The following is a 112456-nucleotide window of genomic DNA, read 5'->3' as shown; positions in this document are numbered from 1 at the left end:
CGGCATCGCCCAACTCCTCAGCGCCCCGGCCGGGATCACCGGCGGCGAGGTCTGGTTCCGCGGCCAGAACCTGGTCGGGCTGACCGAGAAGCAGCTGCGCCCGGTCCGCTGGGCCAACCTGTCCGTGGTGATGCAGAGCGCCATGAACGCGCTCAACCCGGTCAAGACCATCGGCGCCCAGTACCGCGACGTGCTGCGGGCCCACAGTTTCGACACCGACATCCCGGCCCGCTCCCGCGAGGTGCTGGAGCTGGTCGGCGTCGACCCGGTGCACCTGGACAGCTACCCGCACCAGCTCTCCGGCGGCATGCGGCAGCGCGCCATGATCGCCATGGCGCTGCTGTTCACCCCCGACCTGATCGTGATGGACGAACCCACCTCGGCCCTGGACGTCGTCGCCCAGCGCTCGCTGATGGTGCAGATCAAGGAGCTCCAGCGGGAGCTGGGCTTCGCCATCATCTTCGTCACCCACGACATGTCGCTGGTCAGCCACTTCTCCGACCGGCTGATCGTGATGTACGGCGGGCAGATCGCCGAACTCGGCGACACCCGCACGGTGTTCGACACCCCCCGGCACCCCTACAGCCGGGGCCTGCTGGAGGCGTTCCCGTCGATCCGCGGCCCCAAGGTGCCGCTGCTGGGCATCCCCGGCACCCCGCCCGACCTCGGCGCGCCGCCCCCCGGCTGCCGCTTCGCCCCCCGCTGCCCGGTCGCCGTGCCCGCCTGCACCGAGGCCGGGCCGGAACTGTACGACGTCGACCAGGTCCTCGTGCGCTGCCTGCTGCACGAGCCCGGACGCATCAGCAAGGAGGACGTCCCGGCATGAGCGAGGACGCACACGGCGCCGCAGCGGTCGCCGCCACCGACGCCGCACCGGCCGCGCCCGCCGACGGGGTGCTGCTCCGGGCCACCGGACTGACCCGGCACTTCCAGATCGGCGGGGCCTTCTCCCGGCGCACCCTGCACGCCGTCGACGACGCCGAACTCACCATCGGCCGCAACGAGATCGTCGCCCTGGCCGGGGAGAGCGGCAGCGGCAAGTCCACCGTCGCCCGGCTGCTGGCCATGGTCTACCAGCCCACCGCCGGCGAGATCCACTTCGACGGCACCCCGCTGTCCGCCCTGCGCTCCCGCAAGAGCCGGCTGGCCTACCGCAGCCAGGCGCCGATGGTGTTCCAGGACCCGTTCAGCTCCATCAACCCGGTCTACCGGATCTCCCACGGCATCCTGCGCAGCCTCACCCTGCACCGCCCGGAGCTGGACAAGGAGGCCCGCACCGCCGAGGCCGAACGGCTGCTCACCGTGGTCGGGCTCACCCCCGCCGCCACGTACATGAACAAGTACCCGTACGAGATGAGCGGCGGCCAGCGCCAACGCGTCGGCTTCGCCCAGGCGTTGGCGTCCAACCCGAAGCTGATCATCGCGGACGAGCCGGTCTCCATGCTGGACGCGTCCATCCGGATCGGCCTGCTCAACCTGATGGCCGAGCTGCGCGACCGCTCCGGGGTGTCGTTCCTCTACATCACCCACGACCTCGCCAGCGCCCGCTACGCCGCCGACCGGCTGGTCGTCATGTACGCCGGGCACATCGTCGAGCAGGGCCCGATCGAGGACATCCTGGCCGAGCCCCGGCACCCCTACACACAGCTGCTGCTGGCCACCGTGCCGGACCCGCGGGCACCGCTGTCCGAACTGGCCGGAGCCGACCGGGGCGAGCCGCCGCGCGTGGTCGACCCCGCGCCGGGCTGCCGCTTCCGCGCCCGCTGCCCGCTCGCCGTCGAGCAGTGCGCCACGGTCACCCCGCCGCTGCGGCTGCTCGGCGACGGCCACCAGGTGGCCTGCCACCTCGCCGAGAGCGTCACCGCCACCACCTGGACCGACCGCGCCGCCCAGGAACCCGACCAGCAGTCCGCCAAGGAGTCGGCATGAAACTCACCGTGGTCGGCGGAGGCTCGACCTACACCCCCGAACTGGTGGACGGCATCGCCCGGCTCCGCGACCGGCTGCCGGTCAGCGAACTGGTCCTGGTCGACCCCGATGCTTCCCGGCTGCCGCTGGTCGGCGGCGTCTCGGCGCGGATCATGGCCGCCCACGGCCACCCGGCCGCCGTCCGCTGGACCACCGACCTGGACGAGGGCGTCACCGGCGCCGGCGCGGTGCTGCTGCAGCTGCGCGTCGGCGGCCAGGCCGCCCGCGACCGCGACGAGACCTGGCCGCTGGAGTGCGGCTGCGTCGGCCAGGAGACCACCGGCGCGGGCGGGTTGGCCAAGGCGCTGCGCACCGTCCCGGTGGTGCTGGACATCGCCGAGCGGGTCCGGCGGTTGGCCGGGCCCGACGCCTGGATCGTGGACTTCACCAACCCCGTCGGCATCGTCACCCGCGCCCTGCTCCAGGCCGGGCACCGCGCGGTGGGCCTGTGCAACGTCGCCATCGGCTTCCAGCGCCGCTTCGCCGCCGCCCTGGAGCTGGCGCCGGAGAGCGTCACGCTGGACCACTTCGGCCTGAACCACCTCACCTGGATCAGGGGCGTCCACGCCGGCGGCCGCGACCTGCTGCCGCAGATTCTGGACGAGCGCGCCGACGAGCTGGCCCACGACATCGAGCTGCCCGCCGAGCTGATCCGCCGACTGGGCGTCATCCCCTCGTACTACCTGCGCTACTACTACCAGCACGACGCGGTGGTCGAGGAGCTGCGGCACAGCGGGACCAGGGCCTCGGCGGTGGCCGCGATGGAGCGGCAGCTGCTGGAGCTGTACGCCGACCCGGCCCTGGACCACAAGCCGGAGCTGCTGGCCCGGCGCGGCGGCGCGTTCTACTCCGAGGCCGCCGTCAACCTGCTGGCCTCGCTGGTCGCCGGGACCGGCGACGTGCAGGTCGCCAACGTCCGCAACAACGGCACCATGCCCTTCCTCGCCGACGACGCCGTCATCGAGGTGCCCGCCGTGATCGACGCCCGCGGAGCCCACCCGCTCCCGCTCGCGCCGGTCCCGGCGATCCACGCCGGGCTGATCGCCCATGTCACCGCCTACGAGGACCTGGCGCTGGCGGCGGCCGTGCACGGCGGCCGCGACCGGGTGTTCGAGGCCATGCTCGCCCACCCCCTCATCGGCCAGTTCGAGCAGGCGGACCGCCTGACCGACCTGCTGCTCAGCGAGAACAAGGACTTCCTGGCGTGGATCTGAAGGACGACGCCCGAGCGGCCCAGCCCCCGGGCACCCCGTCTCCCACCGAGACCCCCGCGGTACTGGCCGTCGACGGAGGAAACAGCAAGACCGACCTGGCCCTGGTCGCGGCGGACGGCACGGTGCTCGCCGCCGTCCGCGGCCCCGGCTCCGCCGCCCCCAGCGCCGCGACGCTGGCGCCGCTGGTCGAACAGGTGGCGCTGCTCGCCGGACTGGACGGGAGCGCTCCCGTCGCCCGGCACATCTCCGCCTGCCTGGCCAACGTCGACCTGCCCGAGGACGAGGAGCGGCTGGCCGCCGAACTCGCCGAGCGGCCCTGGTCGCAGACGTCCCAGGTGCTCAACGACACCTTCGCGCTGCTGCGCTCGGGCACCCACCGGCCCTGGGGGGTCGCGGTGGTCTGCGGCGCCGGGGTGAACTGCGCGGGCGTCAGCCCGGACGGCCGCACCGCCCGGTTCCTGGCGCTCGGCCACCACACCGGCGACTGGGGCGGCGGGCGCTGGCTCGGCAACGAGATCATGTACTCGGCTATGCGCGCCGAGGACGGCCGGGGCCCGCAGACCCAGCTGCGCGAGCGGGTCGCCGAGCACTTCGGCCGGCCGACCATCCACGACGTGGCGGTCGCCGTCCACCTCGGCCTGATCGGCGAGGACGACCTCACCGGGCTCACCCGGGTGCTGCTGGACGCCGCCGACGCGGGCGACCAGGTCGCGGTCGGGCTGGTGGAACGCCAGGCCGAGGAGGTGTTCCTGATGGCCCGATCGGTCCTGGACCGGCTCGACCTCGCCAGGACGGACGTGGAGGTCGTCCTCGGCGGCGGCATCCTGGCCACCCGGCACCCGCTGCTGAGCCAGGGCGTCGAGTCGCGGCTCAAGGAGTACGCGCCCTCGGCCCTGCCCCGCTACACCGACGTCCCCCGGTCGCCGGCGCCGCTCTGCTCGGCCTGGACCACCTCGGCGCGGGCCAGGCCGCCCTGGAGCGCCTGCGCGAGTGCTACCGCGCCGACGCGCCGTAGCCCGGTCCCGCGCCACCCCCGGGGCCCGGCAGGCGACCACCGCCCGCCGGGCCCCGGCCGCCGCCCCTGCGGTACGCCATCGGGGTACCCCCGGTGCGCTGCTGCGTTCTCGGTCGGCGGGCGCACCCCGCCCTGCGGGCCTAGGGTGTCGGGGAGGGTCGGCGAACGGGAACGGAGTGCCGGGGTGGCGAAGTCGCAGCACAGGTCGGGCGAGGGGGTGAGCGCCGAGGTGGTGTCCTCGGGGCCCAGGCTGAAGCGCAAGCCGTACGAGAAGGAGCTGTTCCGGCTGCAGGCGGAGCTGGTGAACCTGCAGGAGTGGGTGCGGACCAGCGGGGCGCGGGTGGTGGTGGTCTTCGAGGGCCGGGACGCCGCGGGCAAGGGCGGGGCGATCAAGCGGGTCACCGAGTACCTCAGCCCGCGCATCGCCCGGATCGCGGCGCTGCCCGCGCCCACCGAGCGCCAGCGCGGCCAGTGGTACTTCCAGCGGTACGTGGAGCACCTGCCGGCCGCCGGGGAGATCGTGCTGTTCGACCGCAGCTGGTACAACCGGGCCGGGGTGGAGCGGGTGATGGGCTTCTGCACCCAGGACGAGTACCACCGGTTCCTGCACCAGTGCCCGATCTTCGAGCGGATGCTGGTCGAGGACGGCGTCCACCTGCTGAAGTACTGGTTCTCGGTCAGTGACGTCGAGCAGGAGCGGCGCTTCCTTGCCCGCCGGGACGACCCGATGCGGCGCTGGAAGCTCTCGCCGATGGACCTGGAGTCGATCACCCGTTGGGAGGACTACTCCCGGGCCAAGGACGAGATGTTCGTCCACACCGACATCCCCGAGGCGCGCTGGCACGTGGTCGAGAGCGAGGACAAGCGCCGGGCCAGGATCAACATGATCGCGCACCTGCTGTCGGCCGTCCCCTACGAGGACGTCCCGGTCGAGCCGCTGACCTTCCCGTCCCGGCCGCCGTCGCGGGGCTACCAGCGGCCGCCCCGCGACGAACAGCACTACGTACCGGACCACGCGGCCACGCTCGGCTGACCAACGCTCAGCCGAGCGGCTCCGGCTCCTGCTGCGGGCCCTGCGGCAGCTGGAACTCCGCGAGGATGCGCTCGGCGGCCAGGGCGGCCGTCAGCGTGCCCTCGCGGACCTGCCGTTCCAGGCCGGGGGCGATCCGGCGGACGCCCGGGTCGCCGTGCAGCCGGGAGAGCAGCTGGTCGTGGACCATCGCCCAGACCCAGCCGATCTGCTGGTCGCGGCGCTTGGCGGCGAGCGAGCCGTCCGCCTCCAGCAGCCGGCGGTGCTGCTGGAGCCGCTCCCAGAGCTCCTCCAGGCCCAGGCCCTCGCGTCCGCTGCAGGTCAGCACCGGCGGCGTCCAGGCGGAGTCGGCGCCGCGCAGCAGCCGCAGCGCCCCGGCCAGTTCGCGCGCGGCGGAGCGGGCGCCCTGCTCGAAGTCGCCGTCGGCCTTGTTGACGGCGACCAGGTCGGCCAGCTCCAGCACGCCCTTCTTGATGCCCTGCAGTTGGTCGCCGGTCCGGGCCAGGGTGAGCAGCAGGAAGGAGTCGACCATGTCGGCGACGGTGGTCTCGGACTGGCCCACGCCCACGGTCTCGATCAGGACCACGTCGTAGCCGGCCGCCTCCATCACCACCGTGCTCTCCCGGGTGGCCTTGGCGACGCCGCCGAGCGTCCCGGCGGTGGGGGAGGGGCGGACGAACGCGGCCGGGTCGACGGCCAGCCGCTCCATCCGGGTCTTGTCGCCCAGGATGGAGCCGCCGGTCCGGGTGGAGGACGGGTCGACGGCCAGCACCGCCACCCGGTGGCCCAGGCCGGTGAGCATGGTGCCGAAGGCGTCGATGAAAGTCGACTTGCCGACACCGGGCACCCCGGTGATCCCGACCCGGACCGCCCCGCCCGCGTGCGGCAGCAGCTGCACCAGCAGCCGCTGCGCCAGCTCGCGGTGGTCCGGCCGGGTGGACTCGACGAGGGTGATGGCCCGCGCGATGAACGCGCGGGAGCCGTCGAGCACGCCCTTCGCATACTGGTCGACGTCGATGGCCCGCGGCATCAGGCCTCGTCGTGCCCGAGTGCGACGGCCAGCTTGCGCAGCAGGTCCCCGGCGGCCTCGGGGATCACCGTGCCCGGCGGGAACACGGCGGCGGCACCGGCCTCGTACAGGGCGTCGAAGTCCTGCGGGGGGATGACCCCGCCGACGACGATGGTGATGTCCTCGCGCCCGGCCGCCGCCAGCTCGGCCCGCAGCGCGGGCACCAGCGTCAGGTGACCCGCGGCCAGTGAGGAGACGCCGACGATGTGCACGTCGGCCTCCACCGCCTGCCGGGCCACCTCGGCCGGGGTCTGGAACAGCGGGCCGACGTCCACGTCGAAGCCCAGGTCGGCGAAGCCGGTGGCGATCACCTTCTGGCCCCGGTCGTGGCCGTCCTGGCCCATCTTGGCGACCAGGATGCGCGGACGGCGGCCCTCCGCCCGCTCGAACGCCTCGACCAGCGCGCGGGTCTGCTCCATGGCGCCGGACGCCCCGGCCTCCTCGCGGTACACACCGGTAATGGTACGGATCTGCCCGGCGTGGCGTCCGTAGACCTCCTCCAGGGCGTCGGAGATCTCCCCGACCGTGGCCATGGCCCGGGCCGCGTCCACCGCCAGCGCCAGCAGGTTGCCCTCCAGGCCGTCGCCGCCCGCGCCCTGCGCGCCCGCGCGGGCGGAGGCGGTCAGCGCCCGCAGCGCCGCCTGGCAGGCGTCCTCGTCCCGCTCGGCCCGCAGCCGGCGCAGCTTCTCCACCTGCTGGGCGCGGACCGAGGAGTTGTCGACCTTCAGCACGTCGATCTGCTCGTCGGTGCCCACCCGGTACTTGTTGACGCCGATCACCGGCTGCCGGCCGGAGTCGATCCGGGCCTGGGTGCGGGCCGCGGCCTCCTCGATACGCAGCTTGGGGATGCCCGCGTCGATGGCCTTGGCCATCCCGCCCGCCGCCTCGACCTCCTGGATGTGCTGCCAGGCCCGGGCGGCCAGGTCGTGCGTCAGCCGCTCCACGTAGGCGCTGCCGCCCCACGGGTCGATCACCCGGCAGGTGCCCGACTCCTGCTGCAGCAGCAGCTGGGTGTTGCGGGCGATCCGCGCGGAGAAGTCGGTGGGCAGCGCCAGCGCCTCGTCCAGGGCGTTGGTGTGCAGCGACTGGGTGTGCCCCTGGGTCGCGGCCATCGCCTCGATGCAGGTCCGCGTGACGTTGTTGAAGACGTCCTGCGCGGTCAGCGACCAGCCCGAGGTCTGCGAATGCGTGCGCAGCGACAGCGACTTGGGGTTCTTCGGCTGGAACTCCTTGACCAGCTTGGCCCACAGCAGCCGGGCCGCGCGCAGCTTGGCGACCTCCATGAAGAAGTTCATGCCGATGGCCCAGAAGAACGACAGCCGGGGCGCGAAGGCGTCCACGTCCATCCCGGCCGCCAGGCCCGCCCGCAGGTACTCGACGCCGTCCGCCAGGGTGTAGGCCAGCTCCAGGTCGGCCGTGGCCCCTGCCTCCTGGATGTGGTAGCCGGAGATGGAGATCGAGTTGTAGCGCGGCATCTTCTGCGAGGTGTACGCGAAGATGTCGGAGATGATCCGCATGGAGTGCTGCGGCGGGTAGATGTAGGTGTTGCGGACCATGAACTCCTTGAGGATGTCGTTCTGGATGGTCCCGGCCAGCTTCTCCGGCGGCACCCCCTGCTCCTCGGCGGCGACGATGTACAGCGCCAGCACCGGCAGCACCGCGCCGTTCATGGTCATCGACACCGACATCCGGTCCAGCGGGATGCCGTCGAACAGCTGCCGCATGTCGTAGATGGAGTCGATGGCCACCCCCGCCATGCCGACGTCGCCGGTCACCCGGGGGTGGTCGCTGTCGTAGCCGCGGTGGGTCGGCAGGTCGAAGGCGACCGACAGGCCCTTCTGACCGGCCGCCAGGTTCCGGCGGTAGAACGCGTTGGACTCCTCGGCGGTGGAGAAGCCCGCGTACTGGCGGACCGTCCACGGCTGGTTGACGTACATCGTCGGGTACGGGCCGCGCAGGTACGGGGCGATGCCCGGGTAGGTGGACAGGAAGTCCACCCCCTCCAGGTCCGCGCCGGTGTACAGCGGCTTGACGGCGATGCCCTCGGGGGTCTCCCAGACCTGCTCCGCGACGTCCTTGCCGGTCTGCTGCCGCCACGCCTGCCGCCAGGCCTCCTGCGCCGCCGCGGCGTCGGCGGCCGGCGCGTCCAGGGGGTCGGCGTCGTCCAGCCGGATCTCCGAGAAGTCGGGGATCATCGCACCGCTCCGATCAGGTCGAGGGTCGAGGTGAGGACCGCGACCGCGTCGCAGCCCGTGAAGACGAAGCCGTCCACGCCCGGCATGTCGCTGGGCCTGCCCGCCAGCAGCACCCGCCGCGCGCCCGCCGCCCGCAGCGCCGCCACCACCGCCTCGCCCTGCTCGGCGTACAGCCGGTCGCTGGAGCAGACGCAGGCCACCGCCGTGCCCGAGGCAGTGAACGCCTCGGCCAGCGCCGCCGGATCGGCCCCCTCGCCGAGCACGGTGGCGATGCCGCCGGCCTGGAACAGGTTGGCCGCGAACGAGGACCGCCCGGTGTGCGCGGCCGCCGGGCCGATCGCCGCCAGGAACAGCCGGGGCCGCTCGCCGCCGTCCGCCAGCGCCGCGTCCGAGCGCGCCCGCAGCGCCTCGAACGCCTGCGAGCGGCGGACCCGGGGCAGGCCGCCGCCGACCGGGGCAGGGGCGGGCTCGCGCACCGGCAGCCGCTCGGCCAGGTTCGGGAACTCGCTGACGCCGGTCACCGGCTCCCGGCGGTGCGCCAGGTCGTCCGCGCGCCGCGCCCAGGTCTCCGCGATCCGCTCGCGGACCAGCCCGGAGCCCAGCGCCGCCCGCTGGCCGCCGGCCCGCTCGATCTCCTGGAACCAGGCCCAGGCAGCGTGCGCCAGCTCGTCGGTGAGCTGCTCCACGTACCAGGAGCCGCCGGCCGGGTCGATCACCCGGGCCAGGTGCGACTCCTCCAGCAGCACCGACTGGGTGTTGCGGGCGATCCGCCGGGCGAACGCGTCCGGCAGGCCCAGCGCCGCGTCGAACGGCAGCACCGTCACCGCGTCCGCGCCGCCGACCCCGGCCGCCATGCAGGCCAGCGTGGTCCGCAGCATGTTCACCCACGGGTCGCGCTCGGTCATCATCACCGCGGACGTCACCGCGTGCTGCCGCTGCGCCCGGTCGGCCCCGGCCACGCCGCTGACCTGGCAGACCCGGGCCCACAGCCGCCGGGCCGCGCGCAGCGTGGCGATGGTCAGGAACTGGTCGGCGGTGGCGGCGTAGCGGAACTCCAGCTGCCGGGCGGCGGCCTGCACCGTCAGCCCGGCGGCGGTCAGCTCGCGCAGGTAGGCCACGCCGGTCGCCAGCGAGCAGCCCAGCTCCTGCGCGGCCGAGGCCCCGGCTGCGTGGTAGACGGTGGCGTCCACGGTCAGCGTGCGCAGCCCCGGCAGCTCCCGCTCGCAGCGCCCGGCCAGGGCGGCGGCCCCGGCCAGCAGCCCGGCGGTGTCCTCGGCGCGGCCGGTGCGGGCCAGCAGGCCCAGCGGGTCCGCGCCCAGGCTGCCCCGGGCGTCCGCGGCGGCCAGGCCGCGCTCCCGGTGCAGCGCGAACAGCTGCTCGGCGGCGGCCGGGAAGTCGGCCCCGGCGTCCAGCACCACCGGCGCCAGGTCCAGGTAGACGCCGCGCAGCACGTCCGGCAGGGACGCCACCGGCAGGCCGCCCTCGCCCAGCGCCAGCCACAGCGAGGTGACGCCGTTCTCCAGATCGGCCAGGACCGCCTCGTTGGCCCGCTTGGGATCCGGGTCGGCGTGCAACTGCCGGACGTCCCACCCGTCGGTGGAGGAGCCCTGGACCCGCCCGCCGCGCACGAACGGCGCGAAGCCGGGCAGGCCCGGATCGGCCGCCGAGTCGTCCTCGGCCGTGTACAGCGGACGGGCGCGCAGGCCGTCCTGGAGCGCGGTGGTGAGTGCCGCCTCGGCCCGGTCGCCGGTGAGGTCCTCGGCGCCGGACTTGCGGAGAACGCCTTCGACCAGGTGCTGCCACTGCTCGCGGCTCGCGTCCGGGAACTCGGCGGCGAGGGGAAGCCCTTCGGGGAGTGCCGTCATGAGGCAAAAGTTAGCGCGACAGACTGCTGGTCAGCAGCCGGACGCGATGTGACCTTGCACTCGCTGCACCCGCGAGCCCCCGGGGTGTCACCGGCGCGCCCCGGACGGCCCGCGCGCCGGGGCGTCCGGGAGGCCCGTTCCGGGGTCCGCCGCGCGGTCCGGCGGCAGCGTCAGCGGCGGGAGCGTGAACGGCGTCAGCGTCAACGGTGGGTGCCGCAGCCGGGGCAGAAGACCGCGCCCGGCGGCAGCTCGGCGCGGCAGGAGCCGCAGCTGTCCGGAGCGGCCAGCCGGTGCCCGCAGGAGGGGCAGAACCGGGCCCCGTGCGTCTCGGCCCGGCACTGCGGGCACACCAGCTGCTGCGGCTGCTCCACCTCCGCCGCGGCGCCGCGGGCCTCGCCCGCCTCGTACGCCCGGTGCGAGGCCATGTCGTTCAGCCCGCGCTGCCGGGCGGCGGCGACCTCGGCGGCGGTGTCCGGCGCGCAGTTCAGGCAGAGCCCCTGGGCCGGGTTCCAGCAGCTCCCGCAGACGTGCGTGGCGCACCGGGCGCACCGGTTGAAGTGCCCGGCGGCCTCGTCGATCGCCTTCTGGAAGGCGGCGTCCCTGGCCGGGCCCCAGTGCGCGCCGACCATGCCGCTGATGGCGCTGCTGGCCTCGCTGGTGCTGCGGCCCAGCGCGCCCCAGGCCATCCCGGCGGTCTTGTCCAGCCAGCCCGCCACCCGGCCCCGGCGTACGGCTGGAAGGCCGAGCGCCAGGTGTCCCGGCACCGCTGGCAGGAGAACTCGAACTGGAAGCCCGCGCCGGTGCCGTGCTGCTCGCACATGTCGCGGTAGTTGTTGCTGAAGTAGATCTCGCTGCTGCTCACGTGCCACTGCCCCCGGGTCGTCCCGTGCCGTACGTCGTCCGTGCGCGCGTGTTCGCGCATCCGCCCGCGCACAGCGTGCCACAGCGCGGCAGCGCTGGCGACGGGCCGCCGGACGATCCGTTCCGAACCGTTATGACCGGGCCCGGGGGCCGTGGGGAACGGGTTACCGGGCGCGGCGGCCGTAGCCCGGAGCGGCCAGTGCGACCAGCACGGCGGCGACGCCGATCTGCAGCAGGTGCCGGATCCAGTCGATGCCGCTGGTGTGTCGCACCCCCAGATAGTTGGACAGGACGTTGCCCAGGATGGCTCCGGCGATGCCGATCAGAATGGTCAGCCAGAGCGGACAGGGGTTCCGGCCGGGGGCGACGAGCTTGCCCAGCAGGCCGATGACGAGGCCCTCGATGACGAGCCAGACGATCCAGAGCATGGTGCCTCCTCGGACATGCATGCGGGACGGGCATGCGGTGACGATCCCTCAGCAGGCGTGTGCCCCGAGCGGTGCGCCCCACTCGGACGGGTTCCGGACGAACCGCGGCCCGGCGGCCGGAGTGCCGGGGCGGAACCCGGGTACACGCGCCGGGGGCGACGTCCCGCACGGCCGAGGGGCCGCAGGTCCGGGCAGGGGGAGGCAACGATGGCAGCAGCGCCGAAGACAGCGGAGGACCCCGGAGCGGGCCCGGACGGGACGGGCGCCCAGGGCCCGTACCGGACCAGACGGCAGGGGGTGGGGGCGGCCCTGGTCCGGGCGCTGGCCTTCACCTTCGCCCTGCTCTGCCTGGCGACCTGCGCGGCCGTGGTCCTGGAGCTCACCCTGGCGCCCTCGCCCGCCTCGGTGGGCATCGCCCACACCAACCTGCGCCCGGGCGCCACCATCCGGCTCTACCTGGACCAGCCGTCGGTCCGCGAGGCGGTCGAGCAGATCGGCGGCAACATCCTCATCGGCGTCCCGTTCGGGCTGCTGCTGCCGGTGCTCACCCCCCGACTGCGCGGCCTGCTGCGGGTGGTGGCCGTCACCAGCGCGGTGATCCTGCTGGTCGAGCTGGCCCAGCACTTCTTCGTGGAGGGCCGCTCCTTCGACGTGGACGACATCATCCTGGCCGCGTTCGGCGCGGCCGTTGGCTACCTGCCGCTGGGCCGGCTGCTGGCCCGCTGGGCGCACCCCCGGCACCGGCACTGGTGGCAGCGCGCGGGCGACACCCTGCTGCGCCGCCGCCCGGCTGCCTAGACCGACTCTGCGGCAGGCGGCCGAACGCACCGGCCGTGACCCGGACATCATCCGCCAGGAGTTCCACCAGCGCCCGCCCGCCCCGATCGGCCGCCCCGGACGTCCCGAGGAGGCGGCGGAGCTGATCGTCTTCCCCGCCTCCTACCTCACCGGCATCAACGCCTCAGTCGACGGAGGCATGCGCCCCACCATCTGAACCTCGTTCGCCGCCCGGCATCCGCGCGGCGCCCCGGTGCGGTGCCCCGTCGACGCCGGTGTGGGCCCGCCCTCGGCACCCTCTGCCGCCGGAGCGCCGACCACTCGCGTGCTCACGTGCTCGCGGTCGGCGTGGCCGCAGGCGTCCAAAGCCGTGGTACCGGCTCCGTCCGGGCTATCGTGAATCGTGCCCAACGCAGACCCCTGTCCGGCCGCCTACGCGCGGGATCCTCGCGTCGACGCGTACCTCGACGCCTTGCCGCCGTGGCAGCAGCGTGTCTGCCGCGAGGTCCGGGACCTGGTGCATGCCGCGGATCCGCATGTCGAGGAGACGGTGAAGCGGGGGGTCCGGCCGTACTTCACCCTCGACGGGAACATCTGCGCGCTGCTGGCCGCCAAGGACCATGTGAACGTCTTCCTCTACGACGGCGCGATCGTGCCTGATCCGGACGGCATCATCACCGGGGGCCACGACAACGTCACTGCCCGCACGATCGCCGTCTACGAGGGCGAGCCCGTGCCGGCCGCACCGCTGCTGGCCATGTTCCGCCGGATCATCGCCGACAACCGGGCCGGCGGGTGGCGGAAGCTCAAACGCGAGGGCCTCGACTGAGGCCACCTCGGCCGGCCTGGGCTCGGCCGGACGGAGCCCGGAAGAAGCCGGACGGCGATGTCGAGAACCCGGGACCGGCTCCGTCCCCGGGGTGAACGCGACCACCCGGGGTCGCACCCAGCACCGAGGAGAACCACGATGGCCAAGTATCTGCTGCTCAAGCACTACCGCGGCGCCCCGGAAGCAGTGAACTGCGCGCCGATGGACCAGTGGACGCCGCAGGAGATCTCCGCGCACATCCAGTACATGAACGACTTCGCAGCCCGGCTGGAGCAGACCGGCGAGTTCGTCGACGGTCAGGCGCTCGCCCCCGAGGGGGTGTGGGTGCGGTACGACGGCGAGGGGCGTCCGCCGGTCACCGACGGACCGTTCGCGGAGACCAAGGACCTCATCGCGGGGTGGATGGTGATCGACGTCGACAGCTACGACCGCGCCGTCGAGCTGGCCGGGGAGCTGTCGGCCGCCCCCGGTGCGGACGGGAAGCCGATCCACGAATGGCTGGAGCTGCGCCCGTTCCTGGGCGCGGCACCGAGCGTCACCGAGTGACGTCACCGATGGACGAGGTCCTGCTCCGCAGCCTCACCCCGAGCGTGCTCACCGTCCTCGTCCGCCGCGGAGCCGACTTCGCGGCGGCCGAGGACGCCGTGCAGGACGCCCTGGTCGAGGCGGTCCGGGTCTGGCCGCACGACCCGCCGCGGGACGCCAAGGGCTGGCTGGTCACCGTGGCCTGGCGCAAGTTCCTGGACGCGGCCCGCTCGGACACCGCCCGGCGCAGGCGGGAGGACCGGGTCCAGGACGAGCCGGTGCCCGGCCCGGCGCCCACGGCCGACGACACGCTCCGGCTCTACTTCCTGTGCACCCACCCGTCACTGACCCCGGCCTCGGCGGTCGCGCTCACGCTGCGCGCCGTCGGCGGGCTGACCACCCGCCAGATCGCCCGGGCCTACCTGGTGCCCGAGGCGACCATGGCGCAGCGCATCAGCCGGGCCAAACGCACCGTGGCCGGCGTGCGCCTCGACCGGCCCGGCGACGTCGCCACCGTGCTGCGTGTCCTCTACCTGGTCTTCAACGAGGGCTACTCCGGCGACGTCGACCTCGCCGCCGAGGCCATCCGGCTGACCCGGCAGCTCGTCACCGTCATCGACCATCCCGAGGTGGCGGGGCTGCTCGCCCTCATGCTGCTGCACCACGCGCGCCGCGCCGCCCGGACCGCGCCCGACGGCAGCCTTGTCGCGCTCGCCGAGCAGGACCGCGGCCGCTGGGACACCGCACTGATCGCCGAAGGCGTCGGAATCCTGCAAGCGGCCCTGGCCCGCGACCGGCTGGGTGAGTTCCAGGCCCAGGCCGCCATCGCCGCCCTGCACGCCGACGCGCCCCGCGCCGAGGAGACCGACTGGGTGCAGATCCTGGAGTGGTACGACGAGCTCGCGCGGCTGACCGACAGCCCGGTCGTCCGGCTCAACCGCGCGGTCGCCGTTGGGGAGGCGGACGGACCACGGGCCGGTCTGGCGGCGCTCGCGGCGCTGGACGACTCCCTGCCCCGCTATGCCGCGGTGGCGGCGTACCTCCACGAGCGCGACGGCGACCTGGCGACGGCGGCACGGCTGTACGCCGAGGCGGCCCGCAAGGCGCCCAACCTGGCCGAACGCGACCACCTGACCCGTCAGGCCGCCCGGCTCAACGCCCGCCGGTGAGCGGCCGGGGGAGGGGAGCGCCGGCGCAGGCCGCGGATCGGCGGGTGCGCACAACCGCTTCCGGCAGCGGCGGGACGCCGGCGTCTTCGGGGCCCGGCCGGAGGCGAAGCCGCCGATGGGGCCGCGGCCGCCGCTTCAAACCGGTTCGGTGGTCTTTGGCCTGATGTGTACGACGCCGCCGCAGGATCGTTGTGCCATACAATGAACCGTGGTTAGTGTCCTCACCATGGTTCCGCCGCACGGGACGCGGCGGCACCGCCGCTCCGCCACGGGCGGGGCGACGAACCGGAGAGGACACCGCCACTCATGTGCGGAATCACCGGATGGATCTCCTACGAGCAGAACCTCGACGGCGAGCGCGGGACCATCGCCGCCATGACCGAGACCATGGCCTGTCGCGGTCCGGACGCCTCCGGCCTGTGGCTGGACGGCCACGCCGCCCTGGGCCACCGCCGCCTCGCCGTCATCGACGTGGTCGGCGGCGCCCAGCCGATGTCCGTCGAGCGCGACGGCCGCACGGTGCTGGTCACCACCTACAGCGGCGAGATCTACAACTACCGCGAACTGCGCGCCGAACTACAGACGCTGGGGCACACCTTCCGCAGCAACAGCGACACCGAGGTCGCCCTGCACGCCTACCTCCAGTGGGGTGAGGACTTCACCCAACGGCTGAACGGCATGTACGCCTTCGCCCTGTGGGATCCCATCCGCCAGGAGTTACTGCTGGTGCGCGACCGCATGGGCATCAAACCGCTCTACTACTACCCCACCCGTGACGGCGTCCTGTTCGGCTCCGAGCCCAAGGCGATCCTGGCCCATCCCCGGGTGCGAGCGGTGGTCGACGCCGAGGGCCTGGCCGAGTTGCTGGCCTTCACCAAGACACCTGGCCACGCCGTCTACCGGGGCATGCACGAACTGCGCCCCGGGCACACCCTGCGGGTGCGCGAGTCGGGCATCACCGAGCGCCGCTACTGGGCGCTGGAGGCCCGCGAGCACACCGATGACCTGGACACCACCGTCGGCCACGTCCGCGCCCTGCTCGACGACATCGTGGACCGGCAGCTGATCGCGGACGTCCCCCTGTGCACGCTGCTCTCCGGCGGCCTGGACTCCTCGGTCATCACCGCGCTGGCCGCCAGGGCGCTGGCCGCAGGGGGCCGGGGACCGGTGCGGTCCTTCTCCGTCGACTTCGTCGGGCAGACCGAGAACTTCCAGGCGGACCACCTGCGGGCCACCCCGGACGGTCCCTACGCGCACGCCCTGGCCGAGCACGTGGCCAGCGACCACAGCGACATCATGCTCGACACCGGGCAGCTCATGGACCGGACCAACCGCGACGCGGTGCTGGCCGCCCGGGACCTGCCCTACGGCCTCGGCGACGGCGACACCTCGCTCTACCTCCTGTTCAAGGCCATCCGCGCGCACTCCACGGTGGCCCTGTCGGGCGAGTCGGCGGACGAGGTCTTCGGCGGCTACAGCTGGTTCCACGACGAGAAGGCCGTCAACGCCGGCACCTTTCCCTGGCTCGCCGCCGTCCGCAGGGGCTTCGCCGGGGATTCCAACGGCGCGGGCGAAGCCCTGCTCCGCCCCGACCTGCTCTCCAAGATCGACCTGCCCGGCTACCAGCAGGCCCGCTACCACGAGGCCCTGAGCCAGGTGCCCCGGCTCCCCGGGGAGAGCGGCAAGGAACGGCAGATGCGCGAGATCAGCCACCTCCACCTGACCCGCTTCGTGCAGTTCCTGCTCGACCGCAAGGACCGCGCCAGCATGGCCACCGGCCTGGAGGTCCGGGTACCGTTCTGCGACCACCGGCTGGTCGAGTACGTCTTCAACACCCCCTGGTCGATGAAGACCTTCGACGGCCGGGAGAAGTCGCTGCTGCGCGCGGCGGCCCGGGACGTGCTGCCCGACGTGGTGGCGGAGCGGGTGAAAAGCCCGTACCCCACGACCCAGGACCCCCGCTACGCGGAGGCGCTGCGCGGCGAGTTGAAGCAACTGCTGGCCGACCCCGACGCGCCCGTGCGCCCGCTGCTCGACCTGACCGCGGCCGCCGACGCCGTACGGCTGGCCGCTGGCCCGGAACTGCGGCAGAGCAGCGAGATCGTCCTTGCGTTGGACTCCTGGCTGCGCCGCTACCGGGTGACGCTGGAGTTCTGAGCCGCGGATCCGGCGCGGGCCCGCACCGACGGCAGGCGGCGAGTCAGCTGTCGTCGGTGCGGGCCCGGCGACGAGCCCCTCGCGCCGGCGATCGCACGCGATGCACTGCACGTTGGTGCAGGCCACGGAGTTGCACAGGAGGTCTGGAGCGTCCACGCGATCGTGTCGATCACCTCGCGGTGACCACGCCACTGCCCGCACCGCCGGGGCGTACGGTCCGGCAACAACGGCTGAACCCGCGCCCACTGCACATCAGATCACGGTACAACCGGACCGACGACCAGCCGATCCAAAAGAAACGGTCTGGGGCCGCGGCCCGGCGGGCGCTACGATCGCGCGGTCCGAGCGGGATCGCAGCAGGAGGCATCCGTATGAGCACACCGTCCAGCCCCCAGGTTTCCGAGATCGCCCGCGGAAGGCTCGACGGCTCGCGCGCCGGGCGGCCCTGCTTCACCTCCGACCTGTCGGTGAACGAGTTCGTCCTGGTCGGCCAGGCCGGGTTCGAGCCGCTCGGCATGGTCATGGGCACCAGCGTCTACCACGTGGGCGTACAGCCTGCGAACTGGAAGACCAGCCAGGAGCTGGGCATCCTCACCCAGGCCATGTACAACGTCCGCGAACTGGCGATGGGCCGGATGGAGGCCGAGGCCCTGCAGCTGGGCGCGGACGGGGTGGTCGGCGTGACGCTGCGGCCGATGAACTACCAGTTCCTCGGCGACGTCATGGAGTACATCGCCGTCGGCACCGCGGTGCGCGCCACCGACGGCCGCGGCTACCGCGCCCCGGACGGGCGGCCGTTCACCACCGACCTGTCCGGCCAGGACTTCTGGACCCTGTGGCAGCACGGCTGGCTGCCGCGCCGGCTGGTCCTCGGCAACTGCGTCTACCACGTGGCGCACCAGACCCTGCGGCAGTCGCTCTCCCAGGTCGGCCAGAACGCCGAGCTGCCGCTGTTCACCCAGGCCCTCTACGACGCCCGCGAGTTGGCGATGGCGCGGATGCAGTACGAGGGCCAGCAGCTGGGCGCGGACGGCATCGTCGGCACCCGGGTCGACGACTCCCGCTACTGGGGCGAGCACGCCGTCGAGTTCTTCGCCACCGGCACCGCCGTCAGCCGCATCCGCCCGGACGCGGCCCCGGTCCAGCCCAGCCTCACCATGCCCCTCGACCGCTGACCGACACCCCGGCCCGGCCACCCCGCCCGACCCCCGCTGTGCCCGTCCGCCGCGGGCTGCTGCCACCGCTGTAGCGGGGGTGTGCTGTGTACGCTGGCCCGGTCCGGCCGAGCCAGCGCGTGAGGAGCACCAGGTGACCGAGTCGAGCGGGGACAGGTCGGCCGTCGCCCCCGCGCGCCCCACGCTGCAGGAGGTCGCGGCGCTGGCCGGGGTGTCCCGGGCGACGGTGTCCCGGGTGGTCAACGGCGGCAGCGGGGTCCGGGCGGGCGTCCAGGCCAAGGTGCGGCAGGCCGTGGACGCGCTGGGGTACGTGCCCAACCCGGCGGCGCGGGCGCTGATGACCCGGCGGCACAACGCGGTGGCGGTGGTCATCGCCGAGCCGGAGAGCCGGGTGTTCTCCGACCCCTTCTTCGCCCGGCAGTTGCGCGGTATCAGCCGCGAACTGGCTTCGTCAGCCGTGCAGTTGGTGCTGCTGCTGGTGGCCGACACCGGCGACTACGCCCAGGTCGGCAGCTACCTCTCGGCGGGCCACGTGGACGGGGTGCTGATCTTCTCGCTGCACCGGGACGATCCGCTGCCCGCCCTGGTGGACCGGCTGGGCCTGGCCGCGGTCTACGGCGGACGGCCGGGCTGGGCGGACGCCGACAGCTCGGCCCTGTACGTCGACGCGGACAACATCGGCGGCGCCCGCACCGCCGTCCAGCATCTGCGGGAGCGCGGGCGGCGGCGGATCGCGGTGATCACCGGGCCGCTGGACCAGACCTCGGCGGTGGACCGGCTCCGGGGGTATCGGGAGGCGTTCCCCGAAGCCGATCCACGTCTGCTGGCCGAGAGCGACTTCACCGCCCCCGGCGGACGCCGGGCCATGCAGCACCTGCTGGCCCGCTGCCCGGATCTGGACGCGGTGTTCGTCTGCTCCGACCTGATGGCCGCGGGTGCGCTCGCCGCGCTGCGGGAGAGCGGCCGCAGCGTCCCCGAGGACGTCGCCGTGGTCGGCTTCGACGACCTGGAGGCGCCGGAGCTGTGGGGCGCCCCGGCGCTGTCGACGGTCCGTCAGGACATCGAGGGGATGGGCAGGTTGATGGCCAGACTGCTGCTCACCCGGCTGGAGCTGTCCTTCGCGGGGAGGGCGGAGGAGGCCGCGGCGATGCGTCCGGTGGTGACGCCGGCCCGGCTGGTGGTCCGAAGCTCCAGCTGAGCCGGCGTCCTGTCGACTGCCGGGCCTACCGCGCCGGGAAGTCGAAGTAGTGCAGGCTCACGTACGGCGGGTTCCCGCCTGCCTGGGAGGCGAACTCCAGGTAGACGTTGTGGGTGCCGCTGGTTTCGGCGATGTTCGCCGGGACGGTCTCCCAGGAGGACCAGCCGCCGGTGTTGCCCACGGCGAAGCTGCCGATCGGGGCGTTCGACGGGTTGTCGAGGACGACGTTCACCAGTCCGCTCACCCCGCCGGCCGCGCCGGAGGCCACTCTGGCGTCGAACTGGCTGGAGCCGCTGCCGAAGTTGACCCCTGAGTACTCCAGCCAGGAGCCGTTGTTCAACTGCGCGACCTGGTTGCCGTCCACCCCGGCGGGGTTGCTGTCACCGGAGGCCGCGGAGACCGAGACCGCGCCCTGCGAGGAGCTGTAGCAGTCGGCGGAGATGTCGGAGACGGCCGTGGTCGTGCAGCTGCTGCCGCCGCCGGAGCCACCGGTCGGGGTGGGCGTGGGCGTGGGAGTGGGCGTCGGGGTGGGGGTCGGCGTCGGCGTGGGGCTGCCGCCGCCGCCCGCGGCCGGCTTCTCGTACGCGGCGAACCAGTCGATGCTCATGCCGGCGCCCGAGGTGGTCGCCGCGCTCGGCGAGGAGCATCCGCAGATCGCGTTCGGATAGGCGCCGCCCACGGCCACGTTGAAGATGGCGAAGAAGCCGTGGTCGACGGCGGCCTGCCAGGTGGCGACCGGGACCTGGCTCTCGTTCACGGTGAACGTCAGTGCGCCGTCCAGGTAGTAGCGCAGCTGCTCGGCCGAGGTGTTGGTGCGGTCCAGGATCACCGAGTAGGTGTGGTAGCCGGTCTGGCAGCCGGCGCATGCCAGCAGCCCGCTGCTGATGCCGGTGGTCTCGTTGCAGGGGCCGCCCGGGTCCACCCCGCAGTGGAAGGTCGAGGAGTGCTCGCTGAGGGCGTTGACGTCCTCCATGATGTCCAGCTCGCCGATGCTGGGCCAGTTGGTGGCGCCGACCGGGCGGGCGGCCGCGCCCAGGGCCCAGAAGGCCGGCCAGTAGCCGAGGCCGTTGGCCGGGTCGGGCTGCTCGATGGAGGCGCTCAGCTCCAGCTCGCCGCCGGCGGGGGCGGCGAAGTCGGTGGCCTGCGTCTCCACCCGGCCCGAGGTCCAGTTGCCGTTGGCGTCCCGGATCGGCTTGATGACCAGGTGGCCGTTGCCGTCCTGGTAGACGTTGGCGGTGGAGTCGGTGACCGTCTCCACCTCGCCGGTGCCCCAGTTCCCGGCGCCGCCCGGGTAGCTGGTCCCGGTGTCGTAGAGCCAGTTGCTGGTGTCCAGGCCGGTGCCCGCGGCACCGTTGAAGTCGTCGCTGAAGGCGGTGGTCCACCCGCTGGGCGCGGGCGGAACGGTGGCCGAGGCCGGGCCGGCGCTGACGGACAGGCCGATGAGCCCCGCCAGTGGCAGGGCCAGTGCAGTGAGGAGAGCGAGCGTTCTACGAGGGCGCGGAGGGGTGGATCTGCGCATCTGTGGGGGCCTTTCACGGTTCGTGAAGTGAATCCAGTGACTGCAGGAGCAGAGTGCTGACGACACTTCAGAGAGGGCGCGTGCAGGTGCTGGGTGGTGCTTTTCTGCGATGCAACGGTTTGAGAGCGCTCTCAAACCGTTGCTATGAAGCCGTATTGGCCTGTTGAGCAGTGTGATGAGCGACGAATGGGTCGTCAAGAACCCATGCAGGCTTCAAGAGTTGAAGAAACGGCCGCGCCGGTGCCGAGGCCCGGCGGCCCCGCCCCCGACCTGCCCCGACCGGGTTGTGTCGAAGTCCATGACAAGAGGATTGACGGTGTGTCATGACGGCCACTACCGTTCCGCATCAAGTAAGGAAAGTTAACTAACGGAATGGAGGACTCGGATGGGATCGTCACGTCGCGGGCGGCACGGACGCCCGGGCAGGCGCGCGGACCACCGGGCGCTGCTGGCCCTGGCGGTGGGCACCGGACTGGTCGTCGCGGCGATGCCGCTCTCTTCCGCCGCAGCCGCGACCGCCGGGCAGCTGCGGGTGGACCAGGTCGGCTACGGCACCAACGACACCAAGATCGCCTACCTGATGGCCGGGGCCTCGGTCTCGGGGGAGAGCTACCAGGTGGTCGACTCCTCGGGGACGGCGGTGGCCTCCGGCACCGTCAGCACCAGCAGCCGGGGCTCGTGGAACTCGGCCTATCCGGACGTCTACCCGATCGACTTCTCGTCCGTGACCGCCTCCGGCACCTACCATCTCGTCACCAGCGGCAGCCTGGCGCTGACCTCGGACACCTTCCGGATCGAGGCGCCGTCCACGCTGTACGGCGGCCTGGTGACGGCGGGGGTGAACTTCTTCCAGAACCAGCGCGACGGCTCCGACGTGATCACCGGCGGCGCGCTCAACCGGCAGCCCTCCCACCTCAATGACGCCAAGGCGACTGTCTACAACACACCGACGTTCATCGCCGGAAGCGACGGCGACACCGGCGACCAGATCAAGGGCAACCTGTCGCCGCTCTCCGGCGCCGCGCCGGTCGACGTCGAGGGCGGCTGGTTCGACGCGGGGGACTACCTCAAGTTCACCTTCACCGCCTCCTACGCCGACGATCTGCTCTACTCGGCCGCCAACGCCCTCGGCGCCTCCGCTCCCGCGTCGCTGACGGCCGAGGCGCAGTACGGCAGCAGCTGGCTGAACAAGATGTACAACCCGAGCACCAAGACGCTCTACCTCCAGGTGGGCATCGGCGCGGGCAACGAGAGCAGCTACGGCGGGGACCACGACCTGTGGCGGCTGCCGCAGGCCGACGACTCGGACAGCGCGTCGTACGACAAGTACGCGGCCAGGAACCGTCCGGTGTTCGAAGCGGCCGCGCCCGGGGCGAAGATCGACCCGGACGTGGTGGGCCGGGTGGCCGCCGCCTTCGCCTTCGCCGCCCAGGCCGACGCCAGGTCCGGCGACACCAAGGACGCCGCCACCGAGCTGACCGACGCCACCACGCTGTACGCGCAGGCCGACACCAGCCCGGGCAGCACCCTGGAATCCGCGCTGCCCGAGGCGTACTACCCCGAGTCCATCTGGCACGACGCCATGGAGCTGGGCGCCACCGAGATCGCCCTGGCCCAGCAGGCGCTCGGGGACTCCTCCGCCGCCTACACCCCGTACCTGACCCAGGCGGCGACCTGGGCCTCGGACTACATCGCCAAGGACTCCGGCCAGGACACGCTCAACCTGTACGACGTCAGCGCCATCGCCCACGCCGACCTGATCACCGCGCTGAAGAACGCCGGAAACCCCTCCGGCCTGGCGGTCACCCCGGCCGCGCTGATCGCCGACCTCAAGGCGCAGGTCGCCTCCGGCGCGAGCACCGCCGCCTCCGACATCTTCCACGAGGGCGGCAACCAGACCGACTTCGACGTGGACTCGCACACCTTCGGCTTCATCTCCACCGAAGCCCTCTACCAGAAGGCCAGCGGGGACACCCAGTACGCGGCCTTCGCCGCCGAGCAGCGCGACTGGCTGCTCGGCGACAACGCCTGGGGCACCAGCTTCATGGTCGGCGAGGGCACCACCTTCCCCGACTGCATGGGCTCGCAGATCCCCAACATCCTGGGCAACAGCAGCGGCACCGGCCCGCTGGACGTCGGCGCGGTCGTCAACGGCCCCAACGGGACCGACAACTTCAGCGGCGGTCTGGGCGACCTCCAGGACGGCATGGTGAAGTGCGAGAACGACGCCTTCACCGCCTTCACCGGCCACGGCAGCGAGTACGTGGACGACGTCCGCTCCTGGCAGAGCAGTGAACCGGCGCTGGACATGAGCGGCAGCGCGGTGCTGGCCGGCGCCCTGCAGTCGGCGCTGTCCGGCGGCACGCCTGCGGGCGACGACTTCTCGCTGGCGGCCGCCCCGGCCGCGGGCACGGTCACCGCGGGCGGCAGCACCACCGCCACCGTCACCACCGCCGTCACCTCCGGCAGCGCCGAGGCGGTCGCCCTGACCGCCACCGGCCTGCCCGCCGGGGTCACCGCCGGTCTCACCCCCGCCGCCGTCACCTCCGGCGGCACCGCCGTCCTCACCCTGGACACCACCGGCGCCACCCCCGCCGGGACCTACCCGATCACCCTCACCGGCACCGCCGCCTCCGGCACCCGGACCACCGGCTACACCCTCACCGTCACCACCGGCGGGACCACCCCGGGCGGCAGGACCTACGACGCCTCCACCGCCGCCCTGGGCGGCAGCGCCGACGCCAACAGCTGCTCCGCCTGCGCCGACGGCCAGAAGGTCAGCAGCATCGGCGGCTCCGGCGCCGGAACGGTCACCTTCACCGGCATCACCGAACCCGCCACCGGCAGCTACACCATGACCGTCGCCTACCTCAGCGTCGGCAAGGCCCGGCCCGCCGTCGTCACCGTCAACGGCACCCCGCAGACCGTCACCTTCGCCGAGACCTCCGCCACCAGCTACAGCGTCATCGGGACCGCCACCGTCACCGTGAAACTCACCGCGGGCAGTGCCAACACCGTGGAGTTCTCCGGCAGCGGCACCGCCGGCGCGCCCGACCTGGACCACATCACCGTCTGACCCGCCGCCGCTCCCGTTGCACCACACCCGTACCGGCCCCGCCACCAGCACCACGGCGGGGCCGGTCGCGGCTGACGGGGACTCATCCATGGCGCGCGGCAGCGCAGTTGACGCAGATCCGTGCGCGGGCTGATCGGTGGGACGGCGGTGTCGGGGTTGCGGTCGACCGCCGTCCCGGCTCCGGCCCCCGTGATCACGGGCGGACCGGTGCGCCTTCGGCCTCCTCCACCGGTGCGATCGGCAGCGCCGGGAGTACGGCAGGCACGGGGGAATGGGGTTCAACCCCCGCTGTCCGCACGCTACCACCGGCTCCGGGGCGGACCCGGTCGAGTCTCAAAGAGCGGGCAGAGGGCTTGACTTGAAGACTACATGACATACAGAGTTCATCTGCGAACAGCCGACGGGACCGCTCCGGATCACCCTCCGTGGCTACGCTCTCGGCGTCTCGGCGGGCATCTGCGTCCGCCCTCTCCCCTCCCGTGGAGTCACCCCATGCGTCTGAGCTCTCGCACGCTCTGGCCGCTCGCCGCCACCGCCGCCGCCGCCGCACTCGGTGCTGCCGCCCTTGCGCCCCACGCCCACCAGGTCTCCCTCCCCGACTCGACCAAGCTCGCCGCGAGCACCGTTCCGACCCCCGCGCACGTGGTGGTCGTCATGGAGGAGAACCACTCCTACTCCGACATCATCGGCGACACCGCCGACGCCCCCTACATGAACTCCCTGGCCTCCCAGGGCGCCCTGCTGACCTCGTCGTTCGCGGTCACGCACCCCAGCGAGCCCAACTACATGGCGCTGTTCTCCGGCAGCACCGACGGCCTGACCGCCGACAGCTGCCCGGTCAGCGCCGGGAACACGGCCAACCTGGGCTCCGAGCTGCTCGCCGCCGGCTACACCTTCAAGGGCTACTCCGAGGGCCTGCCGAAGACCGGCTCCACCACCTGCACCTCGGGCAACTACGCCCGCAAGCACTCGCCGTGGATCAACTTCAGCAACGTCCCCACCTCGGACTCGCTGCCGTTCACCTCCTTCCCGTCCAGCTCCGACTACTCCAGCCTGCCGACGCTGTCGTTCGTGATCCCCAACCTCAACGACGACATGCACAACGGCACCATCAACCAGGCCGACACCTGGCTGAAGAACAACCTCTCCGCCTACGCGACCTGGGCCAAGGCCAACAACAGCCTGCTCATCGTCCAGTGGGACGAGGACGACTACACCGAGAACAACCAGATCCCGACCATCATCGTGGGCCAGTCGGTCGCCCCCGGCAGCTACGACCAGACCGTCAACCACTACAACCTGCTGGCCACCCTGGAGCAGATGTACGGCCTCAAGGCGGTCGGCTCCAGCGCGGGCCAGACCCCGATCACCGGCATCTGGAACTGACCGGAACCCCGAACCAGCGCCATGGTGAAGAGATTCCACGGCAGCCGACGGCTGTCGCTGCGCACGACGGCTGCGGTGGGTATCGCGGCCGTCGTGCTCGGCCTGCTCGGCGGCGCCTTCGCGTCGGACGCCGCCTCCGACCCGGCCGGGTCGGTGATCGTGGTCAGTGAGCGGGCCTGCGCGACCGGCGGCTCCGGCCCGGTGGCCGGCCGGCAGGTGCTGCGGCTGCGGGACGAGGCCCGCGACCCGCTCGAGCTGTACCTGATCCAACCGTCCGACAACGCGGTCTACGCCGAGCTGCAGAACTTCACCCCGGGCACCACCCGCACCCTGTCCACCACGCTCACCGCCGGACGTTACGCCTTCCGCTGCGTCTTCTCCGACGGCACGGTGCTCACCTCCGCCGCCCACACCGTCACCGGCACGGTCAGCGGCGCGGTGCCCGGCGTGCAGCCCATGCCCGACCTGGCGCTGGGCGCGCCGGTCGCCGCCTACCGCCGCTACGTCGAGCACGCCCTGCCGCTGCTGCTGGCCGACAGCCGCACCCTGGACGCCGACCTGGCCGCGGGCGACCTCGCCCGGGCCCGGACCGACTGGCTCACCGCGCACCTGGACTACGAGCGGCTGGGCGCGGCGTACAACACCTTCCAGGACTTCGACGGCCTGATCAACGGCACCGCCGACGGCCTGCCGCTGGGCACCGCCGACCCGTCCTGGACCGGCTTCTTCCGGATCGAGTTCGGCCTGTGGCACGGTCAGTCCGCCGCCGAACTGCGGCCGCTGACAGCCGGGTTGGTGAAGAACGTGCAGGGCCTGATCGCCGACTTCCCCAGCGAGGACACCGATCCGGGGGACCTGGCGCTGCGCAGCCACGAAATCCTGGAGAACGCCCTGGAGTTCCAGCTCTCCGGGGCCGACGACTACGGCAGCGGCACCACCCTGGCCACGGTCTACGCCAACACCCAGGGCACCCAGGCCGTCCTGGCGACCGTCACCGCGCTGATCACGCCGCGCGATCCGGCGCTGCTCGCCTCGATCGACCGCTGGACGGCCGCCGTCCAGCACGACCTGCTCGGCGCCCGCGCCGCCGACGGCCGCTGGACACCGGTGGCGCAGCTGCCCCGGGCGCAACGCCAGCGGCTCGACGGCGATCTCGGCGCACTGCTGGAACAGCTCTCCTCGGTACCCGACCTGCTCACCGGACGGACCTCGGCATGACCGACACCCCCGCAGCCGCCCCGGCCGGCCGCCCCGGCGACGCCCCCGGCGAGGGCTGCCCGCACCTGCACCGGCGCTCGTTCCTGCGCGGGGCCGCGCTGGGCGCGGCCGGGGCGGCGGTGCTGGGCGTCGGCGGGATCGCCGCCGACCGCGCCGCCGCCTCCGCCCCGGGCACGGGCGCGTCCGGCCGGCGGATCGCCTTCGAGGGCCCGCACCAGGCGGGCATCCTCACCCCGCAGCAGACGGCCGCCTCCTTCGTGTCCTTCGACGTCATCGCCCCCGACCGGGCCGCGCTGCGGGACCTCTTCCGCACCCTCACCGACCGGGTGCGCTTCCTCACCGCCGGGGGCACCCCGCCCGACGTCGGCGTGGCGTCCGTGCCCTCCGACAGCGAGACGCTGGGGCCGGTGGTGCCCAGCGACGGGCTGACCGTCACCGTGGGCGTGGGCGCCTCGCTGTTCGACGGCCGCTACGGCCTGGCCGCCCGCAAACCGGCCCGGCTGGCGCCGATGCCGGTCTTCCCCGACGACCACACCGTCGGCTCCACCGAGCTGCACGGCGATGTCTCCCTGCAGATCTGCGCCGACTCCCGCGACACGGTGATGCACGCCCTGCGCGACATCGCCAAGCACACCCGTCCGGGCATGCAGATCAACTGGAAGGCCGACGGCTTCCGCGCCGCCCCGCGCCCGGCCGGAACCCCGCGCAACCAGCTCGGCTTCAAGGACGGCATCGCCAACCCCGACACCGCCGACGCCGCCGTGGCCGACGCGCTGATCTGGGCCCGGGGCGGCCACGGCGGCGAACCGGCCTGGGCCGACGGCGGCTCCTACCAGGTGGTGCGGATCATCCGGATGCTGGTCGAGTTCTGGGACCGGGTCTCGCTGCACGAGCAGGAGACCATGCTCGGCCGCCGCCGCGACACCGGCGCGCCCCTGGACGGCACCTCGGAGAGCGACGTCCCCGACTACGCCGCCGACCCCGACGGCCTGCGCATCCCGCTCACCGCGCACATCCGGCTGGCCAACCCGCGCACCCGGGCCACCGCCGACCAGCAGATCCTGCGCCGGGGCTACACCTACGACCGGGGCGTCGACCTGGACGGCAACCTCGATGTCGGCCTGCTCTTCTGCTGCTACCAGCAGGACGTGGTACGCCAGTTCGAGACGGTGCAGGGCCGGCTGGCCGGCGAGCCGCTGGTGGACTACATCCAGCCCACCGGCGGCGGCTACTTCTTCGCGCTGCCCGGGGTGCGCGGCGCTGGCGACTACTTCGGCTCGGGGCTGCTGGCCTGACCGCCCGTCAGCGGCAACCGCGGGGGAGCGCCCTCTTACGCCGGGCGCGCGCGGCCAGCACACTCGTAGCGTGCTCTCGGCCCCGCGCTGCCCGGTCCCGGCGGAAGGACTCCCGCAATGCCCGAATCGACGCCCGTGACGACCGCCACCGACCCCGCCGGGACGCCCCCGGAACCGGGCCTGCGCCGGACGCTCAACGTGTGGCAGGCGGTGGGCCTGTCGATGGCACTGATGGCGCCCAGCATGGCCGTCAACATCAACCCGCAGGCCGCCGAGCCCAGCGTCGGCCGGGCCGTGCCGCTGGCGTTCCTGATCGCCGCCGTGGGCGTGCTGCTGGTGACCTGGGTCTTCGTCCGGCTGTGCCAGTACTTCCAGCACTCCGGCTCGGTCTACGCCTTCGTCGGCGCCACCCTGGGGCCGCGCACCGGCGTGGTCGCCGGGTGGGGGCTGATCGGCACCTACGTCTTCTACGGGGTCACCACCTCCTCGGTGGTCGGCATCTTCGGGATCTCCTTCCTGCAGCGCGTCGGCGCCTGGCCGCACCCGCCGACGGACGCGCCGTTCCTGCTCACCGCCGTGGTGCTGGTGCTGGCCTGCTGGCTGACGGTCGCCTCGGTCCGGCGCGGCACCAATGTGCTGCTGACCGTCGAGGGGGCGACGGTCGCACTGATCCTCACCGTGACCGCCGTGGTGCTGATCCGGCTGATCGTCGGCGACGCCCCGGCCGGGCACAGGTTCACCCTGTCGGTGTTCTCGGTCCCGGCCGGGACCGCGCCCTCCGCGGTGTTCCTCGGCATGGTCTTCGGCTTCCTGTCCTTCGCCGGGTTCGAGGCCGCCTCCACCCTCGGCGAGGAGTCGCTGAACCCGAACCGCGACATCCCCGGGCGATCCTGGGCACCACGGTCTTCGGCGGGGTCTTCTTCGTGGTGGTGACCGCCGTCGAGATGATGGGCTTCGGCACCGGCGCCGCCGGGGTGGGGGCCTTCGGCGGCTCCAGCTCCCTGGTCGGCGACCTGGGCGGGAGCTACCTCAGCCCGTGGGTCGGCAACCTGGTCACCCTCGGCGCCACCGTCAGCGCCTTCGGCTGCTGCCTGGCCTGCACCGTCGGCTCCGCCCGACTGCTGTTCGCCATGAGCAGGGACGGCTTCGGCGAGGGCGGCCTGGGCCGGGTCTCCGGGCGCGGCACGCCCGCCCGCGCGGCCGTGGTGATCAGCGTGACCATGGCCTTCATCCTCGGGCTGTGCATCGTCGCCTTCTCGGCCGTGCCGGAGTCCACCTTCGTCTGGGGCGGCACCATCGGGACGCTGATCCTGCTGGTGGCGTATGTGCTGACGACGACAGGGGCGATCCGGCTGATCTTCGTGCAGCGCCGGATGCCGGTGCCGATGTGGCAGCTGGCCATCCCGCTGGCGGGCCTGGCCCTGCTCGGCTACACCCTCTACCGCAACGTCATCCCCTACCCGTCGTCCGGTCCCGGGCACTGGTTCCCGATCGTGGCCGGGTGCTGGCTGCTGGCGGCCGTGGTCGCCGTCTTGGTCGCGCCCGGCGCGGCGGCGCGGCTCGGCGGCCGGCTGACCGCCTCCGAGGGCCTGCACCCCGCAGCGGCACCGGACAGCTGACCGCCCGCGCGCGCTGGTGGTGCCCGCGCGCGCTCGTGGTGCGCTACCGGGCTCCGCTGGTTAGGCTCCCGTGACGGCACAGCCCGCCGGGGCGGCGAAGCTCCGCGCGACAGCCAGTCCCGGGCCGCTCACGCACTGCGTCCGACCCTCCGTCGAACCCCCGCTGACCAGCACTTTCGTGGATCGGATGACAGGGTGAATTGCTGCCGAACTGGTCTAGACATTGATGTGTGGTCTCGCACACAATGGGGTAGCCGCCAAGGGAGCCACCACGTCGCCGACCCCCTGACCGCACGCGTCGGACGCCCCGGGAACGAGGGGCGTCCCTCCGCCGCACGGTCGGCGGCCCCCGAACCCGTCGCGCCGCAGACACCGGCAGCCGACCGGTCCCGTAGAACCATCCCCACGCACGCCGCCCGGCCCGCCCGGTCCGGCCGTGCAGGAGCTGCACATGATCAGCATTGATACCCCGCCCATCAGCACGGACGCCCACCGGTCGGCCCGGACCGCCACCCGGCAGGGCCCGGCGATGTGCGTCATGCCGACCACGCAGGAGTCCGTGCCCGCGCTGCGGCGCTTCGCCCGCGGGCTGGGTCGGCACTGGGAGATCCCCGACGTCGTCGACGAGGCGCTGTCGGTGGTGGTCAGCGAGCTGGTGACCAATGTGCTGCTGCACAGCGGCAGCCCCGATGTGGCCCTGCTGCTCACCCTCGACGGCGCCATCCTGACCGTGCAGGTCAGGGACACCGGCTGCTGGCGTCCGCGCTCCAGCCCGCGCCGCGTCCCCGAGGACGACGACGCCTGCTGCGGACGCGGCCTGCTGCTGGTCGAGGCGTACGCGACGCACTGGGCGGCGACGCTCGCCCCCGAGGGCACCCGGGTGCTCGCCCAGCTGACCCTGCCGGAGATCCCGGCCCCGCGCGCGGTCGCCGCCTGACCGCTGGAACCGGCCGCCCGGCCGGGCCCGGCCGCGCGAGCGGTCACGGGGACGGCGGCGAGGACGGCCCGGCGGTGCGCACGATCAGGCGGTGGATGGTCCGGCCCGAGGAAGCGCTGGTGACCTCCTCGTCGGCGAGGACGCTGTGCGGCCCGAGTCCCGCCCGGACCGTCCCGGCGTCGACGCCGGTGTACAGGCGGCCGTGGCCGTCGCGCCCGCCGTCGCCCGGGCTGACCCTCCAGGTGAGGTAGAGCGTCCCGCCGGGCACCAGGACCGAGGTGAGGCGCCGCAGCGCGGGGGCCAGCTCCTCCGGCGGCAGGTGCATGATGACGGTCTCGCACAGGACGTTCTGGAACGAGCCGTCGACCAGGCCCGCCAGCTGGGGCAGCACGGCGTGCTCGAAGGGGATGCCCGGGTGCCGCCGCCGGGCCTCGGCCAGCAGCGCGGGCGAGGCGTCGTAGCCGGTGGCGGCGAAGCCCGCGCCGGTGAGCCAGGCGGTGTCGCGGCCGGCGCCGCAGCCGATGTCGGCGGTCGGCCCGCTGCGGAAGTGGCGGCGCACCGCCTCACGCAGCTCACCGTCGACCGGCTGGGCGTGCCAGTCGTCCGCGTAGTCGGCGGCGTCGCGCTCGTAGGCGTCCAGGGTCCTGGGGTCCATGCTGCTCCCGCCCTTCCGGTGGCCGGCTCGGCGGCACCAGTTGTCTTGATGACGAGCTTCTTTATATCAAGACAACTGGCCGGGGTCGATCAGAACAGCGGACCGGTGATCGGCAGTACCACCTCGCAGGGGACCGGGCGCGGGTGGGCCGGGTCGAGGGCGTTCAGGACGTCGGTCAGGGCGATCGGGTCGGCCGCGATCTCCAGGTGGTCGGTGGTGTCGAGCGAGCACTGGTTCTGCAGCAGGATGTTGCTGACGTTGGGCGCGGCGGGCAGGAACGCGTTGGTGTACGGGGTGACCACCTCGTCGTCGGTGGACTCGATCACGGTGTAGCCCACCCCGGGGACGGTCTCGCCGCCGGCGTTCAGCGCGGTCAGGAACGCCGAGCCGTCCTCCTGCTGGACGCAGGCCGCGCACGGGCCGTTGAGCAGGCCGTTGATCGGGTCGATCAGGTTCAGCTGTCTGCCCAGCTCGGTGATGCCGTCCAGGGTGGTGCCGTTGTTGCTGGGCGCCAGCGCCACCAGCTTGTCCACCTTGGCCGCGCCGCCGAGGTTCTTGATGTAGTAGCGCGGCATCATGCCGCCCTGGGAGTGTCCGACCAGGTCCACCTTGGCGCTGCCGGTGGCGGCCAGCACCTGGTTGACGAAGGACTCCAACTGTCCGGCGCTGGTGGGGATGTCACCGGTGCTCTGGAGGATCGAGTTCGGCGAGGCGCCGCCGTAGTTGAAGGCGAAGACGCAGTAGCCGTTGTCGGCCAGCAGCGGCGAGGCGGCGCCCCAGTTGTCGCTCATGTTGGCGAAGGTGCCGTTGACCAGCACCACCGGGTACGGGTGGGCGGCGCTCGGCCTGCAGGACCAGTCGTCCGCGCCGAGCGGCGGCGTGGTCGGGGTGAGCGCCCCGGCCAGGACGCCGGTGGCGAAGTCGTAGTCCACCGGGTAGGAGGGCGCCGCCGCGGCGGGCTGCGCGCAGGCCATCGCCAGGCCCACGGCTGCCGCCGCCGCGACCGAGAGCAGCCGAAGTCCGCCGTTCCGCTTGTCCGATTTCATGCCGAGTCCTGTCCCTTGTCGTGGAATTGCGGGAAATCCGGTCCGCAATCGAGTGGGATTGTCGAACCTGCGATCGGACGTGGACGCTAGGAGTGCCGGCCAATCCCGTCAACGGCCTCGGCGCGGGCCGACGGGAAGTGCTCGACCAGATGCCATTTATCGCTCGGCGGCATCCTAGGGAACTGTCATCAGCCCTAGCGGGAACGACTCGGGCGCATTGCCGCACCGCCCGGCGGCGCACACCTCGCGGCACGCACGAGAGCCGGGAAAAGCCACGTCAGAACTATTGACTCGTCAGTAACATAGTCGCATACTCACGTCGGGCGGCCCTGTTTGGCGGAGGACGGGGCCCCGAACGAAGAGGCATGGAGTGGCCGGACCGTGGACCGCTTTGCCACGCAATTTCGCGGCCGAGGTCAGGAAGGAAAGAGAGACCCTGGCCGCCGAGATCATCCGGGAGATCCGGCGGCAGGTCCCTGAATTCGGCCGGCCGCTCTCCGGGCAATTCGGCGCGGGAATCCAGTACGGCGTGGAGACCGCGCTGGCCGAGTTCGCCGACCTCATCGACGGCCGCGGCGGACCGCCGCGCGGCGCGGTGGGCGCGGTCGGCACGGCTGGCGCGGCCCCCGGCGACCGCTACCGCGACCGCGGCCTCGGCGAGGAGCGGCTGCGGGTCTACCGCGCCCTCGGCCGCGGCGAACTGGCCGAGGGCCGCAGCCTGGACGCGCTGCAGGCCGCCTACCGGCTCGGCGCCCGGGTCGCCTGGCGGCGCTACGCCCGGGTGGCCCGGCGGGTCGGCCTCGGCCCCGACCTGGTGGTCCTGCTCGCCGAGGCGATCTTCGCCCACATCGACGAGATCACCTCGGCGTCCGTCCAGGGCTACGCCGAGGCCAAGGCCGACCACGCCGGCGCCCAGGGCCGGCTCCGGGTCCGGCTGCTGCACCTGCTGGTCACCGCCGCCGATCCGGTGGAGGTGGAGCAGGCGGCGGCCGCCGCCGACTGGCCGCTGCCGGAGCGGATCGCCTGCGTCTCGCTGGGGCCGCCCCCGGCGCCCGCGCCGGGCCCCGCGCCGCCCGCCGGCCGCCGCCGCAGGCTGCCCGACCCGGTGCTGGCCGACCTCGACTGCCCCGACCCCTACCTGCTGGTGCCGGAACCGGCCCTGCTCCTGCGCGACGGCCAGGTCCGGGCGGTACTGCAGGGCCGGGAGGCGGTGATCGGCCCGACCGTGCCGGTCGGCCTGGCCGCCGACTCGCTGCGCTGGGCCCGGACCGTCCGCGCGGCCGCCCTGCGCCCGGGCCCGCCCGTCCCGGCCGACGCCGCCCCGGCCGAGCCGTTCAACTGCGACGACTGCCTGCCCGACCTGCTGCTGCTCGGCGACGAGCCGCTGGTGCGGCTGATGGCCGAGCGGCGGCTGCGGCCGCTGGCCGCCCTGACCGCCAAGCAGAGCGAGCGGCTGGCGGCGACCCTGCTGGCCTGGCTGCAGACGGACAGCGGGAGCGCTCCCGAGGTGGCCGTCCGGCTGGGCATCCACCCGCAGACGGCCCGTCAGCGGCTGCACCGGGTGCACCAGTTGTTCGGCGCGGACCTGCACGACCCGGACGCCAGATTCGAGTTCGAGGTCGCGCTGCGCGGGCGGCTGCTGCAGGAGAAACTGATCAGCCGTCACCCGTACTGCACCGGAAGCTGATCCAGCATCTACAGTGTCAGGTATGCCTGCGATCGAACTCTCGTCAGGAACCCTCGACTACACCGACACCGGCGACGGCCCCGCGGTCGTCCTGGTCCACGGGCTCGCCATGGACGGCACCGTGTGGCGCCATGTCGTGGACGAACTCTCGGAACAGCACCGGGTGGTGGTGCCCACCCTCCCGCTCGGCTCGCACCTGCGGCCCATGCGCCCCGGGGCGGACCTCTCCCCGGACGGCATGGCCCGGCTGCTGGGCGAGTTCCTGGAGGCGCTGGAGCTGACCGCGGTCACCCTGGTGCAGAACGACGTCTCCACCGGCATGCTGCTGGCGGTCTCCGGCGCGCCCGCCGCCGAGCGCATCGCCCGGCTGGTGCTGGTCTCCGTGGAGGCGTTCGACAACTTCCCGCCGGGCCTGCCCGGGCGCACCATCTGGCTGGCGGCCAAGGTGCCCGGCGGACTGGCCGCGGCCGCCGCGCCGCTGCGGGTGCCCGCGCTGCGCCGCCTGCCGCTGGCGTACGGCCTGCTGTCCAAGCGGCCGGTGCCGCGCCCGGTCACCGACCGCTGGACCGGCCCGCTGCTGAACGACCCGGACGCCCGCCGCGACCTGCGCCGCTACCTGCTCGGCGCCCGCCCGGGCCGGCTGCTGGAGGCCGCGGAGCGGGCCGGCGCGTTCGAGCGCCCGGTGCTGGTGGTCTGGGGGGCCGAGGACCGGGTGATGCCCCCGGCCCACGGCCGCCGGCTCGCCGACCTCTTCCCGCAGGGCTCCTACCTGGAGATCCCGGACAGCCGGACGCTCGTCCCGGAGGACCAGCCGAGCGCCCTGGCCGCCGCCGTGGCGGACTTCACCGCCGGAAAACCCGTGGCCGCGGACCACCGGTGACCGCCGAAAGCCGCTGACCGCCGGTCACAGGCCCAGCAGCCGCACCGACTCCTCCCGCATCTCGACCTTGCGGATCTTGCCGGTGACGGTGATCGGGAAGGCGTCCACCACATGGACGTAGCGCGGGATCTTGTAGTGCGCGAGCTTGCCGGAGCAGAAGGCGCGCACCGCGTCGGCGGTCAGCTCCGGCGCGCCCGGCCGCAGCCGGACCCAGGCCATCAGCTCCTCGCCGTACTTCTCGTCGGGGACGCCGATGACCTGGGCGTCCAGCACGTCCGGGTGGGTGTGGAGGAACTCCTCGACCTCGCGCGGGTAGATGTTCTCGCCGCCCCGGATCACCATGTCCTTGATCCGGCCGGTGATGGTGAGGTAGCCGTCGGCGTCCATCGCGGCCAGATCGCCGGTGTGCATCCAGCCGTCGGCGTCCACAGCCTCGGCGGTCTGCTCCGGCTGGTCCCAGTAGCCGGTCATCACCGAGTAGCCGCGGGTGCACAGCTCCCCGTCGGCGCCGCGCGGCAGGATCGCGCCGGTGGCCGGGTCGACCACCTTGACCTCCAGGTGCGGCCCGACCCGGCCGACCGTGGACACCCGCTGCTCCAGCGAGTCCGTGGTCCGGGTCTGCGCGGAGACCGGCGAGGTCTCGGTCATGCCATAGCAGATCGAGACGTCCCGCATGCCCATCCGGTCGACCACCTGCCGCATCACCTCGGTCGGGCAGGGCGATCCGGCCATGATGCCGGTGCGCAGCGAGGACAGGTCGTGCCCGGCGAACCCCGGGTCGCTGAGCATGGCGATGAACATGGTCGGCACGCCGTACAGCGAGGTGCAGCGCTCGGCGGCGACCGTGCGCAGCGTGGCGTCGGGGTCGAAGGCCGGGGCCGGGATGACCACGCAGGCGCCGTGCGAGACGGCCGCGAGGGTGCCCATGACCATGCCGAAGCAGTGGTAGAAGGGGACCGGGACGCAGATCCGGTCCGCCTCGGTGTACTCGCACAGCTCGCCGACGAAGTAGCCGTTGTTGAGGATGTTGCGGTGCGAGAGGGTCGCGCCCTTGGGGAAGCCGGTCGTCCCCGAGGTGTACTGGATGTTGATCGGGTCGCCCGGGGCCAGCCCGGCGCCGACGGCCGCCAGCCGCTCGCGGTCCCCGGCCCGACCGGCCGCCAGCAGCGCCGTCCAGGACTCCTCGCCGATCAGCACGGTGTCGCGCAGCGCCGGACAGCGCGGCGCGGCCTCGGCCAGCATCCCGGCGTAGTCGGAGGTCTTGAACGAGGGCAGGGCCACCACCGTCCGCACCCCGGACTGGCGCAGCACGAACTCCAACTCGTGGGCGCGGTAACCGGGGTTGATGGTGACCAGGATCGCGCCGATGCGCGCGGTGGCGTACTGCAGGAAGGTCCACTCCGGGCAGTTGGGCGACCAGATGCCCACCCGGTCGCCCGGCTCCACCCCGAGCGCCAGCAGCCCCAGCGCCACCGCGTCCACCTCGTCGGCCAGTTCGCGGTAGCTCCAGCGGCGCCCGGAGGCGGCGTCCACCAGGGCCTCGCGCCCGCCGTGGGCGGCGACGGTCCGGTCCAGATTGCCGCCGATGGTCTCCTCCAACAGGGGGCTGTCGGTGGGGCCGGCGGCGAGGCTGGGGGCTGGTGCGGCCATGGGAACTCCTCGGAGGGCTGGGGGAGCGGACCTGACGGGCTGCGCGCTGGTACACGTCTCATCAGCACCTTAGAGCCGCGGCAGCGGCTCGGACAGGGATCTTCACGAGATCGGCGGGCGTCCGGCGGTAGGGTGCGGAGCACGGCGGGCCGGCACGGCGGAACGGGAGTCCAGCACCCCATGAACGTGATCCTCTTCGGCGCCACCGGCATGGTCGGCCAGGACGTGCTGCGGGAGTGCCTGCGGTCGGACGCCGTGGCCCGGGTGCTGGTCGTCGGCCGCACCCCGGTCGGGGTGCGCCACCCCAAGCTGCGCGAGATCGTCCGCCCCGACGTGTCCGACCTGGACGGCCTCGGGGACGAGCTGGACGGCTACCACGCCTGCTTCTTCTGCCTGGGCGTCTCCTCCGTGGGCATGAACGAGGACGCCTACCGCGCGGTCACCCACGACCTGACCCTCGCCGTGGCCCGGGCGGTCAGCGCCCGCAACCCCGGACTGGTCCTCACCTACGTCTCCGGGGCCGGGACCGACAGCAGCGGCCAGGGCCGGACCATGTGGGCCCGGGTCAAGGGCCGCACCGAGAACGACCTGCTGGCGCTGGACGTCGACGGCTACATGTTCCGCCCCGGCTACATCCAGCCCGGACCGGGCACGGTCTCCAAGACCCGCTTGTACCGGGTGGTCTACCGGATCGTCAGCCCCGTCGCCCCGCTGCTCCGGCGGCTGTTCCCGAACCAGGTCACCTCCGGCGACCGGATCGGCCGGGCCATGCTCGCGGTGGCCGTCCCGGGTGCGGGCGGCCGGGTGCCCGCCAACCGCATCCTCGGCACGCGCGAGATCAACGCCCTGGGCGGCCCGCCGGGGCCGGAGGGCCGCGATGATCGCGGGTGATCCGGACACTCTGCTAGAGTTGAGGAACCGACGCGGGGTGGAGCAGCTCGGTAGCTCGCTGGGCTCATAACCCAGAGGTCGCAGGTTCAAATCCTGTCCCCGCTACTTGAACTCTGTAGGCCCGGCGTTCGCGCGCTGGGCCTACAGAGTTTTGTGCGCCAGGCCGGCGCCCCACCTGCGGAGAGTCCCTCCGCCACCCCTGGCTCGTTCTTGTGAACCTCCGCGCGAAGCGCTGCGGAGCCCTCCTCGAAGCGTGCCGCTACGAGGAAGGTTCTCCATGAACCATCGCACCAGCCGCACCAACGACCCGCGTCCCGCGACCCGGTTCGGGCGCCCCACCGGGGCCCCGCGTACCAACCCGGCCGCCTCCCGCGGCCGGTCCTCCGGCCAGCAGGGCGCGCCGCGCCGTCGGCCGCTGGTCCAGTCGGGCGAGTTCGAGATGCCCGTCAGCACCACCCCCTCGCTGCCCGCGGTCGCCGCCTTCGCCGAGCTGGAGATGCCCGGCGGGCTGCTGGCCACGCTGACCCGCGAGGGCGTCACCGAGCCGTTCCCGATCCAGGCCGCGACCCTGCCGAACTCCCTGGCAGGCCGTGACGTCCTCGGGCGCGGACGCACCGGCTCCGGCAAGACCCTGGCGTTCGGCCTGGCCGTGCTGGCCCGGACGGCGGGCCGCCGGGCGGAGCCCAAGGCGCCGCTGGCGCTGGTGCTGGTCCCGACCCGGGAGCTGGCCCAGCAGGTCGCCGACGCGCTCACCCCGTACGCCACCGCTGTCAACCTGCGGCTGACGACCGTGGTCGGCGGCATGTCGATCACCCGCCAGTCGGCGGCGCTGCGGCGCGGCGTCGAGCTGCTGATCGCCACCCCGGGCCGGCTGAAGGACCTGATCGACCGCGGCGACTGCCGGCTCGACCGGGTGGCCGTCACGGTCCTGGACGAGGCCGACCAGATGGCCGACATGGGCTTCCTGCCGCAGGTCACCAACCTGCTGGAGCAGGTCCAGCCGAACGGCCAGACGATGCTGTTCTCGGCGACCCTGGACCGCAACGTGGACCGGCTGGTCCGCCGCTTCCTGAACGACCCGGTCACCCATTCGGTCGATCCCTCGGCCGGTGCCGTCACCACCATGGACCACCACGTCCTGTACGTCGCCGACGCCGACAAGCGCGCGGTCACCGTGGAGATCGCCGCCCGCGAGGGCCGGGTGATCATGTTCATGGACACCAAGCACGCCACCGACAAGCTGGCCAAGGAGCTGCTCGCCAACGGCGTACGCGCCGCCTCGCTGCACGGCGGCAAGTCCCAGCCGCAGCGCAACCGGGTGCTGGAGCAGTTCCGCGACGGCCACATCACCGCGCTGGTCGCCACCAACGTCGCCGCCCGCGGCATCCACGTCGACAACCTGGACCTGGTCGTCAACGTGGACCCGCCCACCGACCACAAGGACTACCTGCACCGCGGCGGCCGCACCGCCCGCGCGGGGGAGTCCGGCACGGTGGTCACGCTGGTGCTGGCCAACCAGCGCCGGGAGATGACCCGGCTGATGGCCGACGCCGGGATCACCCCCAACAACGACCGGGTGCGCTCCGGCGACGCCGAGCTGTCCCGGATCACCGGCGCCCGCAAGCCCAGCGGCGTCCCGGTGGTCATCACCGTCCCGGCCCCGGCCGTGCCGGCGCAGAGCGCCCGCAAGCCGCGCGGCTCGGGCTCCGGCTCCCGCTCGGGCGGGCGTTCGGGGGCGGCGGCGGGCGGCTCGCGCTCCGGCTCCGGCGCGTCCTACGGCGCGGGGGCCGCGCAGCCGCGCAGCCGCCGTCCCCGCCGCAGTGGCGGCAGCGGCACCGGCGCGGGCGGCGCCTCCCGCCCCGGCCGCGCGGTCTGACCGCAGCCGGCACCTTCCGCAGAACGACGAGGGCGGGCACCCCCCCGTGGTGCCCGCCCTCTGGCACGCCAGCGCACCGAGGGTCCATCCTGGTCCTGACCGAACCGGTGGAATCACCCCCGACCAGGGGTGATTCCACCGCCGACCGGGGGTCGTCCGGTTTCCCCCGCCGATTCGAGCTGATGTACGGTCGCGCGGAACCCCTTCGGGCGGACGAGTCAGGCATCGAGTCAGGAACAGTCACGTGGTCCCAGCAGAAACGAACAGCGCGATACGCGGTGAACCCGTGCGCGTCATGGTCGTCGACGACGAGGCGCTGATCCGCTCCGGACTTGCGATGATCCTCAACAGCGCCCCGGACATCGAGGTCGTCGGCACCTGCTCCGGCACCGAGACCATGTCCGCCGTACGGACCCACCGGCCGCACGTCGTGCTGCTGGACATCCGGATGCCCGACGTGGACGGGCTCACCCTGCTGCGACGGCTGCGGGCGCTCCCGGACAGCCCCTACGTGGCCATGCTCACCACCTTCGACACCGACGAGTACCTCGACCAGGCGCTGACCATGGGCGCCAGCGGCTTCCTGCTGAAGGACACCGACCCGGACATCCTGGCCAGCTCGGTGCGCGCGGTCGCCACCGGCGCCGGCTGCCTCTCCACGCCGGTCCTGCGCCGCCTGCGCGACAACCGCACCCGCACCGTCGGCGGCGGCAGCGGCAGCGCGGCGGTGGACAGCCTCACCGTCCGCGAACGGCAGGTCCTCGGCCACCTCGGCCAGGGCCTGTCCAACGTCGAGATAGGCGCCCGGATGCACCTGGGCGCCGCCACCGTCAAGGACTACGTGAGCGCGGTCCTCACCAAGCTGGGCGTGGCCAACCGGATCCAGGCCGCGGTCCTCGCCGAGCGGGCGGGGCTGATCGAGGACATCCAGGCCCCATGAACACCTCCAGCCTGTACACCGCGCGCCGACGGTTGCCGCTGCTCTCCCGCCTGCGGCCCCCGGCCCGGCTGCGCCGCGCGGGCTCGACCCGGCTGCGCGACTGGGCGGTCACCTTCGTCCTGGTGGTCGCGGCCATGCTGGACGCCTGGCTGAACTTCCCGGCGCCGCGCGACTGGACCTTCTACGCCTCGGTGATCGCCGCCGCCGCGCTGCTGCTGCGCGACCGCTACCCGCGCACGGTCCTGCTGGTCACCCTCCCCGGCGTCTACACCGGCACCGCCATGGTCGCGGCCATGGTCGCGCTCTACAGCGTGGCCCGCAGCCGCCCGGCGGGCCGGCAGACGTGGCTGGCGGCCGGACTGGTGGGCCTGGGCATGTTCGTGCCCTGGCCGCTCAGCGACTTCGTCAGCGAGACCACCAGCGACCACGTGCTGGACCTCATCCACGCGCTGATGCTGGCCGGCGGCCCCACCGCGCTGGGCCTGCTGCTGCAGACCCGGGAGGCCCTGAACGCCCGGATAGCGGAGCTGGCCACCCTGCGCGACCACGAGCGGGAGCTGCACGCGCAGACCGTGCTGGCCCGCGAGCGCGCCCGGATCGCCCGGGAGATGCACGACGTGGTCTCGCACCAGGCGGGGCTGATCGCCGTCCAGGCCGGGGCGCTGCAGGTGACCGCGCGCGACCCGGAGGTGCGGCAGACCGCCAAGATGCTGCGCGGCCTGGCCGTGGCCACCCTGGAGGAGCTGCGCACCATGATCCTGGTGCTGCGGGCGGCCGGCGCCGGCCCGACCGAGCTGGTGCCGCAGCCCCGGCTGACCGACCTGCCCCGGCTGGTCGCCGAGTCCGAGGTGGACGCCGTGCTGCACCTGTTCGTCCCGCCCGAGGCCGCCCTGCCCGAGCCGGTGGAGCGGGCCGCCTACCGCACCGTGCAGGAGGCGCTGACCAACGTCCGCAAGCACGCGCCCGGCGCCTGGACCGAGGTCAGCGTGCTGCTGGACGGCGACCGGCTGTTGGTGTCGGTGGAGAACGGCCCGGCGTCCGCGCCCGGCTCGCTGGACCTGCCCGGCGGCGGCCACGGCATCGTCGGCCTGCGCGAGCGGGCCACCCTGCTGGGCGGCTCGCTGCGGGCCGCGCCGCTGGAGGACGGCGGCTTCGGCGTGCGGCTCAAGGTCCCTGTCGCCACGCCCCAGGGGTCCTCCCGGGACTAGGCTCGCCCACGTACCGAACATGCTGGATATCAGGATGGAGAGAACGTGATGTCCGAGGGAACCCGTCCGGACCGGCTGCCGCTCGACCGCTCGGCCGAGTGGGCCGAGCTGGGCAAGCACCGCGCGCAGCTGGGCGAGGTGCATCTGCGGGAGCTGTTCGCCGCCGATCCGCAGCGCGGCGAGAAGTACACCCTCCAGGTCGGCGACCTCTACCTGGACTACTCGAAGCACCTGGTGAACGACGAGACCCTGGGCCTGCTGCGGCAGCTGGCGGCGGCCCGCGGCGTGGCCGAGCTGCGGGACGCCATGTTCCGGGGCGAGAAGATCAACATCACCGAGCACCGGGCCGTGCTGCACACCGCCCTGCGGGCCCCGCGCGGCGCGGTGGTCGAGGTCGACGGCGAGAACGTCGTCCCGGCGGTGCACGCGGTGCTGGACAAGATGGCCGCCTTCGCCGACCGGATCCGCTCGGGGGAGTGGAAGGGCCACACCGGCAAGCGCATCCGCACCGTCGTCAACATCGGCATTGGCGGCTCGGACCTGGGCCCGGCCATGGCTTACGAGGCGCTGCGCCCGTTCACCGACCGCGACCTCTCCGTGCGTTTCGTCTCCAACGTGGACGGGGCCGACCTGCACGAGGCGGTGCGCGGCCTGGACGCGGGCGAGACGCTGTTCATCGTCGCCTCCAAGACCTTCACCACCATCGAGACCATCACCAACGCCACCTCCGCCCGCAACTGGCTGCTGGACCAGCTGGGCGCCGGCCGCGAGGCGGTGGCCAAGCACTTCGTCGCGCTGTCCACCAACAGCTCGGGCGTGGCGGACTTCGGCATCGACGTCGCCAACATGTTCGAGTTCTGGGACTGGGTGGGCGGCCGCTACTCCTACGACTCGGCCATCGGCCTGTCGCTGATGATCGCCATCGGCCCGGAGCGCTTCCGCGAGATGCTGGACGGCTTCCACCTGGTCGACGAGCACTTCCGCACCGCCCCGCCGGAGCAGAACATCCCGCTGCTGCTCGGCCTGCTCGGGGTCTGGTACGGCGCGTTCTTCGACGCCCAGTCGCACGCGGTGCTGCCGTACTCGCACTACCTGTCGAAGTTCACCGCCTACCTCCAGCAGCTGGACATGGAGTCCAACGGCAAGTCGGTGGACCGCGAGGGCGAGCCGGTCCGCTGGCAGACCGGCCCGGTGGTCTGGGGCACCCCCGGCACCAACGGCCAGCACGCCTACTACCAGCTGATCCACCAGGGCACCAAGGTCATCCCGGCGGACCTGATCGGCTTCGCCCGGCCGGTCGCCGAGCTGGAGCCGGACCTGGCGGCCCAGCACGACCTGCTGATGGCCAACCTCTTCGCCCAGGGCCAGGCGCTGGCCTTCGGCAAGACCCCGCAGGAGGTGGCGGCCGAGGGCGTCCCGGCCGAGCTGGTGCCGCACAAGACCTTCAAGGGCAACCACCCCACCAGCACCATCCTGGCCGAGGAGCTGTCGCCCTCGGTGCTGGGTCAGCTGATCGCGCTGTACGAGCACAAGGTCTTCGTCCAGGGCGCGATCTGGAACATCGACTCCTTCGACCAGTGGGGCGTCGAGCTGGGCAAGGTGCTGGCCAAGAAGATCGAGCCGGTGCTGGTCGAGGGCGTCGGCGCGGACGCGCTGGACTCCTCCACCGCCGCGCTGGCCCATCGCTACCGCACCCTGCGCGGACGCTGAGCCAGGCCCTCGCGGGCGGCGCGGCCGTGCTCACCAGGGCATGGCCACGCCGCCGTTGGGGCGCAGGATCTGGCCGGTGACGAACCGGGCGGCGTCGCTGACCAGGTAGTGGACGGCGTAGGCGACGTCCTCCGGATCGCCGATCAGCCCCAGCGGCGACATCCGCCGCAGCGGCTTCTCGGCCGCCTCCCGGGCCGCCTCGTCCAGGCTGCCGTCCGGCAGCAGGTAGTGCCGGGCGGTCATGGCGGTGCGGACCAGGCCGGGAGCGACGGCGTTGACCCGTACGCCGTAGCGCCCGGTCTCGGCGGCGAGGTTCCGGGTCAGTTGGACCACCGCGGCCTTGGAGACCGAGTAGCTCATGATCTCCGGGGTGGCCGCGTCGATCGCCCCGGAGGCGGTGTTGACGATGGCGCCGCGGCCCTGCGCGCACATGATCCGGGCGGCACACTGGCAGGCGTGGAAGGTGCCCTTGAAGTTGACGTCCAGCACGGCGTCCAGGTCGGCCTCCTCGACGTCCACCACCCGGCCGGTGCGGATGATCCCGGCGATGTTGCAGAGGATGTCCAGCCGCCCGTGCCCGGCGGCGACCGACTCCAGCAGGGCGAACACCCCGGCGCGGTCGGAGACGTCCAGCGCGGCGGCGGTGGCCCCGGCGTCCGGGCCGATCCGCCCGGCGGTGGCCGCGGCGGCCGCGCCGTCCACGTCGGTGCACACCACCCGGGCCCCGGCGGCGGCCAGGACCAGGGCGGTGGCGCGGCCGATGCCGCTGCCCGCGCCGGTGACCACGGCCACCCGCCCGTCCAGCCGGTGGGGGAGCGCGGGGCCTGCGGGGGCGGTCGGGTCGGACGTCATCGGGGCTCCTGCGGTCGGCCGGAGAGCTGACGGGTAATCAGGAATACCACGATCGCCTTGACGAATGAAGCGGCGGTAGGATTGATTACTGGCAAGTAACTTTGTGGAGGGTTGGGCCGAACCATGACCATGACACCCGTTGACCAGGCGTCCGGGCAGGACTCCGGGGCCGAGTCCGAGTTCGACCGGGGAACCGCCGTGACCCGGCGCGGGACGGAGCCGTCCGTCTACGACGCCGAGCTCGACGCCGGCTGGCGCATCGGCAGCGGCATCAACGGCGGCCTGCTGCTGGCGCTCGCCGGGCGCGCGCTGTCCCGGCACCTCGGCGACGGCACCGGCCACATGGACCCGGTGTCGGTCAGCGGCTACTACCTCAGCGCCTCCCGCCCCGGCCCGGCCGAGGTGCACACCGCCACCGTCCGCACCGGCCGCACCCTCTCCACCGGCACCGCCTCGCTGCTCCAGCGGCGCGAGGACGGCACCCCGGTCGAGCGGCTGCGGGTCCTCGCCTCCTACGGCGACCTCGCCGCGGCCGACGGGGACGTCCGCACCAGCGCCACCCCGCCCGAGATGCCGCCGCCCGACCAGTGCATCGGCACCGAGCACGCCCCGCCCGCCTTCCTGGACCAGGCCGACCTGCTGCGCCGCCTCGACCTGCGGCTCGACCCGGCCAGCGTCGGCTGGGCGCTCGGACAGCCCAGCGGCCAGGGCCGCATCCAGGGCTGGCTGCGGCTCCCGGACGGACGCCGGCCCGATCCGCTGATGCTGCTGCTGGCCGTCGACGCGCTGCCCCCGGTCACCTTCGACCTCGGCCTCTTCGGCTGGACCCCGACCGTCGAGCTCACCGCGCACGTCCGGGCCAGGCCCGTCCCCGGCTGGCTGCGGGTGGTCCACTCGACCCGCAACCTGGCCGGCGGCTTCCTGGAGGAGGACGCCGAGGTCTGGGACGAGTCCGGCCGGCTGGTCGCCCAGTCCCGCCAGCTGGCGGTCGTCCCCCGCCCGGCCTAGCCCGCGCCCGGCCCGACCCCGCCCGGCCTGAACCCCTCAGGGCGGCCGGGGTCAGAGCCGCCGGTGCATGATGTGCAGCCCGACATAGCCCAGCGTCGGGTGCCGGAAGCCCTCCGGCAGCGTGCCGACGATCTCGAAGCCGAGCGACTTCCACAGCGCCACGGCCCGGGTGTTGGACTCCACCACCGCGTTGAACTGCATCGCCCGGTAGCCCTCCGCCCGGGCCCAGGCCAGCACGTGCTCGCCCAGCGCCCGCCCCACGCCGCGCCCGCCCGCCGCCGGGGCCACCATGAAGCTGGCGCCCGCGATGTGCGAGGCCGGGCCCATGTGGTTCGGGCCCGACTTGGCCGAGCCCAGCACCGCCCCGGTGGCCTCGTCCACCGCCACCACCGTCCGCCCCGGCGGCTTCAGCAGCCACAGCGACCGCGCCTGCTCCTCGCCCAGATCCCGCGGGTAGGTGTAGGTCTCGCCCGCGGCGACGATGTCGTGCAGGAACGGCCAGATCGCGGGCCAGTCGGCCGCGGTCGCTTCACGGATCAGCATTCCGTCAGCTTATGCACCGCGACCCGCCCGGACGCCAGTGGTTTTCCCCCCGGCCCCGGGAACGGCACAATGCACACGGAGTCCCTGCGAGAAGGCGGTACCGAGCGTGACCCTTCAGAGTGCGTCCATCCAGCAGACCATCGCCGAGGAACTCGGCGTACGGGCCGGACAGGTGCAGGCCGCCGTCGACCTGCTCGACGGCGGGGCGACCGTGCCCTTCATCGCCCGCTACCGCAAGGAGGCGACCGGCGAGCTGGACGACGCCCAACTGCGCACGCTCGAGGAGAGACTGCGCTACCTGCGGGAGCTGGAGGAGCGCCGGGCGGCGATCCTGGAGTCCGTCCGCAGCCAGGGCAAGCTGGACGAAGCGCTGGAGGCGCAGATCCGCGCCGCCGACTCCAAGGCCCGGCTGGAGGACATCTACCTCCCGTTCAAGCCCAAGCGCCGCACCAAGGCCATGATCGCCCGCGAGGCCGGCCTGGAGCCGCTCGCCGACCTGCTGCTCGGCGACCCCACCCGCGACCCGCAGACCGAGGCCGCCGGCTACCTGGGCGAGAACGTCGCCGACGCCGCCGCCGCGCTGGAGGGCGCCCGCTCGATCCTGGTCGAGCGCTTCGGCGAGGACGCCGACCTGATCGGCGCGCTGCGCGAGCGGATGTGGGGCCGCGGCCGGCTGGCCGCCCGGGTCCGGGACGGCAAGGAGGCCGAAGGGGCGAAGTTCTCCGACTACTTCGACTTCTCCGAGCCCTTCGTCAAGCTGCCCTCGCACCGGGTGCTGGCGATGTTCCGGGGCGAGAAGGAGGACGTCCTCGACCTCACCCTGGAGCCCTACGCCGACGAGGCCGACGCCGAGGCCCCCGGCGGCTACGAGTCCCGGATCGCCCAGCGCTTCGAGATCGCCGACCGGGGCCGCCCGGCCGACCGCTGGCTGCTGGACACCGTCCGCTGGGCCTGGCGCACCCGCATCCTGGTCCACCTCGGCATCGACCTGCGGCTGCGGCTGCGCACCGAGGCCGAGGACGAGGCGGTACGGGTGTTCGCCGCCAACCTGCGCGACCTGCTGCTGGCCGCCCCCGCCGGCACCCGCGCCACGCTCGGCCTGGACCCGGGCTTCCGCACCGGCGTCAAGGTCGCCGTGGTCGACGCCACCGGCAAGGTCGTCGCCCACGACACCATCTACCCGCACGTCCCCGCCAACCGCTGGGACGAGTCCATCACCACCCTGGCCAGGCTCTGCGCCGCCCACCGGGTCGACCTGATCGCCATCGGCAACGGCACCGCCTCCCGCGAGACCGACAAGCTCGCGGGCGACCTGATCAAGCGCCACCCGGAACTGAAGCTCACCAAGGCGGTCGTCTCCGAGGCCGGGGCCTCGGTCTACTCGGCCTCCGCCTACGCCTCCCAGGAACTGCCCGAGCTCAACGTCTCCATCCGCGGCGCGGTCTCCATCGCCCGGCGGCTGCAGGACCCGCTCGCCGAACTGGTCAAGATCGACCCCAAGTCCATCGGCGTCGGCCAGTACCAGCACGACCTCGCCGAGGCCAAGCTGTCCCGCTCGCTCGACGCCGTCGTCGAGGACTGCGTCAACGGCGTCGGCGTGGACGTCAACACCGCCTCGGCGCCGCTGCTCACCCGGGTCTCCGGGATCACCGCCGGGCTGGCCGAGAACATCGTCGCCCACCGCGACGCCAACGGCCCGTTCCGCACCCGCAAGGGGCTCAAGGACGTCGCCCGGCTCGGGCCCAAGGCGTTCGAGCAGTGCGCGGGCTTCCTGCGCATCCCCGACGGCGACGACCCGCTGGACAGCTCCAGCGTCCACCCCGAGGCGTACCCGGTGGTGCGCCGCATCCTGGCCCAGTCCGGCAGCGACCTCAAGGGCCTGATCGGCAACAGCGCGGTGCTGCGCGGGCTGCGCCCGGCGGCCTTCGCCGACGACACCTTCGGCGTGCCGACGGTCACCGACATCCTGCGCGAGCTGGAGAAGCCTGGCCGCGACCCGCGCCCCGCCTTCCGCACGGCGGCCTTCAAGGAGGGCGTGGAGAAGCTCTCCGACCTGGAGCCCGGCATGCTGCTGGAGGGCACGGTCACCAACGTCGCCGCGTTCGGCGCGTTCGTCGACATCGGCGTGCACCAGGACGGCCTGGTCCACGTCTCGGCGCTGTCCAGGACCTTCGTCAAGGACCCGCGCGAGGTGGTGAAGTCCGGCGACATCGTCCGGGTCAAGGTGCTCGAGGTGGACATCCCGCGTAAGCGGATCTCGCTGACGCTGCGGCTGGACGACGACGCCCAGCCGGCCCGCTCCGGCCGGCGCCCCGACCGCGGCCAGGAGGCCGAGCGGGGCGGCGCCGAGCGCGGCCAGGACCGCCGCGGCGACCGGGGCCAGGGCGACCGGGGCCAGGGCGGCCAGGGCCAGGGTCGGCGGCAGCAGGGCGGCGCGCAGCCGCAGTCGCGCACGCCCCGGCCCCGGGGCGGCGGCAGCGACACCGCCCCGGGCGGCGGCGCCATGGCCGACGCGCTGCGCCGGGCCGGACTGGGCTAGCCCGGACGGCCGGCTCCGGGGCAGGCCGCCGCAGAGGCTGCCAGTGGACGATGGCACAGTCAATCCTGTCGCCGAATCCGCTGGCAGCCGCCCCCGGAACTCGTAGGATGATCAGCGGAAGCCCCGATCGCTCCCCCGTGCGAACGGGGCTCCCCTATGCCCCGGGCACCCCGGTCACCCCTGCGGTGCGTCGTCCCGGTGGCGCAGCCAGACCGCGGTGTCGGCCGGCAGCAACAGCCCCTCCGGCGACTCCTGCAACTCCCCGCTGGCCAGCAGGATCTCCGGGCGCGGCGGCAGCAGGGCCGGCTCCTGGCCCAGGTTGACCACGCACCTGAACCCGCCCGGGCGGGTGAAGTCCAGCACCCCTTCGGGCGAGGGCAGCCAGCGCATCGGTCCGTCGCCCAGCCCCGGATGGCCCCGGCGCAGCCGCAGCGCCGCCCGGTACAGCTCCAGGTGCGAGCCCGGATTGCCGCTCTGTGCGGCGACGCTGAGCTCCCGCCAGGTCTTCGGCTGGACGTCCAGCCAGGGCACGCTGCCCTCGCCGCCGAAGCCGAACGGCGGCTCCTGGCCGCTCCACGGCAGCGGCACCCGGCAGCCGTCCCGGCCCCGGTCCACCCCGCCGGTGCGCAGCCAGACCGGGTCCTCGCGCAGCTCGTCGGGGATGGACTCGACCTCCTCCAGGCCCAGTTCGTCGCCCTGGTACAGGTACACCCCGCCGGGCAGGGCGAAGGTCAGCAGCGCGGCGGCCCGGGCCCGGCGGGTGCCCAGCTCCAGGTCGACCGGCAGGCCGTGCCGGCTGGCCCGGTCGAAGCCGTAGCCGGAGTCGGCCCGCCCGTAGCGCGTGACATGGCGGGTGGTGTCGTGGTTGGACAGCACCCAGGTCGGCGGCGCGCCGACCGGGGCGTGCGCGGCCAGGGTGGCGTCGATCACCTGGCGGAACCCGGCCGCCTCCCACGGGGCGCGCAGCAGCGCGAAGTTGAAGGCGGTGTGCAGCTCGTCCGGGCGCAGGTAGCGGCAGAAGCGCTCCGGGTCGGTCTCCCACAGCTCGGCGACGAACGCCCGGTCGCCGGGGTAGGAGTCGGTGAGCCGCCGCCAGTCGCGGTAGACCGCGTGCACGCCCTCCTGGTCCCGCCAGGGGTCCGGACGGCCGTGGTGCCCGGCGCTGTCCGGCAGGCCGTCCTCCTTGACCAGGTGGTCGGTGACGTCGATCCGGAAGCCGTCCACACCCCGGTCCAGCCAGAAACGCAGCACCGACGCGAACTCGGCGCGGACCTCCGGGTTGTCCCAGTTCCAGTCCGGCTGCTCGGGCGCGAACAGGTGCAGGTACCACTCGCCGGGGCTGCCGTCCGGCTCGACCACCCGGGTCCAGGCCGGTCCGCCGAAGTGCGACTGCCAGTCCCCGGGCGGCAGTTCGCCGCCCGGGCCGCGCCCGGGGCGGAAGTGGAACCGGGCGCGCTCGGGCGAGCCGGGGGCGGCGGCCAGCGCCGCCCGGAACCAGGGGTGCTGGTCGGAGCAGTGGTTGGGGACCAGGTCCACGATGATCCGCAGGCCCGCCCGGTGGGCCTCGGCGATCAGCTGCTCGGCCTCGGCCAGGGTGCCGAAGGCCGGGTCGATGTCGCGGTAGTCGGCGACGTCGTAGCCGCCGTCCGCGAGCGGTGAGACGTACCAGGGCGAGATCCACAGGCCGTCCACGCCCAGGGCGGCCAGGTACGGCAACCTGGAGCGCAGCCCGGCGAGGTCGCCGGTGCCGTCGTCGTTCCCGTCCGCGAAGCTGCGCGGATACACCTGGTAGAGGGCGGCGCCCCGCCACCACGGCTGCCCCTGACCGCTGTCCTGCTCGCTCATGCCTGGACCTCCCTCGCCGGTCGTGAGAGTTCAGTTGATCCCTTCGGGGCGGTCGGCAACAAGAGCCCCGGCCCGGGATCCGCCGTCGCGCTGGCGCAGCACCGAGCCCGACCGGCCCTTGCGGACCTCCAGTTGGGCGGGCACCCGGTCGCGCAGGTCGGCCACGTGGCTGACGATGCCGACCGCGCGGTCCCGCTCCCGCAGCCGGTCCAGGACGTCCAGGACCTGCTCCAGGGTCTCCTCGTCGAGCGAGCCGAAGCCCTCGTCGATGAACAGGGTGTCCAGCGGCATGCCCCCGGCCTCGTCGGTGACCACGTCCGCCAGGCCCAGGGCCAGCGCCAGCGAGGCGAAGAAGCTCTCGCCGCCGGAGAGCGTGGAGGTGTCCCGCTCCTGGCCGGTCCAGGCGTCCAGCACGGTCAGCCCCAGGCCCGACCGGCCGCCGCCCCTGGCCCGGGCGTCGCTGTGGGCGAGGGTGTACCGGCCCTGCGACATCACCGCCAGCCGGGCCCCGGCCGCCGCCGCCACCTGCTCCAGCCGGGCCGCGAGGACGTACGTCTCCAGCGACATCCGCAGGGTGTTGCTGCTGCTGGTGCCCGAGGCCAGCGCGGCCAGGGCGGAGAGCGTGGCGTGCCCGGCGGCCAGCGGCGCGAGCCGCCGCTGCTGCTGCTCCAGCGCCGCGCCCAGCCGGTCCAGCGCCGCGCAGCGCTCCGCCGCGGCGGACACGGCCGTGTGGGCGCGCCGCAGCGCCCCCTCGGCGGCGTCCAGGGCGGCCGCGTCGGCCTGCGGATCGGCGACCGGCTGCCGGGCGGCGGCCAGCAGCTCGGCATCGCCCAGCTCCGCGCCCACCCGGGCCAGTTCGTCGCGGTGCCGCTGCACGCCCTCGCGCAGGGCGGCGGCACGCTCCGCCGCCAGGGCCGCCGCCGCGGCCGCCGGGCAGTCGGCGAAGCCCTCGCGCTCGGCCGCCGCCCGGGCGTCGGCCTCGGCCCGCTCCAGGGCCAGCGCCCCGGCGGTCGCCGCCCGCGCGGCCTCCGCCGCCGCGCCCAGCTGCTCGGCCAGCAGGTCGAGTTCGGCGACCCGGGCGGCCACGGACCCGGCCCCCGCCCGGCCGCGCTCCAGCTCGGCCGCCAGCTCGGCCCGGCGCAGGCCCAGCGCCTGCAGCCGGGCGGAGGCGGTGGCGGCGTCCGTCGCCGCCCGGCCCGCCTCGGCGACCCGGTGGCCGTGCTCGCGCTCCAGCCGCTCCGCGTCCTCCTGCGCCCGCACCCCGGCGGCGGCCTGCCGCTGCGCCCGCTCGTGCTCGGCGGCGAGGGCGTCGGCGGCCTGCCGCAGCTCCCCGGCCGGGAGGTCGCCCGCCACCGCCGCCAGCGCGGCGACCTCCTGACGCAGCTGCTGCAGGCCGTCCAGGGCGGCCTCGGCCGCCCGCCGGGCCGCCTGCTGGGCCCGGTCCGCCTGCTGCTCCTGGGCCTGGGTGACCTGGTCCGGGCCCGGACGCGCGGGCTGCGGATGCTCGGCCGACCCGCACACCGGACAGGCGCCGCCCGGCGCCAGCCGCTCGGCCAGCTCGGCCGCCATGCCGTCCAGTCGGCGCTCCCGCAGATCCAGCCAGTCCGCGCGGGCCCGGTCCGCCGCCCGGTTCAGCTCCTGCTCCCGCTCGGCCTCGGACGCCAGCCGGGCCCGCAGCGCCCGCGCCTGCTCGGCGGCCCCGCAGCGCCGCTCGGCCTCGGCCAGCTGCTCCGAGAACCGCGCCACCTGCCCGGCGGCCTGCTGGGCCTGCGCCACCCGGGCCTCGACCTCGCGCCGCTGCTCGGGCCAGGCCGCCAGCCAGCCCTCCGCCTCGGCCTGCCGGGCCTCGGCGTCCTCCCGCTCGGCCTCCGCCTGGGCCTGCTGCCGCCCGATGTCGTGGTACTGCTCCTCGGCTGGCAGCAGCGCCCGCAGGCCGCCCAGCTCCTCGCGGGCGGCATGCTCGGCGGCGGCCAGCTCCTCCGCCCCGGCGGCGCGCAGCGCCTGCGGCAGCAGCGCCCGGGCCCCGCGCTCGCGCTCCCGGCGGCCGTGCAGCTCCCGCTCGGCCTGCTCGCGCAGGAGCAGCAGCGGCGCGACGGCCGCCGCGCGCTGCGCCTGCTCCAGCCGCTCCACGGCGGCGTGCTGCTGCGGGGCCTGCTGCTCCAGCTCGTGCGAGCGCCGCACCGCCGCCGCGTGCCGCCGCTGGCGGTCGGCCAGCACCCGGACCGCGGCGGCCCGTTCGGCCGCGTGCCCGCGCCGCGCGGCCGCCCCGGCCTGCCCGCACTCGGCGACGGCCAGCTCCTCGCGGGCGTGCACCCGCAGCTGCGCGGCCCAGCCCAGGGCGTCCCCCTCGGCGTCCGGGCCCACGCCCTCGGCCACGGCCGGATCGGCCGCCCGGGGCCCGGCCGCCTCGCGCACCCGCTCGATCAGGGCGCTGATCTCGCCGCGCACCGCCTGGCAGGCCTTCTCCGAGCGCTGCCGACGCTCCATCAGCCAGTCCTCGACCGCCCCGAAGCGCGCCGTGTCGAACAGCCGGCCGAGCAGGTCGGCCCGCTCGGCCGCGCCGGAGTGCAGGAAGCGGGCGAACTCGCCCTGCGGCAGCAGCACCACCTGGCAGAACTGCTCCCGGCTCATCCCGAGCAGCCGCTGCACCTCAAGGCCCACCTCCTGGTGGGACTTGCTGCTCGCCCGCCACTCGCCGGCCGACCACTCGCGCAGCAGCGTCTGCGCCTTCTCGGTGGTCGAGCCGGAGCCGCGCTTCTTCGCCCGCAGCTGCTCCGGCCGTCGGGTGATCTCCAGTCGGCGGCCGCCGAGCGTCACCTCCAGCACCACCTCGGTGACGGCGTCCGGACGGGCGTGGTCGCTGCGCAGGCGGGTGCGCGGCCTGCTGCCCGGGACCGTCCCGTACAGGGCGTAGCAGACCGCGTCCAGGACGCTGGTCTTGCCCGCGCCGGTCGCCCCGCGCAGCAGGAACAGGCCGTCGGCGGCCAGCGCGTCGAAGTTCACCGCCTGGGTGTCGGCGAACGGGCCGAAGGCCGTCATCCGCAGGGCGTGCAGCCGCATCAGTCCTCGCCCCCCGCCGCCGCGCCCACGGCCTCCGTCGCCTCGCGCAGCAGCGCCTCCTCCACCGGATCCGGGGCGCTGCCCCGGACGTGCCGGACGAAGCCCAGCGCTATCTCGGCGTCGCCGAGCCCGCGGGTGCGGGCCGCGTAGCCGACCGGTCCGTCGTCGAGCCGGCCCTGGGGGTCGAACGCGAGCTGCAGGGTGTGCGGGAAGCGGGCGCGCAGCTGCTCCATGGCCCGCTCGGGCCGGGCGGCGTCGGTCAGCGTGACCTCCAGCCAGTCCTCGCGGTGGCCCGCCAGGCTCTCGTCGGCCAGCAGCTCGGCCAGGGTGCCGCGGAGCCGGCGCAGCCGCCGGGGTGCCGGGCAGTCGATCCGCCGGGCGTCGATCTCGCCGCCGGGGCCGAGGTCGACCAGCCACATGGTCTTGCGGTGGTCCGCCTCGGAGAAGGAGTACGCCAGCGGCGAGCCGCTGTAGCGCAGCCGCTCGCCCAGGGTCTGGCAGCCGTGCAGGTGCCCCAGCGCGGTGTAGTCGATGCCGTCGAAGACCGAGGCGGGGACGCTGGGCACGCCGCCGACCGAGATGTCCCGCTCGCTGTCGCTGGCCTCGCCGCCGACGACGAAGGCATGCGCCAGCACCACCGAGCGGGTGGAGCCGGGGCGGGTGGCCAGGTCCGCCCTGATCCGGGCCATGGCCGCGCCGAGCACCGCCGCGTGGCCGACCCGCTCCGCGCCCAGCTCGGCGGCGGTCAGCGCGGGCTCCAGGTAGGGCACGCCGTAGACGGCGACCGTCCCGTGGGCGTCCTCCAGCAGGACCGGCTCGTCGCAGCGGGCGACGTCGGTGCGCAGGTGGACGCCGGAGCGCTCGATCAGCCGGGCGGCGATGCCGAGCCGCCGGGCCGAGTCGTGGTTGCCGCTGATCAGCACCGTCGGCACGGACAGCCGGGCCAGCCGTTGCAACGCGCGGTCGAACAGCTCGACCGCGCCGAGGCTGGGGATGGCGCGGTCGTGGACGTCCCCGGCGACCAGCACGGCGTCCACCTGCTCGGCCCGGGCGGTCTCCACCAGGTGGTCCAGGAAGGCGGCCTGAGCGGGAAGCAGGTCCTCGCGGTGCAGGCTGCGCCCCAGGTGCCAGTCGGAGGTGTGCAGCAGCCTCATGACAGCGGCCCTGCCTGCCGGTTCGCCATCGTCCGCCCCCTCTGCCTCGGTGCGGTCGGCGCGGGTTCGGCCGACCGCTACGAGTATCACAGGCGCCACTGACAACCCGTGCCCACCAGGGCCCACAGCCGGAACGGCCCGGGCGCTCCGCGGGGGAGCGCCCGGGCCGTTCCGGCCTGGCGGGGGAGGCGGGGAAAGGCGGTCAGACCGCGGCGCGGTCCGACTCGGCCGGGGCGGCGGAGCCGGCGGCGACCACGCTGTGCGGCTTGCTGACCTTGGTCAGACCGGCCAGTGCGACGGCCACGGTCAGCAGCAGCGCCCCGGCGGCGATGGCGAAGCTCAGCGTGAACTGGCTCTCCTGGGGCAGCGGCGGGATGCCGGCCGGCAGGCCGGGGATCAGCTTGGAGGCGAGCAGCGAGGTCACCACCGCGGAGGCGATGGAGCTGCCGACCGAGCGGGAGATCGAGTTGATGCCGTTGGCGATGCCGGTCTGCTCGACCGGGACGCTGGAGGCGATCAGGGCGGGCATGGAGGCGTAGCCGAAGGCGATGGCGATGCCCGCGAGCATCCCGGCGATGATCACGTCGGCCGGGTGGCCGTGGCCCCAGGCCAGCCAGGCGAAGCCGGCCACGCCGACCAGGGAGCCGGCGGCCAGGGTGTGGCGGGCGCCGATGCGGCGCACCAGGATGCCGCCGATCGGGGCGGCGATCAGCGCGACCAGCGAGCTGGGCAGCAGGTACTCGACCGAGGCGCGCAGCACCGAGGAGGTGAAGCCGTAGCCGGCGATCCGCTGGGGCATCTGCACCAGGTAGGAGATGCCGATGAAGGAGGTGAAGGAGGCGAAGCCGACGAACAGTCCGGCGACGTTGGTGAAGGCGACCTGCCGGTGGACGAACATCCGCATGTCCACCAGCGGGTTGGCGACCTTCAGTTCGACCAGCACCCAGACCGCGGCCATGACCACCGATCCGGCGAAGCAGCCGATGATCCGGCCGGAGGACCAGCCCCAGGTGTGCCCCTGGGAGATGCCGAGCAGCAGCAGCACCAGGAAGACCGCGAGCGTGGAGGCGCCGAGGAAGTCGATCCGGCCGCCGACGCGGTGGCCTCCGTCCGGCACGACCAGGGCCACGGCGGCGAGCGCCAGCACCGAGATCGCGGTGGAGAACCAGAAGACCGAGTGGTAGTTCGGGTGGCTGCCCTGGGTGAGCAGTCCGGTGACCACCAGCGAGAGCCCGCTGCCGAACGCCAGGGTGCTGCTGACCAGCGCCATCGCCCCGTGCAGCTTCTCCTGCGGGACCTCGTCCCGGATGATCGACAGCCCCAGCGGGAAGATCGCGGTGGCCGAGCCCTGGAGGACCCGGGCGACGATCAGGATGCCCAGCGAGGTGGTGGCGGCGGCCAGCACCGAGCCCAGCACCATCACCACCAGTACCGCGACCAGGGTGCGCTTCTTGCCGTGCAGGTCGCCGACGCGGCCCAGCAGCGGGGTGAAGACGGCGGCCGAGAGCAGCGTGGCGGTGGTGACCCAGCTGACCCCGGCCGAACCGGCGTGCAGGTCGCTGCCGAGCAGCGACAGGATCGGGATGACCTGGGTCTGCGCCATGGAGACGACCATGGCCGCGAGCCCGAGGGCGAGGATCAGGGGCGTACTGCCGCGGCGGGCGGACGCGTGGGGGCGGGACAGGTCTTGGCTCATGGCGAGGCTAGGTCCTTCGGAAGTTTCATGCTCTTGATGCTTTAGATGGTCAAGCAATAAGAGGGACGTTAGCGCCAAAGCTTTAGGTGGTCAAGTTAAAAGGTTCAGGACGGGAAGTATCTCGGCGGGGACGGCTGCTACAGCTCCCGCTCGGCCGCCGGGTCCGCCCCGGCCGGGTCCGCGTCCGCCGCCTCGGCGGCGGCCCGCTGGCCCAGGTGCGCCAGCACCGAGCCCAGCTCGCTGTGGACGCGCCGGTCCATCGCCAGCGCGAACTCCACGTCCACCACCGTGCGGGCGATCGGCCGCAGCCGGGCCAGCCGGTCCGCGAGCTGCGCGGTCTCCCCGGCCGACAGCCGCTGCTCCAGGCCGCCCAGCAGCTGCTTGTTGACCAGCTCCACGAAGAGGTCGGCCAAGGCGTCCGCGCTGGCCCGGACGCCGTGCGCGGCCTCCAGCACGGCCGCCAGCGGGATGCCCTCGGCGACCAGCGCGGCGGAGGCGTCCAGCAGTCGGCGGCTGATGTGGCTGACCGTGTCGCCGTCGACCGCGACGTAGCCCAGCGCCTCGGCCTCCGCCAGCGTCGCCTGGTCGACCTGGCCCTGGTAGGCCGCGTCCAGATCGGCCAGGGCCAGCGGCACCGGCGTCTCCTCGGACCAGGGCGCGGCGATGGCGCCCTCCAGGCCCAGCAGCGCGGCCACGTCGCGGCCGTCCTCCCAGGCGGTGAGCAGCTCGGCGATGCCGCCGAGGGTGTGGCCGCGCTCCAGCAGGTCGGCGATGATCCGCAGCCGGGCCAGGTGGTCCTCGGTGTACCAGGCGATCCGGCCCTCGCGCCGGGGCGGCGGCAGCAGCCGCCGCTCGCGGTAGAAGCGCAGCGTCCGCACCGGGATGCCCGCCTCCCGGGCGAGGTCCTCGGTGCGGAACTCGCGCACCGGACGCCGGTGTGCACGGGGGTCTGATGCCGGGTTGTCGCTCACGCGCACGAGCGTAGTGCTCCGCGGCACGGGCGCGGGCATCCCGGCCGCGGGCCGGGCACCGCCGCCGGAGGCCCACAATGGGGCGATGAGCGACGAGCACTCCCCGCAGCCCTCCCCGTCGGCGTCCGCGCCGCAGCAGCCCCCGCCGCCCGTGCCGCGGTCCGGGCCCGGCGCCCCGCTGCCGCCCTCCGACCGCTGGGCGGAGCAGTTGCACGGACGGCTGGAGCGGATCGAGTCGCTGTTGGTGAACGATCCGCTGCGGCAGCGTCAGGAGGGGCCGTGGGCCCCGGCCTGGCGCCGGCGCACCCAGGGCGAGGCCCGCTGGGCGGTCACCCTGGTGCTGTGCGTCGGCATCGTCGTCCAGTGGATGCTGCCGGAGCGGTTCACCGTCCACCCGCACTGGCTGCTGCCGGTGCTGGAGCTGGCGCTGATGGGCGCGCTGGCGGTGGCCAACCCGCACCGCCGCATGGAGCGCAGCTCGACGCTGCTGCGCGCGCTGGGGCTGCTGCTGGCCGCCGCCGTCAGCCTGGCCAACGGCTGGTCGGCGGTCCTGCTGGTGCGCGACCTGGTCAACGGCAGCCCGGCCGTGGGCGCGGTCACGCTGCTGACGACCGGCGGCGGCGTCTGGCTGACCAACATCATCGCCTTCAGCCTCTGGTACTGGGAGTGGGACCGGGGCGGCCCGGCGGCCCGGGCCATGGGCACGCACCAGTTCCCGGACCTGCTCTTCCCGCAGATGCAGCAGGAGGGCATCGCCCCGGCCGACTGGGAGCCGGAGTACCCGGACTACCTGTACGTGGCCTTCACCAATGCGACCGCCTTCAGCCCGACCGACACCATGCCGCTGTCGCGCTGGGCGAAGGTGCTGATGACCATCCAGTCCGTGGTCTCGCTGCTGACGCTGGCGCTGATCGTCGCCCGCGCGGTGAACGTCCTGCACTAGCCCGGGGCGACATGCCGCCGCCCCGGGGCCTGCTGCGGCGGGTCAGCCCGCGGCGGCGGCGCGGCGGGCGGCCTTCTCCGCGTTCTCCTTCTCGTCCTCTGCCTCGGCGACCTCCAGGGTCGGGGCCGAGCCGCCGAGGTGGGCCGGCTGCCACCAGGTGTCGTCGGGGCCGGAGGGAGAGTCCGGGTAGGTGGTCTGTGCCCGGTCCAGCAGGTCGGTCATGGCGGCCCGCAGTCGGCGGGTGACCATCACCGGGCGGTCCTCGGGAGTGAGCGTGATCGGCTCGCCGATGATGATGGTGATCGGCGTGTGGCGCCGGGTCAGGGTCTTGGGGCGGCCCTTGGTCCACAGCCGCTGGGTGCCCCACACGGCCATCGGCAGCAGCGGGACGCCGGCGTCGGCGGCCATCCGGGCGGCGCCGGTCTTGAACTTCTTCAGCGTGAAGGAGCGGCTGATGGTGGCCTCCGGGAAGACCCCGACCACCTCGCCCGAGCGCAGCGCGCGCACGGCCGCGTCATAGGCGGGCTGGCCGTCCGAGCGGTCCACCGGGATGTGCTTCATGCCGCGCATCAGCGGCCCGGAGATCCGGTGCCGGAAGACGTCGTCCTTGGCCATGAAGCGGGTCTTGCGGCTGCCGGCCTTGAGCGCGCCCCACCCGGCGAAGATGAAGTCCAGATAGCTGACGTGGTTGCAGACCAGAACGGCACCGCCGCTGCGCGGCACGTTCTCGGCGCCGACGACATTCATCCTGAGGTCGAGCGCGAGGAAAAGCGTCCGAGCCGCTCCGATGATCGGCGGGTACACGAGATCAGCCACGGTGAGGCCCTACTTCCTTCGGGCGTGTGCCCGGTCCGGTGTTCTAACCATGCATGTTCCCCGAGCGGTGGTGCCGTGTCACTCCGGCCGGCACCACCTTCGGGGAGACTGCGGTCACACCGACCAGGCTCCAGCCTACTGGCCCGCAGGTCGCATCCGGTCCTGCCCCCTGCGCAGCAGCAGGTAGACCTCGCAGCCGAGGCAGTAGCCGAACGCGGCGTTCAGGAAAGCGGCGGCCAGCGCCAGCGCGGTGGCGGCCAGGCCGAGCCAGGCCGCGCCGCTCAGGTAGCCGACGGTGCCGACCAGGGCGAAGCCGAGGCCGACGCCCTGGGCGAAGCGCGGCGGGGCGGCGTCCTCCCACTCGGTCGGCGGCCCCAACCGGGGGCGGACCAGGGTGCGGTAGAGCCAGCTGTACGGCGAGCGGCCCAGCCCGCCGACGGCGGCGAGGGCGAACACCGCGGTCTGCGCGGCGAGCAGCCAGCCGCTCCCGGTGATCAGCACGACGGCCAGGACGACGCTGGTGAGCACGGCGGCGAAGCGCGGGCCGCGCGCGTCGATCTGCTGCGGTCCGGGGGCGGTTCTGGGGGTGGCGAGCGGCGCGGGTGTGGGCGCGGCGGCGGGCATGGCGGACTCCGGTTCTCCGGGCGGTGACGGCGAGGGCTGGTGCCTGAGCTGCGTGACGGCCCCGGGCGGGGCGTTTCGTCCGGCTTCAGCGACAGCGCGTGACCGTGGCCCGGCACAGGTCGATGACCAGGCGCCGGGTCAGCCTCAGCGGGAGCGGCCCGCTGGTGGAGTCCATACCGCGATGGTACGCGGACGGGCGGCTACCGGTACCGGGGGCGGCCGGTGCATCCTTGGGCCCATGACTGGTGTGGTGGTGTGCGCGGCCGTGCTGGCCCTGTCGGCCGTCTTCGGCCTGTGGCGCATGCGCCGGGACGGGAGGCTGCGGGTGCGCGGGCGGGACAGCGGAGTACGGCTCGGCGCCGAGGACCTGGGCGCCGAGCTGGGCCGGCGGGCGACGCTGGTGCAGTTCTCGTCCGCCTTCTGCGCTCCCTGCCGGGCGACGAAGCGGGTGCTGGACGAGGTCGTCGGCATGGTCGACGGGGTGGCCCATGTGGAGATAGACGCGGAGTCCCGGCTGGAGCTGGTGCGGCGGCTGGACATCCTGCGCACGCCGACCGTGCTGGTGCTGGACGCCCGCGGCTCGCTGGTGCAGCGGGCCTCCGGCCAGCCGCGCAAGGCCGACGTGATCGCCGCCCTGGGTCAGGCGGTCGGCTGACCGCCGGTCAGCCGTGCGGCTGAGCCGCTCCTGGGAACCGCCGGGCGGGCCGCCGCTGGTGCGGTCACGGGCGCACGGGCGGTGAATGGGCGCAAAGTCACAGCGGCACGGGCCCGCCGTGTGGCGACGGATGCGCTCGGGTGGGGGAGTATGAGCCCACGGCTGGTCACCCGTGTCTGGTGGCCGGTCGGCAGGGTAGGAGGACCGGCGGCGAAGCGTAAGCTACCCGCGAGTAGCATGGACAGAGTTACTCGTGAGTATGCTTCCGGGGAGTCCGGTCGGTGGGGCGTCGCGCAGCGCGCCCCCTGCCTGAGCGACAGTTGCCGGATGTGACCAGTACCAGTACAGGAGACAGGCCGTGAGCTTGAGGATCGTTGTCTGTGTGAAGTACGTGCCCGATGCGACCGGTGACCGTCGTTTCGCGGAGGATGCGACGACCGACCGGGATTCGGTGGACGGGCTGCTGTCGGAGCTGGACGAGTACGGGGTCGAGCAGGCGTTGCGGATCGCGGAGGCGTCGGGGGATGCGGAGGTGACGGTGCTGACGGTGGGTCCGGACGATGCGAAGGACGCGTTGCGCAAGGCGTTGTCGATGGGTGCGGACAAGGCGGTGCACGTGAGTGACGAGGATCTGCACGGTACGGATGTGATCGGGACCTCGGCGGTGCTGGCGCGGGCGCTGGAGAAGACCGGGTTCGATCTGGTGGTGTGCGGGATGGCGTCCACGGACGGGACGATGGGGGTGGTGCCGGCGCTGCTGGCGGAGCGGTTGGGTGTGCCGCAGGCGACGCTGCTGTCCGAGGTGAGTGTGGAGGGCGGGTCGGTGCGGGGTCGTCGGGACGGGGATGCGGCGAGCGAGGTGGTGGAGGCGTCGCTGCCGGCGGTGGTGTCGGTGACCGACCAGTCGGGTGAGGCGCGGTACCCCTCGTTCAAGGGGATCATGGCGGCGAAGAAGAAGCCGGTGGTCTCGTTGGATCTGGAGGATCTGGGGATCGCGGCGGACGAGGTGGGTCTGGGCGGGGCGTGGACGGCGGTGGACCGGGTGACCGCGCGTCCGGCGCGCAGCGCGGGCACGATCGTCAAGGACGAGGGCGAGGGCGGCAGGCAGCTGGCCGAGTTCTTGGCCGCGCAGAAGTTCATCTGAGCCCCAGCGTGCTCATCGCGTTTCCTTCCTGCACATCGACGTTTTTGGAGAGCTGAGTCATGGGTGAGGTCCTGGTCCTGGTCGACCATGTGGACGGTGCTGTGCGCAAGCCGGCGCTGGAGTTGTTGACGCTGGCGCGTCGGTTGGGTGAGCCGGCGGCGGTGCTGCTGGGCGCGGGCGGGGGTGCGGCGCAGTTGGCGGGGTCGTTGGCGCAGTACGGTGCGGTCAAGGTGTACACCGCTGACGCGGCGGAGTTCGGTGAGTTCCTGGTGGTGCCGAAGGTCGATGCGTTGGAGCAGGTGGCGAAGGCGGCTGCGCCGGTGGCGGTGCTGGTGTCGTCGTCGGGTGAGGGGAAGGAGGTGGCGGCGCGGTTGGCGTTGCGGTTGGGTTCGGGGGTGATTACCGATGCGGTGGATGTGTCGGCGGGTGAGGGGGGTCCGGTGGCGGTGCAGTCGGCGTTCGCGGCGTCGTTCACCACGGCGTCGCGGGTCAGTCGTGGGGTGCCGGTGATCACGGTGAAGCCGAATGCGGTGGCGCCGGAGCAGGTGGCGGGTGCGGGGGTGGTGGTGCCGGTGGAGGTGGTGTTCTCGGCGGCGGCGTCCGGGACGCGGGTGGTCTCGCGGACGGCGCGGGTGTCCTCGGGGCGTCCGGAGTTGACGGAGGCGGCGATCGTGGTCTCCGGTGGCCGGGGTGTGGGGGCGGCCGAGGGTTTCGGGGTGGTGGAGGAGTTGGCGGACTCGTTGGGTGCGGCGGTGGGTGCCTCGCGGGCGGCGGTGGACGCGGGGTGGTATCCGCACAGCAACCAGGTGGGGCAGACCGGCAAGCAGGTGTCTCCGCAGTTGTACATCGCCAACGGGATTTCGGGGGCGATCCAGCACCGGGCGGGGATGCAGACCTCCAAGACGATCGTGGCGGTCAACAAGGACGCCGAGGCGCCGATCTTCGAGCTGGCCGACTACGGCGTGGTCGGGGACCTGTTCACCGTCCTGCCCCAGCTCACCGCCGAGGTCAAGACCCGCAAGGGCTGACCCCGCACCACCAGCACCACTCGCACCACGAGCACTACCAGCACTACCAGCACTACCAGCACCACGGACGCACCCCGCAGGGCCCCGACCGCACCACCGGCCGGGGCCCTGCGGCACGGGCCTAGGGTCACCCCAGGACGCACAGCGACGAGGAGACACGGTGGGGTTGCTCAGCGCACTTGACGGCGGGTTCGGCGACGCGGCCGACGCGGTGACGGTCGACGGCGCGGTGCTCTCGCGCGAGCGGCTGCGCGCGGCGGCGGGCGCGGTGGCCGCCAGGATCGCCGGGGCGCCCGCGCTCGCGGTGCTGGCCAGGCCCACGGCCGAGACGGTGGTCGCCACCGTCGCCGGGCTGCTCGCGGGCGTCCCGGTGGTGCCCGTGCCGCCGGACGCCGGGCCCAAGGAGCGCGAGCACATCCTCCGCGACTCCGGCGCGCCGCTGCTCGCCGTGGCCGCCCGCGACGCCGGCACCGAGGCGTACGGGGCCCAGGTGCTCACCGTCGACCCGGACGAGCGCGGCACCGCCCCGGCGGAGCCCGAGGACGGCACCGCCTTCGTCCTCTACACCTCGGGCACGACCGGCGCGCCCAAGGGCGTGCTGCTCAGCCGGGGCGCGGTCGCCGCCGGGCTGGACGCCCTGGCCGACGCCTGGGCCTGGACGCCGCAGGACACCCTCGTCCACGGCCTGCCGCTGTTCCACGTCCACGGGCTGATCCTGGGCGTGCTGGGGCCGCTGCGGATCGGCGGCAGCCTGGTCCACACCGGCCGCCCCACCCCCGAGGCGTACGCGGCGGCCGGGGGCTCGCTGTACTTCGGCGTGCCCACGGTGTGGTCGCGGGTGGCCGCCGACACCGCCGCCGCGCGGGCGCTGGCGCCGGCGCGGCTGCTGGTGTCCGGCAGCGCGCCGCTGCCGGTGCCGGTGTTCGAACGCCTGGCCGCGCTGACCGGGCACGCCCCGATCGAGCGCTACGGCATGACCGAGACGCTGATCACCCTCAGCACCCGCGCCGACGGCGAGCGCCGCCCCGGCAGCGTGGGCCTGCCGGTGGCCGGGGTGCGCACCCGGCTGGTCGCCGAGGACGGCTCCCCGGTGCCGCACGACGCCGAGACCGTCGGCGAACTCCAGGTCAGCGGCGCGACCCTGAGCGACGGATACCTGGGCCGCCCCGACGCGGACGCCGAGTCGCGGACGGCGGACGGCTGGTTCCGCACCGGCGACGTCGCCGTCATCGGCCCCGACGGCTTCCACCGCATCGTCGGCCGGGCCTCGGTCGACCTGATCAAGAGCGGCGGCTTCCGGATCGGCGCGGGCGAGGTCGAGGCGGCGCTGCGGGACCACCCGGCGGTCGCGGACGCGGCCGTGGTGGGCGCGCCCGACGCCGACCTGGGGCAGGCGATCGTGGCCTACGTCATCCCCTCCGCCGAGGTCGACGGCGCGGCGCTGACGGCGTTCGTCGCCGAGCGGCTGTCGGTGCACAAGCGCCCGAGGCGGGTGGTGCTGGTGGACGAGCTGCCGCGGAACGCCATGGGCAAGGTCCTGAAGAAGCGGCTGCTCGACGCGGAGGCCGCAGCCGGTCCGCATTCCAGCAGGTGAGAGCCGGTCCCCGGCGGCCCGGCGGGGTACGCTGACGGGGCCGGGAGAGCCCGTAGCAGGACCCGCGAGGAGGAAACGATGTGTCAGCGAGCGGTCTGCCCCCAGTGCGGCGGAGCGACCTACCAGGGGTGCGGCAACCACATCGAACAGGCGCTGGCCGGGGTGCCCGAGGAGCAGCGCTGCTCCTGCCCGGCCGGGCAGGACGCCTCCGGCGGCGTGCTGCGGCGGCTCCTCGGGCGGCGTTGACGCCTCGCTGACGCGGTGCCGCCCGCTGCGTAGGATGCCCGGAGCGGTCGCCGACGAGGGGGAATCACCGTGATTGTCTGGGTCAACGGCACATGCGGAGTCGGGAAGACCAGCACGGTGGGCGAGTTGCGGGCGCTCCTGCCCGGCAGCACGGTGTTCGACCCGGACGCGGTGGGCGCGGCGCTGCGCGGGCTGCTGCCGCCCGAGGTGTACGCGGCCGCCGGGGACGTCCAGGACCTCTCCGCCTGGCGGCAGTTGGTCCCGGCGACGGCGGTCGCGCTGCTGTCCGAGCTGCCCGGCCCGCTGATCGTGCCGATGACGCTGCTGCGGCAGGACTACCGCGACGAGATCTTCGGCGCGTTCGCCGCCAGCCGCGAGCCGGTCCACCATGTGCTGCTGCACGCCGAAGAAACGATCCTGCGCAAACGGATCGAGGCGGACCCGGCCGAGCCCCCGCAGACCCGGCAGCGCCGCCTCGATGGCATCGCCGCCTACCAGCTCGCCCGGGACTGGCTGCAGCGCGACGCGGTGACCGTCGACACCTCCGAACTGACCCCGCGCCAGGCCGCCGAGCAGATCGCCGGGATCGTCCAGTCCGGCACCGCCCGCTGTCCGATCGTCGAGCACTCCGTCCACACCGGCGACACCGTCGCCGCCGCCGTCCTGCTCTTCGACGAACAGGACCGGGTGCTGCTGGTGGACCCGGTCTACAAGGCCGGCTGGGAGTTCCCCGGCGGCGTGGTCGAGGACGGCGAGCAGCCCACCCTCGCCGCCGTCCGCGAGATCGACGAGGAGCTCGGCCTCACCCTCGACCCGGCCCGGCTGCGGCTGCTCGTCGCCGACTGGGAGCCGCACCGGGGACCGCGCACCGGCGGCCTGCGCCTGGTCTTCGACGGCGGCCGGCTCGGCCCGGCCGAGCAGGCCGGCCTCGCCCTCCAGGCCGACGAGCTGCGCGCCTGGCGCTTCACCGGCCCCGCCGAGTGGCCGGAGCTGCTGCCCGACAACAAGCACCGCCGGCTCGCCGCCGCCCTCGGGGCCCGCGACGCGGGCCAACCCCGCTACCTGGAGGCGGGCGTCCGCACGGACGTTCGCTAGGGCCCGCCGCTCGGGCTGCTGTGCGGCGGCGCGGGGCAGCGGGCAGGATGGGGCCGTGCCGTTCACCTTCAGCCACCCCGCCGCCGTCCTCCCCTTCCTGCCGCCGCTCCGCGACGGCGCCCGCAGGGGACCGCTGATCGCGTCCGCACTGGTCGCCGGGTCGTTGGCGCCCGACGTCCCGTACTTCGTCGAATCGCTGCTGCCCGGCTCGTACGCGATCGGCCGCGCCACCCACCGCCCCTGGGCCGTCCCCACCCTGGACGTCGCCCTCGCGGCCGGGCTGGTCGGCGCCTGGCACGGGCTGCTGCGCGAGCCGCTGGTGGCGCTGCTGCCGGGGCCCTGGGCGGACCGCGCCGAGGCGCTCACCGCGCCCGTGGGCAAGCGCGACCCGTACGACGCCGCCTGGTTCACCGCCTCGGCCGCCCTCGGCGCGCTCACCCATGTCGGCTGGGACGCCTTCACCCACGTCGGCCGCGCCGGGGAGCGGCTCGTCCCGGCGCTGCGCCGCCGGGTCGCGGGCGTGCCGGTGCCGCTGGCGCTCCAGTGGACCACCTCGGCGGCCGGTCTCGGCGTCCTCGCCGCCGCCGGAACCCGGCTGCTGCGCACCGCCGCCCCGGCGCCCCTGCGGACCACCCTGGACCCGGCCGCCCGGCGCAGCGCGAGCGCGTTCATCGCCGTCAGCGCCGCCCTCGGCGCCGCCCACCGCCTCGGCCGCGAGGCCCCCGCCGACGGAGCCCGGCCCTCCCTGTCCGCGCTGGCCGCCACCGTCTCGTTCGGCGGCGGCGCCGGGGCCGCCGCCGGTGCGACCGGCTACGCCCTGGCGGTCCGGCTGCTCCCGGCCCGCCGCCGCCCGGAGCCGCGCCCCGGCGTCAGCCCTCGACGGCCGGAGCGGCCGGGGCGACCGCTGCCGCCACCGGCCCCGGACGCTGCGCCCGGCGGGTGAGCAGATAGCCGGCGGTGAGCGCCAGCACGCCCGCCACCAGGTAGCACAGGTCGCGGTAGTAGACGAAGGAGATCAGCCCGGCCCCGGTGGCGATGCCCACCGACTGCCCGCCGGTGACCAGGAAGTTGTCCGCGCCGGAGACCCGGCCCATCAGCTCGTTCGGCGTGTTCAGCTGCATCGCGGTCATGGTGCCGACGACGATGTAGGGAATCCCGAGCCCGAGCAGCATCGCCCCTGCGATGACCACCGCGTCCCTGGGCACGCCGTCCACCAGGGCTGCGACGGCAGCGAACCCCAGCCCCAGCGCGCTCAGCCGGCCGGGACCGACCCTGTTCATCACGGCCCCGGCGGAGAGCCCGCCGATGATCCCGGTGACGCCCATGGCGGTGACGATCACCCCGGTCCAGGACGGCGCATGGCGCAGGCCGGTGGTGGCGATCGCTATGCCGAGCGTCTCGAAGAAGCCCATCACGAAGAACGCCACCGTCATCGCCGCCGTCAACTGCCGCAGCAGCGGCGTCCGGGAGAGGTAGGCGAAGCCTGCGGCGGTGTCGCGCACCCAGCGTGTTCCGGACGGCTCCGGGCGGTCCTCCTCGATGGTGATGAAGGCCCAGCAGACGGTGCCCGCGGCGAAGCTGACCGCGTCCAGGACCGCCACCGCGCCGCCCCCGGCCACGGACAGCAGCCCCACCCCGAGCGCCGGGGTGATCAGGCGCTGCCCCTGGCCCAGCGCCTGGGAGAAACCGTTGGCCGACCCGAGCAGCCGCTCCGGCACCAGCTTCGGCAGCAGCGCGGACATGGCCGAGCCGGTGATCGACGAGGACAGCCCGTAGAGGAACATGACGCCGAAGACCAGCCAGACCTGCCCCGCGCGGTGGACCGCCGTCAACGTCAGCACCAGCAGGCCGGTGGCCGCGTTGGTCGCCATGATCAGCGGTCGGCGCCGGACCCGGTCCACCACGATCCCGGTCAGCGGCGAGAGCAGGGTGCCCGCCACCAGGCACAGGAAGCACAGCCCCGCCTGGGCGGTGGAGCCGGTCAGCTCCCGCACCCAGATGCCTGCGGCGAGCCAGAGCGCGTAGTCGCCGATCCCGCTCAGGCTGTTGCCGAGGAAGTACAGGCGCATGCCGGGTATCGCAAACAGCTCTCTCATGGCGCGGGTCGGCCTTCCGGGTCGGTGGCGGCGGTTGCCAGCGGGTGGGTCGAGACGATCACCTCGAACGGCACGGCGCCGACGGGCCGGGCCGCCGGATCCGCGAGGCGGTCCACGAACCGGGTCAGCACGGCCAGGACCTCCGTCTGCGCCTGCTCGACCTCGTCCGGCGTGCCGAACAGCACGAACTGGCTGCTGCCGCTGACGGTGCGCACCGCGTCCGGGTACTGCTCCCGGTGGTCCTGGTAGTGCCGGATCCGGCCGAGCCAGCGCTCCGACATCAACCCGCTGAGCGCACGGGCGGCATGGCCCACCGTCGGATCGGGATCCTCGCTGTCGTACGACATGCCGACGCTGCCGATCCGCCACGGGCGCTCCCGACCGGTGCCGCCCTCGGCCTCCACGACGTAGTCGTACCTGGCCAGCGTGCGCAGGTGGTACGAGGCATTGGCGACCGTCCCGCCCACGATCCGCGCCGCCTCGGTCGCCGTCAGCGGCCCGTTCAGCCCCACCGCCTCCAGCAGCGCGATCCGGGTCGGATGCGCCAGCGCCCGCAGCGCCCGCGCATCGGTGACCTTGCGGAAGGGAGAGGCGGCGTCGGCGCCCTCGGATTCTCTCTGGCTCACCCCGGAAGCGTAGCTTCGAAAGAATCCTTGCGAAAGGAGTATTGCGAAAGACGGCCACCGACTTCGGCGGGTGCGCGACCGCCGGAGACGCCCGCTGCGGGCGGCGGTGCCGCGCTACGATCGGACCGGCCGCTTGCCGCCGACGGAGCCTGGGGGTCGACCGTGACCGTGCTGGCCGTGACCGGGCACATCCACCTGACCGAGGCCACCGTGCCGCTGGTCGTCGCGGCCCTGCGGGAGCTGCTGACAGCCAAGGCGGCCAAGGGCCCGCTGACCGGGCTGTCGTGCATAGCGGCCGGGGCCGACACCCTCTTCGCGCAGTTGCTGGTGGAGCTCGGCGGCGCCCTGGTCGCGGTGGTGCCCTCCCGGGACTACCGGCAGTCGCAGGTGAAGGGGGAGCACGCGGCGCTGTTCGACTCCCTGCTCGCCGCAGCCGCCGAGGTGATCGTGCTGCCGATCGAGCGAGCGGGCAGCGAGGCGTACGCCGCCGCCAACCGGCTGCTGCTGGAGCGCGCCGACGAGCTGGTCGCGGTGTGGGACGGGCAGCAGCGGGGCGGGCCGGGCGGCACCGGGGACATGGTCCGACGGGCCCGGGAGGCCGGGATGGCCGTGGTCCGGGTGTGGCCGCACGGGGCCACCCGGGCCTGACCGGGGCCGACCATGCCTGACCGGGCCGCCGGTGCCTGACCGGGGCTCAGCGACCGCGCCGGGCCCGGAGCGGATTGTCGCTGACGGTGATCCGGCCGCGGGTGTTGACCGTCACCGCCGGGCCGCCGCCCGGCACCCGCACGGTCACCGACGGCGTCACTCCCCGGCGGCCGACCCAGGCGTTGACGCGCACGGTGCGGGTGAGGCGCTGCGACAGGCGTACCCCGAGCTGCATGAGCGGACTCCGATCGGTGCGGGGCGGCCGACGGGGCGGCCCTGGCTACCGGTGAAGACGCCCGGCGCCCGGTGCCGGTTCGCTCCTGCGGAGGCCGGTTCAGGAGCGCAGCGTCTCCCGGATGCCGTCCAGTGCCGCGTCCAGGGTCGGGGAGGTGTTCTGGTGGCCGCTGAAGCCGTCGTCCTCGCCCGCGTCCACGGTCCAGCCCCAGCCGCTGTCGGGGTGGCCGTCCAGCACAGCCGTTCGGGTGCCGGTATCGAGGGTGACGGACATGGTCCCGCTGGGAAACTGCTCCACGTCGACGTGCACGCTGTCGCCGAGGATCTCCGCGACGCGCACGCGGACCTGCTGCTGGGTGAGGGCGGCCATGCTCTGCTCCCTGCTGGACGGGTCGGGGCTTCCAGAGTGCGTCCCCCACCCGCCCCCGCCCGCCGAAACACCCACCCGCTCCGCCCGAGCGCCGCCTCGCCCGGCCGCCGCGCCTGCCACGCCCGCCCGAGCGCGGCTCCGCCTCGCCCGCCATGCCCCAAAAGCGTCCGCCACGCCTGCCAAGTGCCGCTCCGCCCGGCCGACGCGCCTGCCAGGCCCGCGCGCAGCGCCGCCTCGCCCGGCCATGCCCCAGAAGCGCCCGCTGCGCCTGCCAAGTGCGGCTCCGCCCCGCCGCAGCGCCCGCCACGCGCACGCGAGCGCTGCCCCCGGCCGAGCGGCGCCTTGCTTGCCGCCGCCCCTCCGCCCGCCCGGGCGAGTGCGGCTTCGCCGCCGGGGCGGCTCAGGGGCGGGCGGGCGTCAGTGCCAGGGCGCGGGGCCGGTGCGGGAGGCCCAGGCGGCGAGCTCCCGCTGGCCGTAGAGCCGGATTCCGGCCCGGGCGGCGTAGTCCGCGGCGGCCCGGGTGTAGCCGGAGGTGGTCACGACCGCCGCCAGCTGGGCCCGGTGGACGATGGCGTAGGTGCCGCCGACCTTCTGCACGTCCGGTGAGCCGACCTTGTGCGTGGGCGCGTACCGCTTCGCCTGGAGCACCATGCGCCGCCCGTCCGGGGTGGTGGCCAGGACGTCCGCGCCCAGGTCGCCCGCGCCGCCGACCACGCTGACCCGGGTGCAGCCGTCACGGCGGCACAGGTCGGCCAGGGCGTGTTCGAAGGCCTTGGGAGTCATCGCCAGATAGCTGCCGATGTGCCCCAGCTGCACGGCGCGCAGCGCGGCCGCGGCGCGGTGCCGGCGCACGCTGTACACCCCGCCGCCGACCAGTCCGACCGCCAGCACGGCGCCCAGCACCGGGACGGCCGCGATGAGCACCGCCGTCACCAGGACCCCGGCGAGCCACCGGGCCGCCGGGGACGGCGGCTGCCTGCGGGCGGTGCGCCGCCGGGCCGGGCGGCGGTAGCTGCTGCTGCGTCGGCGCGCGGGCCGGCGTGTGGCCATGAAGGTCCCCCAAGGATCATCAGCATTGTGGCATCGCGCCGAGCCGCCGACAGCCCTCCTGAGCAAGGGAGTTGACCCCGCCGGAGCCGACGGGCGACAGTGCGGCCGGGTCGGCGCAGGGTGTGCGGGGGTGGATGAGTGCAGGTCCGGGGTTGGCCGTCAGTAATATGAGGAACCGTGACGCAGACCCAGGGCCCCAGCGGCGAGCAGAACCTGACCTCCGACGATACCGGTGACGACTCCGGCGCGGACGAACTCGGCGGTGTGTGGGACGTCGTGGTCGTCGGCGCGGGCCCGGCCGGCTCCTCCGCCGCCTATGCCGCGGCCTCCGCGCCGGGCGGTGACGGGCGGCGGGTGCTGCTGCTCGACAAGGCCGCACCGCCCCGCTACAAGACCTGCGGCGGCGGCATCATCGGCCCCTCCCGCGACGCCCTGCCGCCCGGCTTCCAGCTGCCGCTGAAGGACCGCGTCCACGCCATCACCTTCACCCTGGACGGCCGGCTGCAGCGCACCCGCCGCTCCAAGCGGATGCTGTTCGGGCTGGTCAACCGGGACGAGTTCGACGAGCGCCTGGTGCAGTGCGCGGAGAAGGCGGGCGCGGTGCCCGCCACCGGAGTGACCGTCACCGGCGTACGCCAGGAGGAGGACGGGCTCGCCGTCGTCACCCTCCAGGACGGCCGCAGCGTCCGGGCGCGCTGCGTCGTCGGCGCGGACGGCAGCGCCGGGCGGATCGGCGCGCACGTCGGCGTCGTCTTCGACCAGGTCGACCTGGGGCTGGAGGCCGAGATCCCGGTCCCGCCGTCGGTCGCCCAGGCGTGGGCCGGACGGGTGCTGCTCGACTGGGGCTCGCTGGTCGGCTCCTACGGCTGGGTCTTCCCCAAGGGCGACAGCCTGACCGTGGGCGTCATCGCCGCCCGCGGCAAGGGCGCCGAGACCCGGGCCTACCTGAAGGACTTCATCGCCCGGCTCGGACTGGCCGGATTCGAACCGTCCATCGAGTCCGGGCACCTCACCCGCTGCCGCTCCGACGACTCGCCGCTGGCCAAGGGCCGGGTCCTGGTCGCGGGCGACGCCGCCGGGCTGCTGGAGCCGTGGACCCGCGAGGGCATCTCGTACGCCCTGCGCTCCGGCCGCCTCGCCGGGGAGTGGGCGGCCAGGGTCGCCGACGCCGGGGACGCCACCGAGGTGCACCGGCAGACCCTCGGCTACACCTTCGCCATCAAGGCCGACCTGGGCGAGGAGATGCGGATCGGACGCAAGCTCATGTCCGCGTTCGAGCGGCGTCCGCGCGCCTTCCACGTCGCGGCCATCGGGCTGCGCCCGGCCTGGAAGGCGTTCGCCCGGGTCACCCAGGGTCACACCACCTTCGCCGGGCTGGCCCGCTCGCACGGCCTCGGCCGGCAGACCCTGCAGATGCTGATCCGCCGCTGACCCGCGCACCGCGCGGGGGAGCCCCGCGTACTGCGCCGGGAGTACGGCGCGGCACCGCCCCCGGGCGACGCCCGCGCCGCGCCGGATGACCTACGGTGCTGCCATGACCTGGGACGGGGACGGTGCTGAACACGGCGCGCCCCCGCGGCAGCGGCGCCGCCGCGACCGCGGGCGGGCGCACGACCGCGACGACGCGGACCGGCACCTGGACGGCGGCCCGTGGGGCTCCCGGCGCGGTGGGGGCTCCCGGCGCAGCCCGGTGGCGACCGCGCTGGTCATCGCGTTCGCGCAGGTCGCCGGGACGCACTGGGTGGCGCAGCACGGCCAGTCGTCGCGGCACCCGCTCGACCCGCTCGGCTACGCCCTGCTGCTGCTCGGCCCGCTGCTGCTGGTCCTGCGCCGCCGCCTGCCGGTGGCGGTCTGCGCCGGTACGGCGGCGGTGGGCGCGGCGTACCTGATCGTGGGGTTCCCGTACGGGCCGGTGTTCCTCAGCGTCGTCGTCGGCTTCGTCGGCGCCGTGCTGACCGGCCACCGCCGGGCGGCCTGGGTGTCGTACGGCGTGCTGTACGCGGTGTTCCTGGGCGTCACCATCGCCCGGGACGGCTTCGTCTGGCCGTCCGAACTGGCGCTGCTGGCCTGGCTGCTGCTGGTGGTGCTGGTGGCCGAGGTGATCCGGACGCGCACCGAGCACCGCGAGCAGTGGCGGCAGGCGCGGGCCGAGCGGGAGCAGCGGATCGCCGACGAGCAGCGCATCGCCATCGCCCGGGAGCTGCACGACGTCCTGGCGCACAGTATCTCGCTGATCAACGTCCAGGCCGGGGTGGCCCTGGAACTGCTCGACGGCGACCCGGAGCAGGCCCGTACCGCGCTCACCACCATCAAGCGGACCAGCAAGGACGCGCTCGGCGAGGTGCGCCAGGTGCTGGGCACCCTGCGCGCCCCGGGCAGCGCCGCGCCGCGCACGCCCGCGCCCGGCCTGGAGCGGCTGGACGAGCTGGTCCGGCAGGCGGCGGCGGCCGGGCTGGCGGTGCGGCTGCGGACCGAGGGTGAGCCCGCGGCGCTGCCGCAGGGCGTCGGGCTGGCGGCGTTCCGGATCGTCCAGGAGGCGCTGACCAACATCATCCGGCACTCCTCGGCCCGCAGCGCCGACGTGGTCGTCGCGTACGCGAAGGGCGGGCTGCGGGTGCGGGTGGCGGATCCGGGCCCGCTGTCGGCGAGCGGCGGGCCGCGCGCCGGAGGCTCCGGCAGCGGGCTGGCCGGGATGCGGGAGCGGGTCGCCGCGCTCGGCGGCAGCCTCGCTGCCGGGCCGCAGGGCGAGGGCTTCGAGGTCCGCGCCGAGCTGCCGCTGCGGGCGCCGAACACGTCCGACGAACCCCACCCACCGAGGGAGAACCGATGATCCGGGTCCTGCTCGCCGATGACCAGCTGCTGGTGCGGGCCGGTTTCCGCGCGCTGCTGGACGCCCAGCCCGACATCGAGGTCGTGGCCGAGGCGGACGACGGCCTGGCCGCCGTCCGGCTGGCCCGCGAGCTGGTGCCGGACGTGGTGCTGATGGACATCCGCATGCCCGAGCGGGACGGTCTCGCCGCCACCCGGCTGATCAGCGCGGATCCGGCGCTGGCGGCGGTGCGGGTGGTCGTGCTGACCACCTTCGAGCTGGACGAGTACGTGTTCGAGGCGCTGCGCTCGGGCGCGGCCGGGTTCCTGGTCAAGGACACCGAGCCGGCCGAGCTGGTCCGGGCGGTGCGCGCGGTGCACAGCGGGGACGGCCTGCTGTCGCCCGGCGTGACCAGGCGGCTGATCTCTGAGTTCGCCGCGCGCTCCAAGCAGCCGGAGCACTCCGCGCCGCTGGAGCGGCTCACCGACCGCGAGCGCGAGGTGCTGGCTCTGGTCGGCCTGGGGCTGTCCAACGACGAGATCGCCGGGCGGCTGGTGGTCAGCCCGCTCACGGCCAAGACCCACGTCAGCCGGACCATGGTGAAGCTGGGCGCGCGCGACCGGGCGCAGCTGGTGGTGCTGGCGTACGAGTCGGGCCTGGTCCGGCCGGGCTGGCTGGGCTGACCGCCCGCGCGCCTGCCCGGCGGCCGGGGTGTGATCTGGCCCGCTTCGGCAGGCAAGATCCTTACCGGGCGGGCGGGGCAGGAGTAGCGTCGTCTCAGCATGCGGACCGCTACGAAAGGACCCCACCCATGTCCGACACCCCGCCCCTGGTCCGGTACGGCGTCGAGCAGGGCGTCGCCACGCTGACGCTCGACTCCCCGGCCAACCGCAACGCGCTGTCGTCCCGGTTGGTAGCGGAGCTGGAGCAGGGCCTCGCCGACGCCGTGAAGGACCCGGAGGTGCGGGCGGTCGTGCTCACCCACACCGGCGGCACGTTCTGCGCGGGCGCCGACCTCTCCGAGGCGACCAGCGGCGACCCGACCGCCAACCCGCGCCGCCTGGTCGCGGCGATGCGCGCGGTAGTGGAGCTGGCCAAGCCCGTCGTGGCCCTGGTCGACGGCCACGTCCGGGCCGGCGGGCTGGGCCTGCTCGGCGCCTGCGACCTGGTGGTGGCCGGGCCGAAGTCGACCTTCGCCTTCACCGAGGTACGCCTGGGCCTGGCCCCGGCCGCCATCTCGCTGTCGCTGCTGCCCCGGCTGGACCCGCGCGGCGCGGCCCGCTGGTGCCTCACCGGCGCGGTGTTCGACTCCGCCGAGGCGCAGCGGATCGGCCTGGTCACCGAGGCCGCCGAGGATCCGGCGGCGGCCGTCGGCGAGCTGCTGGACGCCTTCCGCAAGGCGTCGCCGCAGGGCCTGGCCGAGACCAAGCGGCTGGTCACGGCGGACGTGCTGCGGACCTTCGAGCGCGACGGCGAGTCGATGGTGGCGCAGTCCGCCCTGCTGTTCGGCTCGGACGAGGCGCGTGAGGGCATGCTGTCGTTCCTGGAGCGCCGCCCGCCGAACTGGGCCCTCGGCGGCTGACCGGGCCGCCCGGGCGCCGTCAGCCGTGGATCGTCCACTCCACCCGCTTGACCACTTCGGCGGGCAGCGTGACGACCTTCGTCGGCGGCTCCTGGATCGGCCGGAAGTGCAGCCAGCCGCCCTGGAAGCGGACCTCGCCGGAGGCCCGCAGCTGGGGGAAGCGCTCGTCGAGCTTCTGGCCCTCGCGGAAGAACACCTCCGCCTGGATCCACTCGCCCTGGTCCTGCGGGACATCACTGCTGGGCTTGCGTTCGAACATGAACCCATCGTCTGGCCGGGCCCGCCCGCGCGCATGTCGAGCGCGCGGGCGGGCCCGGCCGGGCGGTGCCGCCGGGCGCCGGTCAGCAGGGCTCCGGGTCAGCAGGGCTCCGGTCAGCTGGGCGTCAGGAGCGGGTGTACGTGTAGACCGAGGTGACCGCGCCGCAGATGCTGGGCTGGATCATCTCCAGCCGCAGCACGCCGGTCGAGGTGTCGTAGTCCACGCCCTCGGCCTCGTAGGTGCCCGAGCAGATGCTGCTCTGCGGGATGGCGCCGATGTCGGTGACGTGGCCGGTGGTGTCGCCGCCGGTCAGCGGGCCGGAGAGGTCGATCTCCAGCAGCGGCTTGCTGTCCGGGAACAGCGACTGCGAGGAGTCGTCGGAGGCGCAGACCAGCTGGGTGGCGCTGGTGAAGTCGCAGCCCTGGATGTCGTTGACGGCGTGGTCCAGGTGGATCAGCCCGGACAGGTTCAGCGTGCCGCCGGTCCGTCCGGTCTCCGGGTTGAGCAGCGGCGTCGGGTAGATCTGCAGGTGGTCCATGGTGCCCCACTCGCCGGCGACCATCCACTGGGTGTCGGGGGAGACCGTGTCGAAGGAGTTGTTGTACAGCTCGCCGGGGACCAGGGTGTGCGTGTACTCGTACGACGCGCCGGAGGGCGTGGTGACCCGGAACATCTTGCTGGTGGGGTTGGAGGCCCCGCTCTGGTAGGCGTCGAAGATGTACCCGTTGACGGAGTCCGGGTCGCCGATGTGGGTCCAGCTCTGGACCAGCACGGACAGCGGGATCGAGCCCGCGCCCCGGTAGAGCACGCTGTCGCCGCCCCCGGAGTGGACGGTGGTGACGCCCTCGCCCGCCGTGAGCGTGCTCTGCAGGCTGCTGCCGGTCTCGGTCCAGGCGGGTGCGTCGGCGTGCGCCTCGCCCGCGAGGGCGGTCGCCGCGAGCAGGGCGGCTGAGGCGGTGAGGGCCAGCGTGCGGGCGGTGACCCGGGTCCGGTGCGAGTGCGTCAAGGGAGGCTCCGTCGGCTGCATGTTGACGTGGACGGAGCAAGTTTGACCGCAGCGGGCCCGGTCCGCCAGAACCCGGGAGCGACGAAAGAGCGTCAATTGCCTTGCGCGGGAGCGAACTCGGCAGAATCAGGTGCACGCCGGGCGGCTGCCGTGCCGTCGTGCCTACGCGTCGCCCTCGGTGCGGCGGACCACCCGGTCGACCGCCTCCGCGCGCACGGTGACGATCTCGCCGCGGTCCCGCAGCCGGATGTGCAGCCAGGGCCCCTCGAAGGCCACCCGGCCGGACACCTGCATCTGCGCACCGGGCGGGCTCAGCTGCTGGTCCTCGCGGAAGTAGACGATCGCCTCGGGCCAGTCGCGTGCTTCGCTCATGGGGCAAGGATCGAATCCCCCGCAGGGCCCCGCCACTGCTCGCGGGCATCCGGGGGACGCCGCGTCAGGAGTTCGACCAGCTCCGGGTGGACAGCACCAGTCGGTACCCGTCCGGATCCTGCACCGTGACGCCCCACTGGTCCCAGTACGGGTTGTGCGCGGCCACCCGCCGCCCGCCGTGCTGCTCCAGCCGCTCGACCAACTCCTCCGGAACCGGGCCGTCGAGGTACAGCACCAGCAGATCCTCGGCGGTCGGCGCGGGCAGCACCGGGTCGCCCGGGGCGTGCACCAGCTCCAGATGCCAGTCGGCGTCCGGCCAGCCGAGCATCAGCAGCGCATGGTTCTGCGGCGTGCCGTCCCAGTCGTGCCGGAACAGCACCCCCAGCCCCAAGCCGTCCACCCAGAACCGCTCGGCCGCCCGTAGATCCCGCGACGGCCGCGCCAACCGCACCTGAGCCCTGCCGTACGTCTCCACCGTGCCCCCTCCCGGCCCGCCCCCTGGCGGACCACCTGCCGCCACCCTAGGCCGCGGCCGATCCTCCCGGATCCGCCGCGAGACCTGCTCCCCAGGCCCCGCCCCGGCTCCGCCCACGGACCGCCCCGGCTACGACGTGGCACACCGCTGGGCCTGCCCTCCGGGCACCGGTCTCCGCTGAGCTTCCACCGCGCCGGTGATCTTGCCAGCTACAGTCCCCGGGAGAGCCAGGTCACTGCTGGAGGCGGGCCCGGGGGAGACCTCGCCCCGCCCCTCCGGCACCGTCTGAAAGGGGCACCGCCGTGGGCATCACGATTCGTCAGGCCGTCGAGCAGGACGTCGAGGCCATCTCCGTTCTCCTGGGCGAGGTGGAGGCGTACTACGGCGGCGACCACGAGCCCGCGGACGAGACCCAGGTCCATGTCGCGCTGTTCGCCGAGCCCCCAGCCGCGACGGTACTGCTGGCCGTCGACGGCACCGCGGTGGTGGGCCTGGCATCCTTCTCCCGCCTGTGGCCCGCCGCCGGGGCCGACACCTCGATGTACCTCAAGGAGCTGTTCGTCGCCGAGCCCGCCCGCCGCCGAGGCATCGGCGCCCAACTCCTCGACGCGGTGAAGGAGGCCGCAGTCGAGGCAGGGTGCAGCCGCCTCGAGTGGACCGGCGACACCGACAACCCGACCGCGCTCACGTTCTACAAGAAACTGGGCGCCCCGATCCACCAGACCAAAACCTTCTACCGACTCCCGCTGTAACCCACCACCACGCCGCGCCTGGCGGCAGGCCCTACGACCTCGGAGCCTGCTGCGGGTACGCGGATACGCGGGTATGCGGGGAGCCGGATCGAAGCAGGCGGGTTACGGGGAGCCGGCGTCCCGGCGGCTGGGCGGACGTTGTTCGCCGTGGAGCCGACGCGGGTCCAGGCGGACGTGTACTGGATCGGTGTCCACAACGCCCTCGGCACCCCGGACGAGGGCGTGCGGTATGCGGCGCGGGTGGACGCGTCCACGCTGCCGACAGCGGAGCGCCGAGCCCGAGCGGCAACGGACTCCGCCCGCATGTGGCACGCCCTCGGCGACCGGCAGCGCACTTTCAGGGCACTGCGCGTCGTGGAGGCGGCTGCTCCGGAGGAAGCCCGACGCCCGGCACTGCGGGCGCTCACCGCCGACCTCCTGTACGGGCCCGGGACGGTACCGGGTCTGCGGAGTTCGCACAGCGCACCGGGGCCTGATCGGTACTGTCTCGGAGCAGTACGCCCTCGTCGACCGGCTGTCCCGCGCTGGTGCCGGTGCCATGCGCCGGGGCCTGCTGCCCCGAACGGGGTGCTCTGTCGGTGGCGATGCGTCCGTGGCAGGATGCCCCGGTCGGGCGGGAGTCGGCGGACGTTTTGGCCCCGGTACTGGAGGTTGTGGCGTGATCATGCTGTTGTCGGATGATGAGATCCAGGCGAGGCTGGCGGGGCTCCCTGAGTGGGAGCGGCAGGGCAATACGATTACGCGCCTGGTGCCGGTGCGGTACCACGCCGGAGTGGCGTTGATCGTGCACGTTGCGGACGTCTCCCGGCTCACGTCGCACCATGCGGAGGTTCACCTGTCGTTCGATGGGGTGCGGTTCACGGTCACCACGCACGATGCGGGCGGTCAACTGACTGTCGCTGACTTTGAGTTGGCCGAGCGCATCGACGTGATCGCGGCCGGGCATGCGGCGGCGTGGGACGTCGGGCCGGTCTCCTAGTTGCCCCCGCGTCGTGCGGCACACACTGAATGCGTCAGTGGGGTCATCTGCGTCGAACAGGCCGGGGTATCGCAGGGCGATGTCGATGGCCCGCTCGAGTACATGCGGCACGCCCGGTTCGGAGTTGACTGTGTCTGGCTCCTGGAGCCCACACCATGGTCATGACGACGGCAGCCACGCGCGGAGCACTGCGGGCGTCTGCTCGATCGTTCCAGATCTGGAAGTCCCTGGAGCCTCCGCCGGTAGGCGAGAGCAATGGTCAAATCCTGTGAATCCCACTCAGCACGTCGCGGCAGTATGCCCATGCCGGATCGGACAGCAGCGGACGCCAGCGGGTGAACAAGGTAAGCAGTCCGGGGCCGTACCTGCCTCGGATCTCCGGGCTGATCGCGGCGAGGTCCAGTTCGTTGGCGGCGGTCAGCTCGGCGAAGTCCCGACGCTGTTGCAAGCTCGGAACATAGCCAGTCCCGGTGAATCGGTCGTGGAACAGCCCGTCGTCTTCAGCCAGCCCTCGGTAGGTGGCCTTGCGGTCGCAGGAGGCATAGAAGTAGACCAGCGCCTCGGCGTCCGCTCCGATCGCCTCGGCCAGGACGGTCCGGTGCTCAAGGTCCAACAAGATGACCGGGAACCCGTCGGTGCCGTAGAAGGCGTGACACAGTCCGGCCGAAGCCAGCGGCTGAGGGGCGTCCCATGACAGGAGCAGCGCTTCGACCCGCTCCAGATGCGCGAGCAGCGTGCCGCCCGGATGCTCGATCTGCGCGGCATTCGCCGCCTGCAGCATCTCCCGTGCCTGTGCCGTCATCGCACCGTGGCCTTCCTGGGCGTTGGTTGCCTGATCCTTCCGTGCATCCCATCATGGCGGTGTCCGGCTCGCACGAGCACGACCACCTGTGGGGCGTTCCTGGGCGACCGGCCGAGCTGTGGATACGAGCGGGCGGCCGACAGTTCTGCTCCGTCGGCCGCCCGGTGGTGCGCGGGAGATCTTGGGTCAGGGCGAGTGGCTGGGCCACGTGAACTCGCCAACCGCGTTCGCGTTGGAACCGGGAGTACGGGTGACAGCGACCCCGTGACGGGCGGCGGCCGCCAACTCGAGGTGATCGGTGCCCGCCCGGGCCCGGCCGACCACACGGAGCCGGTCGGCCAGGGGCACACCCCGGACATGAATGGGCATCAGAGAGGGGCCGATCCCAGTGCCTCGGGATCGGCCCCTCATCGCTGCCTCAGTCGCGCGGTCTCGCGTGGCTAGCCCATGGACTCGAGGGTGCGGCCCTTGGTCTCCTTGATGAAGAAGTAGACGAAGGGGATGGAGAGGAGGGCGAAGCAGGCGTAGATGACGTAGGTGGCCGAGAGGTTCCAGTCGGACATGGTGGGGAAGCTGACGGTGATGGCCCAGTTGGCGATCCACTGGGCGGAGGCGGCCACGGAGAGGGCCAGGGCGCGGATCTTGTTGGGGAACATCTCGCCGAGCAGGACCCAGACCACCACGCCCCAGGAGAAGGCGAAGCAGAGAACGAAGACGTGGGCGGCGACCAGGGCCACGGTGGCCTGCAGGTGGGGCAGGGTGGCGGAGGTGCCGGTGCCGTGGCGGTAGGAGAAGGCCCAGGCGGCGAAGCCCAGGGCGACGGCCATGCCGGCGGAGCCGGTCAGAGCCAGTGGGCGGCGTCCGACGCGGTCGACCAGGACGACGGCGATGACCGTGCCGACGATGTTCACCAGCGAGGTGGAGACGCTGATCAGCAGCGAGTTGCTGGCGTTGATGCCGACCGACTGCCACAACAGCGAGGAGTAGTAGAAGATCACGTTGATGCCGACGAACTGCTGGAAGACCGAGGCGCCGATGCCGATCCAGACGATCGCCTTCAGGTTGCGCCCGTTGAGCAGGTCCTTGAACGAGCTCTTGTGCTCCGTGGAGATGACGGTGCGGATCTCCTCGATCCGGCCGTCGATGTCGGTGCCCGGGTCCTCGATGTCGGTCAGCACCGAGCGCGCCCGGTCGGTGCGTCCGCTGGCGATCAGGAAGCGCGGCGACTCGGGGATGGCGAAGGACATCAGGAAGTAGATCAGCGCGGGGATGGTCTCCACGCCCAGCATCCACTGCCACGCCTGGATTCCGGCGATCTTGTCGTTGGGGCTGCCGCCGGCGCCCTGGTTGAGGGCGTAGTTGACGAGCTGGGAGATGAAGATCCCGAGGACGATCGCGGCCTGTTGGAAGGAGGCCAACCGGCCGCGTACGGCGGGCGGGGCCACCTCGGCGATGTAGGCGGGGGCGATCACCGAGGCCATGCCGATGGCCAGGCCGCCGACCACGCGCCAGACGCCGAGCACGAAAATGCTCGGCGGGAACATCGAGCCGACGCCGCTGATGGCGAAGAGGATGCCCGCGATCTGCATCACCCGGATGCGGCCGAGCCGGTCGGCCATGCCGCCCGCGACGGCGGCGCCCACGGCCGAGCCGAGCAGGGCGGACGAGACCACCAGGGCCGTCTCGCCGTTGCCGACCTTGAAGTGGTGCTGGATGCCGGTCACGGCACCGCTGATCACCGAGCTGTCGTAGCCGAACAGGAACCCGCCCATGGCCGCGGCGGCGGCGATGAAGATGATGTGACCGAGGTTGGCCTCTCCGGCGGGGCGTTGGTGCGCGGTGGTGGTCAGTTGAGGCTCCCGGGAGTGCAACGGGCCGCCGTGCGGGCGGCACCGGACTGATGGTCCGTCCGGACAGCCTAGGAAGGTGCACCCCATCGGGCCTGCGGCGCGACGGGTTCCTGAGCCGTCCGGGTGGGCTCCTGCCCCGGACGGCCCAGTGCACGCATGGCCTTTCCCGCCCCGCGTTCCCCGGGGCCGCTGCGGCCGCCGGGGGCGGGAGACGCCGTCTCAGGAGCCGCTGCGGGCGTCCCGGCGGCGCAGCAGCTGGGCCCGGGCCCCGGCGTCGCGCGGACGCCCGCGCTCGGCCAGCCGCTCGGCGACGGCCGTCTGCAGCTCGACGTCCTTCTTGTCGTCGTACTTGAACTTCGGCCGCACCTCGGTGATCTGGAGGCGCAGCCCGCGGATGGCGGAGAGCATCCGCCCGAACGGCGGTTGGCCGGGGACGATGGGCGTCCTCGGGGTGTCCGGCTGGAAGTGGGCGAGCTGGCGGTCCATCAGCGCGGCCTTCAGCTCCGGGTCGTCCACGACGGTGGCGGTGCCGACCAGGTGCACCGAGGCGTAGTAGGTGGTGGGGACGCCCTGCTCGGGCGGGGTGCCCGCCGGGGGCCGCCAGGGGCCGGGGACGAAGGCGTAGTCGTCCGTCACGGCGAGGGTGAGCCGGGGGTTGGCCTCGATCGCGGCCCAGACCGGATTGGGGCGGGCCAGGTGCAGCAGCACCTCCTCGCCGCCCTGGTAGACGAACTGGGTGGGGACGAGCACCGGCGCGGCGCCGTCGGGGCCGTTGGCGGCGAGCAGCCCGAAATCGCGCGCCGCCAGCCAGGTGCGCCACTCCTGGTCGGCGCCCCGGTCCCACGGATGGATCAGCATGGGGACTTCTCCTGCTCGGTTCCTGCTCGACACCGCTTATGCACTAGTGCATAATGATCTTTGTGCTAGGAGATTATCGGATTCGTGGGCGGCGCGCCACGGAGATCGCCGCCGACGTCGAACACGCGGTCGTCACCGGCGTACTGCCGCCCGAGGCGGCCCTGCCGCCGCTGCGGGAGCTGGCGGCGGAGCTGGGGGTCAATCCCAACACGGTCGCCGCCGCCTACCGGCTGCTGCGCGACCGGGGAGTGATCGAGACCGCCGGCCGGCGCGGCAGCCGGGTCCGCGCCCGGCCCGCGCTCACCTCGCGCGACGCCGTCCGGCTGGCCGTTCCCGAGGGCGTCCGCGACCTGGCCCAGGGCAATCCCGACACCGTGCTGCTGCCCGACCTGGAGCAGGCCGCCCTGGAGGCGGCCCGGGCCCACGCCGTCCGACCGGTCCTGTACGGCGGCCCGGCCCTGGATCCGCGGCTGCGCGCCCTGGCCGAGGCGTCGTTCGCGGCCGACGGCGCCCCGGTGGGGCCGGTCGGGTCGATTGCGTCGGTCGGGTCGGTGTGGGGCGAGCCGGAGGAGGGCGAGGCCGCCACCGTCGGCGTCGCCTCGGGATCGCTGGACGCCATCGAACGGATCTTCCTGGCCTGGCTGCGCCCCGGGGACACGGTCGCGGTGGAGGACCCGGGCTGGAGCAGCCTGCTCGACCTGCTGCCCGCGCTCGGCCTCAAGCCGGTGCCGGTCGCCGTGGACGACGACGGCCCGCTGGTGCAGGACGTCGCCCGGACGCTGGCCGAGGGCGCCCGCGCGCTGGTGGTGACCAGCCGCGCGCAGAACCCGACCGGCGCGGCCGTCGGCCCAGAGCGGGCGTCCGATCTGAGAGCAGTGCTCTCGCACCACCCGGACGTGCTGCTGGTCGAGGACGACCACGGCCACGGCATCGTGGACCTGCCCTGCCGGCTGCTCTGCGCCGGTCCCGACGGCCGGCCGGTCACCGCCCACTGGGCCGTGGTCCGCTCGGCCGCCAAATCGCTCGGCCCCGACCTGCGGGTGGCCGTCCTCACCGGGGACGCCCAGACCCTGGACCGGGTGCGCGGACGCCAGCGGCTCGGCGCGGGCTGGGTCAGCCACCTGCTCCAGCGCACCGTCGCCGCCCTGTGGGCAGCGGAGGACACGGCCCCGGCCGCCGCCTCCTACCGGGCCCGGCGGGACGGGCTGCTCGCCGAGCTGGCCGCGCGCGGCGTCCCGGCCCGGGGGCGCAGCGGGCTCAACGTCTGGATCCCGGTGTCGGACGAGACCGCGACCGTCGCCGGGCTGCTGCAACGCGGCTGGGTGGTCGCCGCGGGCGCGCGCTTCCGGATCGGCTCGCCGCCCGGCGTCCGGGTGACGGTCTCCTCGCTGACCGAGGAGGAGCTGCCGCGCCTGGCCGCCGACGTGGCGGCTGTGCTGCGGGTGCGCGGCGGCGACGTCCGCGGGGTCTGAGGCGGCCGGGCCGAACCGCCGACCGGGCGCGCCCCGGCTCACTGCGGGGGCAGCAGCCCCTGGGCACGGGCCCGGGGCAGCCAGCCCGGGTACTCGGCCATCATCAGTTCGAACAGCTGGTCGTCGGTGATGTTGCCCGGATCCTGCACGCAGAAGAAGTCGGCATTGTCGGCGAAGCGGCCCGGGAGCTGGTCCAGCTCCTCCAGGAAGCGGAAGGTGCCCTCGCTCCACCCGGCGGCCACCGCCTGGAGCCGCTTGGCGAACCGCGACTTCTTCACCGGCTGCGGCGCCTCCTGGACCGGCGCGTCCACCGACTTCGAGGACCGGCCGAGCCCCATGAACTGCCAGAACAGTGGCTCGTAGCTGGACGCCAGGACCTGCTCACGGGCGGCGCCCTCGCTGACCGTCCGGCCGTCCGTCACGAACATCACGTAGACCGGCTGCTGGGCGAAGACCGGGCCGAAGCGCCGCTCGCTGGTGCCGAAGTACTCCTCGCGGATCAGCCGCATGGCCTTGGCGTAGTCCGTGCCCGGCTCCAACGGCCACTGCGACAGCATCCGCTGGGTCCAGCCCCGGTAGCTGTCCAGGCCGACGCTGCCCGCCTCGTGCGCGTTGGCGCCGAAGAGGAAGACGTCGACCTCGGCGTTGTCGTCGAAGCGCAGACCGAGCGCGAGCACCCGCTCGACCAGCGCCTGCACCTTGCCCGAGCGGTACAGGCCGCCCATCGACCCGGAGATGTCCAGGCACAGGGCGACCCGCGCGGTGTGCTCGCCCAGGCCCCGCTTCTCCAGGCTGACCGCGGCGCGCTTGGTCAGGTCGAGCAGGTTGTGGTCGCCGCGGTCGGCGAGCTGCTTCTCCAGCGAGATCAGCTTCTGCTTCTTCAGGCTCAGCCCGGGCCCGGGCGCGGCTGCGGCTGGGGCGGCGGCCGGAGGCGGCAGCGGGGAGGACGACACCAGGGTCGGCGTGGGCGCCGGGGCGGGCTGCATCACCGGCGGCGGGCCGAAGCCGACCGGCGGCTCGGGTGCGGACGCGGGCTGGACGGCGGCAGCAGGCTGGGCGAAGGCCGTCGGCTGGGCAGAGGCCGCAGGCTGGGCGCCTGCCGCCGGGGGCTGGGGCTCGTCGTCGTCCACCGAGATGCCGAAGTCGGTGGCCAGCCCCTCCAGCCCGGACGCGTAGCCCTGGCCGACCGCGCGGAACTTCCAGCCGTCCCCGCGCCGGTAGAACTCGCCGAAAAGGAAGGCGGTCTCCGTGGTCGCGCCGTCGATGACGAACTGCACCAGCCCCTCGCCGTCCGCGCCCCGCAGGTCCAGCCGCAGCGCCGGGACCTCGCCGAAGGTGCCGCCGTCCGCCGAGGCGCCGACCACCACCCGGTCGATGCCCGGCTCCAGCGCGGCCAGGTCGACCACCAGCGCGTCGGTGGTCTCACCGGGCTGGGCGTGCTTGCCGGCGTGCCGCACCGCGCCGGAGCTGTGCCGGGGCTGGTTGTAGAAGACGAAGTCCGCGTCCGAGCGGACCTTGCCGCCCGCGTCCAGCAGCAGCGCGGAGACGTCCACGTCGGGGGCGGCGGCGTCGGTGCGCCAGGTCACGGCCGCATGGATCGCCGCCGTGGGCACGGGATGGTTGGAACCCTTGGTCATCATCGCGGTCATGGGGCCATCCTGCCCAATCCCGGGCCGCCGGGGCAGCCTCGGGACGGCAACGACACGGACGCGCTTTCGGCGGACATTGAGAACCGACCGACCGTTCGGTAGTGTGGATGGCGACAGCCTGCCCAGGGGAGTGACGCGTATGCCCGTACCTGACGCCGGAGCCGATCCGCAGACCGCGGCGGAGGCCCGTTTTGACGACACCCTCGCCCGCGACCAGCGCATCGAGCCCCGCGACTGGATGCCCGAGGGGTACCGGGCCACCCTGGTCCGGCAGATCGCCCAGCACGCCCACTCCGAGATCATCGGCATGCAGCCGGAGGGGGAGTGGATCACCCGCGCGCCCTCGCTGCGCCGCAAGGCCATCCTCTTCGCCAAGGTGCAGGACGAGGCCGGGCACGGCCTCTACCTCTACTCGGCCGCCGAGACCCTGGGCGCGGACCGGGCCGACCTCACCGAGCGACTGGTCAGCGGACGGCAGAAGTACTCCTCGATCTTCAACTACCCGACGCTGAGCTTCGCCGACGTCGGCGTGATCGGCTGGTTCGTGGACGGCGCGGCCATCTGCAACCAGGTGCCGCTGTGCCGCAGCTCGTACGGGCCGTACGCGCGGGCCATGGTGCGCATCTGCAAGGAGGAGTCCTTCCACCAGCGGCAGGGCTACGAGCTGCTGCTGACCATGGCGCGCGGCAGCGCCAAGCAGCGCGCCCAGGTCCAGGACGCGGTCGACCGCTGGTGGTGGCCCTCGCTGATGATGTTCGGGCCGCCCGACGACGACTCGCCCAACAGCGCCCGCTCGATGGCCTGGCGGATCAAGCGGCACAGCAACGACGAGCTGCGGCAGCGATTTGTCGACATGACCGTCCCGCAGGCCGAGCGGCTCGGCGTCACGCTGCCCGACCCCGCGCTGGCCTGGAACGAGCAGCGCGAGAGCTGGGACTTCGGCACCCCCGACTGGACCGAGCTGCAGCGGGTCATCCGCGGCGACGGCCCCTGCAACGCGGCCCGGGTCGAGCGCCGCCGCCAGGCCCACGAGGACGGCGCCTGGGTCCGCGACGCCGCCGCGGCCCACGCCGCCCGGCACGGCGCCGCCGCATCGGCGCACGCCGTACCGACCGACGTCGTACCCACCGACCAGCAGACGAAGGGTGTACCCGCATGACCGCCCGCTCCCAGTGGCCGCTCTACGAGGTGTTCGTGCGCGGCAAGCGCGGCCTGAACCATGTGCACGTCGGTTCGCTGCACGCCCCCGACGACCGGATGGCGCTCACCAACGCCCGGGACCTCTACACCCGCCGCAACGAGGGCGTCAGCATCTGGGTCGTCCGCTCGGACGCGATCACCGCCTCCACCCCGGACGAGCAGGACCCGTTCTTCGAGCCCAGCGGCGACAAGGTCTACCGCCACCCCACCTTCTACGCGATCCCCGACGATGTCCCGCACATCTGACGACCACGCCCCCCACCCCCACCAGCAGGCGGCCATGACCGACGACCACGTCTACCTCTCCCTCGCCGAGGCGTCCCCCGAGGGCGACTCCCGCTGGGCCTTCGGCACCGGCTTCGAGGACCCGCTGCACGGCGTCGACACCGCCCTGCCGGCCGGGCTGGACGCCGCCGCCCTGGCCGTCCTGTGCCTCGGGCTCGGCGACGACGCGCTGGTCGCCGCCCAGCGGCTGGCCGAGTGGGTCACCCGCGCGCCGGAGCTGGAGGAGGAGGTCGCCCTGGCCAACATCGGCCTGGACCTGCTCGGCCAGGCCCGGCTGCTGCTCTCCCGCGCCGGTCAGGCCGAGGCCGCGGCCGGGGGCGCGCCGCGCAGCGAGGACGACCTCGCCTACTTCCGCGGGCCGCAGGAGTTCCGCAACGTGCTGCTGGCCGAGCTGCCGAACGGCGACTTCGCGCACTGCGTGGTCCGACTGCTGGTGTTCTCCAGCTGGCGGCTGGCCGCGTTCCAGGCGCTGGCCGCGCACCCGGACCCGGTGCTCGCGGCCGTCGCCGCCAAGGGCGTCAGCGAGCTGGCCTACCACCGCGACCACGCCGCCCAGTGGACGCTGCGGCTGGGCGACGGCACCGAGGAGTCGCGCCGCCGGATGCTCAGCGCCCTGGACGAGGTCTGGCCGTACCTGCCGGAGCTGCTGGACGGCGCGGACCCGGCGGTGAGCGCCGACGTCGAGCAGACGCTGCGTCAGGTCCTGGACGCCGCCACGCTGCCGGAGCCGTCCGCCGCCGCGCTGCCGACCCCGCTGCCCGGCCGGGGCCGGGCGGGGGAGCACACCCCGCACCTGGCGCCGCTCCTGGCCGAGCTGCAGTCGGTGGCCCGGGCCGATCCGGAGGCGACGTGGTGAGCCTGCTGGAACTCGCCCGGGAGACGGCCGCCCAGGTCGTCGACCCGGAGCTGCCGATGCTGACCCTGGCCGATCTCGGCGTGCTGCGCGAGGTCACGCTCGGGCCGGACGGGCTGGTCACGGCCAGCCTGGCGCCCACCTACAGCGGCTGCCCGGCGCTGGCCGAGATGCGCGCCGACGTGGACGCCGCGCTGCGGGCGGTGGGCTTCATCCGGGTGGACATCCGGACGGTGCTGGACCCGCCGTGGAGCAGCGACTGGATCACCCCGAGGGGCGGGCCAAGCTCGCGGCCGGGGGCATCGCCCCGCCCGGCCCGGCCGCCCGGCGCGCGCCCGGCGGCCCGGTGCCGCTGACGCTGACGCCCACCCGGGCCGTCGTCCGCTGCCCGCACTGCGGCTCGCCGGACACCGAGGAGACCAGCCGTTTCTCGGCGACGGCCTGCAAGGCGCTGCGGCGCTGCCGGTCCTGCCGGGAACCCTTCGAACAGGTCAAGGAGCACTGATGCCCGGCCCGACCCCGCCCCCCTCGGCAGCCGCACCGGCGGTGGCCCCGCGCCGCCCCGCGCCGCGCTGGCACACCCTGCGCGTCGCCGCCGTCGAGCGGCTGTGCGCGGACGCCGCCGCCGTGACCTTCGCCGTGCCCGACGGGCTGGCGGAGGAGTTCGCCTTCCGGGCCGGGCAGTCGCTCACCCTGCGCCGCGAGGTGGACGGGCGCGACGAGCGGCGCTCGTACTCGCTCTGCGCGCCGGTCGGCGGCCCGCTGCGGATCGGCGTCCGCGAGGTGCCGGGCGGGCTGTTCTCCACCTGGCTGCTGGACGGGCTGCGGGTCGGCGACACCGTCGAGGCCCTGCCGCCGCTGGGGACCTTCACCCCCGATCTGAGCCGCCCGGCCCACCACGCGCTGGTCGCGGCCGGTTCGGGGATCACCCCGGTGCTGTCGATCGCCGCCTCGGCGCTGGCCGACCCGCAGTCCCGGGTCACCCTGTTCTACGGCAACCGGCGCAGTGACACGGTCATGTTCGCCGACGCCCTGGCCGACCTCAAGGACCAGTACCTGGACCGGTTCCAGCTGGTCCACGTGCTCTCCCGGGAGCCGCGCGAGGCGGAGCTGTTCAGCGGCCGGCTGGACCGGGAGCGGCTGGCCGCGCTGGTCGGCGCGATGGTGGACGTCGAAGACGTCGACGGCTGGTGGCTGTGCGGGCCGCTGGGCATGGTCGAGGACGCGCGCGAGGCGCTGCGCGCCGCCGGGGTGCCCGAGGAGCGGGTGCACCGGGAGCTGTTCTACGCGGAGGAGGACGAGGCGGCCGGGCCGCCGACGCTGCGCCACCCGGATGCGGTACCGACCGGGCCCTCCTCCCGGTTGACGGTCCGTCTGGACGGCCGGGAGACCGCGCTGGCGCTGCCGCAGGGCACCACGGTGCTGGAGGGGGCGCAGCAGGTCCGCCCGGACCTGCCGTTCGCCTGCAAGGGCGGCGTCTGCGGCACCTGCCGGGCACTGCTGGTCGACGGTGAGGTGCGGATGCGCCGCAACTACGCGCTGGAGAAGGCCGAGATCGCGGCGGGGTACGTGCTCACCTGCCAGGCGGAGGTGCTCTCGGAGCAGGCCGCCGTCGACTTCGACAGCTGACGCCGGACCGGGGAGGGCCGGCGCGCGGCCGGTCGACGGCGGCCGGCCGCGGGCGGCGGTGGCGCCGCCGGGCGGGCGGAGCGGTCAGCCGCTCTTGCGGCGGAAGTCCCGCTGCCCGCCCGACTTGCCGTGGGTGCCGTGCACCTTGGACTGGTCCGCGCCGCCGCCGAGGCCGGCGGAGTCGGGCTGCGGACCGCGCTTGCGGGCCAGGGCCTCGCGGAACTTGCGCTTCACGTCGTCCTCGGGGCTCTGGTGCTCGGGGGCCGCGGGTGCCGCAGCGTTGTCGGTCGCGGCGTCGGCTGCGTCATCGGCCATGGGGACCTCCTGTGTCGGACGATTGCAGCCTCAGTCTGTCACGGGACGGGGCGCCCCGTTTGATCATTCCCCGGTGCCGTCCGGCCCGTCCGGGTCGGCGCCGCCGCCCTGCTCCCGCAGCACCTCGGCACCGGCGTCCAGGTGTTCGGTCAGGCGCAGCAGCATGCCCTGGAGCACCCGCAGCTCGGCCGGGTCGAGCCCGGTGGCCGCCGCGATCCGGCGCGGCACCTGCCGGGCCTGCGCGCGCATGGCGTCCCCGGCGGCGGTGAGGTGGACGACGACCGAGCGCTCGTCCTCGGCGCTGCGGGCGCGCCGCACCCTGCCGGCCGCCTCCAGCCGCTTGAGCAGCGGGGAGAGCGTCCCCGAGTCCAGCCGCAGCAGCTCTCCGATGCGCTTGACCGGCAGTTCGCCGTGTTCCCAGAGCGTCAGCATCACCAGGTACTGCGGGTAGGTGAGGTCCAGCTCCCGCAGCGCCTCGCGGTAGACGCCGCCGAAGGCGCGGGAGGCGCTGTTCAGCGTGAAGCAGACCTGGTGCTCGAGCCTGAGCAGGTCTTCCGGGCCGGCGGTGATCGTCATGGTTCCAGGATACTATTGAGTTGTGCACAACTGAGTTGTGCGATGCTAATGTGGGTGGTGCACCCGGGCCGGGAGCACCCGACCGCAGCGAGAGAAGGGCACCACCATGGACGCGATCTACACCGCCGCAGCCACCGCCAGCGGACGCGACGGCCGCGCCGTCAGCTCCGACGGTCAGCTCGACCTGACCCTGGCGATGCCCCCGGCCCTCGGCGGCGACGGCAAGGGCACCAACCCCGAGCAGCTCTTCGCCGCCGGCTACGCCGCCTGCTTCGCCAGCGCGCTCGGCCTGATCGGCCGCCAGGCCAAGATCGACACCAGCGAGGCGTCGGTCACCGCCGAGGTCAGCATCGGCAGCAACGGCGAGGGCGGCTTCGGCCTGGCCGTGGTGCTGCGGGTCGAGCTGCCGGACGCCCTGCAGGGCGAGACCGGCCGCGAGCTGGTCGAGAAGGCGCACCAGGTCTGCCCCTACTCCAACGCCACCCGCGGCAACATCCCGGTCGAACTGGTCGTGGAGTAACCAACCCCGGCGCCCCGGCGCCCTGTTCCGCCCCCGTTCTCGACCGCGGCCCCGCCGGACCAACCCGGCGGGGCCGCGGCCGTTCACAAGCCGGGGCCGCGTCAGGCCGTCGGGTGCAGCCAGCAGGCCACGCTGCGGTCCCGGGCCTGCGCCGGATCCGGCAGGTCGGCCGGCGCGCCCAGCCGGGGCAGGGTCTCCCGGCACGGGTCGAACGCCTTGGGGCAGCGCGGATGGAAGGCGCAGCCCGAGGGCATCGAGCGCAGGTCGGGCGGCGATCCGGGGATGCCGGTCAGCTCCCGGCGCTCCCCGCGCAGCGGCGGAAAGGCGTGCAGCAGGCCGTCACTGTAGGGGTGCAGCGGATCCCGGTACAGCCGGTCGGCCGGGGCCTGCTCGACGATCCGGCCGCCGTACATGATCGCAATCCGGTCGGAGAACTCCACCAGCAGCGACAGGTCGTGCGTGATGAACAGCACCGAGAAGCCCAGCCGCTCCCGCAATCCCACCAGCTGGCGCAGGATCTGACGTTGCATCACCACGTCCAGCGCGGTCGTCGGCTCGTCCATGACGACCAGCTGCGGCTCCAGCGCCAGCGCCATGCCGATCATCACCCGCTGCCGCATGCCGCCCGACAGCTGGTGCGGGTAACTGTCCATCCGGTCCGGGGCGATGCCGACCAGGGTCAGCAACTCCCGCGCCCGGGACAGCCGTTCGGCCTTGCCCATGGACGGCTCGTGCGCCGCTAGCACGTCCGTCAGCTGCGTGGACACCTTGAACACCGGGTTCAGCGAGTTCATCGCGCCCTGGAAGACGATCGAGGTCTCCGCCCAGCGGAACTTCCGCAGCCCGGCGTCCGACAGCTTCAGCACGTCCACCGGCTCGCCCTCGCGCGGGTGGTAGATCACCTCGCCGCCGCTGACCACCCCGGGCGGCGGCAGCAGCCGGGTCAGCCCGTACGCCAGCGTCGACTTGCCGCTGCCGCTCTCCCCGGCGAGCCCCAGCACCTCGCCCCGGTGCAGGGTCAGACTGACGTCCCGCACCGCGCGCACGGCCTGGTCGCCCAGGCCGTAGTCCACGCAGAGGTTCCTGATCTCCAGAACCGGCTGCCTGCTGCTCACTGGCTGCTCTCCTCGTTCTTCTCGGTGCGGACCACCACGGGGGTGAACCCGACCCGCATCCGCACCGGCCGGCCGTCGGCGGCCCGCAGGCCGCGCGGGGCGGTGCCGTTGTTGCGCAGGCGCGGATTGACGAATTCGTCGATGCCGAAGTTGACCAGCGCCAGCGAGGTGCCCAGCAGGGCGATGGCCAGGCCTGCCGGCACGAACCACCACCAGGCGCCCTGCGCCAGCGCCTGCTCGCTCTGCGCCCAGTAGAGGATGGTGCCCCAGTTCCAGGCCGACATCCCGGGGACGCCGATGAAGGCCAGGGTGATCTCGGTCATCACCGCGTACACCACCGTGCCGATGAAGCCGGAGACGATGACCGCGCTCAGGTTGGGCAGCAGCTCGAAGAAGATGATCCGCCAGGTCGACTCGCCGGTCGCGCGGGACGCCTCGATGAAGTCGCGGCGCCGCAGCGACAGGGTCTGCGCCCGCAGCACCCGGGCGTTCCAGGCCCACGAGGTGAAGCCGATGACCAGCGCCACCAGGGTGTCGCCGCTGTCCGAGGCCGGGACGCTGGAGGTGATGATGATGATCAGCAGCAGCGCCGGGATCACCAGGAACACATTGGAGACCGCCGACAGCGACTCGGCCGCCACCCCGCTCAGATAGCCGGAGGTCACCCCGATCAGCACCGCCAGCACACTGGCCACCACGCCCGCCAACAGCCCCACGTACATCACGCTGCGGGTGCCGACCAGCACCTGGCTGAACAGGTCCTGGCCCAGGTGGGTGGTGCCGAACCAGTGCTTGGCGGAGGGTGCCTGGAGCAGCGCGCTGCTGCGCGCGGAGGGGTCGTACGGGGCGATCCACGAGCCGATCACCGCGATCACCAGGAAGAAGCCCAGGAGCGCGGTGCCGGTCGCCACCTTGCCGTTGGCGAGGAACCGGAAGCGCCGCCGCTTGGGCGCTCTCGATCCGGGGAGCGGCGTCGCGGGCTCCTGCGGAGCCAGCGCGCCGACATCGGTTGCCGCTGCGGCCATGGCTCAGCCCTCCTTGCGGGTGCGCGGGTCGAGGATCAGATAGGCGATGTCCGCCAGCAGGTTGGCCAGCAGCACCGCCAGGGTGATGACCAGGAAGATGCCCTCCATCAGCGGGTAGTCCGTCCCGCCGACGGCCTGCAGCATCTCGTAGCCCACCCCGGGGTAGGAGAAGACGATCTCCACCAGGATGGTCGAGCCGATGACCTGGCCCAGCGCCAGCGACAGCCCGGAGACGTTGGGCAGCAGCGCGTTGCGCGCCGCGTAGCCGAACATCACCCGGCGCTCGGAGAGGCCCTTGGCGTGGGCGACGGTGATGTAGTCCTCGGAGCCGACGGTCACCATCATGTTGCGCATGCTCAGGATCCAGCCGCTCATCGAGGTGATCACCAGCATCGCCAGCGGCAGCCAGCTGTGGTCGACGGCGTTGCCGATGAACTGGGCGTTCCAGCCCGGGACGATCCCGGGGTCGTAGCCCTGCGAGACCGGGATGCTCCAGCCGACCGCCAGCACCACCGCGATCGCCAGGATGCCCAGCCAGAACGCGGGGATGGAGGAGACGAAGGTGGTGACCGGCAGCAGGAAGTCCAGCCGCGAGCCGCGCCGCCACCCGGCCAGCACGCCCAGCAGCGTGCCGGTGGTGAAGCTGATCACCGTGGCGAAGCCGGCCAGGGCGATGGTCCACGGCAGGCTCTGCTCCAGGATGGTGGTCACCGGAGTGGGGAAGTTGGAGAAGGAGATGCCCAGGTCGCCGTGGGCCAGTTGGGACCAGTAGTCGCCGTACTGGCTGATCAGGCTCTCGTGCTTGTTCAGCCCGAACAGGACGTAGAGCGACTTCACCGCCTGGGTGCTGATCTGCCCCTGGCTGCGGCTGATCAGCGCCGACACCGGGTCGCCGGGTATCAGCCGGGGGACGAAGAAGTTCAGGGTGATCGCCGCCCAGGCGGTGAACAGGTAGAAGGCGAGCCGCTGCAGGAAGTACTTCACCGGGCCGCTCCTTCCGGCGCGAACAGCCAGCAGGCGGCCCAGTGGTCGCCGTCCGGGTCCTGTTGCTGGCGATCACTCAGAACGGTGAAGCGGGGCGGTAGTTCGGTGCGGCAGACGTCCATGGCGTGCGGGCAGCGCGGATGGAACCGGCAGCCCGCCGGGGGGTTGATCAGGCTCGGCGGCTCGCCGTTGTCGGTCTCCTCGGCGTCCAGCGAGAACGCGGAGCCCAGGATGCGGTCCGGATCCGGCGCGGAGGCGATCAGCAGCTGGGTGTACGGGTGGGCCGGGCGCTGGGTGACGGTCTCGCTGTCGCCGCCCTCGACCATCCGGCCCGCGTACATCACCAGCGTGTCGTCGGCGAAGTAGCGGGCGGAGGCGATGTCGTGGGTGATGTAGAGGATGGCCAGCCGCAGCCGCTCCTTGAGGTCGCGCAGCAGGTTGAGCACGCCCAGCCGGATGGAGACGTCCAGCATGGAGACCGGCTCGTCGGCGAGCAGCGCCTCCGGATCGGCCGCCAGGGCGCGGGCGATGGCCACCCGCTGGCGCTGGCCGCCGGACAGCTCGTGCGGGAACTTGTCCAGATAGCGCTCCGCGGGCGTGAGTTGGACCCGCCCCAGCAACTCGACCAGGGCGGCCTGCAACTGCTCGGCGCCCCGGCCGCCGTGGCCGTGGATGCGCAGCGCCCGGGTGAGGTGGTAGCGCACGGTGTGCACCGGGTTGAGCGAGGCGAAGGGGTCCTGGAAGATCATCTGCACCCGGCGGTTGTACGCCCGGAAGCGCCGCCCGCCGCGTACCGTCACCGACTCGCCGTGCAGCCGGATGTCGCCGCCGGTGCGCGGGTACAGCTGGGCCAGCAGCCGGGCTACGGTGGACTTGCCGGAGCCGGACTCGCCGACCAGCGCGGTGACCCGCCCCCGGCGCAGGGTCAGCGAGACGTCGTCGACGGCGTGGACGACACGCGGCGCTCTGGTCATGGCCTGGCGTCCGCTGCGGCGGACCGCGAAGTGCTTGGTGAGGCCGTCGGCCTCCAGGACGACTTCGGTGTTCGGCGGCGCCGGTGGCGACGACGTGTCGGGCAACGTCATTTCCCGGTATCCCATCGTGTGGCGGTGGCGGATCTGGTGCGCCGGGGCCCCGGTCCGGCGGGCGGACCGGGACTCCGGCGCGGGGAGGGCTGGGCCTACTTGGCGGGGGTCAGGTGCAGCACCACGTCGAGCGCGCCGCCGGTGGTCGGCTGGATGCCGGCGTACGGGTCGGCGTCGCTCGGCCAGCCCGTCCAGTCGCGGGTCGAGTACTCGGCGCCGACGTTGCCGGCCGAGGTCGGGATCATGGGGACCTGGTTCACCATGATCTGCTCCAGGGTGTTCAGCGCTGCGGTGCGGGCGCTGTCCGAGGCGGCGTTGGCGTAGGCGCTCAGCGCGGCGGTGGCGGCCGGGTCGTTGAAGCGGCCGTAGTTGCCGACCGCCTTGGCGTTGCCGACGGGCAGCAGGTCGGCGCCGTCCATGATGTTCTCGTACATGTCGTACGGGGTGGCTCCGCCGTTGCTCCAGTGCATGGACGCCTGGAAGTTGCCGGCCGCGAACGCCGTCGTCCAGGCGTTCTGGTCGGCCTTGTCGATGGTCGTGGTGATGCCCAGCTGGCCGAAGTTGTCGGAGATGATCGACAGGTCGGTCTGGTAGTCGGACCAGCCGGCCGGGTCGGTCAGGGTGATGGTGACCGGCTTGCCGTCGGGCGCCTTCAGCGTGCTGCCGGAGTAGGTGAACCCGGCGGCGGTCAGCACCGCCTTGGCGGCGGCGACGTTGACCGAGGCGTTCTGGCCCTGGAACTGCGGGGTGATGAAGGAGTTCCCGGCCGGTGTCGGCAGCCCGGTGACGCTGGTGATCTCGGGCTTGAAGTAGCCCGACTCGCCCTGGGTGAAGATGTCGCCGCGGTCGATCACCATCGACATCGCCTTGCGCAGCGCCACGTTGTTGAAGGGGGCGACGGTGGTGTTGATCCACAGGCCGTCGGCGCTGAGCGTCGGCGGGAACCAGATCTTGAAGTGCGCCGGGTCCTTGGCCTCGAACACCTCCTGCACATTGGGGATGAAGACGTAGCTCCACTGGGTGGCGCCGCTGGCCAGCGCCGTGGTCTGGGCGTCGTTGGCGGTGTACGAGGTGTAGAGCAGCTTCTGGACCTTGGGCAGCGGCTGCCAGTAGCTCTTGCGGACGGTCAGCGTGGTGGTCTGCGGGGTGAACGACGTCATGGTGTACGGGCCGGTGCCGACCGGCTTGGCCACGGTGTCGGTGGTCGGGTTGCTCATGGCCGACCAGATGTGCTTGGGCACCACGAAGGTGCTGAGCACGTCGTCCTGGTGCACGAACTGCGAACTGCCGAAGGTGACCGTGACGTTGTTGCCGCTGGTGGTGACGCCGGTGATGTCCAGCGCGAAGGTGTTCAGCGCGCTGTACTGCTTCATGATCTGGAACGAGTAGGCGATGTCCGCGGCGGTCATCGGGGTGCCGTCGGAGAAGGTCACCCCGGTGCGGGCGGTCAGCGTGATCGAGTGGTAGTTGTCGGCCCAGGTCCACGCCGTCGCCAGCCACGGCTTGGCGGCCTGGGCGGGCTCGGCCTGGTTCACCATGGCGACCGGCTCGTAGATCATGTAGCGGTAGCCGAGCTGTGAGGCGGCGGAGCTGCCCAGGTACGGGTTGTTGTTGTCCGTCATCGGCCCGTCCGGCATGCCGATGGTCAGCGCGGCGGCCTTGGTGCCGCCGCCGCTGCTGCCGGTGCTTCCGGAGCTGCTGCAACCGGCCAGTCCGGCTATCGCCAGGCTGCACGCGAACACGGAGGCGATGGTGCGGTTCACACGCATGGTTCCCCACTTCAGGAAGGTGTCACGGGAGGGTCGAACGGGACGTGGAGCGGGTCGGGACGTGAGCGGGTGGGACGGGAGGAGCGCCGGTCGGTGGAGCGGTCGGCCGGTCCGAGGGTGCGCCGGGGGAGGACAGGGCGCGCTCGGCGTTCCTGCCCGGGAGGGGCGGTGGTGCGGTGGTGGTGCGGTCAGCGTCCGGGGCGGGTGGAGCCCCGGACGACCAGGCTGGTGGGCAGGACGGTCGGGGTGCTCGGCAGCGGCTCGCCCCGGAAGTGCGCCAGCAGCAGCCGCGCCGCCGCGGAGCCCATCTCCCGCAGGGGCTGGTGCACGGTGGTGAGCCCGGGGTCCGACTGCGCGGCGAGCGGGACGTCGTCGAAGCCGACGACGGCCACCTGCTGCGGCACGCGCAGCCCGTGCGCCCGCAGTTCGGCCAGGGCCCCCGCCGCCGACAGGTCGTTGTGCGCGAAGACGGCGTCGAAGGGCACGCCGCCGCCGGCGCCCGAGGCGTGGTCCAGCAGCCGCCGGACCGCGCTCCGGCCGCCCTCGAAGGTGAAGTCGCCGGCGACGACCTGGTCGGCCGTCAGCGGCGGGCCCGACTCCGCCCAGGCCTCGGTGAAGCCGGCCAGGCGCTCCTGCACGCAGCCGAAGCCGGTCGGGCCGGTGATCACCAGCGGTCGCCGCCTGCCGAGTTCCAGCAGGTGGCGGGCGGCCGAGGCGCCCCCGGCCCGGTCGGTGGTGGCGACCGAGGGGAAGAGCGGCTGGTGGCCGCGGTCGTCGATGAGCACCACCGGGAGCCCGGCGGCGTGCAGTTCGGTGATGTAGTCGAGGGTGCCCTCGGGCTCGATCACCAGCAGCCCGTCGAAGGACTTCGCCGACACCTGCTGGGCGAAGCGGCGCAGCGACTGCTCCCCGCGGTTGCAGGTGAACAGCAGCAGCCCGAAGCCCTCCGACTCGACCACGTCGACCACGCCCTGGAGGACCTCGCCGATCCAGGGCCAGGTCATGGACGGGACCAGCATGCCGACGATCTGGGTGCGGCCCCGGGCCAGGCCCACCGCGCCCGCGCTGGGCACGTAGCCCAGCTCCTCGATGACCTGCCGGACCCGGGCGGCGGTGGCCGCGTTCAGTTCGCCCTTGCCGTTGAGGACCCGCGAGACCGTGGTCTTGCTCACCCCGGCATGGGCGGCCACATCCGCGATGGTGATCGGCACGTCCGCCTCCGTCGTTGGAATCGGTGTGGTTGGTGGTGCCTTGACTGGTGGTGCCGGAGCGTGGCTGGTGCGGTGTGCGCAGGTGGCGCCGTGTCAAGCAGGCACGGCCGCCGGTCCTCGGGGGAACCGGTTCCGTAACCGGTTCCGTCGCGGAGTCAATCAGGGTAATCTGCGTCACGTCAATCACGTTCCGGCAACAAAGAGTTAACGCAGGCTTGTGGTCCAAGAGAGCGCTCTCTGCTGGATGGAGCCTGGCCCCGGCCGTTCTTGATGTCAAGACTCGAAGTCAGGGATGTTGCGCTGCTGTGACCCGGCTTCATGTCTCGCATGCAAACGGGTTGCGGTACCGGGTGCTTGACGGCCGCGAGGATTTCCCGCAACACTCGAACCATCTGTGAGAGCGCTCTCTCGCACCTCCGGACCTCGGGCCGCCCGCAATCCGCGCGCCCGGGGCCGCGTCGACTGGAGTCCGCATGACCACCCGTACCGACCCCTCGGCCGCACCGCAGCAGGCGGGCGGCCGGGGCCCCGCCGACTTCCTGTGGGGCGTCGCCACCTCCGCCTACCAGATCGAGGGCGCCGCCTTCGAGGACGGCCGCACCGCCTCCATCTGGGACACCTTCAGCCGCGTCCCGGGCGCGGTGTTCGGCGGCCACAACGGCGACACCGCCTGCGACCACTACCACCGGATGCCCGAGGACGTCGCCCTGATCGCCGGCCTCGGCGTCGACTCCTACCGCTTCTCGCTCTCCTGGCCCCGGATCCAGCCCGGCGGCCGGGGCCCCGCCAACGCCCGCGGCCTGGCCTTCTACGACCGGCTGGTGGACCGGCTGCTCGACCACGGCATCCTGCCCTGGGTCACGCTCTACCACTGGGACCTGCCGCAGGAGTTGGAGGACGCCGGCGGCTGGCCCGCCCGGGACACCGCCCACCGCTTCGCGGACTACGCCGAGATCGCCATGGGGGCGCTCGGCGACCGGGTGCACTGGTGGACCACGCTCAACGAGCCCTGGTGCTCGGCCGTCCTCGGCTACGAGACCGGGCGGCACGCCCCGGGCCGGCAGGACCGCGCCGACTCCCTGGCCGCCGTCCACCACCTGCTGCTCGGGCACGGCCTGGCCGCGCAGCGGCTGCGCGCCTGCGCCCCCGCCGGGGCGCCGGAGCCGCCGCAGGTCGGCATCACCCTGAACACCACCCACGCCATCCCGGCCCGGCCCACCGAGGCCGACCGGGCCGCCGCCCGCCGGGCCGACGGCATCGGCACCCGCCTCTACACCGACCCGCTGGTCCTCGGCCGCTACCCGGCCGACGTCCTGGAGGCCCTCGCCGCCGAGGGCCTCGCCCTGCCGGTGCGCGACGGCGACCTGGAGACCATCGCCCAGCCGCTGGACTTCCTCGGCGTCAACTACTACACCAGCCAGTACGTCTCCGGCGTCGCCGAGGACGGCCGGGCCCCGGACGGCCGGCCGGTCACCCGGGCCGTCCCGCAGGGGCACCCGGTCACCGCCATGGACTGGGAGATCGTCCCGGACGGCCTGGCCGACCACCTGGTCCGGCTGGACCGCGACTACCCGGGCATCCCGCTGTACGTCACCGAGAACGGCGCGGCCTTCGACGACGCCGACGATGCCGACGGCGCCGTCCGCGACGACGACCGCACCGCCTACCTGGCCGAGCACATCGCCGCCGTGGCCCGGGCCCGCGCGGCCGGGGCCGACGTGCGCGGCTACTTCGCCTGGTCGCTGATGGACAACTTCGAGTGGGGCTACGGCTACGAGAAGCGGTTCGGCATCGTCCACGTCGACTACCGGACCCAGCGGCGCACCGTGAAGCAGAGCGGGCGCTGGTTCGCCGAGCACGTCAGGAGTGCGCGCGAGCGGTCCGGCCCGCCCGCGGCGGGGGCGGACGGCCCCGACGGGACCGCCGAGAGCTGAGCCCCGCCGGGACCGCCCGGGCACCCGGCGGCCCGGTCACCGCCCGCATCCGACACACCCCGGCACCCTGCCCCTTCCCGAGAGGAACCCCTGTGCGTATCGAGCTGCGTGACGGCGTACTCCACACCGACGGCGTCCCCGGCCTGCTCGCCACCGCCGACTACCCCTACTACCGGGACGATCCGACGGTGTGGCGCGACCGGCTGACGACCCTGCGCGACGCCACCGGCATCCGGATCGTCAGCAGCTACCTCCCCTGGCGGCACCACCAGCCCGATCCGGACACGCCCCCGGACTTCACCGGCGCCACCCGCGCCGACCGCGACGTCCTCGGCTTCCTGCGGATCTGCGCGGAGCTGGGGCTGGGCGTGATCGCCAAACCCGGGCCGTTCATCCACGCCGAGACCAACTACGGCGGGCTGCCCGACTGGATCTGCCCGCTGCACAACCCGCAGGTGGAACCGCAGTTGGACGCCCGGGGCAACACCGTCGACTGGATCGGCGCGCACCGGGACGCCGACGGCGAGGTCGGCCGCTGGCCGCTGCCCGCGCCGCTGGGCGGGCACTTCGCCACCCGGGTCGGCGAGTGGCTGCGCGCGGTCGGCAAGGAGGTGCTGCAGCCCGCGACCGGCCCGGACGGCCCGGTCGTCCTGGTCCAGATCGCCAACGAGGGCCTGTTCACCGACGGCGCGCTGCCGCTGTGGGCGTACGACTACAGCGCCCCCGGACTGGACCTCTTCCGCAGCGGCCTGCGCGAGCGCTACGGCGACCTCGACGGCTACAACGCCGTCCACGGCACCGCCCACGCCGACTGGAGCGCCGTCCGGCCGCCGCGCGAGCGGCACCCCGGCGGCAGCCTGGAGCTGCGCCGGCAGCTGGCCTGCGCCGACTGGGGCCGCTACCAGTCCGACCTGCTCGCCGAGGCCTACCACAGCTGGACCGGGGCGCTGGCGCCGGACGTCCCGGTGGTGGTCAACCTCAACCCGCCCGCCGGGGAGGAGCACGCGCTGGACGCCTGGCTCAGCCGGGTCCGCCCGGAGCGCTGGAACGGCATCGGCTACGGCTTCACCAACTGGATGGGCGTGGTCTCCACCGACCACGGCTCGCACGCCCGCTACGTGGTCGCCGCCAAGCGCGCGCCCGGTCCCAACCTGGAGGAGAACTGGGGCTTCTCCGAACTGTACGACCGGGCCTACGCCGCCGGGGCCACCAGCTTCCACCAGAGCCTGCTGGCGCTCGCGGCCGGCGCCACCGGCTTCAACGTCTACACCGGCGTCGCCACCTCCGGCTGGGGCGACGACCTGGACGCCAAGCACACCCCGCCCTACCCCGACTGCCCGCCGATCGACCAGCACGGCAACGCCACCGGCAAGGCCGGGACGGTGCGGATGCTCGCGGACTTCTTCGCCGCCCACGGCGGGGAGTTCCTCGGCGCGACGCCCGCGACCGGACCGAGCTGGGGGCTGTACGCCCCCTACGCGGCGGTGGCCGCCTGGACCGAGGCCGACGCCCCTGTCGCGCCCGGTGCCGAGACCGAAGCGCTGCCGGTCTGCGGTCGGGAGCTGCGGGCCTTCCACGAGCGGATGCGCGCCGAGGGCCGGGACTACCGCATCGTGGACCTGGAGAGCGCCACCCCCGAGCGGCTGGCCGGCCATCCGCACCTGGTGCTGCACGGCGGCGCCTTCATGGACGCCGACACACAGCGGCTGCTGGCCGGGCAGATCGCGGCCGGGCTGCGGGTCGACCTGCTGGGCCCGGTGCCGCGGGTGGACGAGCGGCTGCGGCCCTGCACGTTGCTGGCCGACGCCCTCGCCGCCCGGCCCGCAGCCGCCGGAACCGACAGCGCGGTCGATGACGCCCCGGCGGTGCGGGTGGTCGGCGGCAGCGCCGACGCCTACTGGCGCGCCGCGCCCTCCGGCACCGGCTATCTGACCGTCCTGGTGCAGAGCGACCACGACGGTCCGGTCCGGGTGGAGATCGCCGGGGCTGGGGCCTTCGACGGCCGGGGCCTGGCGGTGACGGTGGACAGCGCGCGTGGCGGGGCCGCCGTGCTGCGCCTGGTCGACGGCGCGCTGGACGACTTCCTGGTCACCGGGGCCAACGCCTTCCTCGGCTCGGCGGTCACTCCCGCGGTCACCGTCGGCGGGGTCCGGGTCCAGGGCGAGTACGGCCGCGACCTGGCCCGGATCGGCGGGGAGCTGCGCACACCGGCCGCCTGACCGGCGGTCCGCGCCGCGCGGCGGTCGGCACAGCCCGGACGCCCCGGACCGGACCGGCCGGTTCCGGGGCGTCCGGGCCGTCCTGCGCCCCGGTCAGTCCGGCGGGCAGAGCAGGCCGCCGAGCTTGGCGGCGTCCAGCACCCGTTGCAGGGGTAAGCGGATCTGGACGAGGTTCAGCAGGACGTGCTCGTCGGCCGCGCGCAGGGCGGCCGCCATGAGCGCGCTCAGCCCGCCGGTGTCGCAGAACTCGACCAGCGCCACGTCCACCTCGATGTGCTGGACCTGCGGATCGGCCAGAACGAGACTGACGGCGGTGTCCAGGTCCACTGCTGTGGCCTGGTCGAGTTCACCGGCGAGCAGGATCTGAGCGGTGCTTCGTCCGTCGAGGACGAGCACCGTCAGCCGTGAAAGACCGCTCACGAGGCCCCCTATCCCAACTATGCGGGGCATCAAGCTAGTTGAGCATGGCCCTGACGAACACAACTCCTTCATACTTCCCAGCAAAACGTGTTCGCACCGTTATGTCACCACCGTCGCAGATCTGCCCAGCCCGGTGGGCGACCGGTCGAACGGGGCGGCGGGCTTGGGCCGGGGCCGTCCGACTGGCAGGCTCAGGCCATGCGATACGTCATCATCGGCGCCGGGGCCGTCGGCGGAACCATCGGCGGACGGCTCTTCGAGAGCGGCCGGGAGACCGTGCTGGTTGCCCGGGGCGCGCACTACCGCGCCCTGCGCGACGGCGGCCTGCGGCTGACCACTCCCCAGGAGGGCACGCGCACCCTGTCCGTACCCGCCGTCGACGGACCGCAGGCGCTGCCGCTGCGGCCGGACGACGTGCTGGTCCTCGCGGTGAAGTCGCAGGACACGGCCGCCGTGCTGGCGGAGTGGGGCGCCCGCCCGGTCGAGGGCGGCGGCCTCGCGGCCGACCTGCTGCCCGTGGTCTGCGCCCAGAACGCGGTCGAGAACGAGCGGGTCGCGCTGCGGCTGTTCCGCCGGGTGTACGGCATGTGCGTCTGGCTGCCCGCGACCCACCTCGACCCCGGCGAGGTGGTCGCGCACTGCGCGCCGCTCAGCGGCATCCTGACCGTCGGCCGCTACCCCGGCGGCGTCGACCGCACCATCGAGCAGATCGCCGAGGACCTCTCCGCGAGCTGCTTCCACGCCCCCGCCGTGCCCGACGTGATGCGCTGGAAGTACGGCAAGCTGCTGAGCAACCTCGCCAACGCCGTTGAAGCGGTCGTCGGTCGGGAGGGCAGCGGGCAGCGGGACGTCCAGGAGCTGTGCCGGCGGGCCAGGGCCGAGGGCGAGGCGGTGCTGACCGCCGCGGGGATCGCCTTCAGCGACCCGGCCGAACGGGCCGAGGTGCTGGGGGACCGGATGCGCGTCCAGCCGATCGCGGGGGCGGAACGCCGGGGCGGCTCCACCTGGCAGAGCCTGGCGCGCGGCGCGCGGACCACCGAATCGGACTACCTCAACGGCGAGATCGCGCTGCTCGGGCGGCAGTCGGGGCTCGGGACGCCGGTCAACGACCTGTTGCAGCGGTTGGCCGTGGGCTTCGCCCGCGAGGGGCGCGCCCCCGGCAGCATGACCGCGCATGAGCTGCTGGCGCTCATGCCGCCGGAGTGACCGGCCCGCCGACCGTGGCGCTGCCGCTGGCCGTGTCGGCGCTGCTGCCCGTTCCGGTGCCGGGCCGGGCGGCGAGCCGGTAGCGGCGGCCGTCGGCGGAGCGCTCCAGCAGGCCGCCCTCGACCAGGTAGCGGCGCAGCGCCGGGAAGTCGTCCCAGTACTGCCGCAGGGCGATGTTGACCTCGGGCTCGGTGTAACCGGTGCCGGGCTCGAAGACCCGCTCGGCCAGGTGCTCCAGCAGGGCGCGCCGCAGCGCCGGGCGGACCGGCACGGCGGTCAGCCGGCCGTCCCGGAACAGCTGGGCGACCTCGTCCCCGGGCTGCCGGTCGGCGCTGCCCAGAGCCGTGGCGAAGGCATCCGGCCGGGCGGTGGCCCGGCCGTCCGGCCCGAGGTCGGCCAGCCCGGCCTGCGCCAGCCGCTGCACCTGCCGGACGGCCGCCGCGCCCTCGGCGCGCAGCTCGGCCGGGTCCAGGCCGTCCGGCCCGGCGAGGACCAGTCGGGAGAACAGCCGCAGCCGCTCCGGGTCGGCGAGAGCCGAGGCCAGCGGGGCGACGGCGGTGAGCCGGGGTGACATGGCGGTCCCTTTCGACGACGGCGCGACGCCGCCACGGTAGGCGTCCGGCGCGGGCCGCTGCAAGGGGATTCCGGGCGTCCGGGGCCGGGCGGGAACCACGGCCACCGGTGCGGCATCATTCAGTCCGGACGCCGCCCGCATCTGCCCGGGCGGCCGAGACACGGGGGATGTCATGAGTGACGGCATCGGCGCCATGGGCGCTGTCTTCAGCCTGGTCGGATTCCTGTTCGCGGTCCTCGGCGTGGTGATGGCCGTGACCCTGCTGCGCCGCGCGGTGGGGCGCGGCCGGGCGCTCAGCCACGGCCTCACCGCCGAGGCGCGCTGCCTGGAGGCGTATGTGACCCGCAGCTCCGACGGCTCCTCCAGGCGCCGGGTGATCCTCGGCTTCACCACGGTGGACGGGCAGCAGATCCGGATCGAGGAGACTCCGCGCGGCCCGATCGTCGCCGGTGACTTCGTCCAGGTGCGCTACCTGCCGGAGCGGCCGCAGCAGGCCGTCCAGGTCGGCGGCAGCGTGGCGGGCACGGCCGTGGGCACCGTGTTCGGCCTGGTCTTCTGCTCCTGCTTCGTGGCGGTCGGGCTGGCGGTCGGGCTGAGCGGGCTCGGCGTGGGCCTGTTCGCCTTCGGCCCCTTCGCCAACGGCTGACCGCTTCACCGGCCGCCGCGCCCGCCCCCGTGACCCAGCTCACGGGAATCCGGGGTGCGGCGGCGACGGGCACCGGGCATGATCATCAGCAGTCCGCCGAGGAGTGCCGATGACCGCCGAAGAATCCCGTGAACGCGCCGCAGCCATGGTCGAGTGGCAGGCCCGCGCCTGCGCGGACCTGGGCTCGCGGCTGTACGCGGACCTGCTGACCCGGGCCGCCGCCGACGTCCGTTCCGGAGGCCCGTGCGCCGAGGCCGTCGCCGGGTACGAGGACGCGCCCGGCCCCGACGCCATCGCGCTGCGCCTGGCCGGCGGGGTGCACGCGCTGGTCCTCAGCGGCCGGGCGCCCGAGCTGGCCGTCCACTACCCCAGCGCCGGGGGCCGCTACGACCCGAGCCGGGCCGACGCCTGCTGGTCGGCGTTCCGGGCGGCGGTGGCCGCCGAACTGCCGTGGGTCCGCGACTGGATGACCCGGCCGCCGCAGACCAACGAGGTCGGCCGGTCCAATCTGCTGCTGGCCGGGCTGCTGTACGCCTCCGGCCCGGAGCGGGCGCCGGTCCGGTTGTTCGAGCTCGGCTCCAGCGCCGGGCTGAACCTGCGCGCCGACCACTTCCGCTGCACCGCCGCCGACGGCTACGCCTGGGGCCCCGAGGACTCCCCGGTCGTGCTGGCCGACGCCTGGACGGACGGCGCGCCCGGCTGGCTGTCCACGGCCGCCGCCGACCTGCCCCGGCTGGACGTGGTCGAGCGGCGCGGCTGCGACCCGGCGCCGATCGACCCGCTGTCGGAGTCGGGGGCGCTGGCCCTGCGCGCCTACGTCTGGCCCGACCAGACCGCCCGGCACGCCCGCCTGGCCGGGGCGCTGGCACTCGCCGCCCGGATCCCGGCGCGGGTGGACCGGGTCGGCGCGGCCGACTTCCTGGCCGGGGTCCGGCTGGAGCCCGGCACCCTCACCGTGGTCTGGCACTCCATCATGCGGCAGTACGTCCCGGCGCAGGAGTGGGCCCGGGTGGAGGTCGAGATCGACCGGCTGGCCGCCGCGAGCACCCCGGACGCGGCGTTCGCGCACATCGCCTTCGAGCCGGAGCGGGTCGGCCCGCAGGGCTTCGGCTTCCGGCTCACGGTGCGCCGCGGCCCCGGCGGCGAGCGGGTGACGCTGGCCGACGCCCCTCCGCACGGACTCCCGGCCACCGCGGTCGCGCCCCCGCGCCCGTAGCCGCCGCCGCGCGGGCGCGGGGGTCAGCCGGAGCCGGCGACCTGCCGGGCCCAGCGCATGTCCGGCTTGCCGGTCGGCGTGCGCTGGACCTCCGCGACCAGGTGCAGCCGCCGCGGCACCTTGTACCCGGCGATCCGCTCCCGGCAGTGGTCCTGTATCTGCCGCAGGGTCAGGCCCTCGTGGCCCGCCCGCGGCTGCACCACGGCCACCACCGTCTCCCCCCAGCGCTCGTCGGCCGCGCCCACCACCACCGTGTCGTACACCCCCGGATGGGCCTTGATCGCCGACTCCACCTCCTCCGGGAAGACCTTCTCCCCGCCGGAGTTGATGCAGGACGAGCCCCGGCCCAACAGCGTGATCCGGCCGTCCGGCTCGCGCCGGGCCCAGTCACCGGGCACGGCGTAGCGCCGCCCGTCCGGACCTGTGCGGAACACCTCGGCGCTGCGGTCCGGATCGCCCAGGTAGCACAGCGGCACGTTGCCGCGCCGGGCCAGCCGGCCGACCACCCCGGGCGGCAGCGGACGGAGGTCCTCGTCCACCACGTCGGAGTCGCCGATCGCGGTGGTGGTCACCCCGCCGCCGTCGGTCCCGGCCCCGCCCTGGCTGATGCCGCCGGCACCGCCCTCGGAGGAGCCGATGGCGTCGCTGAGGTACAGGCCGGGAAAGCGCTCCAGGAAGCGCCGTTTGACCGGGGCCGAGAACAGCGCGGCGCTGCTCACCAGGCCCAGGAGCGAGCCCAGCCGGTAGTCGGCGCCGGGCTCGTCCAGGGCCTCGACCAGGGGGCGGCCCATGGCGTCGCCGGTGATCATCACGATGTTGACCTGCTCGGCGGCCACCAGCTCCCAGATCCGGCGGGAGTCGAAGCGGTCCAGCAGCACCGCCCGGTTGCCCTTGAACAGCTGCTGCATCAGGCCCCACTGGGTCGCCCCGTGCATCAGCGGGGCGATCGGGAAGAAGGTCAGCGGGTGGCCGTGGCCGGTGCCGGCGATCTCCTCCGGGGTGGCCATGCGGTGCCCGTTGGTGACGTCGATGCCGCCGCCGAGGGCGAAGAAGACGTCCTCCTGACGCCAGACCACCCCCTTGGGCAGCCCGGTGGTGCCGCCGGTGAACAGCAGGTAGTGGTCGTCGGGGGAGCGCGGCGCGAAGTCCCGCGCCGGGCTGCCGGAGGCCAACGCCTCTTCGTAGCGGGCGGCTGCCGGGCCGGCGGCGGCCTCGGAGCCGTCCTCCACCACGATCAGGTGCCGTAACCCGGGCAGGCCGGGCGCCACCTCGGCCACCCGTGCCGCCCAGTGCTGCTGGTAGATCAGCGCCACCGGCTCCGCCATGCCCAGCAGGTAGGCCAGTTCGTCGGTCACGTAGCGGTAGTTGACGTTGACACAGACCGCGCGCAGCTTGCACACCGCCAGCAGCGACTCCACCCACTCCGCGCAGTTCAGCGCGTACACCCCGACCCGGTCGCCCGGGCCGACCCCGGCCTGCGCGAGGTGGTGCGCCAACCGGTTGGCGCGCTCGTCCAGTTCGGCGAAGGTCCGTCGCTGCACGGCCGGGTCGTCGGCGCGGGCGCAGCTGACGGCCTCCCGCTCCGGAAAGAGGTCAACCGCATGCTCGAACAGGTCGGCCAGGTTGAATTCCATGGCCGGAGAGTAGGAGGGGGAACCGGAGAACTCCATAGTCCGGATCGCCGGAAATTGTTCGTGGAGTCGCCCTTGTAAACCCGTCCGCAAGACTGCAACCTGTTCTAGATCTGAGCCATGCATTCCCCTGGTCCGCAGAAGGGAACCCCGGATGGGCGGCACCGAACACCTCATCACCGAGCGGTACGGGGCGACGCTGGTCCTCACCCTCAATCGGCCAGAGGCAAAGAACGCGTTCTCGATTCCTATGCTGGTAGGGCTCCATGACGCCTGGCTCGAAGCCGATGCCGACGACTCGGTCCGCTCCCTTGTGCTCACCGGGGCGGGCGGTGCCTTCTGCGCCGGAATGGACCTGAAAGCCCTCGCCGGCGGCGGATTCACCGGCCCCGAGGCCGACCGCCACCGGGCCAGGCTCGCCGCCGACCCTGACCTGCACTGGAAGGCCATGCTGCGGCACCACCGGCCGCGCAAACCGGTGATCGCCGCCGTCGAGGGCGTCTGCGTCGCCGGGGGCACCGAGATGCTCCAGGGCACCGACATCCGGGTGGCCGCCGAGTCCGCCAGCTTCGGGCTGTTCGAGGTGCGCCGCGGACTGTTCCCGATCGGCGGCTCCACCGTGCGGCTGCCCCGGCAGATCCCGCGCACCCACGCCCTGGAGATGCTGCTCACCGGCCGCCGCTGCACCGCCGCCGAGGCCCGTGACATGGGGCTGGTCGGCAGCGTCGTCCCGGACGGCGGCGCGCTCAAGCGCGCCCTGGAACTCGCCGAGGCCGTCAACTCGGCCGCCCCGCTGGCCGTGGAGGCGGTGAAGCGCTCGGTGTACGAGTGCGCCGAGCTGGCCGAGAGCGAGGGGCTCGCCCGGGAGCTGGAGATCGGCTGGCCGGTCTTCGCCACCGAGGACGCCAAGGAGGGCCCGCGCGCGTTCGCCGAGCACCGGGCCCCCGTCTACCGCCGCCACTAGGAGGCCCCATGCCCGTGCTCAGCGCCCCGCTGATCGTCGAGTTCCCCTTCACCCGCTCCACCGGCCCGGTCATCGGGGCCTTCCTCACCGGGCTGCGCGAACGCGTCGTCCTCGGCGTGCGCGGCAGCGACGGCCGGGTGCTGTGCCCGCCCGCCGAGTACGACCCGGTCACCGCCGCCGAACTGGACCAGCTGGTCCGGCTCGCCGACACCGGCACCGTCACCGCCTGGGCCTGGAACGAGCGCCCGCGCCCGCAGTACCCGCTGCCCGCCCCGTTCGCCTGGGTCCTGGTCCGGCTCGACGGCGCCGACACCTCCCTGCTGCACGTGCTGGACGCGCCCCCGCCCGGCTCCGGCGACCCGGGGGCCGTCCGCACCGGCCTGCGGGTGGCCGTCCGCTGGGCCGAGCAGCGCACCGGAGCCGTCACCGACATCGCCTGCTTCGTCCCGGCCGAGGCCCCCGCCGCATCCGCCGCCGCCGGGCTTCCCGCCGCCGAGGCCCCCGCCGCCGGGCTTCCCACCGAGGAGGCGCAGCCGTGAGGACCGCCGCGGAGCTGCTCGCCGCCGCCGTACCCGCGCTCGCGGGCGTCGAGCCCGTCACCCGGGTCACCCTGCCCGCCCGGCTGGAGTACGTGCACACCCCCGGCGCGGCCCAGTCCCGCTTCCTGACCGCCCTGGCCGAACGGCGGCTGCTGGCCGAGCGCTGCCCCGGATGCACCCGGGTGTACATCCCGCCCAGAGGCGTCTGCCCCACCTGCGGCCGGGCCACCACCGACCAGCTGGAACTCCCGCACACCGGCACCGTCACCACCTTCTGCATCGTCAACATCGCCGCCCGCGGCCTGGATGTGGAGGTCCCCTACTGCTACGCCTACGTCCTGCTGGACGGCGCGCACGTGGGCCTGCACGCCCGGATCGGCGGGGTGCCGCACGACCGGGTCCATGTCGGCCAGCGGGTGCGGGCGGTATGGCGGGACGACCGGCAGCATGCCGGGACGCCCAATCCCAGCCTCGCCGCCATCAGCCATTTCGCGCCCACCGGCGAACCCGACGCCGACCCCGAGACCTACCGGAGGTGGATGTGACCGCCGACGCGCCCCCCGAGATCGCCGTCGTCGCCTTCGCCCAGACCGTCCACCGGCGCAGCACCGACCAGCTGTCCGAGGTCGAGCTGGTGCTCCCGGTGCTCCAGGAGGTACTCAAGCAGACCGGACTGACAACCGACCGGATCGGCTTCACCTGCTCCGGCAGCAGCGACTACCTCGCCGGGCGCGCCTTCTCCTTCACCATGGCCCTGGACGGCGTCGGCGCCTGGCCGCCGATCTCCGAATCGCATGTGGAGATGGACGGCGCCTGGGCCCTGTACGAGGCATGGGTCAAGCTCCGCACCGGGCAGGCCGAGACCGCCCTGGTCTACTCCTACGGCAAGTCCTCGCCCGGCAGCGTCCGCGACGTGCTCACCCGCCAGCTCGACCCGTACACCCTGGCGCCGCTGTGGCCCGACGCCGTCGCCCTGGCCGCCCTGCAGGCGCAGAGCCTGATCGACGCCGGCCTCACCGACGAACCGGCCCTGGCCGCGATCGCCGCCCGCAGCCGCCGCGCCGCCGAGGACAACCCGCACGCCCAACTGCGCGGCAGCGCCGACCCCGAGACGCTGCTCGGCCGCCGCTACGAGGTGCGGCCGCTGCGCCGCCACGACTGCCCGCCGGTCAGCGACGGCGCCGCCGCCGTGGTCCTGGCCGCCGGGGACGCCGCCCGGGCGCTGCACCCCCGGCCGGCCTGGATCCGGGGCATCGACCACCGGATCGAGGCGCACCAGCCCGGCAGCCGCGACCTCACCGACTCGCCCTCCACCCGGCTCGCGGCCGACCGCGCCGGGGCCTTCGACGCGCCGCTGGACGCCGCCGAACTGCACGCGCCGTTCACCGCGCAGGAGGTGGTGCTGCGCCGCGCGCTGGAGTTGGACGACGCGGCCCTGGTGAACCCCTCCGGCGGGGCGCTGGCCGCCAACCCGGTGATGGCGGCCGGGCTGATCCGCATCGGCGAGGCCGCCGCCCGGATCCACCGGGGCGACTCCCGCCGGGTGCTCGCCCACGCCACCTCCGGGCCCTGCCTGCAGCAGAACCTGGTGGCCGTCCTGGAAGCGGAGGAGGAGCGATGAGCCCCAGCCTCGCAGCGGGCCCCGCCCGGCGGCCGGTCGCAGTCGTCGGCGTCGGCCAGACCCGGCACGTCGCCGCCCGACAGGACGTCTCCATCGCCGGACTGGTCCGCGAGGCCGCGGTACGCGCCCTGGAGGACGCCGAGCTGACCTGGGCGGAGGTGGACGCGGTGGTCATCGGCAAGGCCCCGGACTTCTTCGAGGGGGTGATGATGCCCGAGCTGTACCTGGCGGAGGCGCTGGGCGCGGTCGGCAAGCCCATGCTGCGGGTGCACACCGCCGGCTCGGTGGGCGGCTCGACGGCGCTGGTCGCCGCCAACCTGGTGGCGGCCGGGGTCCACGGCACGGTGCTGACCGTCGCCTTCGAGAAGCAGTCGGAGTCCAACGCCATGTGGGGGCTGTCGCTGCCGGTACCGTTCCAGGCGCCGCTCACGGCCGGGGCGGGCGGCTTCTTCGCGCCCCATGTGCGCGCCTACATGCGCCGCACCGGGGCCCCCGACCACATCGGCTCCCTGGTCGCCTTCAAGGACCGCCGCAACGCGCTGCGGAACCCGTACGCGCACCTGCACGAGCACGGCCTGACGCTGGAGAAGGTGCGCTCCGCGCCCATGCTGTGGGATCCGATCCGCTACTCGGAGACCTGCCCCTCCTCCGACGGCGCCTGCGCCATGGTGCTGACCGGCGAGGCCGGTGCGGCCCGCGCGCCGCACCCCCCGGCCTGGGTGCACGGCGGCGCCATGCGCAGCGAGCCGACCATCTTCGCCGGAAAGGACTACGTCAGCCCGCAGGCCGGGAAGGACTGCGCCGCCGACGTCTACCGGCAGGCCGGGGTGGTGGACCCGCGCCGGCAGATCGACGTGGCCGAGGTGTACGTGCCGTTCTCCTGGTACGAGCCGATGTGGCTGGAGAACCTGGGCTTCGCCGCCGAGGGCGAGGGCTGGAAGCTGGTCGAGTCCGGCGTCACCGAGATGGACGGCGCGCTGCCGGTGAACCCCTCCGGCGGGGTGCTCTCCAGCAATCCGATCGGGGCCTCCGGCATGATCCGCTTCGCGGAGGCGGCCCTGCAGGTGCGCGGCCGGGCCGGGGAGCACCAGGTGCAGGGGGCGCGGCTGGCCCTGGGTCACGCCTACGGCGGCGGCGCGCAGTTCTTCTCGATGTGGCTGGTCGGAGCCGACCGGCCGTCCAGCTGAAGGGGACCAGTGCGACCGGATCGTGTGAAAGCACTCCTCCCGGCCCCATCCGGGACGTTACAGTCGGATCACAGGACGGGAGGAGCATCAGACGTGGCAAGTGACTCATTCTTCGGTGACAAGGCGGCAGGCGGGGTTCTCACCCAGCGCGGTCCGCACGACGAGGGGTTCGACGGCAAGAAGCCGAAGCTGGACCTCAGCGGGGCCGAGTGGCTGTCCAGCAGCCAGGGTGTGGGTGACGTGCAGATCGCCTTCGTTGAGGGCTACATCGCCATGCGGGACGGGCGCAGCCCGGACGGCCCGGCGCTGATCTTCACCCCGGCCGAGTGGCGCGCGTTCGTCCTCGGCGCGCGTGACGGCGAGTTCGACCTGACCTGACCCACCCGCACGCACCGCAGGGCCGTCACCCGACCGGTGGCGGCCCTGCGGCATGCCCTGGAGGCACTCGCGGGTCGGCGGCGGCCCGCTCGGCCGACTGCGGGCGGTGGCGCGCATGGTGGCGGGCGCCGCGTCGACCACCCCCACGGGGTCGACGCGGCGCCACCTGTGGCCCGCACCCCACACGCCCCCACGCGGCGGGGTGAACAGGCCCGCCCACGGGGCCGTCCAGCAATGGCCCCGCAGACGTGCTCTTGGGAAAAACAATAAAGGGGGAAGGATGCGCGCCGGAGCAGTACACGGCAACGCGCTGTGGATGTCAGCGACAGGCTGCGGACGCCACACGCAGGAGGTCGATGTGCCCCCTGTTGGTGAGCCGCGTTGATCTCTCCATGTCGCCGACCGTATTCGGAACGTGATGTGTGCGTCAACTCGGCGTCTCGCAGCATGGACACATCGGTCCGGGTACGAACGCCGCTCGGCGGGACCGGGAGGAGCGGGCCCGGGCAGCCACGTACGATGGGCGCATGGCCTTTCTCCGCCGCCGCTCCGGCACACCCACAGGTCCGGACTTCGACGTACTT

At 73.7% G+C, this 112456-nt stretch carries 100 protein-coding genes, 1 tRNA gene and 4 pseudogenes (2 of these 105 cut by a window edge); 61 read left to right on the top strand and 44 right to left on the bottom strand.

Annotated elements, in window-relative coordinates; all coding sequences use genetic code 11:
* The 5 genes and pseudogenes from GXW83_RS19900 to ppk2 all read left to right on the top strand — a co-directional run.
* Window positions 1-826, top strand: partial view of an ABC transporter ATP-binding protein gene (locus GXW83_RS19900; RefSeq protein WP_225447119.1) — the 3' portion only. It extends 224 nt beyond the left edge of the window; only the last 826 of its 1050 coding nucleotides appear in the window; the start codon falls outside the window, past its left edge; the stop codon is at window positions 824-826.
* Window positions 823-1929, top strand: a complete 1107-nt coding sequence (locus GXW83_RS19895) for an ABC transporter ATP-binding protein (protein WP_182444373.1) — start codon at window positions 823-825, stop codon at window positions 1927-1929. The genes GXW83_RS19900 and GXW83_RS19895 overlap by 4 nt, the downstream gene beginning before the upstream one ends.
* On the top strand, window positions 1926-3182 hold the full coding sequence (locus GXW83_RS19890) for a 6-phospho-beta-glucosidase (RefSeq protein ID WP_182444372.1): 1257 nt from the start codon (window positions 1926-1928) through the stop codon (window positions 3180-3182). Before GXW83_RS19895 ends, GXW83_RS19890 begins: the two co-directional genes overlap by 4 nt.
* Window positions 3173-4045 (top strand): annotated as a pseudogene (locus GXW83_RS34245) (N-acetylglucosamine kinase); the annotation flags it as partial. The gene GXW83_RS19890 and the pseudogene GXW83_RS34245, both read left to right, overlap by 10 nt.
* A gap of 381 nt (window positions 4046-4426) precedes the next feature.
* Window positions 4427-5230 carry a polyphosphate kinase 2 gene (ppk2, locus tag GXW83_RS34240; RefSeq protein WP_370466885.1) on the top strand — a complete coding sequence of 268 codons (804 nt, stop codon included), beginning with the start codon at window positions 4427-4429 and terminating at the stop codon, window positions 5228-5230.
* Between the two features lie 7 nt (window positions 5231-5237).
* Here ppk2 and meaB read toward each other — a convergent pair whose 3' ends face one another.
* The 5 genes from meaB to GXW83_RS19860 form a co-directional block, all read right to left on the bottom strand.
* A complete protein-coding gene (meaB, locus tag GXW83_RS19880) occupies window positions 5238-6257 on the bottom strand; it encodes a methylmalonyl Co-A mutase-associated GTPase MeaB (protein ID WP_182444370.1) in 1020 nt (339 codons plus the stop codon).
* Window positions 6257-8491, bottom strand: coding sequence for a methylmalonyl-CoA mutase (scpA, locus tag GXW83_RS19875; protein WP_225447118.1), 2235 nt, complete (start codon window positions 8489-8491; stop codon window positions 6257-6259). Before scpA ends, meaB begins: the two co-directional genes overlap by 1 nt.
* Entirely contained in the window at window positions 8488-10356 is a 1869-nt protein-coding gene (gene mutA / locus GXW83_RS19870; protein ID WP_182444369.1) for a methylmalonyl-CoA mutase small subunit, read from the bottom strand. The genes scpA and mutA overlap by 4 nt, the downstream gene beginning before the upstream one ends.
* Window positions 10357-10556: 200 nt before the next feature.
* The gene (locus GXW83_RS19865; protein WP_225447117.1) at window positions 10557-11120 is read right to left on the bottom strand and encodes a zinc ribbon domain-containing protein; all 564 of its coding nucleotides are present in this window, start codon (window positions 11118-11120) and stop codon (window positions 10557-10559) included.
* A 261-nt stretch (window positions 11121-11381) separates the two neighbouring features.
* On the bottom strand, window positions 11382-11645 hold the full coding sequence (locus tag GXW83_RS19860) for a GlsB/YeaQ/YmgE family stress response membrane protein (protein WP_182444368.1): 264 nt from the start codon (window positions 11643-11645) through the stop codon (window positions 11382-11384).
* Window positions 11646-11852: 207 nt separating this feature from the next.
* On the opposite strand from GXW83_RS19860, the gene GXW83_RS19855 reads away from it, so the two are divergent.
* The 7 genes from GXW83_RS19855 (at window position 11853) to GXW83_RS19825 (ending at window position 19475) form a co-directional block, all read left to right on the top strand.
* On the top strand, window positions 11853-12443 hold the full coding sequence (locus tag GXW83_RS19855; protein ID WP_182444367.1) for a VanZ family protein: 591 nt from the start codon (window positions 11853-11855) through the stop codon (window positions 12441-12443).
* Between the two features lie 382 nt (window positions 12444-12825).
* Window positions 12826-13251: a DUF1801 domain-containing protein gene (locus GXW83_RS19850; protein ID WP_182444366.1), complete on the top strand. Its 426-nt coding sequence runs from the start codon at window positions 12826-12828 to the stop codon at window positions 13249-13251.
* Between the two features lie 138 nt (window positions 13252-13389).
* Window positions 13390-13797, top strand: coding sequence for a YciI family protein (locus GXW83_RS19845; RefSeq protein ID WP_182444365.1), 408 nt, complete (start codon window positions 13390-13392; stop codon window positions 13795-13797).
* An 8-nt stretch (window positions 13798-13805) separates the two neighbouring features.
* Complete coding sequence (locus tag GXW83_RS19840; protein ID WP_182447437.1) at window positions 13806-14945, top strand: RNA polymerase sigma factor; 1140 nt, start codon at window positions 13806-13808, stop codon at window positions 14943-14945.
* Between the two features lie 306 nt (window positions 14946-15251).
* Entirely contained in the window at window positions 15252-17102 is a 1851-nt protein-coding gene (asnB, locus tag GXW83_RS19835; protein WP_182444364.1) for an asparagine synthase (glutamine-hydrolyzing), read from the top strand.
* Between the two features lie 371 nt (window positions 17103-17473).
* Window positions 17474-18277 (top strand): heavy metal-binding domain-containing protein, encoded by an 804-nt coding sequence (locus GXW83_RS19830; RefSeq protein ID WP_182444363.1) that lies wholly within the window; start codon window positions 17474-17476, stop codon window positions 18275-18277.
* A gap of 133 nt (window positions 18278-18410) precedes the next feature.
* Window positions 18411-19475 (top strand): LacI family DNA-binding transcriptional regulator, encoded by a 1065-nt coding sequence (locus GXW83_RS19825; protein ID WP_182444362.1) that lies wholly within the window; start codon window positions 18411-18413, stop codon window positions 19473-19475.
* A 25-nt stretch (window positions 19476-19500) separates the two neighbouring features.
* On the opposite strand, the gene GXW83_RS19820 is transcribed toward GXW83_RS19825, so the two are convergent.
* The gene (locus tag GXW83_RS19820) at window positions 19501-20994 is read right to left on the bottom strand and encodes a carbohydrate-binding protein (protein ID WP_182444361.1); all 1494 of its coding nucleotides are present in this window, start codon (window positions 20992-20994) and stop codon (window positions 19501-19503) included.
* 385 nt (window positions 20995-21379) lie between these two features.
* Between GXW83_RS19820 and GXW83_RS19815 the strand changes: the two genes are divergently transcribed.
* The 6 genes and pseudogenes from GXW83_RS19815 (at window position 21380) to GXW83_RS19790 (ending at window position 30525) form a co-directional block, all read left to right on the top strand.
* Entirely contained in the window at window positions 21380-24070 is a 2691-nt protein-coding gene (locus GXW83_RS19815; RefSeq protein WP_304940965.1) for a glycoside hydrolase family 9 protein, read from the top strand.
* A gap of 492 nt (window positions 24071-24562) precedes the next feature.
* Window positions 24563-25456: an alkaline phosphatase family protein gene (locus tag GXW83_RS19810; protein ID WP_182444360.1), complete on the top strand. Its 894-nt coding sequence runs from the start codon at window positions 24563-24565 to the stop codon at window positions 25454-25456.
* A gap of 21 nt (window positions 25457-25477) precedes the next feature.
* Window positions 25478-26674, top strand: a complete 1197-nt coding sequence (locus GXW83_RS19805) for an EfeM/EfeO family lipoprotein (RefSeq protein ID WP_182444359.1) — start codon at window positions 25478-25480, stop codon at window positions 26672-26674.
* Window positions 26671-27969, top strand: coding sequence for an iron uptake transporter deferrochelatase/peroxidase subunit (gene efeB / locus GXW83_RS19800; RefSeq protein WP_182444358.1), 1299 nt, complete (start codon window positions 26671-26673; stop codon window positions 27967-27969). Before GXW83_RS19805 ends, efeB begins: the two co-directional genes overlap by 4 nt.
* A 117-nt stretch (window positions 27970-28086) precedes the next feature.
* Window positions 28087-29588: pseudogene (locus tag GXW83_RS35385) on the top strand (APC family permease).
* Between the two features lie 451 nt (window positions 29589-30039).
* Window positions 30040-30525, top strand: coding sequence for an ATP-binding protein (locus GXW83_RS19790; RefSeq protein ID WP_182444357.1), 486 nt, complete (start codon window positions 30040-30042; stop codon window positions 30523-30525).
* A 43-nt stretch (window positions 30526-30568) separates the two neighbouring features.
* On the opposite strand, the gene GXW83_RS19785 is transcribed toward GXW83_RS19790, so the two are convergent.
* Window positions 30569-31180: a bifunctional 2-polyprenyl-6-hydroxyphenol methylase/3-demethylubiquinol 3-O-methyltransferase UbiG gene (locus GXW83_RS19785; RefSeq protein WP_182444356.1), complete on the bottom strand. Its 612-nt coding sequence runs from the start codon at window positions 31178-31180 to the stop codon at window positions 30569-30571.
* An 89-nt stretch (window positions 31181-31269) separates the two neighbouring features.
* Window positions 31270-32226, bottom strand: a complete 957-nt coding sequence (locus GXW83_RS19780; protein ID WP_182444355.1) for a triacylglycerol lipase — start codon at window positions 32224-32226, stop codon at window positions 31270-31272.
* A gap of 391 nt (window positions 32227-32617) precedes the next feature.
* Between GXW83_RS19780 and GXW83_RS19775 the strand changes: the two genes are divergently transcribed.
* Together GXW83_RS19775 and GXW83_RS19770 are read left to right on the top strand one after the other, a co-directional pair.
* On the top strand, window positions 32618-33913 hold the full coding sequence (locus GXW83_RS19775; protein ID WP_225447116.1) for a helix-turn-helix domain-containing protein: 1296 nt from the start codon (window positions 32618-32620) through the stop codon (window positions 33911-33913).
* A gap of 22 nt (window positions 33914-33935) precedes the next feature.
* Complete coding sequence (locus GXW83_RS19770) at window positions 33936-34793, top strand: alpha/beta fold hydrolase (protein WP_182444353.1); 858 nt, start codon at window positions 33936-33938, stop codon at window positions 34791-34793.
* A 24-nt stretch (window positions 34794-34817) separates the two neighbouring features.
* Here the strand turns inward: GXW83_RS19770 and GXW83_RS19765 are convergent, their stop codons facing one another.
* The gene (locus tag GXW83_RS19765) at window positions 34818-36443 is read right to left on the bottom strand and encodes an AMP-binding protein (RefSeq protein ID WP_182444352.1); all 1626 of its coding nucleotides are present in this window, start codon (window positions 36441-36443) and stop codon (window positions 34818-34820) included.
* A gap of 180 nt (window positions 36444-36623) precedes the next feature.
* On the opposite strand from GXW83_RS19765, the gene GXW83_RS19760 reads away from it, so the two are divergent.
* The 6 genes from GXW83_RS19760 to pgi all read left to right on the top strand — a co-directional run bounded on the left by GXW83_RS19760 (window position 36624) and on the right by pgi (window position 43068).
* Complete coding sequence (locus GXW83_RS19760; RefSeq protein ID WP_182444351.1) at window positions 36624-37334, top strand: NAD(P)H-binding protein; 711 nt, start codon at window positions 36624-36626, stop codon at window positions 37332-37334.
* A gap of 31 nt (window positions 37335-37365) precedes the next feature.
* Window positions 37366-37439: transfer RNA gene (locus GXW83_RS19755), tRNA-Met, on the top strand.
* Window positions 37440-37611: 172 nt separating this feature from the next.
* Window positions 37612-39210 carry a DEAD/DEAH box helicase gene (locus tag GXW83_RS19750; protein WP_182444350.1) on the top strand — a complete coding sequence of 533 codons (1599 nt, stop codon included), beginning with the start codon at window positions 37612-37614 and terminating at the stop codon, window positions 39208-39210.
* Window positions 39211-39505: 295 nt separating this feature from the next.
* Window positions 39506-40150: a response regulator transcription factor gene (locus GXW83_RS19745; RefSeq protein ID WP_182447436.1), complete on the top strand. Its 645-nt coding sequence runs from the start codon at window positions 39506-39508 to the stop codon at window positions 40148-40150.
* Window positions 40147-41358: a sensor histidine kinase gene (locus GXW83_RS19740; RefSeq protein WP_182444349.1), complete on the top strand. Its 1212-nt coding sequence runs from the start codon at window positions 40147-40149 to the stop codon at window positions 41356-41358. The genes GXW83_RS19745 and GXW83_RS19740 overlap by 4 nt, the downstream gene beginning before the upstream one ends.
* Before the next feature lie 48 nt (window positions 41359-41406).
* Window positions 41407-43068 (top strand): glucose-6-phosphate isomerase, encoded by a 1662-nt coding sequence (gene pgi / locus GXW83_RS19735; RefSeq protein ID WP_182444348.1) that lies wholly within the window; start codon window positions 41407-41409, stop codon window positions 43066-43068.
* A gap of 30 nt (window positions 43069-43098) precedes the next feature.
* Here the strand turns inward: pgi and GXW83_RS19730 are convergent, their stop codons facing one another.
* Window positions 43099-43920: an SDR family NAD(P)-dependent oxidoreductase gene (locus tag GXW83_RS19730; protein ID WP_182444347.1), complete on the bottom strand. Its 822-nt coding sequence runs from the start codon at window positions 43918-43920 to the stop codon at window positions 43099-43101.
* A 123-nt stretch (window positions 43921-44043) separates the two neighbouring features.
* On the opposite strand from GXW83_RS19730, the gene GXW83_RS19725 reads away from it, so the two are divergent.
* On the top strand, window positions 44044-44928 hold the full coding sequence (locus GXW83_RS19725) for a thioesterase family protein (RefSeq protein ID WP_225447115.1): 885 nt from the start codon (window positions 44044-44046) through the stop codon (window positions 44926-44928).
* A gap of 51 nt (window positions 44929-44979) precedes the next feature.
* On the opposite strand, the gene GXW83_RS19720 is transcribed toward GXW83_RS19725, so the two are convergent.
* Window positions 44980-45471, bottom strand: a complete 492-nt coding sequence (locus tag GXW83_RS19720) for a GNAT family N-acetyltransferase (protein WP_182444346.1) — start codon at window positions 45469-45471, stop codon at window positions 44980-44982.
* 106 nt (window positions 45472-45577) lie between these two features.
* Between GXW83_RS19720 and GXW83_RS19715 the strand changes: the two genes are divergently transcribed.
* The gene (locus tag GXW83_RS19715) at window positions 45578-48010 is read left to right on the top strand and encodes a Tex family protein (protein WP_182444345.1); all 2433 of its coding nucleotides are present in this window, start codon (window positions 45578-45580) and stop codon (window positions 48008-48010) included.
* Window positions 48011-48184: 174 nt separating this feature from the next.
* Here the strand turns inward: GXW83_RS19715 and GXW83_RS19710 are convergent, their stop codons facing one another.
* The 5 genes from GXW83_RS19710 to GXW83_RS19690 form a co-directional block, all read right to left on the bottom strand.
* Window positions 48185-49855: a glycoside hydrolase family 13 protein gene (locus GXW83_RS19710; protein WP_182444344.1), complete on the bottom strand. Its 1671-nt coding sequence runs from the start codon at window positions 49853-49855 to the stop codon at window positions 48185-48187.
* Window positions 49856-49885: 30 nt separating this feature from the next.
* Window positions 49886-52915, bottom strand: coding sequence for an AAA family ATPase (locus tag GXW83_RS19705; RefSeq protein ID WP_182444343.1), 3030 nt, complete (start codon window positions 52913-52915; stop codon window positions 49886-49888).
* On the bottom strand, window positions 52915-54069 hold the full coding sequence (locus GXW83_RS19700; protein ID WP_182444342.1) for an exonuclease SbcCD subunit D: 1155 nt from the start codon (window positions 54067-54069) through the stop codon (window positions 52915-52917). The genes GXW83_RS19705 and GXW83_RS19700 overlap by 1 nt, the downstream gene beginning before the upstream one ends.
* A 202-nt stretch (window positions 54070-54271) precedes the next feature.
* Window positions 54272-55765: an MFS transporter gene (locus GXW83_RS19695; protein WP_182444341.1), complete on the bottom strand. Its 1494-nt coding sequence runs from the start codon at window positions 55763-55765 to the stop codon at window positions 54272-54274.
* Between the two features lie 137 nt (window positions 55766-55902).
* Entirely contained in the window at window positions 55903-56736 is an 834-nt protein-coding gene (locus GXW83_RS19690; protein ID WP_225447114.1) for a MerR family transcriptional regulator, read from the bottom strand.
* An 85-nt stretch (window positions 56737-56821) separates the two neighbouring features.
* Between GXW83_RS19690 and GXW83_RS19685 the strand changes: the two genes are divergently transcribed.
* Window positions 56822-57679, top strand: coding sequence for a DUF1345 domain-containing protein (locus GXW83_RS19685; RefSeq protein WP_182444339.1), 858 nt, complete (start codon window positions 56822-56824; stop codon window positions 57677-57679).
* A 42-nt stretch (window positions 57680-57721) separates the two neighbouring features.
* On the opposite strand, the gene GXW83_RS19680 is transcribed toward GXW83_RS19685, so the two are convergent.
* Both GXW83_RS19680 and GXW83_RS19675 read right to left on the bottom strand, forming a co-directional pair.
* On the bottom strand, window positions 57722-58495 hold the full coding sequence (locus GXW83_RS19680) for a 1-acyl-sn-glycerol-3-phosphate acyltransferase (protein ID WP_182444338.1): 774 nt from the start codon (window positions 58493-58495) through the stop codon (window positions 57722-57724).
* 135 nt (window positions 58496-58630) lie between these two features.
* Complete coding sequence (locus GXW83_RS19675) at window positions 58631-59119, bottom strand: DUF4395 domain-containing protein (RefSeq protein ID WP_182444337.1); 489 nt, start codon at window positions 59117-59119, stop codon at window positions 58631-58633.
* 238 nt (window positions 59120-59357) lie between these two features.
* On the opposite strand from GXW83_RS19675, the gene GXW83_RS19670 reads away from it, so the two are divergent.
* From GXW83_RS19670 to GXW83_RS19640, 7 genes are all read left to right on the top strand, one after another.
* Window positions 59358-59774 (top strand): thioredoxin family protein, encoded by a 417-nt coding sequence (locus tag GXW83_RS19670; protein WP_182444336.1) that lies wholly within the window; start codon window positions 59358-59360, stop codon window positions 59772-59774.
* Window positions 59775-60132: 358 nt separating this feature from the next.
* Window positions 60133-60918, top strand: coding sequence for an electron transfer flavoprotein subunit beta/FixA family protein (locus GXW83_RS19665; protein WP_182444335.1), 786 nt, complete (start codon window positions 60133-60135; stop codon window positions 60916-60918).
* Between the two features lie 59 nt (window positions 60919-60977).
* Complete coding sequence (locus tag GXW83_RS19660) at window positions 60978-61946, top strand: electron transfer flavoprotein subunit alpha/FixB family protein (protein WP_182444334.1); 969 nt, start codon at window positions 60978-60980, stop codon at window positions 61944-61946.
* A gap of 160 nt (window positions 61947-62106) precedes the next feature.
* Window positions 62107-63540 carry an AMP-binding protein gene (locus GXW83_RS19655; RefSeq protein ID WP_182444333.1) on the top strand — a complete coding sequence of 478 codons (1434 nt, stop codon included), beginning with the start codon at window positions 62107-62109 and terminating at the stop codon, window positions 63538-63540.
* Between the two features lie 78 nt (window positions 63541-63618).
* Window positions 63619-63786: a hypothetical protein gene (locus GXW83_RS19650; protein WP_182444332.1), complete on the top strand. Its 168-nt coding sequence runs from the start codon at window positions 63619-63621 to the stop codon at window positions 63784-63786.
* A 69-nt stretch (window positions 63787-63855) separates the two neighbouring features.
* Window positions 63856-64881, top strand: a complete 1026-nt coding sequence (locus GXW83_RS19645; protein WP_182444331.1) for an NUDIX domain-containing protein — start codon at window positions 63856-63858, stop codon at window positions 64879-64881.
* A 55-nt stretch (window positions 64882-64936) separates the two neighbouring features.
* Complete coding sequence (locus tag GXW83_RS19640) at window positions 64937-65824, top strand: DUF4184 family protein (protein WP_182444330.1); 888 nt, start codon at window positions 64937-64939, stop codon at window positions 65822-65824.
* On the opposite strand, the gene GXW83_RS19635 is transcribed toward GXW83_RS19640, so the two are convergent.
* Window positions 65751-66977, bottom strand: coding sequence for an MFS transporter (locus GXW83_RS19635; protein WP_182444329.1), 1227 nt, complete (start codon window positions 66975-66977; stop codon window positions 65751-65753). The genes GXW83_RS19640 and GXW83_RS19635 overlap by 74 nt on opposite strands.
* A complete protein-coding gene (locus tag GXW83_RS19630) occupies window positions 66974-67603 on the bottom strand; it encodes a helix-turn-helix domain-containing protein (RefSeq protein ID WP_182444328.1) in 630 nt (209 codons plus the stop codon). Before GXW83_RS19630 ends, GXW83_RS19635 begins: the two co-directional genes overlap by 4 nt.
* A 162-nt stretch (window positions 67604-67765) precedes the next feature.
* Here GXW83_RS19630 and GXW83_RS19625 point away from each other — a divergent pair, with 162 nt between their 5' ends.
* Entirely contained in the window at window positions 67766-68251 is a 486-nt protein-coding gene (locus GXW83_RS19625; RefSeq protein ID WP_182444327.1) for a hypothetical protein, read from the top strand.
* A gap of 46 nt (window positions 68252-68297) precedes the next feature.
* Here GXW83_RS19625 and GXW83_RS19620 read toward each other — a convergent pair whose 3' ends face one another.
* The 3 genes from GXW83_RS19620 to GXW83_RS19610 all read right to left on the bottom strand — a co-directional run bounded on the left by GXW83_RS19620 (window position 68298) and on the right by GXW83_RS19610 (window position 69905).
* Complete coding sequence (locus tag GXW83_RS19620) at window positions 68298-68486, bottom strand: hypothetical protein (RefSeq protein WP_182444326.1); 189 nt, start codon at window positions 68484-68486, stop codon at window positions 68298-68300.
* 99 nt (window positions 68487-68585) lie between these two features.
* Complete coding sequence (locus tag GXW83_RS19615) at window positions 68586-68855, bottom strand: hypothetical protein (RefSeq protein ID WP_182444325.1); 270 nt, start codon at window positions 68853-68855, stop codon at window positions 68586-68588.
* A 417-nt stretch (window positions 68856-69272) separates the two neighbouring features.
* Window positions 69273-69905, bottom strand: coding sequence for a restriction endonuclease (locus tag GXW83_RS19610; RefSeq protein WP_182444324.1), 633 nt, complete (start codon window positions 69903-69905; stop codon window positions 69273-69275).
* A 177-nt stretch (window positions 69906-70082) separates the two neighbouring features.
* Here GXW83_RS19610 and GXW83_RS19605 point away from each other — a divergent pair, with 177 nt between their 5' ends.
* The 4 genes from GXW83_RS19605 (at window position 70083) to GXW83_RS19590 (ending at window position 74296) form a co-directional block, all read left to right on the top strand.
* Window positions 70083-71336: a geranylgeranyl reductase family protein gene (locus tag GXW83_RS19605; protein WP_370466737.1), complete on the top strand. Its 1254-nt coding sequence runs from the start codon at window positions 70083-70085 to the stop codon at window positions 71334-71336.
* 103 nt (window positions 71337-71439) lie between these two features.
* On the top strand, window positions 71440-72735 hold the full coding sequence (locus GXW83_RS19600) for a sensor histidine kinase (RefSeq protein ID WP_182444323.1): 1296 nt from the start codon (window positions 71440-71442) through the stop codon (window positions 72733-72735).
* Window positions 72732-73397, top strand: a complete 666-nt coding sequence (locus tag GXW83_RS19595; RefSeq protein WP_182444322.1) for a response regulator transcription factor — start codon at window positions 72732-72734, stop codon at window positions 73395-73397. The genes GXW83_RS19600 and GXW83_RS19595 overlap by 4 nt, the downstream gene beginning before the upstream one ends.
* Window positions 73398-73525: 128 nt before the next feature.
* Complete coding sequence (locus GXW83_RS19590) at window positions 73526-74296, top strand: enoyl-CoA hydratase family protein (protein WP_182444321.1); 771 nt, start codon at window positions 73526-73528, stop codon at window positions 74294-74296.
* 19 nt (window positions 74297-74315) lie between these two features.
* On the opposite strand, the gene GXW83_RS19585 is transcribed toward GXW83_RS19590, so the two are convergent.
* The 4 genes from GXW83_RS19585 to GXW83_RS19570 form a co-directional block, all read right to left on the bottom strand.
* Complete coding sequence (locus GXW83_RS19585; protein ID WP_182444320.1) at window positions 74316-74555, bottom strand: hypothetical protein; 240 nt, start codon at window positions 74553-74555, stop codon at window positions 74316-74318.
* 124 nt (window positions 74556-74679) lie between these two features.
* On the bottom strand, window positions 74680-75561 hold the full coding sequence (locus GXW83_RS19580) for a hypothetical protein (RefSeq protein ID WP_225447113.1): 882 nt from the start codon (window positions 75559-75561) through the stop codon (window positions 74680-74682).
* 162 nt (window positions 75562-75723) lie between these two features.
* Window positions 75724-75933 carry a hypothetical protein gene (locus GXW83_RS19575; protein WP_182444319.1) on the bottom strand — a complete coding sequence of 70 codons (210 nt, stop codon included), beginning with the start codon at window positions 75931-75933 and terminating at the stop codon, window positions 75724-75726.
* Between the two features lie 64 nt (window positions 75934-75997).
* Window positions 75998-76408, bottom strand: a complete 411-nt coding sequence (locus GXW83_RS19570) for a VOC family protein (RefSeq protein WP_182444318.1) — start codon at window positions 76406-76408, stop codon at window positions 75998-76000.
* Between the two features lie 302 nt (window positions 76409-76710).
* On the opposite strand from GXW83_RS19570, the gene GXW83_RS19565 reads away from it, so the two are divergent.
* Window positions 76711-77160: a GNAT family N-acetyltransferase gene (locus GXW83_RS19565; RefSeq protein ID WP_225447112.1), complete on the top strand. Its 450-nt coding sequence runs from the start codon at window positions 76711-76713 to the stop codon at window positions 77158-77160.
* 664 nt (window positions 77161-77824) lie between these two features.
* Complete coding sequence (locus tag GXW83_RS19560; protein WP_182447431.1) at window positions 77825-78139, top strand: 4a-hydroxytetrahydrobiopterin dehydratase; 315 nt, start codon at window positions 77825-77827, stop codon at window positions 78137-78139.
* 259 nt (window positions 78140-78398) lie between these two features.
* On the opposite strand, the gene GXW83_RS19555 is transcribed toward GXW83_RS19560, so the two are convergent.
* The 4 genes from GXW83_RS19555 to GXW83_RS19540 all read right to left on the bottom strand — a co-directional run bounded on the left by GXW83_RS19555 (window position 78399) and on the right by GXW83_RS19540 (window position 81649).
* Window positions 78399-78941 (bottom strand): DUF6817 domain-containing protein, encoded by a 543-nt coding sequence (locus tag GXW83_RS19555; RefSeq protein ID WP_225447111.1) that lies wholly within the window; start codon window positions 78939-78941, stop codon window positions 78399-78401.
* 186 nt (window positions 78942-79127) lie between these two features.
* The gene (locus GXW83_RS19550) at window positions 79128-79310 is read right to left on the bottom strand and encodes a hypothetical protein (RefSeq protein WP_225447110.1); all 183 of its coding nucleotides are present in this window, start codon (window positions 79308-79310) and stop codon (window positions 79128-79130) included.
* Window positions 79311-79381: 71 nt separating this feature from the next.
* The gene (locus tag GXW83_RS19545) at window positions 79382-80812 is read right to left on the bottom strand and encodes a sugar porter family MFS transporter (RefSeq protein ID WP_225447109.1); all 1431 of its coding nucleotides are present in this window, start codon (window positions 80810-80812) and stop codon (window positions 79382-79384) included.
* A 198-nt stretch (window positions 80813-81010) separates the two neighbouring features.
* Complete coding sequence (locus GXW83_RS19540; RefSeq protein WP_182444315.1) at window positions 81011-81649, bottom strand: FMN-binding negative transcriptional regulator; 639 nt, start codon at window positions 81647-81649, stop codon at window positions 81011-81013.
* Between the two features lie 62 nt (window positions 81650-81711).
* Here GXW83_RS19540 and GXW83_RS19535 point away from each other — a divergent pair, with 62 nt between their 5' ends.
* Window positions 81712-83121, top strand: coding sequence for an aminotransferase class I/II-fold pyridoxal phosphate-dependent enzyme (locus tag GXW83_RS19535; RefSeq protein WP_182444314.1), 1410 nt, complete (start codon window positions 81712-81714; stop codon window positions 83119-83121).
* A 38-nt stretch (window positions 83122-83159) separates the two neighbouring features.
* Here the strand turns inward: GXW83_RS19535 and GXW83_RS19530 are convergent, their stop codons facing one another.
* Entirely contained in the window at window positions 83160-84770 is a 1611-nt protein-coding gene (locus tag GXW83_RS19530) for a VWA domain-containing protein (protein WP_182444313.1), read from the bottom strand.
* A gap of 139 nt (window positions 84771-84909) precedes the next feature.
* Here GXW83_RS19530 and paaA point away from each other — a divergent pair, with 139 nt between their 5' ends.
* The 5 genes and pseudogenes from paaA to paaE all read left to right on the top strand — a co-directional run bounded on the left by paaA (window position 84910) and on the right by paaE (window position 88737).
* Window positions 84910-85929, top strand: coding sequence for a 1,2-phenylacetyl-CoA epoxidase subunit PaaA (gene paaA / locus GXW83_RS19525; RefSeq protein WP_182444312.1), 1020 nt, complete (start codon window positions 84910-84912; stop codon window positions 85927-85929).
* Window positions 85926-86216 carry a 1,2-phenylacetyl-CoA epoxidase subunit PaaB gene (gene paaB, locus GXW83_RS19520; RefSeq protein ID WP_182444311.1) on the top strand — a complete coding sequence of 97 codons (291 nt, stop codon included), beginning with the start codon at window positions 85926-85928 and terminating at the stop codon, window positions 86214-86216. The genes paaA and paaB overlap by 4 nt, the downstream gene beginning before the upstream one ends.
* A gap of 34 nt (window positions 86217-86250) precedes the next feature.
* Window positions 86251-87111 carry a 1,2-phenylacetyl-CoA epoxidase subunit PaaC gene (paaC, locus tag GXW83_RS19515; protein ID WP_182447429.1) on the top strand — a complete coding sequence of 287 codons (861 nt, stop codon included), beginning with the start codon at window positions 86251-86253 and terminating at the stop codon, window positions 87109-87111.
* A gap of 56 nt (window positions 87112-87167) precedes the next feature.
* Window positions 87168-87613, top strand: a pseudogene (gene paaD / locus GXW83_RS19510) (1,2-phenylacetyl-CoA epoxidase subunit PaaD).
* A complete protein-coding gene (gene paaE, locus GXW83_RS19505) occupies window positions 87613-88737 on the top strand; it encodes a 1,2-phenylacetyl-CoA epoxidase subunit PaaE (protein WP_182444310.1) in 1125 nt (374 codons plus the stop codon). Before paaD ends, paaE begins: the two are co-directional and overlap by 1 nt.
* An 84-nt stretch (window positions 88738-88821) precedes the next feature.
* Here the strand turns inward: paaE and GXW83_RS19500 are convergent, their stop codons facing one another.
* Entirely contained in the window at window positions 88822-89052 is a 231-nt protein-coding gene (locus GXW83_RS19500; RefSeq protein ID WP_182444309.1) for a DUF5302 domain-containing protein, read from the bottom strand.
* A 63-nt stretch (window positions 89053-89115) separates the two neighbouring features.
* Window positions 89116-89628 (bottom strand): MarR family winged helix-turn-helix transcriptional regulator, encoded by a 513-nt coding sequence (locus GXW83_RS19495; protein ID WP_182444308.1) that lies wholly within the window; start codon window positions 89626-89628, stop codon window positions 89116-89118.
* Between the two features lie 106 nt (window positions 89629-89734).
* On the opposite strand from GXW83_RS19495, the gene GXW83_RS19490 reads away from it, so the two are divergent.
* Window positions 89735-90148, top strand: coding sequence for an organic hydroperoxide resistance protein (locus GXW83_RS19490; protein WP_182444307.1), 414 nt, complete (start codon window positions 89735-89737; stop codon window positions 90146-90148).
* Between the two features lie 101 nt (window positions 90149-90249).
* Here the strand turns inward: GXW83_RS19490 and GXW83_RS19485 are convergent, their stop codons facing one another.
* The 6 genes from GXW83_RS19485 to GXW83_RS19460 all read right to left on the bottom strand — a co-directional run bounded on the left by GXW83_RS19485 (window position 90250) and on the right by GXW83_RS19460 (window position 97337).
* Window positions 90250-91263, bottom strand: a complete 1014-nt coding sequence (locus tag GXW83_RS19485) for an ABC transporter ATP-binding protein (protein ID WP_182444306.1) — start codon at window positions 91261-91263, stop codon at window positions 90250-90252.
* Window positions 91260-92288 carry an ABC transporter permease gene (locus GXW83_RS19480; RefSeq protein ID WP_182444305.1) on the bottom strand — a complete coding sequence of 343 codons (1029 nt, stop codon included), beginning with the start codon at window positions 92286-92288 and terminating at the stop codon, window positions 91260-91262. Before GXW83_RS19480 ends, GXW83_RS19485 begins: the two co-directional genes overlap by 4 nt.
* 3 nt (window positions 92289-92291) lie before the next feature.
* On the bottom strand, window positions 92292-93272 hold the full coding sequence (locus GXW83_RS19475) for an ABC transporter permease (RefSeq protein WP_182444304.1): 981 nt from the start codon (window positions 93270-93272) through the stop codon (window positions 92292-92294).
* Entirely contained in the window at window positions 93269-94357 is a 1089-nt protein-coding gene (locus tag GXW83_RS35380; protein ID WP_182444303.1) for an ABC transporter ATP-binding protein, read from the bottom strand. The genes GXW83_RS19475 and GXW83_RS35380 overlap by 4 nt, the downstream gene beginning before the upstream one ends.
* A 95-nt stretch (window positions 94358-94452) precedes the next feature.
* The gene (locus tag GXW83_RS19465; protein WP_182444302.1) at window positions 94453-96126 is read right to left on the bottom strand and encodes an ABC transporter substrate-binding protein; all 1674 of its coding nucleotides are present in this window, start codon (window positions 96124-96126) and stop codon (window positions 94453-94455) included.
* A 188-nt stretch (window positions 96127-96314) separates the two neighbouring features.
* Complete coding sequence (locus GXW83_RS19460; protein WP_182444301.1) at window positions 96315-97337, bottom strand: LacI family DNA-binding transcriptional regulator; 1023 nt, start codon at window positions 97335-97337, stop codon at window positions 96315-96317.
* Between the two features lie 473 nt (window positions 97338-97810).
* Between GXW83_RS19460 and GXW83_RS19455 the strand changes: the two genes are divergently transcribed.
* Window positions 97811-99271: a GH1 family beta-glucosidase gene (locus GXW83_RS19455; RefSeq protein ID WP_182444300.1), complete on the top strand. Its 1461-nt coding sequence runs from the start codon at window positions 97811-97813 to the stop codon at window positions 99269-99271.
* Window positions 99272-99363: 92 nt separating this feature from the next.
* Window positions 99364-101490, top strand: coding sequence for a beta-galactosidase (locus GXW83_RS19450; RefSeq protein ID WP_182444299.1), 2127 nt, complete (start codon window positions 99364-99366; stop codon window positions 101488-101490).
* 93 nt (window positions 101491-101583) lie between these two features.
* On the opposite strand, the gene GXW83_RS19445 is transcribed toward GXW83_RS19450, so the two are convergent.
* A complete protein-coding gene (locus tag GXW83_RS19445; protein WP_182444298.1) occupies window positions 101584-101910 on the bottom strand; it encodes an STAS domain-containing protein in 327 nt (108 codons plus the stop codon).
* A 198-nt stretch (window positions 101911-102108) separates the two neighbouring features.
* Here GXW83_RS19445 and GXW83_RS19440 point away from each other — a divergent pair, with 198 nt between their 5' ends.
* On the top strand, window positions 102109-103116 hold the full coding sequence (locus GXW83_RS19440) for a ketopantoate reductase family protein (protein ID WP_182444297.1): 1008 nt from the start codon (window positions 102109-102111) through the stop codon (window positions 103114-103116).
* Here GXW83_RS19440 and GXW83_RS19435 read toward each other — a convergent pair.
* Window positions 103100-103690, bottom strand: coding sequence for a DUF2087 domain-containing protein (locus GXW83_RS19435; RefSeq protein ID WP_182444296.1), 591 nt, complete (start codon window positions 103688-103690; stop codon window positions 103100-103102). The two genes, GXW83_RS19440 and GXW83_RS19435, sit on opposite strands and share 17 nt — an antisense overlap.
* Before the next feature lie 172 nt (window positions 103691-103862).
* Here GXW83_RS19435 and GXW83_RS19430 point away from each other — a divergent pair, with 172 nt between their 5' ends.
* The gene (locus tag GXW83_RS19430) at window positions 103863-104336 is read left to right on the top strand and encodes a DUF3592 domain-containing protein (RefSeq protein ID WP_182444295.1); all 474 of its coding nucleotides are present in this window, start codon (window positions 103863-103865) and stop codon (window positions 104334-104336) included.
* A 109-nt stretch (window positions 104337-104445) separates the two neighbouring features.
* Window positions 104446-105552, top strand: coding sequence for a DUF2332 domain-containing protein (locus tag GXW83_RS19425; RefSeq protein ID WP_182444294.1), 1107 nt, complete (start codon window positions 104446-104448; stop codon window positions 105550-105552).
* A gap of 23 nt (window positions 105553-105575) precedes the next feature.
* Here GXW83_RS19425 and GXW83_RS19420 read toward each other — a convergent pair whose 3' ends face one another.
* Window positions 105576-107186: an acyl-CoA synthetase gene (locus GXW83_RS19420; RefSeq protein WP_182444293.1), complete on the bottom strand. Its 1611-nt coding sequence runs from the start codon at window positions 107184-107186 to the stop codon at window positions 105576-105578.
* A gap of 151 nt (window positions 107187-107337) precedes the next feature.
* Here GXW83_RS19420 and GXW83_RS19415 point away from each other — a divergent pair, with 151 nt between their 5' ends.
* The 5 genes and pseudogenes from GXW83_RS19415 (at window position 107338) to GXW83_RS19395 (ending at window position 111872) form a co-directional block, all read left to right on the top strand.
* Window positions 107338-108147, top strand: coding sequence for a crotonase/enoyl-CoA hydratase family protein (locus GXW83_RS19415; RefSeq protein WP_182444292.1), 810 nt, complete (start codon window positions 107338-107340; stop codon window positions 108145-108147).
* Between the two features lie 8 nt (window positions 108148-108155).
* Window positions 108156-109231: pseudogene (locus GXW83_RS19410) on the top strand (Zn-ribbon domain-containing OB-fold protein).
* A complete protein-coding gene (locus GXW83_RS19405) occupies window positions 109228-110307 on the top strand; it encodes a thiolase domain-containing protein (RefSeq protein ID WP_225447108.1) in 1080 nt (359 codons plus the stop codon). The pseudogene GXW83_RS19410 and the gene GXW83_RS19405 overlap by 4 nt, the downstream one beginning before the upstream one ends.
* Window positions 110304-111494 (top strand): thiolase domain-containing protein, encoded by a 1191-nt coding sequence (locus GXW83_RS19400; RefSeq protein ID WP_182444290.1) that lies wholly within the window; start codon window positions 110304-110306, stop codon window positions 111492-111494. The genes GXW83_RS19405 and GXW83_RS19400 overlap by 4 nt, the downstream gene beginning before the upstream one ends.
* Window positions 111495-111587: 93 nt before the next feature.
* Entirely contained in the window at window positions 111588-111872 is a 285-nt protein-coding gene (locus GXW83_RS19395; protein WP_225447107.1) for a DUF397 domain-containing protein, read from the top strand.
* 319 nt (window positions 111873-112191) lie between these two features.
* Here GXW83_RS19395 and GXW83_RS35375 read toward each other — a convergent pair whose 3' ends face one another.
* Entirely contained in the window at window positions 112192-112266 is a 75-nt protein-coding gene (locus GXW83_RS35375; RefSeq protein WP_370466884.1) for a putative leader peptide, read from the bottom strand.
* 133 nt (window positions 112267-112399) lie between these two features.
* Here GXW83_RS35375 and GXW83_RS19390 point away from each other — a divergent pair, with 133 nt between their 5' ends.
* Window positions 112400-112456 carry the beginning of a hypothetical protein gene (locus GXW83_RS19390; RefSeq protein ID WP_182444289.1) on the top strand. 438 nt of this gene lie beyond the right edge of the window, so the window shows 57 of its 495 coding nt (coding positions 1-57); it begins with the start codon at window positions 112400-112402; the stop codon falls past the right edge of the window.

The organism is Streptacidiphilus sp. PB12-B1b (assembly GCF_014084125.1).
Lineage (GTDB): Bacteria > Actinomycetota > Actinomycetes > Streptomycetales > Streptomycetaceae > Streptacidiphilus.
This window is presented reverse-complemented; position numbering and strand designations above follow the sequence as displayed.

Excerpts from the sequence above, each read along its gene's own strand:
- GXW83_RS19895 (WP_182444373.1), top strand. The coding sequence starts at position 823 with ATGAGCGAGGACGCACACGGCGCCGCAGCGGTCGCCGCCACCGACGCC.
- GXW83_RS19890 (WP_182444372.1), top strand. The coding sequence starts at position 1,926 with ATGAAACTCACCGTGGTCGGCGGAGGCTCGACCTACACCCCCGAACTG.
- meaB (WP_182444370.1), bottom strand. The coding sequence starts at position 6,257 with ATGCCGCGGGCCATCGACGTCGACCAGTATGCGAAGGGCGTGCTCGAC.
- scpA (WP_225447118.1), bottom strand. The coding sequence starts at position 8,491 with ATGATCCCCGACTTCTCGGAGATCCGGCTGGACGACGCCGACCCCCTG.
- mutA (WP_182444369.1), bottom strand. The coding sequence starts at position 10,356 with ATGACGGCACTCCCCGAAGGGCTTCCCCTCGCCGCCGAGTTCCCGGAC.
- GXW83_RS19860 (WP_182444368.1), bottom strand. The coding sequence starts at position 11,645 with ATGCTCTGGATCGTCTGGCTCGTCATCGAGGGCCTCGTCATCGGCCTG.
- GXW83_RS19855 (WP_182444367.1), top strand. The coding sequence starts at position 11,853 with ATGGCAGCAGCGCCGAAGACAGCGGAGGACCCCGGAGCGGGCCCGGAC.
- GXW83_RS19845 (WP_182444365.1), top strand. The coding sequence starts at position 13,390 with ATGGCCAAGTATCTGCTGCTCAAGCACTACCGCGGCGCCCCGGAAGCA.
- GXW83_RS19840 (WP_182447437.1), top strand. The coding sequence starts at position 13,806 with ATGGACGAGGTCCTGCTCCGCAGCCTCACCCCGAGCGTGCTCACCGTC.
- asnB (WP_182444364.1), top strand. The coding sequence starts at position 15,252 with ATGTGCGGAATCACCGGATGGATCTCCTACGAGCAGAACCTCGACGGC.
- GXW83_RS19830 (WP_182444363.1), top strand. The coding sequence starts at position 17,474 with ATGAGCACACCGTCCAGCCCCCAGGTTTCCGAGATCGCCCGCGGAAGG.
- GXW83_RS19820 (WP_182444361.1), bottom strand. The coding sequence starts at position 20,994 with ATGCGCAGATCCACCCCTCCGCGCCCTCGTAGAACGCTCGCTCTCCTC.
- GXW83_RS19815 (WP_304940965.1), top strand. The coding sequence starts at position 21,380 with ATGGGATCGTCACGTCGCGGGCGGCACGGACGCCCGGGCAGGCGCGCG.
- GXW83_RS19810 (WP_182444360.1), top strand. The coding sequence starts at position 24,563 with ATGCGTCTGAGCTCTCGCACGCTCTGGCCGCTCGCCGCCACCGCCGCC.
- GXW83_RS19805 (WP_182444359.1), top strand. The coding sequence starts at position 25,478 with ATGGTGAAGAGATTCCACGGCAGCCGACGGCTGTCGCTGCGCACGACG.
- efeB (WP_182444358.1), top strand. The coding sequence starts at position 26,671 with ATGACCGACACCCCCGCAGCCGCCCCGGCCGGCCGCCCCGGCGACGCC.
- GXW83_RS19790 (WP_182444357.1), top strand. The coding sequence starts at position 30,040 with ATGATCAGCATTGATACCCCGCCCATCAGCACGGACGCCCACCGGTCG.
- GXW83_RS19785 (WP_182444356.1), bottom strand. The coding sequence starts at position 31,180 with ATGGACCCCAGGACCCTGGACGCCTACGAGCGCGACGCCGCCGACTAC.
- GXW83_RS19780 (WP_182444355.1), bottom strand. The coding sequence starts at position 32,226 with ATGAAATCGGACAAGCGGAACGGCGGACTTCGGCTGCTCTCGGTCGCG.
- GXW83_RS19770 (WP_182444353.1), top strand. The coding sequence starts at position 33,936 with ATGCCTGCGATCGAACTCTCGTCAGGAACCCTCGACTACACCGACACC.
- GXW83_RS19765 (WP_182444352.1), bottom strand. The coding sequence starts at position 36,443 with ATGGCCGCACCAGCCCCCAGCCTCGCCGCCGGCCCCACCGACAGCCCC.
- GXW83_RS19760 (WP_182444351.1), top strand. The coding sequence starts at position 36,624 with ATGAACGTGATCCTCTTCGGCGCCACCGGCATGGTCGGCCAGGACGTG.
- GXW83_RS19750 (WP_182444350.1), top strand. The coding sequence starts at position 37,612 with ATGAACCATCGCACCAGCCGCACCAACGACCCGCGTCCCGCGACCCGG.
- GXW83_RS19745 (WP_182447436.1), top strand. The coding sequence starts at position 39,506 with ATGGTCGTCGACGACGAGGCGCTGATCCGCTCCGGACTTGCGATGATC.
- GXW83_RS19740 (WP_182444349.1), top strand. The coding sequence starts at position 40,147 with ATGAACACCTCCAGCCTGTACACCGCGCGCCGACGGTTGCCGCTGCTC.
- pgi (WP_182444348.1), top strand. The coding sequence starts at position 41,407 with ATGTCCGAGGGAACCCGTCCGGACCGGCTGCCGCTCGACCGCTCGGCC.
- GXW83_RS19730 (WP_182444347.1), bottom strand. The coding sequence starts at position 43,920 with ATGACGTCCGACCCGACCGCCCCCGCAGGCCCCGCGCTCCCCCACCGG.
- GXW83_RS19725 (WP_225447115.1), top strand. The coding sequence starts at position 44,044 with ATGACCATGACACCCGTTGACCAGGCGTCCGGGCAGGACTCCGGGGCC.
- GXW83_RS19720 (WP_182444346.1), bottom strand. The coding sequence starts at position 45,471 with ATGCTGATCCGTGAAGCGACCGCGGCCGACTGGCCCGCGATCTGGCCG.
- GXW83_RS19710 (WP_182444344.1), bottom strand. The coding sequence starts at position 49,855 with ATGAGCGAGCAGGACAGCGGTCAGGGGCAGCCGTGGTGGCGGGGCGCC.
- GXW83_RS19705 (WP_182444343.1), bottom strand. The coding sequence starts at position 52,915 with ATGCGGCTGCACGCCCTGCGGATGACGGCCTTCGGCCCGTTCGCCGAC.
- GXW83_RS19700 (WP_182444342.1), bottom strand. The coding sequence starts at position 54,069 with ATGAGGCTGCTGCACACCTCCGACTGGCACCTGGGGCGCAGCCTGCAC.
- GXW83_RS19695 (WP_182444341.1), bottom strand. The coding sequence starts at position 55,765 with ATGAGCCAAGACCTGTCCCGCCCCCACGCGTCCGCCCGCCGCGGCAGT.
- GXW83_RS19685 (WP_182444339.1), top strand. The coding sequence starts at position 56,822 with ATGAGCGACGAGCACTCCCCGCAGCCCTCCCCGTCGGCGTCCGCGCCG.
- GXW83_RS19675 (WP_182444337.1), bottom strand. The coding sequence starts at position 59,119 with ATGCCCGCCGCCGCGCCCACACCCGCGCCGCTCGCCACCCCCAGAACC.
- GXW83_RS19670 (WP_182444336.1), top strand. The coding sequence starts at position 59,358 with ATGACTGGTGTGGTGGTGTGCGCGGCCGTGCTGGCCCTGTCGGCCGTC.
- GXW83_RS19660 (WP_182444334.1), top strand. The coding sequence starts at position 60,978 with ATGGGTGAGGTCCTGGTCCTGGTCGACCATGTGGACGGTGCTGTGCGC.
- GXW83_RS19650 (WP_182444332.1), top strand. The coding sequence starts at position 63,619 with ATGTGTCAGCGAGCGGTCTGCCCCCAGTGCGGCGGAGCGACCTACCAG.
- GXW83_RS19635 (WP_182444329.1), bottom strand. The coding sequence starts at position 66,977 with ATGAGAGAGCTGTTTGCGATACCCGGCATGCGCCTGTACTTCCTCGGC.
- GXW83_RS19620 (WP_182444326.1), bottom strand. The coding sequence starts at position 68,486 with ATGCAGCTCGGGGTACGCCTGTCGCAGCGCCTCACCCGCACCGTGCGC.
- GXW83_RS19615 (WP_182444325.1), bottom strand. The coding sequence starts at position 68,855 with ATGGCCGCCCTCACCCAGCAGCAGGTCCGCGTGCGCGTCGCGGAGATC.
- GXW83_RS19610 (WP_182444324.1), bottom strand. The coding sequence starts at position 69,905 with ATGGCCACACGCCGGCCCGCGCGCCGACGCAGCAGCAGCTACCGCCGC.
- GXW83_RS19600 (WP_182444323.1), top strand. The coding sequence starts at position 71,440 with ATGACCTGGGACGGGGACGGTGCTGAACACGGCGCGCCCCCGCGGCAG.
- GXW83_RS19595 (WP_182444322.1), top strand. The coding sequence starts at position 72,732 with ATGATCCGGGTCCTGCTCGCCGATGACCAGCTGCTGGTGCGGGCCGGT.
- GXW83_RS19590 (WP_182444321.1), top strand. The coding sequence starts at position 73,526 with ATGTCCGACACCCCGCCCCTGGTCCGGTACGGCGTCGAGCAGGGCGTC.
- GXW83_RS19585 (WP_182444320.1), bottom strand. The coding sequence starts at position 74,555 with ATGTTCGAACGCAAGCCCAGCAGTGATGTCCCGCAGGACCAGGGCGAG.
- GXW83_RS19575 (WP_182444319.1), bottom strand. The coding sequence starts at position 75,933 with ATGAGCGAAGCACGCGACTGGCCCGAGGCGATCGTCTACTTCCGCGAG.
- GXW83_RS19560 (WP_182447431.1), top strand. The coding sequence starts at position 77,825 with ATGCTGTTGTCGGATGATGAGATCCAGGCGAGGCTGGCGGGGCTCCCT.
- GXW83_RS19555 (WP_225447111.1), bottom strand. The coding sequence starts at position 78,941 with ATGACGGCACAGGCACGGGAGATGCTGCAGGCGGCGAATGCCGCGCAG.
- GXW83_RS19550 (WP_225447110.1), bottom strand. The coding sequence starts at position 79,310 with ATGCCCATTCATGTCCGGGGTGTGCCCCTGGCCGACCGGCTCCGTGTG.
- GXW83_RS19540 (WP_182444315.1), bottom strand. The coding sequence starts at position 81,649 with ATGCTGATCCATCCGTGGGACCGGGGCGCCGACCAGGAGTGGCGCACC.
- GXW83_RS19530 (WP_182444313.1), bottom strand. The coding sequence starts at position 84,770 with ATGACCGCGATGATGACCAAGGGTTCCAACCATCCCGTGCCCACGGCG.
- paaA (WP_182444312.1), top strand. The coding sequence starts at position 84,910 with ATGCCCGTACCTGACGCCGGAGCCGATCCGCAGACCGCGGCGGAGGCC.
- paaB (WP_182444311.1), top strand. The coding sequence starts at position 85,926 with ATGACCGCCCGCTCCCAGTGGCCGCTCTACGAGGTGTTCGTGCGCGGC.
- paaC (WP_182447429.1), top strand. The coding sequence starts at position 86,251 with ATGACCGACGACCACGTCTACCTCTCCCTCGCCGAGGCGTCCCCCGAG.
- paaE (WP_182444310.1), top strand. The coding sequence starts at position 87,613 with ATGCCCGGCCCGACCCCGCCCCCCTCGGCAGCCGCACCGGCGGTGGCC.
- GXW83_RS19500 (WP_182444309.1), bottom strand. The coding sequence starts at position 89,052 with ATGGCCGATGACGCAGCCGACGCCGCGACCGACAACGCTGCGGCACCC.
- GXW83_RS19495 (WP_182444308.1), bottom strand. The coding sequence starts at position 89,628 with ATGACGATCACCGCCGGCCCGGAAGACCTGCTCAGGCTCGAGCACCAG.
- GXW83_RS19490 (WP_182444307.1), top strand. The coding sequence starts at position 89,735 with ATGGACGCGATCTACACCGCCGCAGCCACCGCCAGCGGACGCGACGGC.
- GXW83_RS19480 (WP_182444305.1), bottom strand. The coding sequence starts at position 92,288 with ATGGCCGCAGCGGCAACCGATGTCGGCGCGCTGGCTCCGCAGGAGCCC.
- GXW83_RS35380 (WP_182444303.1), bottom strand. The coding sequence starts at position 94,357 with ATGACGTTGCCCGACACGTCGTCGCCACCGGCGCCGCCGAACACCGAA.
- GXW83_RS19465 (WP_182444302.1), bottom strand. The coding sequence starts at position 96,126 with ATGCGTGTGAACCGCACCATCGCCTCCGTGTTCGCGTGCAGCCTGGCG.
- GXW83_RS19455 (WP_182444300.1), top strand. The coding sequence starts at position 97,811 with ATGACCACCCGTACCGACCCCTCGGCCGCACCGCAGCAGGCGGGCGGC.
- GXW83_RS19440 (WP_182444297.1), top strand. The coding sequence starts at position 102,109 with ATGCGATACGTCATCATCGGCGCCGGGGCCGTCGGCGGAACCATCGGC.
- GXW83_RS19435 (WP_182444296.1), bottom strand. The coding sequence starts at position 103,690 with ATGTCACCCCGGCTCACCGCCGTCGCCCCGCTGGCCTCGGCTCTCGCC.
- GXW83_RS19430 (WP_182444295.1), top strand. The coding sequence starts at position 103,863 with ATGAGTGACGGCATCGGCGCCATGGGCGCTGTCTTCAGCCTGGTCGGA.
- GXW83_RS19425 (WP_182444294.1), top strand. The coding sequence starts at position 104,446 with ATGACCGCCGAAGAATCCCGTGAACGCGCCGCAGCCATGGTCGAGTGG.
- GXW83_RS19420 (WP_182444293.1), bottom strand. The coding sequence starts at position 107,186 with ATGGAATTCAACCTGGCCGACCTGTTCGAGCATGCGGTTGACCTCTTT.
- GXW83_RS19415 (WP_182444292.1), top strand. The coding sequence starts at position 107,338 with ATGGGCGGCACCGAACACCTCATCACCGAGCGGTACGGGGCGACGCTG.
- GXW83_RS19400 (WP_182444290.1), top strand. The coding sequence starts at position 110,304 with ATGAGCCCCAGCCTCGCAGCGGGCCCCGCCCGGCGGCCGGTCGCAGTC.